Origin of the sequence: Flagellimonas lutimaris (assembly GCF_003581615.1) — a bacterium.
Classification (GTDB): Bacteria; Bacteroidota; Bacteroidia; order Flavobacteriales; family Flavobacteriaceae; genus Flagellimonas; species Flagellimonas lutimaris.
This window is the reverse complement of sequence record NZ_QXFH01000077.1, coordinates 132,070-247,412: the sequence shown is the minus strand read 5'-3', so window position 1 is coordinate 247,412 and position 115,343 is coordinate 132,070. Positions and strand designations below refer to the sequence as shown.

At 39.4% G+C, this 115,343-nt stretch carries 110 protein-coding genes (1 of these 110 running past the window's edge); 52 read left to right on the top strand and 58 right to left on the bottom strand.

What is annotated here, in order from left to right:
- The 7 genes from D2V08_RS15340 to D2V08_RS15310 all read right to left on the bottom strand — a co-directional run.
- A protein-coding gene (locus tag D2V08_RS15340; RefSeq protein WP_119609136.1) for a tryptophan-rich sensory protein crosses the window boundary here: on the bottom strand, positions 1 to 686 show its 5' portion. 1,549 nt of this gene lie to the left of the window's left edge; only the first 686 of its 2,235 coding nucleotides appear in the window; the start codon lies at positions 684 to 686; the stop codon falls past the left edge of the window.
- Positions 686 to 1,957: a BatA domain-containing protein gene (locus tag D2V08_RS15335; protein ID WP_119609134.1), complete on the bottom strand. Its 1,272-nt coding sequence runs from the start codon at positions 1,955 to 1,957 to the stop codon at positions 686 to 688. Before D2V08_RS15335 ends, D2V08_RS15340 begins: the two co-directional genes overlap by 1 nt.
- On the bottom strand, positions 1,958 to 2,857 hold the full coding sequence (locus tag D2V08_RS15330) for a DUF58 domain-containing protein (RefSeq protein WP_119609132.1): 900 nt from the start codon (positions 2,855 to 2,857) through the stop codon (positions 1,958 to 1,960).
- Positions 2,857 to 3,861: an AAA family ATPase gene (locus D2V08_RS15325; RefSeq protein ID WP_119609130.1), complete on the bottom strand. Its 1,005-nt coding sequence runs from the start codon at positions 3,859 to 3,861 to the stop codon at positions 2,857 to 2,859. The genes D2V08_RS15330 and D2V08_RS15325 overlap by 1 nt, the downstream gene beginning before the upstream one ends.
- 10 nt (positions 3,862 to 3,871) lie before the next feature.
- Entirely contained in the window at positions 3,872 to 4,492 is a 621-nt protein-coding gene (locus D2V08_RS15320; protein ID WP_119609673.1) for a DUF4159 domain-containing protein, read from the bottom strand.
- Positions 4,493 to 4,582: 90 nt separating this feature from the next.
- The gene (locus D2V08_RS15315; protein ID WP_119609128.1) at positions 4,583 to 5,899 is read right to left on the bottom strand and encodes a TldD/PmbA family protein; all 1,317 of its coding nucleotides are present in this window, start codon (positions 5,897 to 5,899) and stop codon (positions 4,583 to 4,585) included.
- A 27-nt stretch (positions 5,900 to 5,926) separates the two neighbouring features.
- The gene (locus tag D2V08_RS15310; protein WP_119609126.1) at positions 5,927 to 7,567 is read right to left on the bottom strand and encodes a TldD/PmbA family protein; all 1,641 of its coding nucleotides are present in this window, start codon (positions 7,565 to 7,567) and stop codon (positions 5,927 to 5,929) included.
- A 279-nt stretch (positions 7,568 to 7,846) separates the two neighbouring features.
- On the opposite strand from D2V08_RS15310, the gene D2V08_RS15305 reads away from it, so the two are divergent.
- From D2V08_RS15305 to D2V08_RS15295, 3 genes are all read left to right on the top strand, one after another.
- Positions 7,847 to 8,542, top strand: coding sequence for an aspartate/glutamate racemase family protein (locus D2V08_RS15305; RefSeq protein WP_245980601.1), 696 nt, complete (start codon positions 7,847 to 7,849; stop codon positions 8,540 to 8,542).
- Between the two features lie 135 nt (positions 8,543 to 8,677).
- Positions 8,678 to 9,343, top strand: a complete 666-nt coding sequence (locus D2V08_RS15300) for a peroxiredoxin (protein ID WP_119609124.1) — start codon at positions 8,678 to 8,680, stop codon at positions 9,341 to 9,343.
- A 54-nt stretch (positions 9,344 to 9,397) separates the two neighbouring features.
- Positions 9,398 to 10,726: an MBL fold metallo-hydrolase gene (locus D2V08_RS15295; RefSeq protein ID WP_119609122.1), complete on the top strand. Its 1,329-nt coding sequence runs from the start codon at positions 9,398 to 9,400 to the stop codon at positions 10,724 to 10,726.
- A gap of 60 nt (positions 10,727 to 10,786) precedes the next feature.
- On the opposite strand, the gene D2V08_RS15290 is transcribed toward D2V08_RS15295, so the two are convergent.
- Positions 10,787 to 11,827, bottom strand: coding sequence for a zinc-dependent alcohol dehydrogenase family protein (locus tag D2V08_RS15290; RefSeq protein WP_119609120.1), 1,041 nt, complete (start codon positions 11,825 to 11,827; stop codon positions 10,787 to 10,789).
- Positions 11,828 to 11,960: 133 nt separating this feature from the next.
- Between D2V08_RS15290 and cls the strand changes: the two genes are divergently transcribed.
- The gene (gene cls / locus D2V08_RS15285) at positions 11,961 to 13,367 is read left to right on the top strand and encodes a cardiolipin synthase (RefSeq protein ID WP_119609118.1); all 1,407 of its coding nucleotides are present in this window, start codon (positions 11,961 to 11,963) and stop codon (positions 13,365 to 13,367) included.
- On the opposite strand, the gene D2V08_RS15280 is transcribed toward cls, so the two are convergent.
- The 11 genes from D2V08_RS15280 to D2V08_RS15230 all read right to left on the bottom strand — a co-directional run bounded on the left by D2V08_RS15280 (position 13,362) and on the right by D2V08_RS15230 (position 22,538).
- Positions 13,362 to 14,369, bottom strand: a complete 1,008-nt coding sequence (locus D2V08_RS15280) for a 2-hydroxyacid dehydrogenase (protein WP_119609116.1) — start codon at positions 14,367 to 14,369, stop codon at positions 13,362 to 13,364. The genes cls and D2V08_RS15280 overlap by 6 nt on opposite strands.
- Before the next feature lie 21 nt (positions 14,370 to 14,390).
- Positions 14,391 to 14,834, bottom strand: coding sequence for a hypothetical protein (locus D2V08_RS15275; RefSeq protein WP_119609114.1), 444 nt, complete (start codon positions 14,832 to 14,834; stop codon positions 14,391 to 14,393).
- 50 nt (positions 14,835 to 14,884) lie between these two features.
- Positions 14,885 to 15,325, bottom strand: a complete 441-nt coding sequence (locus D2V08_RS15270) for an Hsp20/alpha crystallin family protein (RefSeq protein ID WP_119609112.1) — start codon at positions 15,323 to 15,325, stop codon at positions 14,885 to 14,887.
- Positions 15,326 to 15,405: 80 nt separating this feature from the next.
- Positions 15,406 to 15,813 carry a hypothetical protein gene (locus tag D2V08_RS15265; protein ID WP_119609110.1) on the bottom strand — a complete coding sequence of 136 codons (408 nt, stop codon included), beginning with the start codon at positions 15,811 to 15,813 and terminating at the stop codon, positions 15,406 to 15,408.
- An 82-nt stretch (positions 15,814 to 15,895) separates the two neighbouring features.
- Entirely contained in the window at positions 15,896 to 16,324 is a 429-nt protein-coding gene (locus D2V08_RS15260) for a hypothetical protein (protein WP_119609671.1), read from the bottom strand.
- Positions 16,325 to 16,337: 13 nt separating this feature from the next.
- Complete coding sequence (locus tag D2V08_RS15255; RefSeq protein WP_119609108.1) at positions 16,338 to 17,189, bottom strand: universal stress protein; 852 nt, start codon at positions 17,187 to 17,189, stop codon at positions 16,338 to 16,340.
- Between the two features lie 58 nt (positions 17,190 to 17,247).
- A complete protein-coding gene (locus tag D2V08_RS15250) occupies positions 17,248 to 18,063 on the bottom strand; it encodes a universal stress protein (RefSeq protein ID WP_119609106.1) in 816 nt (271 codons plus the stop codon).
- Between the two features lie 9 nt (positions 18,064 to 18,072).
- A complete protein-coding gene (locus tag D2V08_RS15245) occupies positions 18,073 to 18,915 on the bottom strand; it encodes a universal stress protein (RefSeq protein WP_119609104.1) in 843 nt (280 codons plus the stop codon).
- A 138-nt stretch (positions 18,916 to 19,053) separates the two neighbouring features.
- Positions 19,054 to 19,890: a universal stress protein gene (locus D2V08_RS15240; RefSeq protein ID WP_119609102.1), complete on the bottom strand. Its 837-nt coding sequence runs from the start codon at positions 19,888 to 19,890 to the stop codon at positions 19,054 to 19,056.
- An 88-nt stretch (positions 19,891 to 19,978) separates the two neighbouring features.
- Positions 19,979 to 21,028: a response regulator gene (locus tag D2V08_RS15235; RefSeq protein ID WP_119609100.1), complete on the bottom strand. Its 1,050-nt coding sequence runs from the start codon at positions 21,026 to 21,028 to the stop codon at positions 19,979 to 19,981.
- The gene (locus D2V08_RS15230) at positions 21,000 to 22,538 is read right to left on the bottom strand and encodes a sensor histidine kinase (protein ID WP_245980600.1); all 1,539 of its coding nucleotides are present in this window, start codon (positions 22,536 to 22,538) and stop codon (positions 21,000 to 21,002) included. Before D2V08_RS15230 ends, D2V08_RS15235 begins: the two co-directional genes overlap by 29 nt.
- A gap of 87 nt (positions 22,539 to 22,625) precedes the next feature.
- Here D2V08_RS15230 and D2V08_RS15225 point away from each other — a divergent pair, with 87 nt between their 5' ends.
- On the top strand, positions 22,626 to 23,033 hold the full coding sequence (locus D2V08_RS15225) for a hypothetical protein (protein WP_119609098.1): 408 nt from the start codon (positions 22,626 to 22,628) through the stop codon (positions 23,031 to 23,033).
- Here D2V08_RS15225 and D2V08_RS15220 read toward each other — a convergent pair whose 3' ends face one another.
- The 3 genes from D2V08_RS15220 to D2V08_RS15210 all read right to left on the bottom strand — a co-directional run bounded on the left by D2V08_RS15220 (position 23,034) and on the right by D2V08_RS15210 (position 25,247).
- Complete coding sequence (locus tag D2V08_RS15220; RefSeq protein ID WP_245980599.1) at positions 23,034 to 23,939, bottom strand: universal stress protein; 906 nt, start codon at positions 23,937 to 23,939, stop codon at positions 23,034 to 23,036. It lies immediately after the preceding gene.
- Positions 23,940 to 24,038: 99 nt separating this feature from the next.
- Complete coding sequence (locus D2V08_RS15215) at positions 24,039 to 24,329, bottom strand: chaperone modulator CbpM (protein WP_119609096.1); 291 nt, start codon at positions 24,327 to 24,329, stop codon at positions 24,039 to 24,041.
- Positions 24,330 to 24,335: 6 nt separating this feature from the next.
- Positions 24,336 to 25,247: a DnaJ C-terminal domain-containing protein gene (locus tag D2V08_RS15210; protein ID WP_119609094.1), complete on the bottom strand. Its 912-nt coding sequence runs from the start codon at positions 25,245 to 25,247 to the stop codon at positions 24,336 to 24,338.
- 203 nt (positions 25,248 to 25,450) lie between these two features.
- Between D2V08_RS15210 and upp the strand changes: the two genes are divergently transcribed.
- Positions 25,451 to 26,104 (top strand): uracil phosphoribosyltransferase, encoded by a 654-nt coding sequence (gene upp / locus D2V08_RS15205; protein WP_119609092.1) that lies wholly within the window; start codon positions 25,451 to 25,453, stop codon positions 26,102 to 26,104.
- A gap of 10 nt (positions 26,105 to 26,114) precedes the next feature.
- On the opposite strand, the gene D2V08_RS15200 is transcribed toward upp, so the two are convergent.
- Both D2V08_RS15200 and D2V08_RS15195 read right to left on the bottom strand, forming a co-directional pair.
- Positions 26,115 to 27,485 carry an MBL fold metallo-hydrolase RNA specificity domain-containing protein gene (locus D2V08_RS15200; RefSeq protein ID WP_119609090.1) on the bottom strand — a complete coding sequence of 457 codons (1,371 nt, stop codon included), beginning with the start codon at positions 27,483 to 27,485 and terminating at the stop codon, positions 26,115 to 26,117.
- A 6-nt stretch (positions 27,486 to 27,491) separates the two neighbouring features.
- Entirely contained in the window at positions 27,492 to 28,334 is an 843-nt protein-coding gene (locus D2V08_RS15195) for an ATP cone domain-containing protein (protein WP_119609088.1), read from the bottom strand.
- Between the two features lie 252 nt (positions 28,335 to 28,586).
- Here D2V08_RS15195 and D2V08_RS15190 point away from each other — a divergent pair, with 252 nt between their 5' ends.
- Positions 28,587 to 29,684 (top strand): formylglycine-generating enzyme family protein, encoded by a 1,098-nt coding sequence (locus D2V08_RS15190; RefSeq protein WP_119609086.1) that lies wholly within the window; start codon positions 28,587 to 28,589, stop codon positions 29,682 to 29,684.
- 75 nt (positions 29,685 to 29,759) lie between these two features.
- Here the strand turns inward: D2V08_RS15190 and D2V08_RS15185 are convergent, their stop codons facing one another.
- From D2V08_RS15185 to D2V08_RS15135, 11 genes are all read right to left on the bottom strand, one after another.
- Positions 29,760 to 31,193: an SLC13 family permease gene (locus D2V08_RS15185; protein WP_119609084.1), complete on the bottom strand. Its 1,434-nt coding sequence runs from the start codon at positions 31,191 to 31,193 to the stop codon at positions 29,760 to 29,762.
- An 84-nt stretch (positions 31,194 to 31,277) separates the two neighbouring features.
- Entirely contained in the window at positions 31,278 to 33,932 is a 2,655-nt protein-coding gene (locus tag D2V08_RS15180) for an exo-rhamnogalacturonan lyase family protein (RefSeq protein WP_119609082.1), read from the bottom strand.
- 21 nt (positions 33,933 to 33,953) lie between these two features.
- Positions 33,954 to 34,799, bottom strand: a complete 846-nt coding sequence (locus D2V08_RS15175; protein WP_119609080.1) for an ROK family protein — start codon at positions 34,797 to 34,799, stop codon at positions 33,954 to 33,956.
- Entirely contained in the window at positions 34,799 to 36,055 is a 1,257-nt protein-coding gene (locus tag D2V08_RS15170) for an MFS transporter (RefSeq protein ID WP_119609078.1), read from the bottom strand. The genes D2V08_RS15175 and D2V08_RS15170 overlap by 1 nt, the downstream gene beginning before the upstream one ends.
- A gap of 57 nt (positions 36,056 to 36,112) precedes the next feature.
- Positions 36,113 to 37,000, bottom strand: a complete 888-nt coding sequence (locus D2V08_RS15165; RefSeq protein WP_119609076.1) for a PIG-L deacetylase family protein — start codon at positions 36,998 to 37,000, stop codon at positions 36,113 to 36,115.
- A gap of 214 nt (positions 37,001 to 37,214) precedes the next feature.
- Complete coding sequence (locus tag D2V08_RS15160; protein WP_119609074.1) at positions 37,215 to 38,594, bottom strand: RagB/SusD family nutrient uptake outer membrane protein; 1,380 nt, start codon at positions 38,592 to 38,594, stop codon at positions 37,215 to 37,217.
- Positions 38,595 to 38,612: 18 nt separating this feature from the next.
- Positions 38,613 to 42,137, bottom strand: a complete 3,525-nt coding sequence (locus D2V08_RS15155) for a TonB-dependent receptor (protein ID WP_119609072.1) — start codon at positions 42,135 to 42,137, stop codon at positions 38,613 to 38,615.
- Between the two features lie 66 nt (positions 42,138 to 42,203).
- A complete protein-coding gene (locus tag D2V08_RS15150) occupies positions 42,204 to 43,382 on the bottom strand; it encodes a FecR family protein (protein ID WP_119609070.1) in 1,179 nt (392 codons plus the stop codon).
- Positions 43,383 to 43,531: 149 nt separating this feature from the next.
- Positions 43,532 to 44,086 (bottom strand): RNA polymerase sigma factor, encoded by a 555-nt coding sequence (locus tag D2V08_RS15145; RefSeq protein WP_147374165.1) that lies wholly within the window; start codon positions 44,084 to 44,086, stop codon positions 43,532 to 43,534.
- A 423-nt stretch (positions 44,087 to 44,509) separates the two neighbouring features.
- Positions 44,510 to 47,047, bottom strand: coding sequence for an ABC transporter permease (locus tag D2V08_RS15140; RefSeq protein ID WP_182835575.1), 2,538 nt, complete (start codon positions 47,045 to 47,047; stop codon positions 44,510 to 44,512).
- Positions 47,048 to 47,049: 2 nt separating this feature from the next.
- Positions 47,050 to 47,727, bottom strand: a complete 678-nt coding sequence (locus D2V08_RS15135) for an ABC transporter ATP-binding protein (protein ID WP_119609066.1) — start codon at positions 47,725 to 47,727, stop codon at positions 47,050 to 47,052.
- Between the two features lie 42 nt (positions 47,728 to 47,769).
- Between D2V08_RS15135 and D2V08_RS15130 the strand changes: the two genes are divergently transcribed.
- On the top strand, positions 47,770 to 48,471 hold the full coding sequence (locus D2V08_RS15130) for an arylesterase (protein WP_119609064.1): 702 nt from the start codon (positions 47,770 to 47,772) through the stop codon (positions 48,469 to 48,471).
- A gap of 87 nt (positions 48,472 to 48,558) precedes the next feature.
- On the opposite strand, the gene D2V08_RS15125 is transcribed toward D2V08_RS15130, so the two are convergent.
- The 3 genes from D2V08_RS15125 to D2V08_RS15115 all read right to left on the bottom strand — a co-directional run bounded on the left by D2V08_RS15125 (position 48,559) and on the right by D2V08_RS15115 (position 52,142).
- Positions 48,559 to 50,040 (bottom strand): sulfatase family protein, encoded by a 1,482-nt coding sequence (locus tag D2V08_RS15125; RefSeq protein WP_119609062.1) that lies wholly within the window; start codon positions 50,038 to 50,040, stop codon positions 48,559 to 48,561.
- A gap of 36 nt (positions 50,041 to 50,076) precedes the next feature.
- The gene (locus tag D2V08_RS17410) at positions 50,077 to 50,235 is read right to left on the bottom strand and encodes a hypothetical protein (protein WP_182835574.1); all 159 of its coding nucleotides are present in this window, start codon (positions 50,233 to 50,235) and stop codon (positions 50,077 to 50,079) included.
- A gap of 290 nt (positions 50,236 to 50,525) precedes the next feature.
- A complete protein-coding gene (locus tag D2V08_RS15115; protein WP_119609058.1) occupies positions 50,526 to 52,142 on the bottom strand; it encodes a carboxylesterase/lipase family protein in 1,617 nt (538 codons plus the stop codon).
- A gap of 432 nt (positions 52,143 to 52,574) precedes the next feature.
- Between D2V08_RS15115 and D2V08_RS15110 the strand changes: the two genes are divergently transcribed.
- The gene (locus tag D2V08_RS15110; protein WP_119609056.1) at positions 52,575 to 53,150 is read left to right on the top strand and encodes a Crp/Fnr family transcriptional regulator; all 576 of its coding nucleotides are present in this window, start codon (positions 52,575 to 52,577) and stop codon (positions 53,148 to 53,150) included.
- Between the two features lie 16 nt (positions 53,151 to 53,166).
- Here the strand turns inward: D2V08_RS15110 and D2V08_RS15105 are convergent, their stop codons facing one another.
- On the bottom strand, positions 53,167 to 53,847 hold the full coding sequence (locus D2V08_RS15105; RefSeq protein WP_119609054.1) for a DUF4386 domain-containing protein: 681 nt from the start codon (positions 53,845 to 53,847) through the stop codon (positions 53,167 to 53,169).
- 179 nt (positions 53,848 to 54,026) lie between these two features.
- On the opposite strand from D2V08_RS15105, the gene D2V08_RS15100 reads away from it, so the two are divergent.
- The 6 genes from D2V08_RS15100 to D2V08_RS15075 all read left to right on the top strand — a co-directional run bounded on the left by D2V08_RS15100 (position 54,027) and on the right by D2V08_RS15075 (position 57,579).
- Entirely contained in the window at positions 54,027 to 54,605 is a 579-nt protein-coding gene (locus D2V08_RS15100; protein ID WP_245980598.1) for a Crp/Fnr family transcriptional regulator, read from the top strand.
- 77 nt (positions 54,606 to 54,682) lie between these two features.
- Entirely contained in the window at positions 54,683 to 55,306 is a 624-nt protein-coding gene (locus D2V08_RS15095; protein ID WP_119609049.1) for an NADPH-dependent FMN reductase, read from the top strand.
- Between the two features lie 10 nt (positions 55,307 to 55,316).
- The gene (locus D2V08_RS15090; protein ID WP_119609047.1) at positions 55,317 to 56,045 is read left to right on the top strand and encodes a GNAT family N-acetyltransferase; all 729 of its coding nucleotides are present in this window, start codon (positions 55,317 to 55,319) and stop codon (positions 56,043 to 56,045) included.
- Between the two features lie 167 nt (positions 56,046 to 56,212).
- On the top strand, positions 56,213 to 56,836 hold the full coding sequence (locus D2V08_RS15085; protein ID WP_119609046.1) for a hypothetical protein: 624 nt from the start codon (positions 56,213 to 56,215) through the stop codon (positions 56,834 to 56,836).
- 17 nt (positions 56,837 to 56,853) lie between these two features.
- Positions 56,854 to 57,255 carry a DoxX family protein gene (locus D2V08_RS15080; protein ID WP_119609044.1) on the top strand — a complete coding sequence of 134 codons (402 nt, stop codon included), beginning with the start codon at positions 56,854 to 56,856 and terminating at the stop codon, positions 57,253 to 57,255.
- Between the two features lie 24 nt (positions 57,256 to 57,279).
- Positions 57,280 to 57,579: an antibiotic biosynthesis monooxygenase family protein gene (locus D2V08_RS15075; RefSeq protein WP_119609042.1), complete on the top strand. Its 300-nt coding sequence runs from the start codon at positions 57,280 to 57,282 to the stop codon at positions 57,577 to 57,579.
- Between the two features lie 124 nt (positions 57,580 to 57,703).
- On the opposite strand, the gene D2V08_RS15070 is transcribed toward D2V08_RS15075, so the two are convergent.
- The 6 genes from D2V08_RS15070 to D2V08_RS15045 form a co-directional block, all read right to left on the bottom strand.
- Positions 57,704 to 58,870 (bottom strand): serine hydrolase domain-containing protein, encoded by a 1,167-nt coding sequence (locus D2V08_RS15070; RefSeq protein ID WP_182835573.1) that lies wholly within the window; start codon positions 58,868 to 58,870, stop codon positions 57,704 to 57,706.
- A 62-nt stretch (positions 58,871 to 58,932) separates the two neighbouring features.
- Positions 58,933 to 60,531, bottom strand: a complete 1,599-nt coding sequence (locus D2V08_RS15065; protein ID WP_119609038.1) for an alpha/beta hydrolase-fold protein — start codon at positions 60,529 to 60,531, stop codon at positions 58,933 to 58,935.
- Positions 60,532 to 60,536: 5 nt separating this feature from the next.
- The gene (locus D2V08_RS15060) at positions 60,537 to 61,679 is read right to left on the bottom strand and encodes an alpha/beta hydrolase (RefSeq protein ID WP_147374163.1); all 1,143 of its coding nucleotides are present in this window, start codon (positions 61,677 to 61,679) and stop codon (positions 60,537 to 60,539) included.
- Positions 61,680 to 61,689: 10 nt separating this feature from the next.
- The gene (locus tag D2V08_RS15055) at positions 61,690 to 62,034 is read right to left on the bottom strand and encodes a 5-carboxymethyl-2-hydroxymuconate Delta-isomerase (RefSeq protein WP_119609034.1); all 345 of its coding nucleotides are present in this window, start codon (positions 62,032 to 62,034) and stop codon (positions 61,690 to 61,692) included.
- A 181-nt stretch (positions 62,035 to 62,215) separates the two neighbouring features.
- Positions 62,216 to 63,544, bottom strand: a complete 1,329-nt coding sequence (locus D2V08_RS15050) for an amidohydrolase family protein (RefSeq protein WP_119609032.1) — start codon at positions 63,542 to 63,544, stop codon at positions 62,216 to 62,218.
- Positions 63,545 to 63,548: 4 nt separating this feature from the next.
- The gene (locus tag D2V08_RS15045; protein ID WP_119609030.1) at positions 63,549 to 65,009 is read right to left on the bottom strand and encodes a serine hydrolase domain-containing protein; all 1,461 of its coding nucleotides are present in this window, start codon (positions 65,007 to 65,009) and stop codon (positions 63,549 to 63,551) included.
- 175 nt (positions 65,010 to 65,184) lie between these two features.
- On the opposite strand from D2V08_RS15045, the gene D2V08_RS15040 reads away from it, so the two are divergent.
- The 20 genes from D2V08_RS15040 to D2V08_RS14945 all read left to right on the top strand — a co-directional run bounded on the left by D2V08_RS15040 (position 65,185) and on the right by D2V08_RS14945 (position 88,743).
- Positions 65,185 to 65,634, top strand: coding sequence for a DMT family transporter (locus D2V08_RS15040; protein ID WP_100817861.1), 450 nt, complete (start codon positions 65,185 to 65,187; stop codon positions 65,632 to 65,634).
- Positions 65,635 to 65,673: 39 nt separating this feature from the next.
- Positions 65,674 to 66,306, top strand: a complete 633-nt coding sequence (locus D2V08_RS15035; protein WP_119609028.1) for an NAD(P)H-dependent oxidoreductase — start codon at positions 65,674 to 65,676, stop codon at positions 66,304 to 66,306.
- A 97-nt stretch (positions 66,307 to 66,403) separates the two neighbouring features.
- On the top strand, positions 66,404 to 67,882 hold the full coding sequence (locus D2V08_RS15030; RefSeq protein WP_119609026.1) for a serine hydrolase domain-containing protein: 1,479 nt from the start codon (positions 66,404 to 66,406) through the stop codon (positions 67,880 to 67,882).
- Positions 67,883 to 68,007: 125 nt separating this feature from the next.
- Positions 68,008 to 68,517, top strand: coding sequence for a DUF2975 domain-containing protein (locus tag D2V08_RS15025; RefSeq protein WP_119609024.1), 510 nt, complete (start codon positions 68,008 to 68,010; stop codon positions 68,515 to 68,517).
- 3 nt (positions 68,518 to 68,520) lie between these two features.
- Positions 68,521 to 68,724 (top strand): helix-turn-helix domain-containing protein, encoded by a 204-nt coding sequence (locus D2V08_RS15020; RefSeq protein ID WP_119609022.1) that lies wholly within the window; start codon positions 68,521 to 68,523, stop codon positions 68,722 to 68,724.
- A gap of 21 nt (positions 68,725 to 68,745) precedes the next feature.
- Positions 68,746 to 69,621 (top strand): ABC transporter ATP-binding protein, encoded by an 876-nt coding sequence (locus tag D2V08_RS15015; protein ID WP_119609020.1) that lies wholly within the window; start codon positions 68,746 to 68,748, stop codon positions 69,619 to 69,621.
- A complete protein-coding gene (locus D2V08_RS15010; protein WP_119609018.1) occupies positions 69,618 to 72,779 on the top strand; it encodes a M1 family aminopeptidase in 3,162 nt (1,053 codons plus the stop codon). The genes D2V08_RS15015 and D2V08_RS15010 overlap by 4 nt, the downstream gene beginning before the upstream one ends.
- A 426-nt stretch (positions 72,780 to 73,205) precedes the next feature.
- Positions 73,206 to 73,577 carry a HEPN domain-containing protein gene (locus D2V08_RS15005; RefSeq protein WP_119609016.1) on the top strand — a complete coding sequence of 124 codons (372 nt, stop codon included), beginning with the start codon at positions 73,206 to 73,208 and terminating at the stop codon, positions 73,575 to 73,577.
- Positions 73,578 to 73,617: 40 nt separating this feature from the next.
- Entirely contained in the window at positions 73,618 to 78,588 is a 4,971-nt protein-coding gene (locus D2V08_RS15000) for a 2-oxoacid:acceptor oxidoreductase family protein (protein WP_220473411.1), read from the top strand.
- 15 nt (positions 78,589 to 78,603) lie between these two features.
- A complete protein-coding gene (gene rsxC / locus D2V08_RS14995) occupies positions 78,604 to 79,962 on the top strand; it encodes an electron transport complex subunit RsxC (RefSeq protein ID WP_119609014.1) in 1,359 nt (452 codons plus the stop codon).
- Complete coding sequence (locus D2V08_RS14990) at positions 79,955 to 80,974, top strand: RnfABCDGE type electron transport complex subunit D (RefSeq protein ID WP_119609012.1); 1,020 nt, start codon at positions 79,955 to 79,957, stop codon at positions 80,972 to 80,974. The genes rsxC and D2V08_RS14990 overlap by 8 nt, the downstream gene beginning before the upstream one ends.
- Entirely contained in the window at positions 80,971 to 81,687 is a 717-nt protein-coding gene (locus D2V08_RS14985; RefSeq protein ID WP_119609010.1) for an RnfABCDGE type electron transport complex subunit G, read from the top strand. Before D2V08_RS14990 ends, D2V08_RS14985 begins: the two co-directional genes overlap by 4 nt.
- Entirely contained in the window at positions 81,674 to 82,306 is a 633-nt protein-coding gene (rsxE, locus tag D2V08_RS14980; protein ID WP_119609008.1) for an electron transport complex subunit RsxE, read from the top strand. Before D2V08_RS14985 ends, rsxE begins: the two co-directional genes overlap by 14 nt.
- Positions 82,303 to 82,884, top strand: coding sequence for an electron transport complex protein RnfA (locus D2V08_RS14975; RefSeq protein WP_119609005.1), 582 nt, complete (start codon positions 82,303 to 82,305; stop codon positions 82,882 to 82,884). Before rsxE ends, D2V08_RS14975 begins: the two co-directional genes overlap by 4 nt.
- A gap of 11 nt (positions 82,885 to 82,895) precedes the next feature.
- On the top strand, positions 82,896 to 83,105 hold the full coding sequence (locus tag D2V08_RS14970) for a hypothetical protein (RefSeq protein ID WP_100817922.1): 210 nt from the start codon (positions 82,896 to 82,898) through the stop codon (positions 83,103 to 83,105).
- A gap of 57 nt (positions 83,106 to 83,162) precedes the next feature.
- Positions 83,163 to 84,020 carry a ferredoxin reductase domain-containing protein gene (locus D2V08_RS14965; protein ID WP_119609003.1) on the top strand — a complete coding sequence of 286 codons (858 nt, stop codon included), beginning with the start codon at positions 83,163 to 83,165 and terminating at the stop codon, positions 84,018 to 84,020.
- 51 nt (positions 84,021 to 84,071) lie between these two features.
- Positions 84,072 to 84,938 carry an RnfABCDGE type electron transport complex subunit B gene (locus D2V08_RS14960; protein WP_119609002.1) on the top strand — a complete coding sequence of 289 codons (867 nt, stop codon included), beginning with the start codon at positions 84,072 to 84,074 and terminating at the stop codon, positions 84,936 to 84,938.
- A gap of 321 nt (positions 84,939 to 85,259) precedes the next feature.
- A complete protein-coding gene (locus D2V08_RS14955; RefSeq protein ID WP_119609000.1) occupies positions 85,260 to 85,973 on the top strand; it encodes a hypothetical protein in 714 nt (237 codons plus the stop codon).
- A gap of 9 nt (positions 85,974 to 85,982) precedes the next feature.
- Positions 85,983 to 87,083 (top strand): hypothetical protein, encoded by a 1,101-nt coding sequence (locus D2V08_RS14950; protein WP_119608998.1) that lies wholly within the window; start codon positions 85,983 to 85,985, stop codon positions 87,081 to 87,083.
- Entirely contained in the window at positions 87,046 to 88,743 is a 1,698-nt protein-coding gene (locus tag D2V08_RS14945; protein ID WP_119608996.1) for an ABC transporter transmembrane domain-containing protein, read from the top strand. The genes D2V08_RS14950 and D2V08_RS14945 overlap by 38 nt, the downstream gene beginning before the upstream one ends.
- A 117-nt stretch (positions 88,744 to 88,860) precedes the next feature.
- Here the strand turns inward: D2V08_RS14945 and D2V08_RS14940 are convergent, their stop codons facing one another.
- The 7 genes from D2V08_RS14940 to D2V08_RS14910 form a co-directional block, all read right to left on the bottom strand.
- Positions 88,861 to 90,015 (bottom strand): hypothetical protein, encoded by a 1,155-nt coding sequence (locus D2V08_RS14940; protein ID WP_147374161.1) that lies wholly within the window; start codon positions 90,013 to 90,015, stop codon positions 88,861 to 88,863.
- A gap of 5 nt (positions 90,016 to 90,020) precedes the next feature.
- A complete protein-coding gene (locus D2V08_RS14935; RefSeq protein WP_119608992.1) occupies positions 90,021 to 90,719 on the bottom strand; it encodes an ABC transporter ATP-binding protein in 699 nt (232 codons plus the stop codon).
- Positions 90,720 to 90,723: 4 nt separating this feature from the next.
- Positions 90,724 to 91,941 (bottom strand): ABC transporter permease, encoded by a 1,218-nt coding sequence (locus D2V08_RS14930; RefSeq protein WP_119608990.1) that lies wholly within the window; start codon positions 91,939 to 91,941, stop codon positions 90,724 to 90,726.
- A 2-nt stretch (positions 91,942 to 91,943) separates the two neighbouring features.
- On the bottom strand, positions 91,944 to 93,167 hold the full coding sequence (locus tag D2V08_RS14925) for an ABC transporter permease (RefSeq protein ID WP_119608988.1): 1,224 nt from the start codon (positions 93,165 to 93,167) through the stop codon (positions 91,944 to 91,946).
- Positions 93,164 to 93,934, bottom strand: coding sequence for an outer membrane lipoprotein-sorting protein (locus D2V08_RS14920; RefSeq protein ID WP_119608986.1), 771 nt, complete (start codon positions 93,932 to 93,934; stop codon positions 93,164 to 93,166). The genes D2V08_RS14925 and D2V08_RS14920 overlap by 4 nt, the downstream gene beginning before the upstream one ends.
- Positions 93,935 to 94,064: 130 nt before the next feature.
- On the bottom strand, positions 94,065 to 94,811 hold the full coding sequence (locus D2V08_RS14915) for an NIPSNAP family protein (RefSeq protein WP_245980597.1): 747 nt from the start codon (positions 94,809 to 94,811) through the stop codon (positions 94,065 to 94,067).
- A gap of 54 nt (positions 94,812 to 94,865) precedes the next feature.
- Positions 94,866 to 95,870 carry an aldo/keto reductase gene (locus D2V08_RS14910; protein WP_100817919.1) on the bottom strand — a complete coding sequence of 335 codons (1,005 nt, stop codon included), beginning with the start codon at positions 95,868 to 95,870 and terminating at the stop codon, positions 94,866 to 94,868.
- Between the two features lie 243 nt (positions 95,871 to 96,113).
- Between D2V08_RS14910 and D2V08_RS14905 the strand changes: the two genes are divergently transcribed.
- The gene (locus tag D2V08_RS14905) at positions 96,114 to 96,692 is read left to right on the top strand and encodes a Crp/Fnr family transcriptional regulator (RefSeq protein ID WP_119608985.1); all 579 of its coding nucleotides are present in this window, start codon (positions 96,114 to 96,116) and stop codon (positions 96,690 to 96,692) included.
- A gap of 183 nt (positions 96,693 to 96,875) precedes the next feature.
- Here D2V08_RS14905 and D2V08_RS14900 read toward each other — a convergent pair whose 3' ends face one another.
- Together D2V08_RS14900 and D2V08_RS14895 are read right to left on the bottom strand one after the other, a co-directional pair.
- Positions 96,876 to 97,604, bottom strand: coding sequence for a nitroreductase family protein (locus tag D2V08_RS14900; RefSeq protein ID WP_119608983.1), 729 nt, complete (start codon positions 97,602 to 97,604; stop codon positions 96,876 to 96,878).
- Between the two features lie 195 nt (positions 97,605 to 97,799).
- Entirely contained in the window at positions 97,800 to 98,264 is a 465-nt protein-coding gene (locus D2V08_RS14895; protein WP_245980596.1) for an RrF2 family transcriptional regulator, read from the bottom strand.
- An 82-nt stretch (positions 98,265 to 98,346) separates the two neighbouring features.
- On the opposite strand from D2V08_RS14895, the gene D2V08_RS14890 reads away from it, so the two are divergent.
- The 12 genes from D2V08_RS14890 to D2V08_RS14835 all read left to right on the top strand — a co-directional run bounded on the left by D2V08_RS14890 (position 98,347) and on the right by D2V08_RS14835 (position 107,039).
- The gene (locus tag D2V08_RS14890; RefSeq protein ID WP_119608979.1) at positions 98,347 to 98,859 is read left to right on the top strand and encodes a c-type cytochrome; all 513 of its coding nucleotides are present in this window, start codon (positions 98,347 to 98,349) and stop codon (positions 98,857 to 98,859) included.
- 5 nt (positions 98,860 to 98,864) lie between these two features.
- A complete protein-coding gene (locus D2V08_RS14885; protein ID WP_119608977.1) occupies positions 98,865 to 99,446 on the top strand; it encodes a fasciclin domain-containing protein in 582 nt (193 codons plus the stop codon).
- 68 nt (positions 99,447 to 99,514) lie between these two features.
- Entirely contained in the window at positions 99,515 to 101,437 is a 1,923-nt protein-coding gene (gene nosZ / locus D2V08_RS14880; RefSeq protein WP_439108287.1) for a Sec-dependent nitrous-oxide reductase, read from the top strand.
- A 123-nt stretch (positions 101,438 to 101,560) separates the two neighbouring features.
- On the top strand, positions 101,561 to 102,172 hold the full coding sequence (locus D2V08_RS14875; protein WP_119609665.1) for a hypothetical protein: 612 nt from the start codon (positions 101,561 to 101,563) through the stop codon (positions 102,170 to 102,172).
- Positions 102,173 to 102,182: 10 nt separating this feature from the next.
- Entirely contained in the window at positions 102,183 to 102,611 is a 429-nt protein-coding gene (locus tag D2V08_RS14870; RefSeq protein WP_119608974.1) for a nitrous oxide reductase accessory protein NosL, read from the top strand.
- A gap of 26 nt (positions 102,612 to 102,637) precedes the next feature.
- Complete coding sequence (locus D2V08_RS14865; protein ID WP_119609664.1) at positions 102,638 to 102,931, top strand: cupin domain-containing protein; 294 nt, start codon at positions 102,638 to 102,640, stop codon at positions 102,929 to 102,931.
- A gap of 104 nt (positions 102,932 to 103,035) precedes the next feature.
- Positions 103,036 to 104,241 (top strand): nitrous oxide reductase family maturation protein NosD, encoded by a 1,206-nt coding sequence (locus D2V08_RS14860; protein ID WP_119609663.1) that lies wholly within the window; start codon positions 103,036 to 103,038, stop codon positions 104,239 to 104,241.
- Entirely contained in the window at positions 104,238 to 104,951 is a 714-nt protein-coding gene (locus tag D2V08_RS14855) for an ABC transporter ATP-binding protein (RefSeq protein WP_119608972.1), read from the top strand. The genes D2V08_RS14860 and D2V08_RS14855 overlap by 4 nt, the downstream gene beginning before the upstream one ends.
- Positions 104,944 to 105,726, top strand: a complete 783-nt coding sequence (locus D2V08_RS14850; protein ID WP_119608970.1) for an ABC transporter permease — start codon at positions 104,944 to 104,946, stop codon at positions 105,724 to 105,726. The genes D2V08_RS14855 and D2V08_RS14850 overlap by 8 nt, the downstream gene beginning before the upstream one ends.
- 24 nt (positions 105,727 to 105,750) lie before the next feature.
- Positions 105,751 to 106,008: a hypothetical protein gene (locus tag D2V08_RS14845; RefSeq protein WP_119608968.1), complete on the top strand. Its 258-nt coding sequence runs from the start codon at positions 105,751 to 105,753 to the stop codon at positions 106,006 to 106,008.
- A gap of 107 nt (positions 106,009 to 106,115) precedes the next feature.
- Positions 106,116 to 106,550, top strand: a complete 435-nt coding sequence (locus D2V08_RS14840) for an RrF2 family transcriptional regulator (protein WP_119609662.1) — start codon at positions 106,116 to 106,118, stop codon at positions 106,548 to 106,550.
- Positions 106,551 to 106,652: 102 nt separating this feature from the next.
- The gene (locus tag D2V08_RS14835; protein WP_119608966.1) at positions 106,653 to 107,039 is read left to right on the top strand and encodes a group III truncated hemoglobin; all 387 of its coding nucleotides are present in this window, start codon (positions 106,653 to 106,655) and stop codon (positions 107,037 to 107,039) included.
- A gap of 20 nt (positions 107,040 to 107,059) precedes the next feature.
- Here the strand turns inward: D2V08_RS14835 and D2V08_RS17405 are convergent, their stop codons facing one another.
- Complete coding sequence (locus D2V08_RS17405; protein WP_182835572.1) at positions 107,060 to 107,206, bottom strand: hypothetical protein; 147 nt, start codon at positions 107,204 to 107,206, stop codon at positions 107,060 to 107,062.
- 616 nt (positions 107,207 to 107,822) lie between these two features.
- Here D2V08_RS17405 and D2V08_RS14830 point away from each other — a divergent pair.
- On the top strand, positions 107,823 to 108,485 hold the full coding sequence (locus tag D2V08_RS14830; RefSeq protein WP_182835571.1) for an FMN-binding protein: 663 nt from the start codon (positions 107,823 to 107,825) through the stop codon (positions 108,483 to 108,485).
- A 174-nt stretch (positions 108,486 to 108,659) separates the two neighbouring features.
- Here the strand turns inward: D2V08_RS14830 and D2V08_RS14825 are convergent, their stop codons facing one another.
- Together D2V08_RS14825 and D2V08_RS14820 are read right to left on the bottom strand one after the other, a co-directional pair.
- Complete coding sequence (locus D2V08_RS14825) at positions 108,660 to 109,547, bottom strand: hypothetical protein (protein ID WP_147374158.1); 888 nt, start codon at positions 109,545 to 109,547, stop codon at positions 108,660 to 108,662.
- Positions 109,548 to 109,739: 192 nt separating this feature from the next.
- Positions 109,740 to 111,536, bottom strand: a complete 1,797-nt coding sequence (locus D2V08_RS14820; RefSeq protein ID WP_119608961.1) for a serine hydrolase domain-containing protein — start codon at positions 111,534 to 111,536, stop codon at positions 109,740 to 109,742.
- Positions 111,537 to 111,952: 416 nt separating this feature from the next.
- On the opposite strand from D2V08_RS14820, the gene D2V08_RS14815 reads away from it, so the two are divergent.
- Both D2V08_RS14815 and D2V08_RS14810 read left to right on the top strand, forming a co-directional pair.
- On the top strand, positions 111,953 to 112,804 hold the full coding sequence (locus tag D2V08_RS14815; RefSeq protein WP_182835570.1) for a sensor histidine kinase: 852 nt from the start codon (positions 111,953 to 111,955) through the stop codon (positions 112,802 to 112,804).
- Positions 112,801 to 113,547 (top strand): LytR/AlgR family response regulator transcription factor, encoded by a 747-nt coding sequence (locus tag D2V08_RS14810; protein ID WP_119608957.1) that lies wholly within the window; start codon positions 112,801 to 112,803, stop codon positions 113,545 to 113,547. Before D2V08_RS14815 ends, D2V08_RS14810 begins: the two co-directional genes overlap by 4 nt.
- A 170-nt stretch (positions 113,548 to 113,717) precedes the next feature.
- Here the strand turns inward: D2V08_RS14810 and D2V08_RS14805 are convergent, their stop codons facing one another.
- On the bottom strand, positions 113,718 to 114,623 hold the full coding sequence (locus D2V08_RS14805) for a TolB family protein (RefSeq protein WP_119608955.1): 906 nt from the start codon (positions 114,621 to 114,623) through the stop codon (positions 113,718 to 113,720).
- Positions 114,624 to 114,678: 55 nt separating this feature from the next.
- On the opposite strand from D2V08_RS14805, the gene D2V08_RS14800 reads away from it, so the two are divergent.
- Entirely contained in the window at positions 114,679 to 115,167 is a 489-nt protein-coding gene (locus D2V08_RS14800) for a tyrosine-type recombinase/integrase (protein WP_119608953.1), read from the top strand.
- Positions 115,168 to 115,343: the final 176 nt, after the last annotated feature.

The following is a 115,343-nucleotide window of genomic DNA, read 5'->3' as shown; positions in this document are numbered from 1 at the left end:
CGTTCACCCATCAAATCCATTTCCACTTCTTTTACATCTCCATCAAATTCAAGGTTCCATATAATTCTAGAACCTTCCACCGCCTTAATATTTGGATTAGTGGTGTTCGATGTTCCTTTTCTCGTATAAGAGGGGTATTGAATAGCAATATTGGTCTCTATCAATTGGGGGGTCTCGACAGTAGTGGACAGACTGTCTTTGGGAGCAAAAGTGATTTGTTCGGTATTTGATGAATTTCCTCCCGATGGATTTCCGAACTTGGTCAGCATAAAACTACCAGCAAGTCCTATAAGGATTAGACCAAACATGGCAAGGGTTGCCTTAAACAAGTTATGGGGTGGTCTCAATTTGGATAAAACGGGTTCCAATTGCGAGGCTACTCGATATTGCTGTAATTTGGACAGGTCGGAAAGCTCATTGCCAGTCGATAATAATAGTCCGCTACTGAATCCTGCTTGGGGTACATGGGCATCAATATAACCTACAGCATTTTCTGAGCTTATTTTCCAAGGTTTTAAAAACCAAAAGGCAATTCCCAATGCCACTAACAAACCAAGAATTCCATAGAAAATATTATGGGTCGACAGGTATAGAAAACCACCAAATCCAACAGCATAAAGCAATCCTTCCAAATATTTGGATTGCTGCCATCGTTTTTGAAATTGCTTTATCGCCCCTGCTCCCATTATTGTTTTTTATAGTTTGACATCAAACGTTCAACAATCATCAGCCCCGCGAGAATGTAGAATACCCAGAGGGAAATATCAAGCAAAGTGGCTCTCTCTCTTTTTCGTTTTGGTTCCACATAATTGGGTTTAAGTTCAGCTTCGTCCAATTGTCTTGCATCTGCATTGGCCACCACAGCTTTTAAATCATTGTCCAGCGCTAAAATTTGGAGTAACTGTTCGGGCAAGTGTTGGTCGACCGTGTTTTTGGGGTTCAATCTTGATGTTAGATAAAACAAATTTTCCCGAGGTCCCGATGCAATTAATTGTTTGGCCAACGGATTTTCTTGATAAACCAACCATTTACCTTCTGAATCATTCTTAGGTTCATTGTGCAACCAAATATTCAAATCAGCTTGATTATTCGTTGGTTCATCTTCTTTGTGAATAACGATTTCACGCTTCAAAAATGTCGATAATGCGCTGAATGATGCCTCAATATATTTTCCTTCGCGCTCAAAACCTTCCTCCACGTACAAATTGATTTGAAGCGTATCCAATGTTTTCAATGGAACTGTTTGTGGTTCTTCCGAAAGTAATCGAAGGCTATCGTTACTGATGTTAAAACCTTCATCCAATACTTTTTTGTAAATTTTTGTTGTTCTACCGTTGCTTGAAGTAGTTATCAATTCAACTCCTGATTCACGATTAAAAGCCAGCAAGGGTCTATCTTGTGTTTCCTCAAGTTCCATAACCACCCAATGGATTTTCTTTTGGGTATTTGGTCGCATCGACTTGACTCCTTTGATCAGTGCCTTCGTAAATACTACAATACTATCCGAACGCAACGAATCCATTTTTTGCACTAATTGCCAATAGTTGGGCTGTTCCTTGTCCGATTGATAATCGGCATCATCTTCCCACTCAGGAAAGCCATTTTTCAATAGAAAAACGGGGGAATCCTCTTGTAAGCTATCCAAAACAGAGCTGATGGATGCTTCATTGGCAATGGAAGCCTCAACTATGTAAGTAATTTGTTTTTGATTGCCTTTGGTACGCCATTGTGGGCCTGCCATCAATAAAACAATCAAAGCAATAATAAACATTCGTAGCAATAGTAGTAACCATTCATTTAATTGAATGCTGCTGGATTGCCGCGAATTGGATTCGTCCAATAACTGGATACTTCCAATTTTTATGGTCTTTGCCTCCTTTTTGCTCCACAAATGGATGGCCAAGGGAACCAAAAGTCCCAAAAGTGCCCAGAGATATGACGGATTTGCAAAAACCATTTACACTAATCGTATTCGTTCTTTTAAAAATAGTTGCAATGCTTCGCCCAAGTTATCATCCATTCTAAAAAGGTGGTAATGCACCCCTTGGGACAGCAATTGCTCTTTGGTTTGATTTATTTTTTGATCCAAAGCTTTTAAATAGGCTACTTTGGCTTTGTTTACATCTACTTTGACCTTGGCTCCAGTTTCCAAATCTTCAAAAGTGACGGACTTTTTATAATTAAAATCCATTTCTTTTCCAGACATAATTTGAAGAACGACGACCTCATTTTTGGCAGTCTTCAGGTTTTTTACAAAATCGGACAGTTCGGAGACATCTTCGTACATATCCGTCAGGAAAAACACCAGCTCCTTTTCTCCCCTATTGTGGATTCTTCTGGATGCAATAGGGAGTTCGGGCCATTTCCCCTTTGTGGAAATCTTCAACAATTCGAGCAACAATCGGTTGAAGTGTTTTTGGTCTGCTTTGGGATAAATGCTCACAAAATCATCTTCATTGAGTGCAAAAAGTCCCACAGAATCTCCTTGCTTTTGGGCCATATGAGACAAACAAGCGACCATTACCCTAGCAAATTCCAATTTGGAAATGCCGTCTTCTTTGTGCTCCATGGAAGCACTCGCATCAACAATAAACTTGACGGTAACGTGACTTTCCACTTCGGATTGTTTGATGTAATACCTACCTGAACGGGCCAACATCTTCCAATCGAGTAATCTCAGGTCGTCCCCAGGTTCATAGCCCCGATATTGACTGAATTCCATTCCGGGGCCCACGCTCTTGCTCCGGTGCAAACCAGAGGTATATCCTTCCACCACAATGCGCGAAATCAAGCTAAGGCCCGATACGGTATTGATGACTTCAGGTTTTAAAAGGTCATGGTAGTCCCTTTTCGCCATTATTTATCCCTTAATTGTACTGCTTTTAATATTTCCATGGTTACCGTATCCGAGGTGATTCCTTCGGCATCGGCCCTAAAGTTGACCAGCACCCGGTGCCGCAATACCGGCAAAGCAACCGTTTGTAAATCTTCCAGCGTAACCGCCAATCTGCCCTCTAAGAGTGCATTAGCTTTGGCAGTCAAAATCATTGCCTGACCTGCACGAGGGCCTGCGCCCCAATCCACCCATTTTTTAACGTAGTCTACCAAAGTCGTATCGGGTCGAGTGGCGCGAATTACATCACTCACATATTGGATCAATCCATCGCTGATGGAAACTTCTCGAACCAGTTGTTGCAATCTTACAATGTCATCGCCAGAAAGCACCTTATTCAATTGGGCTTTTTTGGTTCCCGTAGTGGCTTTTAAAATTTGCGTTTCCTCCTCATCTGTTGGATATCCTATTTTGATGTACAGCAAGAATCTATCCTGTTGTGCTTCCGGCAATACAAAGGTTCCCGATTGTTCAATAGGGTTTTGCGTGGCCAGAATAAAGAAAGGTTTATCCAAAGGGTATGTTTTGTCTCCATAGGTTACCTCAAACTCTTGCATCGCTTCCAAAAGAGCTGCCTGTGTTTTTGGAGGTGTTCGGTTAATCTCATCTGCCAAAATGATATTAGAAAAGATAGGTCCTTTGTTGAATTTGAAGAATTTTTTGCCCGTGGAATGGTCCTCTTCCAAAATTTCCGTACCTATAATATCAGAAGGCATTAAATCGGGCGTAAACTGAATCCGCTTAAATTTTAAATCGATGGCGTTGGAAAGTGTGCGAATCATCAAAGTTTTTGCCAATCCTGGAACACCTTCGAGCAAGGCGTGTCCACCTGCAAGAAATGTAATCAGTAATTGGGAAACGGTTTCTTCTTGACCAATAATCACTTTTCCAATTTCTTTTTTAAGGGCGGTCAGCTTTTCGGAAAGCCCTTCTACTTCACTTGCAATTTGTTGTAGTTCTTTATCCAAATTAGTATCGTTAAGAGGTTAAGGCATATAGGACAATATTCACCGCAAATCGTGTATTGTCAATTTTGTACCAGCGTTTATTTCTAAAATCGTAATCCCATTCGCAGCCATAGTCCTTGTTGCTGTAGAGCACGCCAATTCTTCCATCTATCACAATGGCCTTGAGATAATCGTGCACAAGGTCATCTCCCCAACCGTTCAGTTCTTGTGAAGTGGTAGGCGGACCCTCATCAAATTCAAAGAAAATGGTATAGATTTCATGATCATTGGGAATCTTTTGTAATTCACCGGGACCGAAGATTTCTTCCATTTGCCGTTCGAACGATTTGGCAAAAAGACCGTCAATATCGTGATTACAATCATCGGCAAAAATAAACCCACCGTTACGGACATATTTTTCAAAATTTTCACGTTCCTTTTTGGTAAACTGAACCAACTTATGGCCCGAGATATAGCAAAATGGACTTTTAAAAATATCGTCGCTGGCCAGGGTGATAATCTTCTCCTGTGTATCCACTTTTAGGGTGGTATACTCGACCAAGGAATTCAGCAAATTTGAGGGCATACGCTGATCAACATCCCAATCTCCTGATTCGTATTGTAATCGTGTAAAAAAGAATTCGTTATCCAATGCCATTCGGGTCGTAGGCTAAAATGGTTACCAAAATAAAAACTGGCGGTCAAGGATTACCTGACCACCAGTTTGTTTCAATTCTTGTTTTTATACCGCGTCTGAGAGACTGGTGAACGTAAAGTCACGAATCTTCATATAGGGTATTAAGTTACCGTTGACGCGTACTTGTTGTCCTAGAGATTCCAAATTATTCAACATGATAATCGGGCTCTCATTGAATCTGAAGTTTTTAACCGGGAACTTAATTTGCCCGTTTTCGATATAAAAAGTTCCGTCTCTGGTCAAACCTGTGTACAATAAGGTCTGTGGATCCACACTTCTTATATACCAAAAGCGTGTCACCAAAATACCTTTTTTGGTTCCCTTGATCATATCCTCCAGGCTTTCGTCTCCACCGGCCATAATTCCGTTGCTTGGGAAAGGAACAGGGTTCACACCTTTCTGTTCTGCCCAATAACGACTGTACGCCAAGTTTTTTACGACTCCATTTTCTATCCAGCTTGTTTTCTTTAGAGGTTGTCCTGCTCCATTCCAGGTAGAGGTTGGGGCATCTGGATGTAAAGGATCGGACCAAATATTTACCCTTTCATCCACAATTTTCTGTCCCAATTTATTACCACCATCTGCAGCTGACATAAAACTTCTTCCTTCATCTGCTGACCTTGCATCAAAAGATCGGAACATATTTCGCAATAGGCCAACCGATGCTGCAGGTTCCAAAATAACTGTGTATTTACCTGGTTCAATCGCTCGTGCCTCCTTGGACAATACCGCTTTATCTATCGCCGTTTTTGATGCTTCGTCAGCATCGAATTTGGAGATGTCGTTGTAATCCCTTGTCACCCAACCGGAACCTGTACCATCGTTGGTACGCATAGTCACAGTAAAGTCCACATCGGTGGATTTATTATAAGCGAACAGGCCGTTAGAATTAATCATAGCCGAAAACTGGGCCGAATCGTCCAAGAAACCTGCTGCGGTCACATCTTTGGCCGCTGCGGGAACAATACTGCTGTTGGCCACTTCTGCTCTATACTCGGGGCTTACATTTGCCGTAGCCTCTTTGTAAGTGATTGCCTCATCGTATTCTTGAGGTCCCAAAGGCGGCATAAATTCAGGATTCTCTGGTGATAGCTGAGCAAGTTCTTCTGCTCTTCGCACTACTTTTTCCAATGATGCATCATCAAATTCATCTATAGTTGCTGTACCCACTTTTTTACCAAAACTAGATTGCACTACCAAACTTTGGGTTGATCTATACCCTGCTGTAGACACCGTATTTCTAGCGTACCGGATATTTCCACTATTACTTCCACTGAGGTTTATTTCGCAGGCATCGGCCTTGGAAAAACTCAAAGCTTTTTCCAAAATCATTTTTGCTTCTTCTTTTGTATATATAGCCATTGTCTTATTATTTAATTTGAATAAACCTTAAATGGTCCTACCTGTATTAATTACATTGATTCCATTAAATCTTGATGTTGAACTACCGTGAGAAACGGCACTTACCTGTGAAGGCTGCCCTTTACCATCAAAGAAGGAACCGAATAACCTGTAGTCGTCCTTATCACAGATTTTTGCACAAGAATTCCAGAATTCCTGTGTATTGGATTGATAAGCTACGTCGTCGAGCATACCTACAATCTCACCATCCTTAATTTCGTAGAACAAAGTTCCACCAAACTGGAAGTTGTAACGTTGTTGGTCAATGGAGTAAGAACCACGGCCTAGAATGTATATTCCTTTGTCCACATCCTTGATCATATCTTGCAAGGAGTATTTTTCCTTTCCTGGTTCCAAAGAAACATTGGGCATACGCTGGAACTGCACATCTTCCCAACTTTGGGCATAACAGCATCCGTGCGATTCATTTTGATCAATCATATGAACTTGGTCACGAATAGCTTGATAGTTTACCAAGGTTCCATTTCTTATCAAATCCCATTTTTTGGTTTTCACACCTTCATCATCATAACCCACGGCGCCTAGAGATCCTACTTGTGTTTTATCGGCAACAATGTTCACGATATCACTTCCGTAATTAAAGTTTTTGGATTCCCATTTATCCATTGTTGCAAAACTGGTTCCTGCATAATTGGCCTCATAACCAAGTACACGGTCCAATTCCAATGGATGTCCTACAGACTCGTGAATGGTCAGACCAAGGTGATTTGGTTCCAGAACCAGGTCATACTTACCAGCTTCAACCGATTTTGCAGTCAGTTTCTGCTTGGCTTGTTTAGCGGCCATGGTAGCATCTTCTACAATATCATAACTTCTATTGTACAGTTTAATACCCTCTGGACCTGAAAGCTTTTCGGATTCCAAACCATCCATATACTCATAACCCATACCCATTGGAGCGCTAAATGCCTGACGACTCTTGAATTTTCCAGCTTGACGGTCAATGGCTGTAACATTAAATGTTGGCCAAATTCGGTGTACATCTTGATCGATGTAAGAACCATCAGTAGAGGCGAAATATTTCTGTTCATTCACCATAAAAAGTGCGGAGTTCACAAAGTTGGCTCCATTTTCCATGGCTGCCCCGTTTGCACTCAAAAGCAAATCAACTTTTTCCGAGATAGGTACTTCTTTGAAGTCCTTTTTTATTGGAGTTTTCCAAGAAACTTCTCCGTAGGATTCAACAGGGGCCAAAACAACGGGTTCCTTTTGAATTTTGGAATTTGCCTTCGCAATGGCTACAGCATGTTGCGTGGCCTTTTTAATACCATCTTCGGTTACATCGTTAGTGGATGAAAAACCCCAAGTACCGTTGGCAATCACTCGGATACCAATTCCGAACGATTCGGTGTTTACTACATTTTGAACCTTATCCTCTCGAGTGAATACATATTGGTTCAAATATCTTCCTATTCTGGCATCTGCATAGGTAGCTCCCATGGACTTTGCCGTATTAAGGGCAACGTCGGCCATTTTCTTTTTAAGTACGGTATCCATACCTGGTTCGAGTAACGCTTCTGCGGGAATATCGTTCCCCAAAAGAAGCGAGGGCATCATCATGGCCCCTGCACCCATACCAGCGTACTGTACAAAATCTCTTCTTTTCATATGTTAGTTATTTGATTTTACTTTGAGTTAATAAAGGATAGGTATCTATTAAGATTAATTTGTTCAAATCCATGGTTCTTAAAATTAAGTAGTGCTTTTTTAGCTTTATGTTAATTTTAACCTAAAATACCAGAAGAAGGGTTCTATTTAACTACTCACAAAAGAAAGGGTTGATTTTTTCTTTTTAATTCATCATTATTCAATAAAAACCATCTCCTCATCTTTTTTGTATCACTTTTCTGTAAATTGTTACAATATCATTGATAATTTTTTAAAAAAATGACAAAAAGCATGAATACTTTGGGAATGATTGGAGGTACTTCTTGGCACTCCACTATTGAATACTACAAACTCATCAATCAATTGGCCTCAAAAAAAATCGGTGATTGGGCAAACCCTCCCTTGATCATACATAGTATCAACATTGAATTGATGAGGGAACAGAACAAAGAGAAAATCAACGCGAAGTATTTGGACACTTCCTTAAAACTTCAAGCAGCTGGTGCCAAAGCCGTCGTTATTTGTGCCAATACCCCACATATGGTATATGATTTTGTACAACCTAAAATTGATATTCCCATTCTGCACATTGCAGATGCCACAGGAAAAGAAGCGCAAAAACTGGGATTAAAAAAACTAGGCCTTTTGGGTAACAAGCCAACAATGACTGGAAGCTTTATTCCTAAATTCTTGAAGAACAATTATGATATCGAAACTATAATCCCCGAAGAAGAGTTTGTTCCCCAAGCGCATGAATATGTGTCCAAAGAACTTACACAGGGAACATTCTCTGATGCAGCCAAACATTTTTTTATACAACAAATTGAATTGCTTAAGGCAAGAGGTGCAGATGGAATAATTTTAGGTTGTACAGAATTACCTTTGCTGATACAACAAGAAGATGTTGACATTCCAACCTTAGCTACAACCAATTTACATGCGCAAATGGCGGTTGACTTTATCTTTAATAAATAGTATATTGAATTAGAGCCTGTGCAAGCGTTAAACCTCCGTTAAAGTCCCGTAGTGTAACATTCGTTACTGGAAAGATCTTTATTATAAGTTAATTTTATCATGAATTAAAAATCAATAAATATAACTTATAATACTATGGAAAATTCTTATTCAGAAAACGAAAAAGTAAATCAAATGCCCCGAATTGGAGATATGGCTCCAGATTTTGAAGCAGTAACCACAAAGGGGAAAATAAAATTATCGGAATTTGCGAAGGATAAATGGACCGTAATGTTCTCCCATCCTGCGGATTTTACTCCTGTTTGTACGACAGAAATGAGCGGGTTCGCACAAAGAAAGGGCGAATTTGATGCCTTAAATACCGAACTTCTTGGTTTAAGTATTGACAGTATCCACGCCCACTTGGGTTGGGTTCAAAATGTAAGGGAAAACACGGGTGTATACTTCGATTTCCCAATTATTGCAGATTTGGACATGAAGGTATCCAAATTGTACGGAATGCTTCAACCCAACGAAAGTGAAACTGCAGCAGTACGGGCTGTTTTCTTTATCGATCCAGCTAAAAAAATCAGATTGATCATGTACTATCCTTTAAACGTAGGTAGGAATATGGATGAAATCTTAAGAGCCTTGGAAGCACTACAAACCTCGGATGAGTATAAAGTTGCCATGCCTTTGGATTGGAAAAAAGGAGACAAAGTCATCGTTTCCCCTCCAAAGACTCTAGATCAACTTAATGAAAGACTTGCAGACGATACACTTGAAAAAGTGGATTGGTATTTGGCCAAGAAAGAAATTTAAAACATTGTTGAATACAGGGCGCCTTATTCCAAGGTGCCCTTTAAACCCTATTTTATGGAAATAAAACAGTTTGAATATAAACCTTTAGCCCACTATTCCTATGCTATTGTGGACAATGGTGAAATGGCCGTTATAGATCCAGAAAGGAATCCTATGCAGTACTATGCCTTTGCACAAGAACATGAGGCAAAAATAATAGCGGTTATTGAAACCCATCCACATGCTGATTTTGTGAGTTCCCATTTGCAAATAAATAAAGAAACAGGAGCACCTATTTATCACAGTAAAGATTTGGGTGCCGACTATGAATATGAGCCTTTTGATGAAGGTCAAAGTATTATGGTCGGGGATATCAAGGTTTCTGCCTTAAATACTCCGGGACACTCTCCTGACAGCATTACCATTGTTGCCGAAAAAGAAGGGAAAACCGCACTATTTACAGGTGATACCCTTTTTATTGGTGATGTAGGACGACCTGATCTGCGTGAAAAAGCTGGTAATATGACTGCAAAACGTCAAGAACTGGCAGAAATGATGTACGATACCATTCAAAATAAATTCAAGGATTTACCCGATGGAGCCTTGGTATACCCTGCACATGGGGCCGGGTCCTTATGTGGAAAAAACCTGAGTTCTGACAACAGCAGCACCCTAGGTAATGAAAGAATGGGCAACTGGGCCTTTAAACCACAATCGAAAAAAGAATTTGTAAATACCCTTTTGGACAGTCAACCATTTATCCCATCCTATTTTGGGTTTGATGTTGATACCAATAGACATGGTGCAGAAAACCTAAGAACATCCATAGCGAAAGTGCCTCTACAATTAAATACCAGTATCAGTGGATTAATTGTGGATGTAAGAGATGAAATCGAATTTAAAAAAGGACATCTGCCAGGAAGCATCAATATTATGGCCGTTTCAGAAAATTTTAAATTTGAAACCTGGCTGGGAGCCATAGTTAATCCAGAAGAACCCTTTAGCCTGGTTATCGATAAACCGGATGATATGGAAAAAATATTGGAAAGGGTTGCTAAAATTGGATACGAAAAACAAGTGAAATTAGTTTTGACGCTGGATGAAACTGGGCTTGTACAAAGTGATAAACTTGATTTGACACATTTTAAAAACAACCCAGATGAGTATACTATTGTGGATATACGCAACCAAAGTGAAACGGATCAGGGAAAGTATTTTGAAAGTGCCCTGGCCATTCCTCTTAATGATTTAAGGGCTTCCTCAACACAAATACCCAATAACAAGCCTATTATCGTGCATTGTGCTGGAGGTTACCGCAGTTCAGCAGGAAGTAGCATCATTGAAAGTTTTAGTGACAATGTGCAAGTCTACGACCTCGGTGAAAACATAAACGATTTTATTTAGACTATACGCCCTTCTATTAAGAAGGGCTTTTTTATTTTATAATCGTTTCGGTGCTGTTGTTTAAAATGAATCTATAACCAAGACTCCCTTGTTTTTAAATTGGTCAATTTTGGGCAATTCCAGAGCAGCTTCCTCCAAGGATATGGTACGCTCTACCAATTTTTCCGGTTTAAGTCTACCCTCCTTAATCATCTCCAGCATCGCAGGATATCTAAAAGCTTGCATCCCATGACTTCCCAAAACCTCCAATTCGTTTGCCAAAACTTGATCCATGGGAACTTGTGGATGCTTATGGTCTCCAGTCATTAGGCCAACCTGAATATGTTTTCCCCGTTTTCTAAGATTGGCTATTGAATTGAAACAGGTGATTTGACTACCCAGACCATCTATGGAAACATGGGCACCCCCATTGGTCAATGCTTTAACCTCATCGACCAAATTTTCATGTTTTAAACCGTTTATGGTTACAGCTGCCCCTAATGACTTTGCCAGACTCAAGGTAGCATCATCAATATCCACAGCAATTACCGTTGCACCTAACGCATTGGCGATCATTATGGCAGAAAGGCCCACGCCACCGCAACCATGAACTGCAACAAACTGTCCTCCCTGTACCTTTCCTTGATCAACAACGGCCCTAAAAGATGTAATAAACCTACAACCCAAAATAGCAGCGGTTACATCGCTGATTTCCTCTGGAATCTTAACTAAATTAATGTCGGCATGATCCAAGGCAACATATTCCGCAAATGAGCCCCAATGGGTAAAACCAGGTTGAGTTTGGTAGTCGCAAACTTGATGGTTTCCAGAATTACATTCTGGGCAAGTCCCACATCCGCATACAAAAGGAACCGTAACCCTATCCCCTACTTTAAAATTCTTCACATCTTTGCCGACTTCCGTTACAATGCCGGCCAGCTCATGGCCGGGCACATGGGGAAGTTCTATACCGGAGTCGTGCCCCATCCAACCGTGCCAATCACTCCGACAAAGTCCCGTAGCCGATACCTTTACCACAACACCATGACTTTTGGGAGAAGGATCTTCAATATTTTGTATTGAAATCGGTCCCTGGAATTTTTCATAAACAATAGCTCGCATCTGTAGTAAATTTGTGGTTGGTAGTTTAAGCCTATAAACTTAAGTGAAAAAAGCTTTGATTCCGATAGTGATATGTCTCATTCCCAACATACCATAAGTAGTTTATATTTGTAACACTAGCTAGTAAATTACAATGCTTATATCCATTCTTATCGCACTCTACATTCTTATTGCCTTGATTATGGTGATAAGCTTGTTGCTAAATGGAGTTAGACCAAGCAAAACCTTGGCATGGCTGTTGGCCATTTTTACCATACCCGTGGGTGGTTTTCTTCTGTATATTTTATTTGGACGAAACAGAAGAAAAAGCAAAATGTTCTCCTTAAAAAATCAGTTTGGCCCTATTAATAAACTTGAGCATGTAACTTGTCATCCAGAAATTTCTGGGAACAAACAAAAAATAACATCGCTGATCAACAAGACTTCAAAATGTCAAGTTACTTGCCATAATGATCTTGATTTATTGAAAGATGGAAAAAACACTTTTGAAAGTATTTTTCATGCACTGGAAGAGGCCAAAGAGCATATCCACCTGCAATACTACATTTTTGAGGATGGACTTTTGGCAGATAAACTTTTAGAAGTTTTTGAACGCAAAATAGCCGAGAATGTGACTATCCGACTTCTTTACGATGGTATTGGCAGCTATTCCCTAAGCAAAAAATACCTCAAAAAGCTTAAAAAAATTGGGGTGGAAACGGCACAATTTTTACCCTTCAAGTTTGGTAGGTTCCTATCCGCATTGAACTATAGGAACCACAGAAAAATTATCGTAATCGATAATAAAATTGGATTCACGGGCGGAATAAATATTTCGGACAAATACCTGAAGGGTGATCCAGCTTTGGGGAAATGGCACGATACCCATTTAAAAATTGAAGGTGAAGCAGTTGATTTTTTAAACAGGACCTTTATGACCGATTGGTACCTTGCCAGTGGGAATAAAGTGGATTTCTCTTCATTCAAAGTTTATAGGGTGCCAAAAATTGGGACCTCACTTCAAATAGTTCCCAGCGGACCAGATGACGATTTTGATGTAATGGAGCAGGTTTATTTTTCAATCATCAACAGTGCAGAAAAATACCTCTATATCGTTAACCCATACATTATTCCCAACCACGCCATATTACAAGCCCTTATGACGGCTGCATTGAGTGGTGTGGATGTTAGAATTTTAATGTCTTCAACTACAGATATTAAACTTGTGGACTGGTGTGTTAGGGCCTATTTTGAGTCCTACCTTAAGGCCGGCATTAAAATATACCTATACGCAGAAGGCTTTTTGCACAGTAAAGTAATGCTTTGTGATGATGAAATTGCCAGTATTGGCACAGCAAATCTTGATAACAGAAGTCTTCAACAAAACTATGAGGCCCAAGTTTTTGTTTATGATGCCACCCTTTGCAAGCACATGAAATCTGATTTCTTGAAAGATTGTGAAAAATCAATCCTCCTCAGTGATTATGAGAAATATAAGGAAAGGCCCTGGGGTAAAAAACTAATTGAAGGCTTTGCGAAATTGTTGAGTCCCCTCTTATAACATAATGGTCTCGAAACCCAGTTCGTTTTTACATGTTTTGCCCTCTTCCCAACAATCAAGATTATAAATAGTGGTCTCCGCAATCCTTACCAGAGCTTCTTTTGTTGCAAAAGCTTGGTGCGGAGTTAACAATACATTCGGTAACGAAATCAATTCCTTGAGATGCTCATCTCGGATTCCTTTCTTACTGTTGTCCTTAAAGAAAACACCTCTTTCGTGCTCATAAACATCGGTGGCATACCCCCCAATATCTCCTTGTTTTAGCGCTTGAATGATATCGTCCGTTTTAACAATACCGCCTCTTGCCGTATTGATCAAAATAGCATCCTTCTTCATTGCTTTGAAAAATGGCTCTTGAAAGATATGGTGGGTTTCGTAATTAAGGGGTGTGTTTATACTGATAACATCCGACCTCCTGCATAGTTCTTCCAAAGGAAGGTATTCCAAATCGTAATGGTTTTCCAAATATTGGTTCCGCTTCACATCATTGGCCACTACCTTGCATCCAAAAGCATGAAATAGTTTCACCAAAATAGAGCCAATCCTTCCTGTTCCAAATATACCTACAGTCTTACCATTTAGATCAAAGCCTACTAAATCGTCCAACAAAAAGTTGTACTGGTGGACTTGTTCATTGGATTGAATCAACTTTCGGTTAAGTGCCAACAAAAGTCCTACGGCATGCTCCGCTATGGCGTGCGGAGAATATTCAGGAGCATGGGCCACTTTCAACCCTATTCGTTTAGCTGATTTAACACTTACATTGTTATAACCTGTAGATCGTAGGGTAATATACTTTACACCCATCTCCTGAAGAATCTCCAATACAACCAAGGATGCTTCATCATTAGAAAAAATGGAAATGGCATCGTACCCTGCCGCCATAACTGCCGTAGTGGGGTTTAAGGCGTCAGGCACAAATTTAATTTTGTGTTTGTTGCCGTTTGATTTTTCCAAGTTTTTTATCTCAAAATCCTTGGCGCTATACACCAGTACTTTCATGTTTTTTGCTTCTAGTAAAGTTTAATTAAGTAATCTTTTTTGTTTTTTGCGCTTGATCACGTTGGATACAATGTCGAAGATTTTAGTTTTGGAATCTCTATATGTCTCAAAGTAATCCTGCACCTCCATAGCAAGGTCATTATGGGTATCCAAATATGCTTCCTCCATTTTTTCTTGGTTCACATCATCTACCATAATCTGAAGCTGGTTCTCGTGTAACTGTACTTTTTTAAATAGATCTACCAACTCTTTTTCAGATTTGTTCAAGGATTCCACAACAGGCTGAACGGTCTGGAACATATCAGAATCAATAATGTCCAAAGTATAGTCCTTCACCATACTGTTGAGAAACTTTTGCTCATCCTTGGCGAATCTTAATTCGGAGAACCATTTTTTGGATTCTTCGTGCAGCTCATCTGCACTGAACCACTCTCTAAATTTTCTTTTGTTTGATTTTGTTTCCATCACTGTAATATATTAAGCGGCAGATGGCATACATCTGCCGCAAATTTTAATTATACTACCTCGATAACTTTTTTGTGATCTTCCTTAGCTTCTTCCATTTTTAGGACCTTTAGCTTAAGAATACCATTTTCGTAAACTGCCTTAACATCTTTTGATCGATCAACAGAAGTAGGCAATTGCAAGGTTCGTGTAAATGCATTGTAGTTGAATTCCCTTCGTGTGAAGTTTTCATCCTCTTCGGTCTCTTCTTTACTTTTTTGGGCAGAAACCTCCAATACATCATCTTTCATAGTGATCTCGAAATCTTTTTTTTCAAATCCAGGTGCGGCAAACTCAATTTCAAAATCATCTTTATGTTCTTTAACATTCATTGATGGATGGGTTTTTTCCAAATTGAAAAAGTCATCATCAACAAATGCATCTCGATTGAAAAAATCAATCAGACTCTCGTTCCATGGAAATCGTTTTCCATCTAATTTTACAAGTGACATAACTATATAATTTACTGATTAATGAATAATATGTAACAATCCGACAAAGACCATGTTTTACGCTGCAAAGCACAGCCTAGTCAGTACAACGGCTTCTTCTTTTTAAGCACCGAACCTGCATAATCATAAACCTCTTTTTTCAGGTTGATGTAGTTCTTGATATAATCCGTTATTTCATCCTTAAGGTTCTGGTGCTTTTCGTAGTAATGATTGTCGCATTCATGTTCCACACATTCGAAAATGCCACCAAGTCCATTCTCGTGTTTTCTTATGGATTCTGCTAAGGATTTTCTATTCTTTTTAGAAGTATCGAAGTGCTGTTTGAACGTATCCAACCGTTCAAATAAGTTGGGCGTACTTGGCTCAAAAACATAGGAGTCCAATAACCCCTGTATAAAGGCCATTTCATCCTCAATGAACAGCAAATAGGATTTCCAGTTTTGCAGTTCATCGTGCATTACCTCAATTTTCCTCTCCCTTACCATCATCACGGTATTTTTTTAAATTGCTAATGAATGTAAGGTTTGGTCGGTTACTATGAAATGATCTAAATCATTTTGATGATTTAAATTAGGTGGCCTCCGGATACCGATCATCCATTCCAAAAGATTGTTTTACTAATGCCTTGAACTGGTTTTCGGTCATACTATCGGCTGTTTTGGTTGCTTTTACCTTGGCCGCCAATCCCGGGTGTCTTTCTTTAAGCGCATCGACAAATTTTTCCGGAGCTTCTGCTGGTCCAAAAATGGCAATTTCGTCCGCATCGGAAATCTGTCCTGCAATCTTTTCAAAATAATCCTTCAATTGGTGTTTTTCCCGTTCCAGATATTTGCTATCCTGTACCACATCTTGTGGACCCCATTTGGTTTTGGATCTTGATCCTCCCTTGGGGTTGAAAAAATCCAGCTCTGAAGGAATGTTAAAAAGACTTTCCTTGCCATTGTTTAATATTACGCCGTTGGCTTCTTGTTTATCCAGCCATATTCCTACTTGCTTCATTGTTCCTTCTTTTTTAGTTATCATTTAGTTCTAAAATGGGTACTTTCGGTTCGTACCCAATTTTTTTCACCAAAGGGTTTGATAGTATACTTCCAAAAAACAAATGCTTTTTGTTCAAGAAAGCTACCATATCACACCCGTGATTATCGATGAATTTATTGATTCCACTGCTGATTTTATCAGCAGGCAAAAAATGCATTTCGTAGTCTGTACCCTGCAAAATTTCTTGTAACAACTCTTTGTTGGCGTTTTCTTTTCTGCTCAGCTTTCCATCTTTGTCCTTGTCAATGTGAACTACATTGATTCTTGCATCGTACAATTTTGATATTTCTATCAAGTCCCCTATTTCCTTTTTCTTAAAAGGAGCTTTATAATCTGTTGGGAAAACAATCTCCCTTGGTGTTTTAAACATATAATTGTTGGGCACGGCAATAACTGGGCATTCTTTGATTTGCTCCATGACATTGACGGTATTGGTGCCGAATATCCGCGCTTTAGATTCTGTGATTCCCTTGGTCCCCATAACAATGATGTCGATATCCTTTTTATCGATTACATTTCTTATAGCCCCTGTTAAGCTATTGAAGGTTGTTATGGTATGGAATTCGTGTTTATCATTTTGGGGATGCAGTTTTACCATTTGCATCAATTTTTCCATGCCTTCCTCCGATTCCTGTTTCGCAGCTTCATAATAAGGCTCACCAGATTCTGGCACCCGCATGCTGTCCAAAGTATATCCTGAAATGTGAAAGGCATTTAGAATGTAAAAATCGCACCTCACATTTTTGTATAGCTCCAATGCATATCTAATGGCGTTCAATGCATTTTTTGAATAATCCGTGGGTAACAAAACTCTCTTGTCCATGACGGTTTTTGTTTTAACGAAAGTTATATTTCCTCCAAATGATATACTATGATTTTGGTCAATTTGGAGTATTGGGCAAAATCAAAAAGGGTACGTTCAATTTAGTATTGAGCTCTTTGATAATTCCCTTACCAATAAACTCCAAGAAAAAATGATGCGGATAATAAACCATACAGAGCATATCAATATTCCAGAGATCTACAAATTCCAAAATGGTGTTGACCTTACCATCAAAAACAGGTAGCTCAACCTCTTTGGAGCTGTTTTTAGCAATTGCCTCAAGAAAGTTAGCTTTGTTTTTTTCTTCTGGGTCGGCATCTTTATTTTCCTCAATGCTCATAGGTACAATTAAACTGTCCGCTACATTACAGAAAAACTGTAACGTTTTAATATTATCATGTGATATCGGATTTGCATAATTCGACGTAAATGCAATTTTATCCACTTTCTTAAAGTCGATTTCCAAAGGAACGATAAGCACGGGGCAACTGGTTATTTCCCGAACTAATTGCATGGCATTGTTACCTAACAATATATGCTTTATCTCTTCTTTTGCCTTATTTCCAATTACGGTTAGGTCCATCTGGTGCTTCTGTGCATATTTGGCAACACCTACTGTCATATCCGAGCACAAAGGAACTTTTTTAAAGGCATGCTTCGTATTCTCTCCAACATCTCTTACTAAACGGTGCACCAAGGCCTCCAGCTCTTGCATCGACTCTATTTTTGCCTTTTCCCTATCGGGATTATTTTCACCCGTACATACGTTGACAATATGAAATGTGCATTCCTTGTTTTGAAACAACCGTGCTGCATAGTACAACGCGTTGTACGAATTGTTTGAAAAATCGGTGGGTACTAAAATCTTTGACATCGCTTTTATTTATTGATTATACGGAAGTACTAAAAATGGAACTTTGGTATGGAGACCTATATTTTTAATTACGGGCTCCACAAAAAGACGCTCAATAAATGAATGCTTGTTTTTAACCATGGCCAACATTTCTACTGGGGTTTCCTTTTGAAATCCATTAATGGCCTCTATCAACTCTTGATCCGGTAAATCGTAAAATTTATGATTTTGCTCCAACAACAACCCTTCCAGATACGTTTTGTGATTGGCTTGATCTAAATCCAGTCCACTTGGAGTAGTTACATGCATGATATGTAGTTTGGAATGCCACAATTTGGAAAACTTGAGCAAAAAGTCAAGATTGGCTTTTTTGTAATCCACCTCATAATCAGTTGGGAACAAAATATTGCTAGGTGGTTCGTATTCAAAATCTGATGGAACGGCCAGAACTGGAATCCCTGCTTTTTGAATGACATGTACCGTGTTGGAGCCAAAAAGTATTTCCCTTGCACCCGTTGCCCCCTGTGTCCCCATTACGATAAAGTCTATGTTTTCTTTTTGGGAAATAGACTCGATTTCGTCTCCCAGCGAATTGAAGGCCGCATGTGTCACATAGGTGTGCTTTGATACATTGAACAGAGTCTTTATTCTTTTTCTTGTTTTTTCAAGAGCTTCTTCCGCCTTATATCTTTCATCATCTGGCAATCCCAATTGTCCAGGACTTCCCAGTGTATAATCTACCCGATAAATAGCTGGAGTATACGCATGCACCAGATAAAATATGCACGTGGAATCCTCTAATAATTTAACTGCATATGAAATGGCATGAAATGCATTTTCGGAAAAATCGGTGGGCAATACTACTTTCATCATGGCTTATTTATTTAAAAACCTACTAATAACAAAGCTATTCACAGTACATGTTTTATACTATGATTTACATCACATACCGAAGAAATTTCATGGTGATATAAAGTGTGGAGAGAAATCAAAAACTATGAGAAACCTAAGCTATTCGTGGATTACGTAGAATGGGATTTTTGTATGAAAACTTATTTGTTCTACAATGGAATCGAATAATATTTGCTGTATAAAATTTAGGTTTTTTGCCACCATAACAATCATATCAACATCTCTGCTCTCCACAAAACACTGTATGGCAGACTTTACTTTTTTATTTGTAATGGTATGAAAACTGTACGTTTCAGGAAATGTATCCTCCATAAAGTCCAAAAGGTGTTCCCTGTTCGTTTCCTGTTCTTCATTAAGATGATCTCCATCTTTCAGGGCATTCATAACCCTAAATTTCGCTTTGCCCAAAGTCACCATTTCTTCCATTGGGCGCAAAATCCGTAGGGAATAGAAAATATTGAAATCTGTAGGAAAGGCTATTTCTTTTGGTCTTGAGAGATCCACATTAACGGGGACAACAAGGGTATTGCACTGCACTTTGGTAATAACATCCCCGGCATTGCTTCCCAGTACTTTTTCCTTGACACCTGAAGCACCCTTGGTTCCCATCACAATAAGGTCAATGTTTTGCTCCTCTATATGTTTTTTTATGGTAGGGATAAAAAAGCCGTACTCGTGCAAAGCAAAGAAAAAGTGATTCGCTTCTGTGCTATGCTTCCGGGTTTCCTTAACTAAATCTGTAAGCTTCTTTTTTGTATTTTCACTAGATTCATTTTCTGTTTCCTGAAAAGTTTCAGCATCATTTTTTGTATCTAACAATGTGCCCACATACAGCAAATAAAAATTGCATTCCATAGTGCTGAACAGCACCTGAGCATACCTCAATGCCTGAATGGAATTTTCGGAAAAATCTGTTGGGACCAGAATATTCTTCATTTGTCATAAATTGATAGTGCAAGTTTATCATTCATTAAAAAAAAAGGAATGATATATATCACTTGCCATATTTATGACGCATTTTTTCTTAATGGACCTGTTCCAAGGCTTCACTATCTAGCACCAAAATATTTCTGTTTTCGATGGTAATAAGTCCTTCGTGTTTAAAATCAGAAAGAGTTCTTATTAGACTTTCTGTTGCTATGCCCGCCACTCCGGCCAAGTCACTTCGTGCTATTTTCAAGGGAGCTTGTTTATCCCTATTCATAGCTTTGCAATACATCAAAAGTGTCTGGGCTGTCTTTTTTCTGACCGAACTATAGGCCATTTGGAGTAATTGTTTTTTAATATTTTCCAAATCCCCTGCCATGATATCCATTAGTTCCAAAGAAACACTTTTATTGTCCTCTAAAATCCCTTTTACCTTTTCCTTGGATATTCCGGCCAACTCCACGTCTTCCATTGCAACGGCATATTCCTTGTATGGTAGATGATCTGTTAACGAAGTAAAGCCCAAAAAGTCATCTTCAGCGTAAATGGATGTGATCAATTCCTTTCCTTCCTCATCTAAACCACAACTTTTTATCACTCCTTTTAAAATAAGATACACCATATTTGAATGATCTCCCTTGGAATAGATGGTTTCGTCTTTCTTAAAAGAAAACAACTGACCATGGTCATCAAAAAAGTTTTTTAGCTCATTCAAATTCCTTATTTCGTGCTCCTGATGTACTTTTTTGGGGTGTTCCGCCAGCAAAGCCTCCATATGTTCTGCCTTTTTCAAACGACATTGGATGGCTGACAAAAGTTCTTCCTCTTCAAAAGGCTTTGTCAAATAATCATCTGCTCCAAGATTCATTCCCTTTCTAACATCTTGTTTTTCCGTTTTGGCGGAAACAAAAATAAATGGGATGTAACGCGTGGTTTCGCAAATTGAGAGTTCTTCCAATACTTCGTAACCATCCATTTCTGGCATCATTATGTCGCAAAGTACCAAGTCTGGATGTTCTTTTTTGGCCATTTCTACTGCCATTTTTCCATTCGATGCCGAACATACCTTAAAACTGGATAATTCCAACAGTTCGGCTACATTCTCCCGCAGGGAGGTGTCATCCTCCACCAGTAAAATTTTCTTCATTTTTTTCCTTGTTGTTTATTGGTATGTACAGTGTGAATATGGAACCCTTTCCCAATTCACTTTTAAAAGTTACATTGGCGTTGAGGTTATGCATATGTTGTCTAACAATGTTTAATCCAATACCTGTTCCTTGGACAGTAAGTACATTGGATGCCCTAAAATATCTATCAAAAATAAAGGGCTGATCCTCGGGTGGTATTCCAAACCCATGATCGATAATATCAATTCTAAGCTGGTCTTTTTCAAGAGATACGTTTAATTCTATATCGGTATCTTCGGGGGAATATTTTATGGCATTGTGCATAAGGTTGGAAAGTGCCAATCCCATTATTTTTTCATCAAATTCAACCATTATCCCATCAATGTTATCAGGGTATCGTATGCGCTGTCCTTCTTTTAATAGGGTGTTGGAATCGTAGACCACCTCGTTGATTAATTTGCTCAACGGAAAGGAAGACATGGAATAGTTTACCTTCCCAAGCTCTAGGCGCTCTATGGATAAAAAATCAGTAAGAATGTTATCCAAATACTTTACTTTGGACTTGATAGTGGAAATGTGCTTGTTCCTTTTATCTTGCTGATCGGTTTCCGTATATTTTGTTAGCAGAGAAGTAGAGGTCAAGATACTGGTCAGAGGTGTTTTAAACTCATGGGACACCAATGACAAAAATTTGGTTTTTAACTCATTGAGCTTTTTTTCCGCTTTAAGTGCCTGTTGCAATTGTTGGGTGCGCTCTTCTACGGTATTTTCCAATTGTTGGGTGTAGTTTTTACGCTCGGTGATGTCCAAAACTATGGCCACGCATACCTTTCGTTTCCCAATGAACGATAATTGTAAGTGAACCTCAACAGGGTACCTTGTGCCATTTTTTCGTTCATGTACTGTTTCAAAAATTACTTTTTCCTTTCTTGCTGATAGTAATGGAGCGATTAATCGCTTCATTATTTCTGTGGTCAATTCTGGTTTTATGTTGATAACCGACATTTGGCTCAACTCTTGCATGTTATAACCCAAATTATGTTGCGCACCATGGTTCACATTGATAAAGATGAACGATTCTGCATCGAACGCATAAATCTCGTTGAGCGATTCATCAAAAATCTGAAACCAGTAATCTATGGTCTGTTCGGCTTTCTTCCTCTCGGTAATATCCTTTATTAGGGCAAGTACATATTTTTTTCGAAGTAGTTTAAATGGATTGAGACTTATTTCCAAAGGAAACTCTTCACCGCCTTTTCGTATTCCCACTAAATCTACTTCTGGCCCCATCTGCCTCGCCTTGCCGTGGCTCATAAAGGTTGAAAACAGATTATCATGCTTATTCCTGAAACGCTCCGGGAGCAAAACCTCCAATGGTTCACCGTTAAGTTCACCATCAGCATAATCAAACATTTTATTGGCCGCACTATTACTGGCGGTAATTTTCTGTTGCTCATTGACAATAAGAATGCCTTCGGAGATTGCCTCCGATAAAATGCCAAGTACGTTACTTTTTTCGAATCGTTCCAAAACGGTAAATAAATTTACTGATTTAGATCATGGGGGGAAATTATTTACATGAGTATATTTATTCCTAGAGCGTTAAAATTTAAGAAAATGTTGGAATCCAAAAAAAACCTTGGCAAGAAATTTTATCAAAATTTAGGCAAATTATTCTACGCCATAGCGATGGCGGACCACAGTGTCCATATGAAAGAGATGGAAAAGCTGAATGAAGTGGTACGGGATTATTGGTTGGAAGTGGATGATATTGAAGATGAATATGGAACCGATGCCGCTTTCCAAATAATTTCTGTTTTTGACTGGCTATTGGAGTATGAAAAAGACAACGAAGAGATTTATGAGGAATTTGAAGCTTTTTACATGGACCACAAAATATTGTTCACTCCTGAAATCAAAAATTTGACCATGTCTACATCCAGAGCGATTGCGTCTTCATTTTCTGGCAGCAATAAATCGGAGTTGATTTTATTGGGGCGCTTACAGTTGCTTTTTGAAAAATGATCACAACTTGATAGTCATTACCGGTATTTTAGCGTGGTTGGATACATTTTCGGCCAAACTTCCCACAACAAAGTGTGCCAAGCCCTTTCTGCCATGGGTTGGAATCACCAATAAATCGGCATCGTGTTCAAAACAATAGTTTAGCATTCCGCGTTCCACACTGTGGTGGTTATAAAAGGTTACATTAATCTCTTTGCCCAACTCTTTTTTAAAGGATTCCATTCTTTTCTCAACGTCGTCAAATCCCATAAAGTTTGCGCCGGACGTATTTATATATACTACTTCCAATGAGGCTGAGAATAATTTTGCAAACGCTTCGGCCTTCATGTAAACGGGGATACTTTCCTTGTCCAAGTCACAGGCTAATACTATTTTTTTAATAGAAAAATCATCGTGTGACTTTTTAATCACTATAACGGGCAGGTCTGAAGTACGAACCACCTTCTCCGTGTTTGAGCCAACAAAAAGTTCGCTTAAGCCACTGGTTCCATGGGAACCCATTACCACCAGATCACAATTTTGTTCTTGCCCCACATTGTTCACCTCGGTAAAGTCCTTATAATTTTGAATAATGGCCTCTACAGAAATGTCTTTGAGGTATTCCTTTTCTGTAAATTCCTTGATTTTTTCTTTAGCCAGTTTTAAATAATATTTCGCTTCGGCTTCCTCAGCGATTTCTGAATTGGCCAAAACAGAATCGGAAATACCAATCATATGAAGCAGAATAATACCAGCCTCATGTTGCTTGGCTATTTTAGCGGCAACTTCCAAGGCATATTCAGAATGTTTCGAAAAATCGACGGGTACCAATATTTTTTTCATGACATCCAATGTTAAAACAAAATGGCTTTCCTTCTGAAATAGAAAGGAAGTTCCCAAAACTCCTATTCCTTGAACCATTTTCATTTGTTACGTTTTCCCTAAAAGTAACCTTTGGGTGTTTTTATTCCTATGACCTTGGTCATATCTGCAGGTTAGTAATACGCATTTAAAAACTGAATTTGTTTACTTCAATGTGTCCAATTTCCTTTTTAGGGAAGCCACTTCTTGTTGTAAACTTTCCACCTGACCTAAAAGATGATATATGGCCTGTAATCCTTCAAGATTAATGTCCAATTCATTATGTAAACGCACCATTTTTTCCAGTAGCGGAAGGTCTTCAATATGAAGCATCCCATCATCTTTTTCCTGCTCCACCTGCAAAATCTCATACTCGTACATGGAGTAAACAAAAGATTCACCAACCCCATGACGTTCACAAAACGTTTTTATGGATATGTAGTTTTCTTTTTTCATGTCTTTTTATTCTAGATTGGTCTTAGCTAAAGATTCAAATAGCGACTTTTGTTCTTTGGTAAGGGTCTTTGGTATTTTAACTATATAAGTTAGGTAAAGGTCTCCAAACTGGCCTTCTTTCTTATATTTTGGAAGTCCTTTTCCTTTTAACTTCACCTTGGTACCATTATCGGTTCCAGGCGCTACTTTCAATTTAACCTTCCCCGTTAGGGTCTCCACTTGTATTTCTCCCCCTAGCACCGCTTTTACCAAAGGAACCTGAACAGTTTTATACAAATTTGCACCATCACGTTTAAAGGCGGTATTGTTCACAATGGAAAAAGTAATATACAAATCGCCTGCAGGGCCGCCTTCAATTCCTGGCCCACCGTGCCCTTTTATTTTAATGGTCTGTCCATCCTCGATACCCGCTGGTATGGTCAATCTTATATTCTTTCCATTAACGGTGAGGGTCTGCTTTTGGGTAGCGTACACATCAATTAAGGACAACTGAAGTTGGGCATTATAGTCCTGTCCCCTATAACGGACTTTTTGCCCTCGCGAGCCAAATCCGGATGCGCCCCCGAACATGGACTCAAAAAAATCGGAAAAATCTTGGGCAGAACCTCCAGAGTGGCTATAAGTGTAGCCAGAATAGTCACCTTGCCTCCCTTGTTGCGCCCTTGAACGTTTGGCCTTCTCAAACTCTTCGGCATGCTGCCAATCTTTTCCGTATTCGTCGTACTTTTTCCGTTTCTCTGGATCCGACAGTACCTCATTGGCCTCATTTACCTGTTTAAAGTTTTTTTCGGCTTCCTTGTCGTTGGGGTTCAGATCGGGATGATATTTTCTCGCAAGCTTACGATAGGCCTTTTTAATTTGATCGGTAGAAGCTTTTTTATCTACCCCCAATACTTTGTAATAATCAATAAAATCCATAGGTCGATACAGAATTCTGAATTCATAAAACCTTATATCACTCCAATTTCATCAGAATGAATGACTCTCTCAAATTTCGATAAAAAACTTCTTTTTTTCCAATGACCTTTATCAGTGTCCGGTTCAACTATTCCTATCAAGGTCTTTCATTTTTATATCTTACCAACAACATTTACCTTTAAGAAGAATCAATTCATAACAATATGATTATCCATCAGTTTGACCAGACCAATTCCGTACTGAATACTTTTATTTCGGAAATTAGGGATGTAGAGATCCAAAAAGACGCTATGCGTTTTCGACGTAATATTGAACGCATTGGTGAGGTACTTGCCTACGAATTAAGTAAATCCCTGGATTATGAGGAAACTGAAGTCAAGACACCATTTGGAACCAAGAAATCTTTTTTGTGTTCAGACAATTTGGTGCTTTGTTCTGTACTTAGGGCTGGTCTACCCCTTCATCATGGTATTTTAAGTTATTTTGATGGAGCCGAAAATGCATTTATTTCTGCATACCGACACCACCCTAACAATGATGATGCTTTCGAAGTAATCGTAAAATATTTTGCGGCTCCATCCCTCGATGACAAAATATTGGTTTTAACGGATCCTATGTTGGCCACTGGAAAAACACTCGAAAACGTGCTTGATGCACTCAAAAGCCATGGAACACCAAAACAAATTCACATTATATCCGTAATCGGTTCTAAATCTGGGATAGCAAAGGTTGAAAAAGTGTTTCCCAAGGATACACAGCTCTGGATTGCTGCCGTTGATGAACACCTTACCAGTAAGGGCTATATAATACCTGGGTTGGGTGATGCAGGAGACTTAAGTTATGGAGTCAAATTGTAATGTCCGATTCCTACAGTAAAATTTCAACAACTTCGTGCATCATGGGAATGTGACAATTCCATCCAAGTTTTTCATGAATTTTATCCTTATAAGTTTCCATGGCATCTTTCTCTCCATGAACCAAAAACACTTTTTCAGGAATGTTTTTGATAGCGCCCATCCATGTCAACAATTCACCTTGGTCTGCGTGGGCCGATAAACTCTCCAAATGATTCACCTTTGCCTTAATAGGCACATATTTTCCATAAATCTTTAACTCGGTAGCTCCTTCGAGCAGCTTTCTACCACGGGTTTCCTCTGCTTGGAACCCTACAATCAAAATCGAGGTGGTCTCCATATCCCCCAATTGTTTAATATAGGTAAGCACACGTCCACCTGTAACCATACCACTTCCAGCAATCACAATTTTAGGTCTCGGGTCATCAATGGTTTCCCAAGTTTCGGCATAAGAACTCACCAAAGTAATGTGGTTGCACATGTTATGGTACTCCTCAATAGTTAGCTTGTGCCAATTTGGAAAATTTTTAAAAACTTCCAATACATTGTTTCCCATGGGACTATCCACAAAAATGGGGATGTTAGGAATTCTGTTTTTCTTGTAGAGTTTCCATAGTTGGTACATTAGGGATTGCAAACGTTCCACAGCAAAGGAAGGAATGATCAAAGTGCCTTTCTTGTAAAGGGTTTCTTTTATCAGATTCGTTAAAATCTGCCCTACATCCTCATCTGGATGTTGCCTGTCTCCATAAGTACTTTCCACAAATAAGTAATCGGCCCACTTAGGTTGTTTGGGAGGGTCGAGCAATTCATCTACCTGTCTGCCCACATCTCCGGAAAAAACCAATCGTTTGCCAAATAAATCAATCTCGATATAAGTTGAACCGATAATATGTCCATTGTAAAGAAAAGTAGCATCACAACGATCAGAAAGTGAAACCTTCTTCCCCTCCTCTACATGTTCAAAAAAATTCAATGTAAACGCCGCATCTTCTTTCGTGTACAACGGCAAGGCTGGATGATGCTTGCTATACTCTTCCTTATTGGCCTTATCAGCTTCTTCCTCCTGAATTTTAGCACTATCTTCAAGAATGATTCTGGCAATTTCCAGAGTAGGTGGTGTTCCTAAAATTTTTCCACGAAAACCCTGTCGAACCAAAAGAGGCAAATACCCACAATGGTCCAAATGTCCATGGGTAAGTAATACATAATCAATTTCTGAAACATCTATGGGTAGACGTTCCCAGTTTTGTTCGCGCAACTCCTTTACACCTTGGAACAAACCACAGTCCACCAAAATCTTGATTTCTGCGGTATGCAAATAAAACTTTGAGCCAGTGACTGTGCCAGACCCTCCCAAAAAATGAACTTGAAGTTTTTCCATGATTTTTTATGAGTTGCAAAGTGATTTCATTTCCTTGAGAATTCGTTGTTTCCTTCCATTGGAAACCCCTAAATGGTCAAGCAAAAAACTATTTTTTTCCAATTGTCTACAAAGAACGATTTCCCTTTCCAATAAAAAATGCTTCTCTCTGCTCGACAATAGTGTAGATACCGTGATGGGATAGAGTCTTAACCTATCTATCCGCTCCTTAAGGCCATCACCGTGCGGATAATCCCAACTCAAAAGATATAACCCTGCACATTTCCCATATTCAAGGGCATCATTGGTGAATCTTGTATTGGTCACCACCCAACCTTCAGTGGCTTTAAAGTTCCTTTCTTTTTGTGAGTTCAATGGACCTTTGACATCATTATACCTTGAGTTGATGTACAAAGGAACCTTTACATTACATTTGAGACCATCATCACTATGGAATTTACATTCAATAACATTTAAGATCTCATTTTTGATGGCAATCACATCGATTTCGTGTGAAACACAATTACCCTGGAGCATTTCTCCTATTTTGGTTTCATAACCCGAATAGTGTAAAATACCTCTAATAAGTCGTTCAAAGGGAAATCCGGTCGGTCCCAGTTCGTAAATAGCCTTTTTTAGTTTGTACTTTGAAGCGTAAATCGACTTTTTCTTTTTTAGCAAAGCAAAGGCCCGGTTATGTATCTCTCGGGTAGAAATGCCAGGATAAAGTTCGTCTTGGACACGTTTTACAATCTCTTGCACCATATCTTCGCTGGCACCACTATGTTGAAGGGACCTCTTTAGCTTATCTAAAGAAAACTTGACCTGTTCACCAGATGATTTGGTAATATGGAATTCCTTAATTGCCATATTACTAAAATACGGAACCTTTTAGGACATTGGTATTCCTTTATGTTTATTTTATTGCTGCATTTATACCCAAAAGCCCATGTTTTTGAAATATATCTTTGATATTCAAATATTTTACTTGGGCTATAGTTGTTGAAATCAATAACGAAAAATATTTTCAATAAAAACATCAACTCCAATTTAAAAGAATAGAGGCTAAACTTGCCTAAATCTTTATATTCGTTATTTACAACGGTTCAATCATTTCAAAAAATGCAAACAGCAAAGGCCATAATATATCTTTCGCTATTTACCCTGATTTTTAGCTGTAAGTCCAAAGTGGATAATTCAGAAGAATCCACGGAGGCAAATACCGAAACTGAAATCGCCATACAGATACAATCCAATAAAATCCCAAAAGAAGCGCCCGAAGGAATGGTCTGGATACCTGGTGGTGAATTTATCCAAGGTGCTGTAGCTAACGATAACATGGCCATGTCCCACGAAAAACCAGCTCATAAGGTATATGTTGATGGATTCTACATGGATATTCATGAAGTGACCAATGCAGAATTTGCAAAATTTGTGGATGAAACCGGTTACATTACTGTGGCCGAGCGTGAAATTGATTGGGAAGAAATTAAAAAACAATTACCAAAAGGTACCCCAAAACCACACGACTCCATCCTCCAACCGGGCTCACTTGTGTTCAAAAAGACAAAGTCCAGCCTTCCCAACTTGTATGATTACTCCCAATGGTGGGAATGGAAAATAGGAGCCAGTTGGAAACATCCCAATGGCCCTAATAGCGGTATCGAAGGGAAAAAAGACTACCCAGTGGTGCATATTGCCTTAGAAGATGCACAAGCTTATTGTAAATGGGCCGGACGCAGGTTGCCTACGGAAGCAGAATGGGAGTTTGCAGCGCGAGCGGGAAAAACGGGCGACAAGTTCTTTTGGGGAGATGATATTGCCCAGCTAAGTTCCCATGTCAATTCCTGGGAAGGTGAATTTCCAGTAAACAATACCATGGAAGATGGGTATGAGCGGAGGGCACCCGTAATGACCTACCCAAAAAATAACTTTGGTCTTTATGACATGGCCGGAAACGTTTGGGAATGGACCGGTGATTGGTACAATACCAATTATTACAACGAACTAGCCTCAATCGATGAAGTGACAAAAAATCCAAAAGGTGCAAAAAGCGCTTTTAATTCCAGTAATCCTTATGCTAAGGAAAAGGTTATAAAAGGAGGTTCTTTCCTTTGCAGTGCTTCTTACTGTGCCAGCTATAGGATTTCTGCACGAATGGCCACCAGCCCAGATTCGGGAATGGAACATTTGGGCTTTAGAACAGTGCTTTCCGAATAAATCAAAAAAAATTCATTTACCGCCAAAAAAACACCAAGTTTATATTGAATGTTATTGATTGGGGGTTAAAGCCTATTAAAACCCCCATATGCTTGGCAAGATAAAGAACACTGCGAGTGCCATAATTACAATGGACAACAGGTTCATTAAAAATCCTGTACGGACCATATCGGGAATACGCAAGTACCCAGACCCAAAAACTACCGCATTTGGTGGCGTAGCCACAGGAAGCATGAATGCGCAAGAAGCTGCAGTGGTACAGGCCACCATCAATAAATATGGGTTTATACCCAGCGTTAAAGCTAATGGGGCCAGAACAGGGAGCATCATGGCCGTGGTGGCCAAATTGGATGTAACTTCCGTTAAAAAATTTACACAGGTAATTACCAACAACAGCAACACAAATAAGGGCAAGCCCTCAAAAAAGGTCATTTGTCCCCCAAGATAATTTGCCAAACCTGTCTCCTGAAACCCCTTGGCTATGGCCATTCCTCCACCAAACAACAATATGATGCCCCATGGTATTTGCACGGCTTCTTTCCATTTGATGATAGGGTCACCTGATCTGTTTGCAGGAATTATGAATAGAATAATGGCCGAACCTATGGCAATAATGGTGTCATCAATATTTGGAATGAACTTTTGTAGCAAAAATGACCTTGTTATCCAACAAAAAGCGGTAAGCACAAAAACAAGCAATACCAATTTTTCTTCCCTTCCCAAAGGCCCCAGTTCTGCCAATAGTCTGTTTATTTCTTTTTTTCCTCCAGGAAAACGTGCCTTTCCCAAAGGGTAAGCAATTCTTGTCAAATACAACCAGGCCAGTACAAGAAGTACGGATGATACGGGAAGTCCAAATTTCATCCATTGCCAAAAGCTAATATCCACACCATATGTTTTTTGAACAAATCCTGCAAACACCAAGTTCGGAGGTGTTCCGATCAAGGTTGCAATTCCACCTATTGATGCAGCATACGCAATGGCCAACATTAATAATTTGCTAAAAACCTTGTTTTCATCTTCCGGCGTTTCTGGATTATCCTTTAATTGTTTGACTATGGATATCGCCATTGGGAGTACCATAACTGTAGTTGCGGTATTGGAAATCCACATAGAAAGAAAAGCAGTGGCAACCATAAATCCAAGAACAATGGTGTACATGTCTGTACCAATTGTTTTAATGATCTGAAGGGCTATTCTTTTATGAAGGTTCCACTTTTCAATGGCCATGGCCAAAATAAAACCTCCTAAATAAAGAAAAACATACTTATGCCCATAACTTGCAGTAGTATCTCCCAATGCAACAGCATCCAAAAGAGGGAACAAAAGTATTGGAAGCAGTGCGGTAACCGCAATGGGAAGCACTTCAAAAACCCACCAAACCCCTATCCAGCTCGTTGCCGCCAAAATGTCCCGCCCTTCATCCGAAAGGCCTTCCCCATTAAAAAAATAATGGATCAAAATAAATAGAAGAGGTCCGAGTACAAAGCCAAATTTCTTGTACGACATAGTTGTTTAATTAGTTGGTCAGTGCAAATAAAAAAGGGATGATGGCCCTAAGGCTACACCATCCCCTTCCGAAGATTACAAGATTTAGTCGATATTTTCCTTATCCATCCAGTAGAGCAAATAAGGAATATTATAGGCGTGCGTCCATCCAAACACACGAATCCCTTGATTGGTTTGCCAATTGGTAAATCGTCCCTTGCTCATTGGTAGGTTTGAAATTTCCAAAAGATCATCGCTATAGGTCTCAGCGGATTCATATTCGTCTGGTTTTTTTGGCAATTCTCCAATTTTGAGAACTTCTGCCCTTGCCAAGGCTTCATCTAAATACATTTTTTCACCACTTATCTCGTAGCCCAACAACAATGGATAAATAGTTGCCAAATAAGATTCCATTTCATGGTTCAATGGAGGGACTTTCCTAACCCATCTGGCATGCTTCAACAGTGCTTTTCTTACTTCCTCATTACCTGTTATTTGTTGGTACTTGTAAAGTCCTTGTGCCACATAGGTTTGACTGTATCCATATCTATCCAATATTAAGTTGCCCCCTTGACGTTCTTGGAACTCCAACATCAAACCAACCCTTTCATCCAATTCGTCTTTGTACTTCTTAAGCTTGGTGGCATCGTAGAGCTCAACCAGGTTCAATACGGATAGATATAACCTTCTACCTCTTAAATCATGATCTCCCCAAATGCGTTTGATGTAAGTATCCCCGGTCATTTTGGCGACCTCCAGTGCTCTGTGGTCGGCAGACAAATAATAATCGGCTATCCAACCTTGAATCCAAACATGGGCACTTAAAAGTGCGTACCAGTGTTCATTGGCATGTCTTCTTCCAATACCAAGGTAAGGTGTTGATTCCGGTTCATCTTCGTAGTTCCAAAAATCGATAGCATCGTTGATTTCACCATAATAGGTTCGCTTTTTAGGCCAATGGATATTGTCCACATCCATGGTGTGCCTACTCATGGCTTGGGCCAACTTGAAATATTTTGGGTTTCCTGTCCGCATAAAATTGGTCCACAGCATAAAATCCACAGTGGGCTCGTTATTGGTCCATTGCACCCATTTACCATTAAAGAAATAACTTTTTCCGTCTCCGTAGTCGAAAATACCATACCACGGCTCGTTCTTTTGGTTGTAGGCCCACCACTGATATCTGTATTGCAGGGCGTTTTCAAATTCTGGGTGTTCTTGGGAGGCAGGCGCCATGTTACCATATACTTTGGAGCTCGTATACCACTCGGGGGAGGCATGTGCCACTGGGCTTTCCGTAATATACTCCATTTTTTCTCCCACTTCTTCTGTGGTATCATTGTCGTGGAAATAATAAATGAACTCCGTGGTTTTGGTGATTCCTTGGGCAAAGTTAGCGAGCATTCCACCATCCGGTTCGGTATTGTGTCTTGCAAAGCTCATTGGGCCGTTTTCTTTTGGCCAAATGCTTCCCAAGAGGGTTTTACTGGCAGGATCGACCTCTATACCTTTTGGGTATTCTTTCATAAAATTCTTGATTCCTATACCCACTCCCCTTTTTCCATCGGTTACATTAAGCCAGCCCTTTGCTCTCTGGGATTTAGCCAAATCCTCGTCACCTTTGGATACCGTGGCTTCAAAATTTAATTTTTGATCTGACTCTTTATTGTCATCATCCTTTTTGAATTTGTTCAAATACAGACTCCTAAGACTGGTACTTTTTCTATATTCAGGTCCTTTTTGCAAAAGTTTAACGGGTACATCACTATTTATGGCAACTTCTTCCATTACCGTATTTGCTTTATCATTTTTCCACGACCCATCATACATAGGCATTGAAACACTTACGTTGTCGTCCAAATGATATTTTAATTGAAGTCCAACGCCTGCAATTTGATCATTGGGCCGTGTCCAACCCATGTCGTCCTCTGTGTTCTCCGAGATGATTTTCTTGTTCTGCGTTGCGATATTGGCATGTTCCCCTTCTTGGCGCTTATGCTTGTCAGGGATACCTGTATAGGTCATGGTATGCAACACCTTAAGGTAACTTTTACCTGCATAAGCGTGCAGCCAAATAGTAAATGGTGATAGGTTATTGTCCTCCCTGCTATAAGTGTATGTTCCTTCTATCCGAAAAATAGTATGCATGGGACCTGATCCTTTTTCCCGGAACACTTCATTGATAACTGCCTTGGATGCATCTATCCCTGAATCGTCCAAAAGATCGAAAAAGGAACCTCTGTTCTTTTCTGGTGAAGTACCAATGAGTTCCTCCTCCGTAAACTCTCCATCCTTATTTGAGTCCAGGAAAACCTCATCCAAAAAGCCATTCCCTTTTTTATGGATGGAAAAAGATAGTGGTCCGGTATTAACATCGATTCCTCCTCTTGGCCTCATGTTGTTAGCGGAAACGACTTTTTCCTTTGGAAGCATTGGAACAACACCCGCACCATACTCCAATATATAGTCTTGTGTTTCTTCTGAAAAGAAGAACACCCAGACCCATTTTACACTGTCGTCTGTTGGCCCCCAATTGCTCACCTCTGTGGTTTGGCATGGTATTTCAGTACCGTCGGATGTTAGTAAACGCAAATGGTCCACGGAATTTAATTCTCCTTTTGGAAAAGGAATCCCCAGGGTAATCGGAGCTCCCTTTTTATTGTTCTCTACGGTAATGCTTACCTGTTTCCCTGTAGCAATGGGTTGAGAGCAAGATTTTAGTAGAAAACATGCTAGTAGCACTGTTATTATTATTCTCATTTGTATAGTAAGGTTATTATTTTACAGACATAGGGCAGCCGCACCCAAAATGGGTGAATCCACCAAATCTGATGTTTCTATTTTAAAATTTTCCAATTGTTTTTGATAGGCAAACGAGTCGAGAGCCTCTTGCAACGAAGCCTTAAAAAATGGATAGGCATTACGTATTGACCCTCCAAGTATGATGGCCTCAGGAGCAAATAAATAAAGAATGGCCCTAATGGCTTCTCCTAAATGCACCCCGTATTCCCTAAAAGCGGACAATGCTTCACTATCGTTATCCAAAGCTTTTTGATACAACACTTTCGCAGACTCCCCATATTCCTCTTCAAAAAAGAAGCTTCCCGTGTATTGTTCCAGAATTCCATCTTTATAGGGTAGCATCCCTATTTCCCCGGCTCCACACAGAACACCATTGTACACCTTATCATTTATTAGAATTCCCATCCCAAGTCCCGTACCCAATGACAAGGCCACACAATTAGAGAATTGCTTTGCCTTCCCAAAATGTTTTTCGCCAAGCGCAAAACAATTGGCATCGTTGTTTATATATACCGGGACACCAAATTGTTTTTGTACAAGCTCCTTTAAGGGGACTTTTTTCCATGAAGGGATGTTCTGCACATCGTACACAACACCGGAATCCGGGTCAACTACAGCAGGAACTCCTATTCCAATGGCTTCAACTGTGTCCGTCATTACCTCGTCAATGGTCTTAAATAATTTTGAAAGGGAAGTTTCCTCTGAATCATCGCGATTTACTTTGGAAAGACTGCTTTGTGCCACATTCTTTCCTAAAACTCTTCCCGCTTTGATTTTGGTACCTCCTACATCAACCCCTAAAACCGTCCTGTTTTCTTTTTCCACTAGTCCTTCTTTAAGCTTATGGTCTTATTATTGACCAATGGTTTGGCCCAAAACCCAATGGTTAGGATAAAGGCCAAAGGAATCATTAAAAAGAACATTCCTGATTTCAATGACATTAATTCTCCCAAACCTCCCACTATAAATGGAATTACAGCACCTCCTGCTATACCAGTACATAGTATACCTGATAAAGAACCATGATGTTCTTTAACAGAATTAAGTGCTAGAGAAAATATGATGGAATACATAACGGATATAAAGAAACCTACTGCAGGGAAACCTATCAAAGCCATTTGTGCAGATCCCGTCAGTGCCAGTATAAGACAGATTATGGTTATGGAAGTTGCCAAAATCAGTAATTTTCGACTGTCCATAAACTTTAATAGCAATAAGCCCAACAAACATCCCACCGTCAACATGGCCCAGAAATAAGATACCGTGTCCGCACCTACCGTTTGAGGGTCAAGACCATGATATTGGCTCAAAAACTGGGAAATCCAATTTCCCACACCTTGCTCTGTTCCTACATAACAAAAGATCCCCAAGAAATAGAGTATTGTCCATTTATTCTTTAAAAGGTCCCAATAAGAACTGGTGTCTCCCGCTTTCTCTTCCTCGGTCTTTTCAAACTTGGGGTATTTGGTTAAAAACACGTAGAAAAACAATACCAAAGAAATTACCGCGAACACAATATATAATGATGCCCAAGGTAAATCTTGTGGTACCCATCCACGCAACATCTCAGCTAAAGAATCATTGGTGTTATTCTTACTTACCAAATACTTATATAGATAAGGGCTTAAAAATGATGCTGCTCCAAAAACCAATTGAGCGAGTACTGAGTTAAAAGCGAAATGCTCTTCACCTCCCGCCACACGCAACATAGGATTTATAATTACCTGAAGTACCGCCATACAACAGCCCAATACGAACAAGGTTATGCTAAAAACACCATACTGGGGTAGCAATGCAAAACCCAGGGAAGCAAGCGCCATGACCAAAAAGGAAACTGAAAGTAATGTCCTTTCACTATATTTTTCGGACAAAAATCCTGCAGGAATGGACATTATGCCATACGCAATAAAAAAAGTAAAGGGCAATAATCCGGTCAATGTAAGGCTAAGGTCAAAGCTATCCTTAACATCTACAATGATGGAATTCAGAATGTTAGTAATGAACGAAATCACAAAAAATACGATCATTACCAACCCAATTATATGAATATACCTCTTGGTCGTGGGCCTACTATTCTCCATTTTTAAATTGATTGGTTATTTATGTTTGGATACTACCTGGGTGGTTTATTTTCTTGTTTATTTAGAGCCCAACATGGGGAACATTTCTTTTATTTCCTCATCAGTGGGTTGCTTGCCGTATTCACATATTTCAAAGAACTCCACTTGTTTTACTTTTGAAACGTCCACACCTGGGTACCATTTTTTAACAGCATCCAAAGTGCTGGCATTTGGTTTTCTGTTCATCCACTTATCTTTTAACCATGCCAATCTTTCTGTTTCACCTGTAGGGATTGTAGAAAGATCCACACCATTGGTCCAAGGCAACCACTCAAACATTTGAGAATCGTGGGCTGCCAAACCTTTAACTTTGGTATCTATTACATCATCAACTATGACCGCGATATCCTTCTGAAATGGGTAAGGCTTTTTAAAACGGTCACTCATATACAGAAACACAGGATTCTTTTTTAGTGGTGGAGTATCTGGAGCAACATTAGGAACAATGTTCATATAAGCGGCATCCTGTACTACTGAACCGGCATTTCTATGATCTGGGTGATAATCGTTAGGTCTAAGGCCCAAAACAATATCCGCATTCCAATCCCGAATCCTTCGGATTACTTCCAATCGGACATTTAAGGTTGGAAACAATTCTCCATCGTGATTATCCAAAACTTCATATTCGGCTATACCCAATGCTTTTGCAGCATCTTTGGCCTCTTGTCTACGCTTTTTGGCCAATACGCCACCACCCATTTCATGATGCCCGGCATCTCCATTGGTCAACGCAAGGAATTTTACATTGTGTCCCATTTTGGCAAACAAGGCAGCCGTTCCCCCAAACTTGGAATCACAGTCATCTGGATGTGCCCCTATGGCCAAAATATTCAAGACTTTTTTCTGTTGGGCCTGAATTGTTGTAAATGCAAAGCATAAACAAACGGCCATAATTAACTTTCTCATTCTTCTATTTGATATTTAATTCATTAAAATTTTACAATTCTATCTCTGGTCACCTCTATTGAAGCAACAGTATTATTATATTTTCATCCAATTTGCGTTAAGCAATTCATCCATAGTTATAAGTAGGTAATCCATGGTTTGGGAGCACTGCACTTATCAATCAAACTAACTTAATGGATGAAAACAAAATTTGGTTAAATCATTATTGAACCTCCTAGTTCTGAACAAAGTTCGGGTTGATGTCCATCTCCCTTTGTGGGATAAAGAAATACTCCTTGGTACCGGTTATAAAGTCTTCTGCCTCGATAACTTTACTAACCGCACCAAATCGTTTTAGGTCTGGCCATCGGTGATTTTCAAAAGCAAGTTCAACTCTTCTTTCCTGAAGTAGTTTATCTTCAAAAGTACCAAGTGTGGAAGCATCAATATCTGGTAATCCAGCCCTGTTTCTAACCTCATTGATCAAATCATAACTTTCGGGTGTTTCACCTAAAGCCTCTGCCAACATAAGTAGAACATCGGCGTATCGAAATACAACAAAGTTGATGTCGGAATCGTTCTCAATGGCTAAATCGGACTGGTATTTTCTTACATGTCTGGCTTCGACCACTTCTCCTTCAAGGTCAATGTAGGTTGCTCCCATAGATGGTTCAAATCTTAAATCCCCGTCTTCATAGGCTTCCAACATGGAAACAGTTGGCCGGTTTCTTCCGAAACCTGAACCGGTCTGCAAATCGGTACTTGGCGAAAAATCATTGGTAAAAAGACTTCCCTGACCTATACCTCCACTGATATACTGAACTTCAAAAATGGACTCAGCATTGTTCTCATTAGCAACACCCCATAAATCGGCATAACTAGGCAACAACTCATACCCGTAGTTGGCTATGATTCTCCTGAGAACAGTTTCTGCAGCAGAATTTTCACCAAGTGTCAATAATACTTTGGCCAACAAGGTTGCTGCTGCTCCTTTTGTAGCTTTTCCAACCTCACTTCCTGTATACGACACCGGAAGATTTTCCTCTGCTGTTGTTAAATCGGTAACCAATTGTTGCAATACCGTATTTTCGTCAACCTGCACAAGTTCGTCTCCCGAATTAAAGGATGTAAGTTGTAAAGGGATATTCCCAAATCCGATTGCCAAATGGTAGTACATCAAAGAACGGATAAACAAAGCTTCGCCTGATACTTGATTCTTTAGCGACGCCTCCATTTCAACATCCGGAATACGATCCAAAATCACATTGCAATTGGCAATAACCCTGTAGGACTCGCTCCAAGCAGAAGTAACCTGCTCGTTGAGAGCATCCTCGGTAAAAGCATTTATTTCGGTGTATTGTCGCGCCAATCCCGTTGCATCGGGACCTTGATCGGTATTATCGCTTCTCATCTCGAACATGGTCCAATATCCCCTTCCGTATACTCCTGTAGTTTGGAGTCCGGCATAACTGGCATTAATGGCCACTTCGAAATCTTCGGGAGTATTGTAAAAATCTGCCTCATTTCTGTTGGAAATAGGCGCGAGATCTGTAAAGTCTTCACTACACCCAGTAAATAGAGCTGTGCATAGCATTATATATAGAATTCGTTTCATTTTATTCCGTTTTTTAGGTTAGAATTTTAGGTTTATCCCCAAGGTGAAGGATTTGGTCAATGGAAATGCTCCATAATCCTCTCCCGGTGTCAAACTATTCGTGGTAATGCTACTAACCTCTGGGTTGTACCCTAGATAATCGGTAATAGTGAAGAGGTTTGTTCCCGTAACATAGAACCTAAGCTTCTGAATTTTACTTCCAAAAAAGTTATTGGTCGGCACGGTGTAACCCAGGGTCAAATTTCTTAATCTTACATAGGATCCGTCTTCCACTTGAAAAGAAGAAGGCCTGTTGTTGTTCCCATGGTTTCCTGTTTGCCTATCAGCTCTTGGAATGTATCCATTTCCTGGTTCTGAAGGAGACCTCCAACGTTCGTTGAAAATGGCATAAGAATTAAAGTTGGCCTCACCATTCTTCATGTGTCTTGAAGTTAAGTTAAGAATCTCATTTCCCTCTACTCCTTGAATCAAAAAGCTAAAATCAATATTCTTATAAGTTAACCTGTTATTGACACCCCAAGTAAAATCAGGGAAATAACTACCCGTAACTGTTCTATCGTCCGGAGTTATTTCTCCATCACCATCTACATCTTTAAACCTGATATCTCCAGGGGCTGGGTCAGGGGCCTGAGTATCAAATGGTGCGTTATCAATTTCCTCTTGGGATTGATAGATACCATCCGTTACATAACCATAGTAACTACCTATTGGGTCACCCACACGCGTTACGTGTCTTACCCCGGCACTACCAGATGAAAAAATAGGCTCATTACTTTCATTCAAAGAAAGTACTTCGTTCTTGTTGGTGGAGAAATTAATATTTGTATTCCACGTAAAGTCCTCCCCTACAAAGTTTTTGGTGCTCAAAGCAAGTTCAAAACCTCTGTTTTGCACTTCCCCAAGGTTTCTTAGCTGGGTCTCGAACCCGGAAACTGAAGAAATAGCCACGTTAAGCAATAAATCCTTTGTTTTGGTATCGTAGTAATCTGCCAAAAGGAAAACTCTATTATTGAACAGCCCTAACTCTATACCTGCATCAATCTGCTCGGATTTCTCCCAAGTAAGGTCAGGATTCGGAATTGTACTTTGTACAAGACCATTGATTTGATTTCCTCCAAGGTTATAGTTCTGTGGCGATAATAAACCTACGGCTCCATAATTTGGAATTTCGAAGTTACCGGTTTGACCCCAGCTAACACGTAATTTAAGCTCGGAGATGGTTTCTGAGTCAACCAAAAATTCTTCTTCGTTCAACCTCCATCCTAAAGAAAAGGAAGGAAAATATCCTGTTTGGTTGTTTTTTCCAAATCTTGAGGATTTATCGGTACGGAATGTTCCCGTAAATAAATATTTGTCCTTAAAACTATAATTTACTCTAAATAGAGAAGACAATAAAGACCATTGTTCTTTAACAGATGTTCCTCCAAATACTTGTCCTCCACTTACGGTCGGCACAAGATCATCAGGATAATTATTGGCCAATACTTGTTTTAGCGTTAAGTTGTCCTTTTGCGCCATGTAACCCAAGACTGCATCTATATAATGGTCACCGAACTCTTTTTTCCAATTAAGCGTGTTTTCCCAAAGCCAGTTGGTCTCTGTGGATGAAGACGCTTGCCCATAGGGATCACCATTGGCATTATTTCTATACAGTAGCGTATTTGATCTATAAAAATCTTGATTGTAAAGGTTAATATAGACACCTCCAAAAGTTTTAAAGCTCAACTCAGGTAAAATATCATACGTTAAAGCAAGGTTTCCTCTGGTTTGAAATTGGAAAATCTGGTCATCAACAGCCTCGATAATTGCCAATGGGTTACTTGCCGTAGTTGTACCCCCACCTAAATAGGATTGGTTGTTCAACTGGTTGATGGTACCATCCGCATTATAAGGACTAACTGTTGGTGAATGCACCAATCCAGAATACACAATGCCAGGAGGACGTGCAAAATATGGAGAGGATGCAGGGACTCTTTGATTTTCTGTAACGGTTGGAGCCAACCTTAAATCCAAGTTCAATTTTTCAGTTAACTGAGAATTTAAGTTCAACATTACCGAGTAACGTTCAAACTTTGCCTTGTCAATTACACCTGTTTGCGAAAAATAACCTGTGGATGCATAAAAGCTAGTTTTGTTCCTCACTGGCGAGGCATAAGAAAAGTTATAGCTCTGAACTATTCCTGTCTTAAAAATAAGATCTTGCCAATCAGTGTCCGTTCCATCCCAGTTCAGAAAAGATTCTGGAATCTCAAAATTGGTATCACCTCTATCTCCAGGGCCAATAGGATCATCTATGGATGCGCCATCTACAGATTGTAAGTAGTTATTGTTTCTGGCATCTATGGTGAAATCTATCAATTCTTGAGCATTCATTAAATCTATTTTGTTGGCAACAGATTGCATGCTCACAAAAGAATCAAAGGAAAAAACACCTTCATCACCATTTGAACCCTTTTTTGTGGTTATCAAAAGAACTCCATTACCACCTCGGGAACCATAAATGGCCGCTGCACTTGCATCCTTTAAAACCTGAATCGATTCAATATCATTTGGATTTAAGGTAGCCAGGGGGTTAATTGTTGGTGGCTGAAATGTTGCACGTCTATTTGCCACACCACCTAATTGACTTGAAGATGTCAGGTTACGGGAAATTGGAATTCCGTCCACAACAAACAATGGGTCATTTCCTGCGGAGATAGATCCCGAACCCCTTACACGAATATTTGGTGCGGCTCCCGGCTCCCCAGAAACTTCTTGTACCTGAACCCCTGTCACTTGGCCGATAAGGGCGCTTTCAGGAGTTAATGCTGGAACTTCGGTTATTGTCTCCGGTGTAATTGAAACCACAGAACCGGTTACTTTTTTCTTTGCCAAAGTACCATATCCTACAACAACTACTTCTTCCAAAGCTGCTGCATCTTGTTCCAAGGTTATGGTTACCGAGGTTTGTCCGGCCACATCAACTTCTTTGGCCTTAAAACCGATATAGGTTACTCGAATAACCGAGACCCCTGAAGGCATCGTGATTTCAAAATTTCCATCAAAATCGGTAGTAGTCCCCTCATTGGTTCCTTTGGCAATAATAGTAGCGCCGGCAAGAGGAATTCCTGCCTCATCCAGTACAACCCCGGTTAAATTAGATTGGGGATTCTCTGCATTAATCTTTTTTTGTGGAACTAAATTGGGAAGTGTTTTGTTCTTCTTTTTGATTACTATTTGTCTTTCAATAATCTCAAAGGATAGATCTGTATCTTGAAAAACCTCCTTTAAAAAATCTTGAATACAAAGGTTGTTGCCATTAACCGTTACCTTTCGGTCAATATCAACCTCCGATGCTTCATAAAAAAATTTGTAGCCCGTTGATTCGGTAATGGTTTCGAATACATCACTCAATCTGGTGTCATCAAAGCTCATTGCCACCTTATCATATTGTGCACAAGATGCAGCATTGACCTGGCCGAGCATAAAGAGCAGGAAAAATCCATACAGTAGTCTTTTCCCCAGCCTTGGTGCCGTGGCACGTATAGTTTTGGTTTTTTTCATAATTGATTTAGTCTAGTTAGTTAGTAATTGTTTTTTTGGTATTAATGGTTTTTTAAATCATAGGCACTATTCGTTATTTGGTTTTTTAATCGTTATCAAATTTTCTTTTTTGTCATAACTAAAATGGGTGTGAGCCTGAATGGTTTTAAGAACATGATCTATGGTTTCCTCATCGAACATTCCCGTAAACCTTCGCTCATCCAATTCTTCGTACTGATTAACAATCTTTATATTGTATTGACGCTGAAGTCTTTTTATAATTTGTCCCATGGATTCATTTTCGAAGGCCAAAATCCCTTTGGTCCATGATATGTATGAGGATACATCTACGTCTTCCACCACAAAATCCTTTTCGCCTCCCATAATATTGGAAGCTTTCTGTGAAGGAGCAAGCATTTGTAAGGCTTCTGGATTTACTTTATTTGATTTGCCAACCCCTACGGAACCTTCAACCAAAACCACTTCGGTAGTATCATCTTCTTCGTATGCGGAAACATTAAAAACAGTACCAAAAACTTGGGTGTACATGGTTTCTGTTCTAACTATAAAAGGTTTTTTTGGGTTTTTGGCAACTTCAAAAAACGCCTCTCCCTTTAGTTGCACCTCCCGAGTATCCATACCCGCAAAACTTGAAGGGTAAGTCATGCTAGACCCAGAGTTCAGCATTACAACAGATCCATCTTGTAAGGTAACCGATAGATTTTTGCCATAAGGCACTCTAATAGTATTGTTTTGTACTTTACCTTTTTTAATTCGTGCTTCCTTCTGGGTTAAAACACCTTTTGCCAGAGTTACTACCGTACTTCCATTTTTACTTTGGATCGTGGCATCGGATTCTGGATCAAGGGTTAAAACCTCGCCATTGTCCAATTGAAGTGTAATCTGATTTGAATCCACCTCAACTGGAACAACTATTTGAGGACTCTGATTTAGTAAAAAGAATAAAGATGAACCGACAATAATCGTAATTACGGCGGCGTATTTCCAAATTTGATTGCCTGCGTATAACAGCTTTACTTTTGAAGTTTCCCTTTGTTTGATAGTATGCAAGAAACTTTCAAAGGCTTCTTCGCTTTCCCATGATTTATCTTCATAGTTGACCAAAAAATCAGCTTGCACCAACTTTTTGAACACTTCCTTGTTGTTCTCTTTTTTAACCCATTCGTATAAAATGGCCAGTTCTTCTTGTGAAGCTTCTTGGTTGATATACCTGGTAATTATTCTTCTGATATCAATTTTGGTCATTTGAAAAATATTGTCACTTTTAAAAGAGACGTAGGATTTTCCAAAAACCCTTACATAGTTTTATTTTTTTAACATTTAAAGTGTGAAATACGCTGTTTTTACCTCAAATTATTGATATGCCCAATTTGATGATAGGGATGGAATGGCCATTAAAAGAAAATGGTCAATTGAGCTCTTAAACGCTTCATGGCCTTGGCCATGTGAACCTCTACGGTTTTTATTGAAATGTGAAGTTGTTCAGAAATTTCCCTGTATTTAAGTCCTTCTCTTTTGCTCATAATAAAGACTTTTTTACATTGCTCAGGCAGATTATCGATTTCCTTTTCTACTTTTTTGAGTCTCTCTTCAAAAAGAGAGGTATCTGCATCGGCCATATCCAAATAGGCCTGCTGTTTAAGGTTTTCCAATAGTTGAAATTCCTTTTTCTTTTTTCTCTGGGAATCAATAAATAGGTTATAGGCAACTTTGAACAGATATCTTTTTAACTTATTCTTGGATACGAAAAGTTTTTGCCTATTGTCCCATATTTTGATAAAGGTTTGTTGAGCAATATCTTCTGCAATCTTTGGGTCTCCAGAAATTGCGGTCATATAATTACAAAGCTCCCTATGGTACAGTTTAAACAAATGACCATAAGCATCTTTGCAGCCTTTTTTTAGCTGCTCAATGAGGAAGGATTCATTATTAAAGCTTTTCTGGTCCATTTTTCGCCTTTCTTTTAAGTATGTGGCAAACAACACGTTTGTTTATGTCAATTTAGCCATATAACTCTTCATTTGTAAACTTATGGCTGCGCAACATTGGAATGCGAAACCGTTTTCGTTCTAAACGAAAAAGTGCCGTATGCATGAAATAACTCCAAAAGAGATATTTCTAAAAAGGAAAGTTGTTTTTATTTCCTTGATTAAATAAAAAACCAATTGAAATAATACCAAAAAACGTTAACAAATTATAAAAAAATCTTTAAATAGAATATTTAGGGAAGATTTTTTTGAATTATTCCTAAAATGATATCGGATTTACTTCTATTAAGACATGAGCATAATAAAGAACAAAACTCTCAAAACAAACACCGACGACTTCAAGATTATTTTAAAGCATAAAAATATTGGCAAAAGTATTAAGCTTTACTCCTTCTCCTTCTTCAAAACAGATAGTGGAGAGTTTCTAACAATCCCAATACTGTTTCCAACGCCCAGTGCAAAAACCAACAACGTTATTGCCGGAAGAATAATAAAGAACGGTACCCATGAAGGAGTAAAAGTGGTTTCAAACAACATATAAGCCAATAGGGAACTTCCCAAAACAGCGAGCAACACCCCCATAAAAGCCCCTAAAAATCCAAGAATGGCGTACTCAATAGCTATCATTTTTAAAATTTGTGAGCCTTGGGCTCCCAAAGTCCTTAATAGGGCACCTTGTTTTACACGTTGGTGTTTACTGCTATAGATAGCACCCATTAGTACTGCTACTCCAACAAAAATGCTAAAGAAGGCCATAAAGTTGATGACCCATCCAATTTTTCCCAGAATATCTTCCAAAAGACTTAGGATTCTTTTTAAATCCAGAATAGAAACATTGGGAAATTGACGTACCAGTTGCTGCTGTAATTGAGCAGAACCTTGATCGTCCGCAGTTCTGGTGGTCATCACCCCAAACTGTGGCGCATTTTCAAGCACTCCAGCTGGAAAAACAATGGAGAAATTAGGCTGTAGCCTGCTCCAATCCACTTCACGTATGCTTTGCACAACGGTGTTCATTATCCTTCCTTGCACATTGAATGATACTGGGTCCCCGATGGTCACTTTGGCCATATTGGCAAAATCACTGCTCACGGAAATAGGGACATCCGAATCTGCATCGACACTGCTTATCCAATCCCCTTCTAAAATTCGTTCGGAACCAATAAGACTGTCTCTATAGGTCACCCTAAACTCATGATTCAATATCCATCTACCCACTTGCGATGTGGTATCTTTTCGAATATCCTCTACATGTCTATCTTTTAAGGTTTCCACCCGCATGGTAACAATTGGGATTTTATCGATTACAGGATAGCCCGAAGCTTTAATCGTATTGGAAACACCATCCATTTGTGGATTCTGTATATCCATTAAAATCATATTGGTGCTGTTGGCACTATCCTCAATGGCTGCCTTTTCCAAAAGCATATCCTTGGTAAAATAAAGGGTGCTTATCAAAAAAGTTCCAATTCCTATGGACAATACCAATACCAAGGTCTGATTTTGTGGTCTGAACAAATTCTTCAAACTCTGGCGAGCAATAAAACTCCATGAATACGGGAAAAATCTTTTCAACATGGCCATAAAGAATCTTGCAACTGCGGTAAGAATCAAAAAGACAACCAACAATCCTACTACAAAAAACAGAGAGCGCATAAAATCACCGAGCAACCAAAATGAAAAACTGAATACAAACAGCACTATACCCAATCCAACAGCAGTGGTTGCCCTTTTTGAGCGGGATTTAGTTTCCTGAACCACACGCAAGGCCTGCAAGGGCGATACATATAATGTTTTCATTAGTGGGTAGAGTGCAAATAAAATGGACATAGCCAATCCTAATGAAAGTCCAAGTAAGACACTTTGAAGGGATAAAGTAATATCAACATCTACGGGTAGTAAATCACCCAATAAAATGGGAAACAATTGTTGCAGTAGATAACCGATTACCGTTCCCAATAATCCACCAACAATACCCATACAAGCTATTTGAATAAAGAAAATAAGGTAGCTCTGCCTTTTTGAAGCACCCAAGCATTTGAGCACTGCAATGGATTTTAATTTCATCTGAACATAGATGCCCATGCCACTGGCAATACCTACACAGCCCAGTAGCAACGCAATAAAACCGACCAGATTGAGGAATTTTCCAAAATTCTCGTACCGTCGCCCCAAACGTCTTGCTTCGGAGAGATGGGTATCCAAATCTGCCTCTTCAGCATCCAATACAGAGGCGACCTTCTTGTCCAAAAGAACCATATCCTCATTTTCATCCGCTTTGAAGTAATATTTGTACTCAATGCGACTTCCCGTTTGGACCAGACCTGTTGCTTCAATATATGTAAATGGAATAAGCACCGGTGGTGCAATGGCCCCAAAAACCGATGTGCTACCGGGAACCGTTTCTAACTCCCCTGCAATGGGAAGGGTAACTGCTCCCAATTTTATACTATCTCCAATCTTTAGGTTGAGCTGAAGCATAGTAGTAACATCCACTAAGGCACCACCATTTCTATAGTCGTTTGCCGCTGAAACGGGTGTGGTCTCCAAATCCCCGTAAAACGGAAAACCGCCTTCCACTCCCCTAACTTCCATTAACTTGGTCCCATTATTCCCAGGAAAAGCTGCCATGGACAGAAAGTTAATCTCTTGGGCATCTGCCCCTCCCAACGAATCCATAATACCAATTACCACATCGTTGACCGGTTTGTCGCTTTCAATAAGATAATCAGCTCCTAAAAGTGCTTTAGACTGTGAAGCAATATTTTCTTTCAATAAATTACTAAAGGAATGAACGCTGACCACAGCGGCCACGCCCAAGGTTATAGAGAAAACAAATAATAAAAGTTTGCCGTAGCTTGCCTTTCCATCTCGCCAAGCCATTTTCAGCAGCCAAGAAAATCCAGTGTTGTTCTTTCCCATAATTACCCTACAGTTTCCTCGATTTTGCCAGACCTTAAGCGAATACTCTTATCTGTTTTTTGGGCCAGCTCCAAATCATGGGTCACAATAACAAGTGCCGTACCTTGCTCTTTGTTGAGTTCAAAAAGTAAATCTTCTATTTTGGTACCCGTATCATCATCAAGATTTCCCGTAGGCTCATCGGCAAAAAGTATAGCAGGTTGGTTGGCAAAAGCACGTGCCAAGGCAACACGCTGCTGCTCGCCTCCCGATAATTGAGAAGGGTAATGTCCTGCTCTATCTTGCAGTCCAACCTTGGCCAAAAGCTCTTTTCCATGGTCGGTCGCTTTTTTAACCCCACGAAGTTCCAAAGGAACAATCACGTTCTCCAGCGCGGTCAACGTTGGCAATAGTTGAAAATCCTGAAAAACAAAACCAACATTCTGGTTTCTTAAGCGTGCTCTTCCATCTTCATCCAAGTCGAATAAATTCTGCCCACAGAGCCAAATTTCGCCTTCATCTGTAGTGTCCAATCCGGCGCAAAGTCCCAACAAAGTGGTTTTTCCACTACCTGAGGGGCCAACAATCGCAAAACTTTCACCACTTCCTACTTCAAACGAAACATTGTTGAGTACATTTAGATTATGTTCACCACTTCGATAGGTTTTAGAGAGGTGTTGAACTTTTAATATCTTTGACATAACACGCTTTTGGTTAAAACTCTCAAAATACTAAAATTGATCATGACCAAGAAAATCCCAAGCTTCTCTTTGCCGTTAATGTTTTGTTATTTTTTGACTTTGCCGCTACTTGGTTGTGGTGAGAAGAACTCTAAAAAAGATGTTGAGGAAACATCGGTTACCGAAGAAACAGCAGTACCTGAGACCACCGACTCCAATAAAAAAATCCTGTTTTTTGGTGATAGCCTAACTGCTGGGTATGGATTGGAAGTCAGTCAAGCTTTCCCAGCTGTTATCCAAGGAAAAATAGACTCTCTAGGCTTGGACTATACTGTTATCAATGCAGGGCTGAGTGGGGAAACTACGGCTAGTGGCAAGAATAGGTTAGAATGGGTTTTGGAAGATGGTATCGACATCATCATCATAGAGTTGGGTGCCAATGATGGACTTCGAGGCGTTCCGCTAACGGAAACCGAATCCAACCTTCAAAGCATGGTAGATACTGTTCAAAGTAAATTGCCCGATGCAAAAATTATTCTTGCCGGCATGAGGATTCCCCCAAACATGGGACCTGAATACACTTCAAAATTTGAAAGCATATTTCCTGAACTGGCTGCGTCAGAAAACATCAAATTGATTCCCTTTTTATTGAACAATGTAGCCGGAATCCCAGAACTCAACCAAGGAGATGGGATACACCCTACCGTAAAAGGGCAAAAACTGGTAGCTGAAAATGTATGGGATATTTTAAAGCCGATGCTGTAAACCAACAAAAAAGCACAGCTAAAAAATAGAACTGTGCTTACTCGATTTGAATTGGTAGTTGATGTATGTACTGTCTATTTTATAAAATCAATATTCCCCCTTATGCTTATAATCTCCAAACCTCGGTCTATTGGTGGATTTTAATGGAATCTGCATACCTCCTGTATTCTCTAACCACGAATAGAGTGATTCGAGCATATTTTTGATGGTATCTTGTTTTGAGGGATCACCGATAAGATTATACATTTCGTTTGGATCATTTTCTAAGTCATAAAGTTCATTTCTGTCCCAGATACCTTGATAACGGATGTATTTATATTTATCCGTACGCATGCCAAACATGGTGGGGGTCATGGGGAAATCATTTTCCCAATAGTATTCATAAAATACTTCATTTCTGTCACCATCAGGTTTTTTCCCTGTTAGAATAGGAACAAAGGAAACTCCGGGCATGTCTTTGGGCTGTTTTACTCCTGCTTCAGCCAAAATGGTAGGGGCTACATCTATATTCTGAACCATTGCTTGTGGCATAATCCCTCCCGCAAATAAATCCGGACATCTTACCAACAATGGTACTTTCACAGATTCTTCGTAGAAGTGTCGCTTATCTATCAATCCATGTTCACCCCAACTGAAACCATTATCACCCATATAGATGATCATGGTGGAATCATCCAATCCTTCGGATTCCAAATATTCCAAAACGGCACCAACACTTTCGTCTACACCCAAAAGTGTCTCACAATAAGCTTGCACTAATTCTTGCATGTCTATATTGTTATGATACATATAATCCACTCCATGCCAGCTTACTCGTTGATCAGCAACCCATTCGGGCCATTTTAGGTCTCTCCAAGCACCGGTCTTGGTCTGATCGTAGGTTGGTGGGAGTTCAATTTTTTTTCCTTCATATTTTCCTTTATGTCGTCTTGCTGGTTGGAATTCAGCATGTACGGCCTTATGTGAGAGATACATAAAGAAGGGTTTGTCGTCATCTCTATTTTTGAGCCAATCCAAAGCGTGCTCCGTCAACAAATCGGTGATATAGGTAGAATCCTTATACTGGATACGTTCCCCATTGATATTCAACTGTGGATTGTAGTAAACGCCTTGTCCAAAAAAGCTTTCCCAGTGGTCAAAACCAGGTCTGGGCTCATCAGTATGGCTTCCCATGTGCCACTTTCCAAAAAAACTGGTTTGATAGCCAGCTTTTTGCAAGTATTGTGGGAAATAGGTTAGGTTCCCTGGATTGGGTGCCTGATTATCCACAATGGTATGGGAGTGGGAGAACTGTCCCGTCAATATGGAGGCCCTACTTGGCGAACATAAAGAAGTAGTTACAAATGCATTGGGAAGGTAAGCACCTTCCGAGGCCAAACGGTCCATATTAGGGGTCTCCAACCACGGTACCTTTCCTGTAAAGCCCATATAATCGTACCTATGGTCATCTGTTAAGATGAATATTACGTTTCTTGGCTTCTCTTTTTTGGATTGTGCATTGGTCTTACTGGCAAACAACATGAGTGTTAATAAAAACACCAAGATCTGTGAAAAATGTTTAGTTTTCATTTAAGGTTTTTTTGGCTATGGCTATTGCTTTCTTGGTTATGGTGTACTCACGGTCAAAATTCCGTTGTACGATTTAAACTCAAATGTACCTGAATTACGTTCATATCTCCCTACCATGACACCGTTTTTCTGCTCATTCCCTTTATATTCAACTCCTTTTATGACTTTAAAGGAATCCTCTCGATCTACCTCCATAGGTAGATATAGGGTGGCATTGGTATTTGCGGGTATAGTACATTGTTAAGTTAACATATTTCCCTTACCATTAGAGGGCCAACTGCTAAATATCTTTGCATAGTTGGATTCGTAACTACCAGATAAGGATTAAAAATTGCCTGTTTCAAAACTTGATTTTTGAGTATCGGTTGCCCTTCTGTGTTTTCTTCACTGCAGGAACCGACCAAAAGAAGACTTGCCCTAAACAGAGGTAAAGCTATTTTCGGGAATAATTTCATTGTATAATTTTTATGCAATATCCTTAGCTTTTACATGTCGGCCATCAGAGCCAAGAATTCTTTGTCGTGCTGCGGTTTTACTTCACAGGAGTTGTCAAAAAACATGGTTGATGTATACTCTGGATTATATTGTGGCCATTGTGGTAAACCATCGTGATTTGGATTACCAGTCTTGGCAAAATTGATCCACGCACCGCTCATCTTGTCTGCTAGCAAATGGGCTTCTTGACCTCCACCTGTCATCTGTCTGGCACGCTCTATATTATCGAAAACAAAAGGAAGTTCCATACAATGTAATGCTTTGTATTTTCCATCAAAAACAGGGGATTGCCATGTAAACATATACATGTATACAGGTGCACCGCTCTCCAATTGCGATTTTTGGTTTGCCTGGAAAACCGCTCCTGGCCTAAACATGGCATCTATATCCAGTAAATCGGAAGGTCTGGTATCGTTTGGATAAGCTTTTTTAACGGCAGCTACATAATCATTAGCCTTGTCTTTGTAAGTTTCTTCAATATGAGTCATCACTTCTTCTTCCGATGCTTTGAAGAAGCGTCCGTTCATAAATGGTGTAAATTCATTTTTCGTGCTCCCCAACATTAAGGGTATATTCTTTGAGAGTTCGAATGCTTCATCGGACATTAAATCGTGCGGAAGTACAATACCGTCCAAACTCGGTCCCCAATTTAGACCAAAGCCAACAGGTGCATTACCGTCTTCTCTCATTTTCTTTTCCACTATACCTAGAGCTGCTGTACCTGCTGCGCTTAGTTTATCAAATGGAATGGTTTGAAGACTATCTACCTGATTTGGAGATAGAGAAAGTTGATTTAACACCTCAGCGGTTATCTGCTGAGAAATCTCTTTTCTGGTCAATCTACCTCTAAATGAACCACTTTGATTGATGGCTTTATGAAACAATCCTTCCGCCCTTGGCATGGCCATTAGCGTATTGACCTTAGCGCCTCCACCGGACTGACCGAAAATGGTAACGTTGTTGGGGTCACCTCCAAAATTGGAAATATTGGTTTTTACCCAATCCAATGCAGCAACAATATCCAACATACTATTATTGGCCGATTCTTTGTATTTGTCACCATAAGCGGATAAATCCAAAAAGCCCAAAATATTCAATCTATGGTTGATGGAAACCACAACAACATCACCCTTAATACTTAAATTTTCTCCGTGGTAGGATGGCAGTTCCTGGCTGGAACCAGCCGTATAACCACCACCATGAATCCAAAAAAGTACGGGTCTTTTTTTATTGTCATTAATACTTGGGGTCCAAATATTTAGTCGAAGACAGTCTTCGCTTGTATAGCCCCAATCATGGTCAAAAACAAATTCAGCTTCGTCTTGAACCTGTGTAGTGGGTGTCATCAAAGGAGCTACGGGGCCATACATAGTCGAGCTTCTCACACCATCCCATGGTTCTACTTTTTTCGCAGGCATAAAGCGTTCCGCTGTAGCGTAAGGTATCCCTTTGTAAGTGTATATTCCGTTTTGAATAAATCCTCGGACTTTTCCTGATTCAGTATCGGCAATAGCGACATCTTCTCCGGTAATGACTTCTGTTTGAGCGTGTAAAGTACTTGTCCCTATTACAATTAGGAATAAATAGCGTATGGTTTTTAATTTCATGTTAGTTTGTTTAGTTAATCTTATTGTGTTAAATCGCTTTAATTTTTAATGCGAGAGAAAGTACCTAGAGGTCCTTCAAAATCCAAAAAATTGATTGCTAATTGGCAACTGGTCGGGACAATCCTTTTGCAAAAATGCAGTGTCAATCAAACGTTTTTAAAGTTAAGATAAGCCCTTTAAAACCCAAAGTAATCTGGTAAGATTCTATAACAATTATTCAATTTGTTAGAATACTGTGAAATTGCAATTAATCCGTTCTACACTGTTCTGCTCGTAGTACTAAAATCACCAGAAGCAAAAGCAGCTTTGACCGACGGAACTGTACCTACCGTAGGCCCTGCCCTTTGGCCTACAATATTTTGGACATTTTATTTGGTGTAAAAAAACAAAGTGAAGTAAAAGCTTAATTTTGTATGAATCAAAGACTCTAAATTGAAAAGTGAAATTGTACAACTTCTGGAAGGAGCTTTGGAGCTTAATGAAGAAGAGGCCAAAGCTGTTACGGAATGTATTCCCATCAAAACCTTTGAAAAAGGTCATATTTTGTTGCGTGAAGGTCAGGTCTCCAACGAGTCCTACTTTAATATACAAGGGCTGGTGAGGAAGTATTATTTGGTCGATGGGGAAGAAAAGACTACCGAGTTTTATATAGAAAAAGATGCCATTTCCTCCTTACAAAGCTACAATCTCAAAATACCTTCAAATCATTATTTGGAATGCATAGAAGATTGCAGACTAGCCATTCTATCCCGAGACAAAGAACAAGAGCTTTTTGAACGAGTACCGGCATTTGAGTCCATTTGCAGAGTTTCTGTTGAGGAAGAGCTTGGAGCTTATCAAGATAAATTGGCCCAGTTCATGATTTCCAGTCCGGAAAAAAGATACCTAGACCTTATGGAGAATCGACCAGATTTGCTACAACGTGTACCTCAATACCATTTGGCAAGTTATTTAGGTGTCAAACCAGAGTCATTAAGTCGTATTCGGAAGCGAATAGCACAACGGTAACATATTAATCGGTACTTTATTGCGCTTTTTTTAACCCTTTTATCAGTAACCAAACAGTAAACGACAACTCTCCTACAACTCCGAACAGTACAACCAGCAATTCCAGGCCTTGTTCATAATCAGTATGGTTAGGCATAACCAGCTTTGCTGAGCAACTCACCACATACCCAATAGCGGCCAATAGCACCAAATAGCCTATACTTTTTGGAATGATATCCGATTTAATGGACAGATAGCCCAAAAGCGTCAAATGAACCCCAAAAAGTAAAAGTCCCATTGTCCATATCTCATCAAACCTTTGTAATAAAGACATAACCAAATTTTGCAAGCTTTGCATATTTAATCCTACTGAGTCATCGGTTATTCGATAAACCTCAACCAAACACATCAATGCAATTCCGAAGCAAATGGCATGGAGCAATCGAAAACCAGAGGCTACGAAAGATAATTTTCGGCTAACTTTTTTAGTCACAAAAAAGAGGGAGAATACCAGAACTATATCAAAAAAAAGCATGGCCAAAAACCCTACAATACCACACCCCAAGGTCGAATGGTCTTTCAAAAAATTAGAAACGGTTACCTCGGCATTTGAGGGAACCACCATGGTTTCCAATATGGCAAAATTTGCATAGAACCCTGAAATAAATATCAAAAGGTAACCAATACCCGATACCAAAAATGCTTGCCTAAGATTCATAATCCTTTCTCGTATTTCAAAATTTAGGTAAAATTAGGTTTAAACATATCCCCTTTCATTGACTTTGGTTAATAACCGCCTCAAAACCAAAAACAAACCTGAATGAAATTAAGATTCCTATGTTCCAAATAGCTTTCATTGATGAACTTTTATTAATTTTCTAAATCAATTTCTAGATTTTGGATGCAAAGGATAAACTCTTATCTCATTTAAAGGAAACTATTGAACTAACCCAAGAGGAGGAATCCATCGTATGTGATAGTTATTCGGAAACTCAGCTCAAAAAGAAAGAAGTTTTACTTTTTGCCGGGGAAGTTTCCAATCACATGCGGTTTATTGCCGAAGGATGTTTGCGTGCTTACCATATGGATGAAGAGGCCAAAGAACATATAGTACAATTTGGTATTGAAGGTTGGTGGGTAAACGATCTATACAGCTATTTGACCTGTACCCCGGCCAAGCAATTTGTACAGGCTTTAGAACCAACAACAGTACTTCAAATTCACCGAGACACCCTTAATGAACTTTACGAAAAAGTTCCTACTATTGAACGGTTCTACAGATTAAAGTTTGAAAAAGCCTATGTTGCCCTGCAAGACCGCACCATTAATTCCATGAGCAAATCGGCCGAAGAGCGTTATTTGGAATTCCGATCAAAATATAGAAGCATTGAACAACGCGTTCCACAATACATGATTGCTTCCTATTTGGGCATTACTCCTGAATTTTTAAGTGCCCTCCGAAAAAAGATAAAATAAATCCATTTCTTAATACACCTTAAGATTAATGATTGTTTGCCATACTAGGTTTGCACTGACCCACAAATCAGTGTATTATGAAAAAAATAATCGCTTTTACAGGAAGTAATAGTCCTAACTCCATCAACCAAATATTGATAGACTATATAGTAAAAGAATTCTCGAACAACGGTATAGAATATCTTGACCTAAAAAAATATAGCCTTCCAATATATAGCCCGTCAACCGAACAGAAAGGTATTCCGGCACCTACTAAGGAACTTTTCCAAACCTTTACTTCGGCAGATGGATTTATTTTGGCATCCCCAGAGCATAATGGACTTCCCTCTGCTTTTTTAAAAAACCACATCGATTGGCTTTCTAGAATAGACCAGCGTTTTTTTGGCGACAAGCCCGTTCTGCTATTGAGTACATCACCTGGGAAAACCGGGGGTAGTTCTCATCTGGAGATAATGGCAAAATTGGTTCAGCGATGGGGCGGCGAACTCGTAGGTCAGTTTTCCTTGGGTGACTTTTATCAAAATTTTGACACCCGTACAAACACCCCAAATAAATCAAAAGATGAGCAGTCTTTGAAACAATTGGTCAAATCCCTTCTTAATTATAAAGAACAACCGATAGAGAGTTATAGAACACAAAGAGAAATTGAGGTGTTCATAAACAAAACTGTGAATCAATATAAAAACAAAGGTTTTTTATAAAAAAGAAGATATGAACAAGAAAATCATTGAACATTTATTCGAGTTCTGGGAACAAATTGGAAGACATGGAGGATTCTTAAAAACGGAAAATGGATTTTCCTTTACGAATCCATCAGATAACTCTTGGCCCAGTAAAATATTTCACTTAAACATTAGTGAATTGGAATTATCTGAACTGCAGAAGAAAATTCGTTTACAAGAGTTACCAAACTCCTTAGCCATTTATGAAGCCAATGTGATTAAAAACGAACTGGAACGCAACGGTTTTTGTCCTACGTCCCAAGTAAAAGCAATGGCCCTGGATACTTCTGAATTCAATTTTAATCCCACAGATGCATCTGAGTTTATAAGGGTAAGTTCACGACTTGAAGCGGAACTGTTTGCCCAAGTAGCCACAGCATCTTTTGGTTATCCGGTTAGCCCTTCAACCATAAGTGCATTGATTAACAAACCATCCTTTACGCTCTACTTGGGTAAACATGAAAATGCTTTTCCAAGTTGTGGTATAGTGTATTTGGACAAAAATGGGGTTTCCGGAATTCATATGATCGGTACAAAAGCAGGTTATAGGGGTTTGGGGCTCGGAAAAAAGATGACCCAATTTTTGATTCATCAAGCAATTAAAAACCAAAGTAGAAAAGTCTATCTAGTCGCGTCACAGGCTGGAGAGCGGATTTATACCAAAATGGGATTTACAACACATGGGGTTTTAGAGAGCTATTCCTTATCATTGCATTAATATAATATCAACCATTTTATTGCTTTCAGAGGGTATATGTTTTTCAATAAGATAGGAAAATTATACCCTTTTTGATTTTGAAAGGTATCTACCAGTTTCTTTCTTAAGGTACCTTAATTATTCCCCATTTGTTTGCTCATAGGTTTGCCACGGTAAAATCTATAACAATGAAGAGAAAGATATCTTTATTCACTCTATTTTATTTGTCCGTTTCAACCTTGGTTATTGGTCAAGAATTAAGTTTCGCCCCAGATGTTGTATTTGGCAACCGATCGTTGACCTACAAACATTTGATCAAGTATTCGGTCAACCCAAAACTTTCGGTGGACAATTTGACCCTTTTTGATGCCGAATACGGAAACGATCTAAACAACCTTTATTTCATAAGAAATACTATTTCCTATGCCCTTACTAAAAACATAAGAGCCAACACGGCAATAGGAATCAAAAACCCCGGTGCTTTTGGAACCATGTCATTATCCTTTACTACCCAATCGCACCAATTCAACTTTACCTATTCGGCTGGCAGTACGTATCAAGATGGATTTTCATTTGAACAATCTATTGTAGCCAGTTATTTGCCATCTTTTGGAAACAATCATCAGGGTTATATAAATCTTCTTGCCACAGGTAACATTAATGCCAATGGATATGCAAGAGGACTCCAACAACTTAAAATTGGTGTTCGTAAAAAACAACTCATAACCGGGCTTGCCATAAATCTGGATCAGTTCAACAACGCTCGAAAAACATTGACGAACACGGGCATTTTTTTAAAATATAATTTTTAACATCAAAAGGATACAACATGAAAAGAAATAAAAACATTGCTGTTTTTTTATTCAGAATCGCCATTCCTTTTACCATGCTCATTTATGGAATAGATAAGATTAAGAACGGTACAGGATTTATAGGCAGCCTATTGGAAGCCTATGGATTACCCTTGTTTTTGGCCAATGGCGTATTTGTAGGTGAAATAATCGCTCCCTTGATGCTCCTCATAGGTTTCAGAACCCGTGTGGCAGGGCTTATTTTGTCATTTAATTGTTTATTGGCGGTACTTATGGCCCAAACTCAAAACATACTTACCTTGAACCCGTTTGGAGGTTGGTCTCTGGATTTATTGTTTATTTATATTGTAGCGGGTATTGCCTTTTTCTATAGTGGAGCAGGCAAGCATGCCATCTCAACAAACAATTCCTGGGATTAATGAAACCCATAAAATAGGTCCAATATGTATGCAGTAATATATCAGTTTGATGTTATCCAAGGTCAGGAAGAAGACTTTGAGACGCTGTGGCAAATGGTAACAGAATCATTTATACAACATGCTGGGGGTCTAGGCTCCCGTCTCCACAAAAATGAGACGGGCAGCTATATTGCCTATGCGCAATGGCCTGATAAAAAAGCTTGGGAAACTGCTAGACAAAAATTACCAAAAACTGCTATAGAAAATCTACAACGAATGAACGGGTATTGTGAGGAAATTACAGTATTGTTCAATATGGACGTTAAAAACGATTTATTGAAGTAAGGTCGTACTCGCATCGCAAACATGTGCCCATATCCATTTCTTATTTGCTTTTGGTTTTAAAGTTGACTTCCAAGATTCTTCTATGAAATGTTTAAGTAGGGTTTAAAAGGATTCGTTAGGGCTATTACATATGTTTAAGCAGTGTGCGGTAGATATCCCTTACCGATATCATATCGTTTTCTACTTCTGAAGTATTGACAAACACAATAATACCATGACTTCCTTCTCTAAGAAAATATGCATGGGAAATAATACCAGGATCATTTCCACTATGCCCGATTTTTTCATCATCAATAGTCCAAAAAACATTCTTTTTGAATTCTTTTGAGACCGGTTGAGATAGCATTTCCTTGTAGCTGGATGCCTTTAAAATATTACTCTCCCCATTGTAGCCCTTCATCACCTCAATTAAATATTTACTGAAGTCCTCTATATTGGTCATGAATCCGCCATCGCCATATGTGATGAACTCATATTGGGGAATGGGATTACCATACCAGTATAGCTTGGAAGCATTTTCCAACGGATGATCTTTGGATGCCCAACCTGAGTTATCCATTTGTATTGGATTTAAAATATACTTCTGTAAAAATTTGGTATACTCCATATCGCTAACCTCTGCAATAATAAAAGCTGCAATATTTGCTCCCATATTACTGTAATCATATGTAGACCCCGGAACCGTGTTTGAAAAACTATTTGACGTATACCATTTTCCATCTGTACAATACTGGTTTTTAATAAAGTTGGCCACCGGCATCATTTGATTATTATTAAATAGGTCAACTTCTTGTTTCACCCCCAGTTTAGATTTTTGGGGTAGGTTTTCATAAAACGGAGGTATACTATCGTTGAAAATATAAATCTTGTTGTAGTGCTCTGTGTCAAGGATACTTGAAGTATGGTTGGCCAGTTGACGAATGGTTATGGGCTCATTTGGATAAAATGGGTTCTGTATGGTAAAGGATAAATGATCATTGATGGGGTCATCTAAATCCAGTAAACCCATTTCCTGCGCCTTCATTAAGGCCACTCCGAGCAACGTCTTGGAAATGGACGCAATAGGTTGGACGGTTTTTGTTGTATAGGGTTTCTGCTGCTCTTTGTTCGAATAGCCAAAGCCTTTGGAGTAAACAATACTATCTTTATTGACAATAGCTACGGCGAAGCCTACAAGATTGCTGCTTTCTTGTATCCTTTTCAATTCCTTGGTTATCGAATCAGTCTGCTGTTGTGATTGAAGGGAGTAAACTCCCATTACAATACATAACAACGATAGAAGAGCTCTCATACAGTACATTCTTTTAATTGATTTGATTTTTCAGTTTGTTTTTTAATTATTTCATTTCGGAACTACCAATACTCATAAATCCTAAAGATTTTTCCATCCTTAAATTCGAAAAGAGCCATTTGAGCATCGCCTTCCACAATTTTGCCCTCTTCCCTTTTGATAAAACGTTTACTGACAGCGATGGCATTCAGACCAACAATGTTGTTTTCCACTTTAATGTCTATCACACTCCCATCATAACCTCCATTTTTCTGGTTGCGCATGTAACCGTTATATAGGTCTTCCCTTGTATACACCCCTCCATACTTGGGATGCACATAGGTGAAATCATCGGTGAACATTTCAAAGATGTTGTCAACATCTTCTGGAGTAGAGTCGGCTTGAAAAACCTTAAGGTTTAACTTATAGTATTGTTCCAATACGTAGTTTAGGGAATCTTTATGAGCTTTGAATCCAACATTGACCTTGCTCGACAACTTTTCCACTTTTTCCATTACAGAAGCAGCTTTTTCAAAATCCCTATTGGCCTTATATGCAGTGGCAAGTTCGTTTAGGGCATCTATTGAGTTTGGGCGATATGACACCCAACGTTTGATAACCTCGATAGCCTCTAAGGTACTTCCCTCCCTGAGTAAAATGGCACCAATGCGACTTAAACTGTTCGTGCTGTTCCAACGCTTTGTTTTTGGTAATATTTCAAACCCATATTCCTCCGAAAGTTTTTGAAAATGATCATCGATATTCTTCATGGCATTACCCGGCCCATTTATGATATCCCTATATTTTGCAAACCACTTTTCCTTTGGAAAGATGAGTCCAAGTGCCTCCTCCAATGCCGGTAAAGCCACATCATAGTGCCCTTCGTTTGGAAATATTTTTGAAATAAAATGAAAATCTTCAGAGCGATACGGGGAGAGTCGTTTTTCCAATTCTTCCAAATTGGCCTTTATCATTGGAGAATTGCCATTACCATCAGAATCCGCTGAGGTTACATATAGATAACCTGTTTTGTTCGTACCATTTTCAAAATCATTTATCACATAATCGATTAAACTTACCCCTTCCTCATACCCCATTCCAAGGATATCCCCTGAAGCAATGGCAATATGGGCATCAAATAAATTTGGCTCCTTGGCAAAGGCATGCAAAGCATAAACCGCTGTCCCTGAAAGCCCCATGATCATATTAAAGTCGTTTGCCCTAAAATTTTTCTTCAAATAAGGAAAGAGCTCTTGTTTTAGATGTGCAGTGAATGGCTCTGGATTTTTTCCAAACGGTAATTGTTTCCAGTCCTTGGGCCAGAAATCACTCCCATTGGTATAAAGTTTGGGTATTATAGGTCCATCCACCAAGCTTACTACAATTGTCTCGGGCATTCGTTCTACAGAACTTAAGTGCTTGACAACCCCTGAGGTCATCAAAAAAAACTCATCCTCCAAAAGGAGCAATACCGGGTAAGTATGTTTTTCAGAGGACTCATGGAAACTTTCCGGCAGGAAAATATTAATGGTCCTATCCTCTTCCAAAATCTCTGAATGAAACACCTCTTGTTGGGCAAAAGCCGATGATTTTGATGGTACAGTATTTTGAATCTGATGCGCTTGAACCGCATTGACGCAATAAAATAAAATGGCCTTTAAAATGATATGATTTAACTTCATCCTTTTTATTTCTTTTCAATTAACTTTCGGGTTGCATTCCTTTTTTTAGCCAATAGACTTTCCGAATCCGGATACTTTTTCAACAAAAGATCATACAATTCAACGGCTTCCTGAAAACGATTGTTCTTTTCATAAAATGCAGCAAATTGGGACACAGCATAATCCCTATTTTCTATCAGCTCTGGTATAAAAGCATTTTTGTCCAGGGCATTCAACAAAGTTTCAAACTGATCAAAATCATCGGCTCGCATGGCGCTGCGAACAATGGTAAAACGCGACCATAGCGAGAGTTCAGGTTCAAATCCATAACGCTTTGCCCTTTCTTGAGCATGATTCAGGGCATACTCCATACCTCCTGCATTGATGAACTTTTGCAGGTTGTTCGTTTCAAACTCCTGATAATATTTGAAGTAGTCGCGGAGGCCATGATACAAAGTTGGATATCCCGTGGAGCGGTGTTCTTCAAGTTCAAGCTCAAAATACTTCCATTCAAGCCCCTCAATAGGGTTTGATGCCAGTTTCTCGTTCAATTTTTCGGTACTGTGCCGCACATCAAATTCATCCGGGCTTACCGAAAAATACAGTTGTGTATCCATGCGGGCAGAAGTATCCAAATCATCAATAGCATCAAAAATGGGATAGGGGCTGGCAATCAAATAAGCATTAAAAAGTAATGATCGGTCCTTCATTATGTGAAAAGCAAAGCTTCCTCCATATTCCCAACCGAATAGCAGATTTTCACCATTGGTCCTAAAGTTTTGGTTTACATAAGCCATCAATTCATCTTGTAAGAAGCCTTTGAAATTTTCCTTTCCTTCTCCAAAATGTTGAAACCTACCAGGATACGAATTCTTGATTCCCACAATGATAAACTCGGGCGCCAACTGAAATTGCTGGAACGATTGGCTCAGGCTGACTACGTGTAAAAAGAAACGTTGACCATCGAGCACATAAACCACCGGATATTTTTTTTCTGATTCTTCGTAACCTTCAGGCAGATATATTTGCACTTCCCGCGCTTCTCCCAAAACTTCAGAAACCAAGAGGTGGTTGTACCCCACCACATTCGCTGTCGCCTTATTTTGAGCATTGCCCATGTTGATAAACAATCCTCCCACTAATACCAATAGTGCTATTTTCTTTAACATTGAATCTTTTTTAAACCATTGTTTTGTTACAGTAAGTGGCTTTCTCAAAATCCCTGATGTTGATGGAGATAATTGGAACTTCCGGAAACATTACCTTGAGTTCCGAAACAATTTGATTTGATAAATTGGCCTTTTGTTCGGTGGTTCTACCTTCCATAATATTTGCAAAAATATGGATAAAGTCATCCTTTGCATTCCCGACCATATAGTGTTCGAAAGGATTGATTCTTACCTTAATATCCTGTGGGTCGAACAAACCTGTGGATTCAGCGGTATCGTAGACCAATTGCATTATAGATTCCGGTGATTGCGATTTAATGACCGTATTTGAACAGTCCAATACAAAATGTGGCATGTGTTATATAATTGATTTTAATGTTGTTTTCTATCCAAACTGCGATATACAAAGTTTCTTAGTAACAAGGAAGTTGGTTAGTCCTAAAAGGATGAAAATTTGTTTGAAAGGGAATATTCCTTGATTATTTACAAGGATTATTTTTCATATTGTTCTTTAACTGTTCTATTTAATGTCTCAATTATTGGTTAAAAGATTTCACTTCCTTGAGAAGCTCATTCAATTGATTCCTATCCAACCACTCCCCTTTCAATAGTACACCTTCAATGGCTTTGGTGTTTTTAATATCTTTCAATGGGTTTTTGTTCAACAGGACCATATTGGCATTTTTTCCTTCGGAAATAGTGCCTTCCATGGCAATCGAGCCCAAATATCGGGCCGGCACCACAGTACTCGCATGGAGTATTTCATAAGGAGATAAACCTGCCTCTTGGAGAAATTGAAATTCCTCGTGCAATGAAAATCCAGGAACCACAAAACCAAAGGTATCGCTTCCGGTCATCATAGGAACATCGGCTTCTGCCAACATTTTTGTAAATTTTTTCATCCAGTCGAAATAGCCTTGAAGTAAGAGCAAGGCATCCTTTCCGTTGATTACCTTACCCTTTAGATTCTTTCTATACGGATTTTCGTCCGATGCCCAATAATCATAATCTCGGGATAGCATATATATAGCTGAGCTCTTTTTGCTAAGCTTGGAAAAACTTTTGTCGTCCAAACTCTTTACGATCATATCAAAAACCACCAAGGTGGGAGCAATCACGATTCCGCTGTTTTTGATTTGTTCCACAGCGTTTGTTAAGAACAAATCATCAGTTCTTTGTTCGTCATCGAAAACATACACAAACTCCTCTACGTGTTCAATGGATTTCATTCGGAGTGAAAACTCTAAGTCTAGCTCCCGTTGTGCATGCCCCATCACCGGAATGTTGTATGCTTGTGCCGTTTCCAAAACTTCTAGATAGATATCTTTGGGCAGGTTATCAGCTATTTTTATAAAGTCATATCCCTTTTGGTGGTGATGTTCTATTGTCTTCTGTACATCAGCACTCGATTTTAAATCACCCGATTGAAGGTAAGGACCAGCCGTGTAGTAATTGGGTCCCATTAATTGTCCGTTGTTTATGCTATCCCGTATCGCAACATGGTCCTGCCAATCGTATTCCGCCATGTTTCGTACTGTGGTAACTCCATTGGCCAGTAACAATTTGAAGTCACGGGCTATTCCTCCTTCTTTGTTACGCCAGTGATAATGCATTTCACTTAAGCCAGGAATCAGATATTTTCCTGTACCGTCAATTATTTTGGCCGATTCGCGAACCAAAGTATCGGTTGAAGGGCCAACTTTCAGGATTTTCCCATTAGCAATTACTACGGTTTGATTTTCCCATACCGCTTCTTGATGCATTGGGATAACATTTACATTTTGAATGATGAAGGTATCGTTTTGACCATACCCAATGGTATAGCAAAGAATGCATAGCAAACATTTGATGATTGTTGTTCTCATAATATTAATTGATTGATGATGAATTTATTTTTTTGAACCACAGGTTTTTTACCCTTCCTGTGGATATATAGAGACCGACTATTTCTCCTTTTTGATTACGTGACATTTTAATGGTTCCCAAAGGCCAAGTGCTCTTAAACATATCCTTACCAATAGCTTCCATTATAAATTCCCCATGCCGTACATGGGAACATTTTAAACTATTGTCCGCTATATAAAAAGTATAGTGGGTATCAATTTCAGGGCTATAAAATGTACCTGTGTAATCCGTTAAACCCAATAATGGGCTAGGTTGATTTTTTTTCTTCTCCCCTACATTGGAATTAGAAAATGGATTGTTCTTTTTCCTAGTTTTCGAAAATAAGATTCCAGCAATATCGTCCGCCTTTTCCCCAAATGGTGCATTCGAAAAATTGGTCAGCACAACAATGCTCAATTCCTCTTCGGGATATATGCTTAAAAAGGTTCGATAGCCCCCAACTACTCCCGCATGCTGGATACGTTTTTTTTCGAACTTTTCGTCCACATATATTCCATAACCATAATCAATTGAAGTGCCATTGTTCAACTGTCCCATAGTTTGAAGCGTTCCGAACGAACTCCCCCATCCTTCTTTAGGGTTATAAAAATTATTGGACCATTTCAACAAGTCCTCCACGGTGGAATACATATTCCCTGCCCCTGTATATGCCCAATACCCTTGGGCCATTTCAAACACCCTATCGTGGCTATGGTAGTACGATGTTGCCCTATTGGGGACAATGCGCTGATAATTGTCCTCCACATAGGTATTGTGCATCTGTAATGGCTCAAAAACATTGTTTTTCATCCAAATTTTGAAATCCTCCCTTGTCACTTTTTCAATGATTTTGGCCAAAACAACATATCCCGTGTTGGAATACATAAATTGTTCACCAGGTTCAAAATTCAAATCAGTCTGCTTTCGAACCAATCGTAGAACATCGGCATTGGTCCTGTAATCATCGCCCCGCCAACCGGCAAGGGCCATCAAATCGTGAAAATCCCTTAAACCACTCGTATGTTGCAGTACGTGTTTTATGGTGACGGATTTATTAAAAATCTGAAACTCTGGGAAGTACTTTTGAACAGGGTCATCTATGGACAATAATCCTCTTTCCTGCAGTAAAACAATACCCATTGCCGTAAATTGTTTTGATATAGACCCAATATTGAACAAAGTGGCCTCGGTAGTTGGAACATTATATTCCAAGCTAGCGTTTCCAAAGGAATTCAAATAAATAACTTCATCAGATTGCATAACCCCCACTACTCCACCGGGATGGTTTTCCAATTCCCAATCCATGAACAATGCATCAATCTGATTCTTGAACCTATTGGATGGTTGACCAAAATTCACGATTGGGCAAACCAACATCAAACAAATAATCAGGTTTTGAATCCTCAGAAATCCAGTGACTTTATGTTTACTATTTACATCCTTCATAATTAAACAAAGCTATTTTGTGGTAGCATCTTTTTCATTGACTTTGGTTAAGAAAACAGGTATTGCCCGTTAACCAGAAATCAAAATTAGAACTATACCTCTTCTTGTTTCTTAATGTACCTTAAGATTTCTCAAAAGGCTTCCCGATAATTTTGTGATATCAAAAAATGAATTTATGAACCAGTATATCAACATTTTATTGGCTTTTATCGGCGGCGTTTTCTTGGCCATGCAAGGGGGATTGAACGCACAACTTGGTGTTCAGCTCAAAAATCCTTTATTGGCATCGCTGACAGCTTTCTTTTTCAGCATGCTGTTCGCATTACTGGCCGTTATCCTTAGTATCAAAAACGTTCCGAAAACAGCACTCCTACTAAGTATTCCAAAACATTTATGGTTTACAGGAGCATTTTTCAGTGTTATCGGAATAGGACTATACTACTATACCATTCCCAAACTAGGGATATCCACCATGATTTCCTTGGGCCTCTTTGGACAACTGATTTTTTCGGCAGTAGCAGGACATTATGGATGGTTTGGATTGCCCCAAGAACCCATGGTCATAAAAAAGGTATTTGGGTTGCTGGCGATGACCATCGGCATCTTATTGATAAATAAGAGCTAGTGAAAAACAATAGATAAGATAAATTAAAAACAGAAGACAATGAATTTATTACAAGACTTGAAATGGCGCTACGCCACTAAAAAATTTGATGCATCCAAAGGAATCCAAGAGGATGATTTACAGAAACTAAAGGAGGCCGTACAGCTATCGGTATCGTCTTACGGGCTACAACTGTACAAAGTTTTAATCATTCAAAACAAGGAATTGAAAAGTCAACTAAGGAAAGCGGCATGGAACCAAGCCCAGTTGACCGATGCCTCCCATATTTTCGTGTTTTGCAACTATACGGAAAGAAAGAATGAACATATAGACAAATATATTGAAGCAACTTCAAAAATTCAGGATACCCCATTGGAGAAACTAGCTGGTTATGGCGATTTAATCAAGGAAAGCTTGTCTGCAAAATCAGATGCAGCATGGCAAAACTGGTCGGAAAAACAAACCTACTTGGCACTTTCCAATCTGTTGACCGCATGTGCAGCACTTAAAATAGATTCTTGTCCCATGGAAGGATTTGAGCAAGAGAAGTTCAACACCATTCTTGGGCTTGATCAAAAAGGGCTAAATGCTGCAGTAATCGCTCCGGTAGGGTATCGATCGGCAGAAGACCATACACAATTCAGAAAAAAAGTTCGTAAACCGAAAGAATTCCTGTTCGAGGAAATTCAATAATCGGTTCATTCTTGATGGAACCTGGGGTAAAAATAAAAGTGTAACCCATCATGGAGTTTACTCGTCAAACCCTTTACATCAAAAAACTAATCAAATTATGAGACTGTTATTCTTATTAACACTATTACTTATTACGTATTCCTGTGGAACAAGCAAAGGCGTAACCACGGAAAACACGAACAATTTCAGGAAAGAAAACCCAGAGTTTTCGACACAATTTGAAAATAAGGTAAAAGACATTTACCTTGAAAAGGAGATGTACGGGGATTTCATCTTTGCTGTGGTCGATGAAAATGGATTGGCATATTCATTGGCATTGAATCGAGAAATTTTGGTCGGTAAAAAATCCTCTTTGGATAATGATGCTCCTATTTATATCGCGTCCAGCACAAAATCTTTTACTGGGACGTTGCTTAAAATATTGGAGGAGGACAGTGCATTGGACTTGGACAATTCTCTTGATCAATATCTTCCAGAACTTAATTTTAATGATAGTATTGATACCAAGAACATCACTATTAAAAATCTTTTAAACCATACCCACGGTACATTCAGTACCTCAATGACCTGGAAAACAGCATTTTTAGGGTACAGCGGAGGGAATAAGGAGTTGATCAATGATATGAACACTGATTTTCTATTTGACCCCTCCGGCAGGTATCGGTATTCCAACGTAGGACCTATTGTTGCCGGAATGGTTGCAGAAAAGGTGACAGGGAAGAACTGGAAAAAACTTATGGAGGAGCACATCTTCTCTCCTTTAAACATGAAAAATACCAGTGCCCATGTCAGTGATTTTGATTTAAAGAACATTCGACCATCATTAACCATCAACAAAGAAAGAGGAATCGTTGAGAAAGGGTTTTATAAATCAGATATCACAATGCACGCTTCTGGAGGAATTATTTCAAGCATAAATGATATGTCAAAATGGTTGGCCGCAAACATTAATCAAGATAAAACGCTTTTAGATGATGATTCATGGGAGGAGCTCCATACCTCAACTGCACCTCAGGACAAGAAATATTACACGTATCAACGATTTGGTTATAGCTTGGGGTGGGACATTGCAAAATATCAGAACAATAAGATTTTGACTCGCTTTGGAGGATTGGCAGGGATAAGTTTCCATATTTCATTTATGCCCGATAAAAAAGTAGGGGTCATTGCTTTTTCCAATGATAACCGAGCATACCTGTTGCCACATTTGATGGCAAATTATGCCTACAATATCGTCAATGAGCAGCCTTCAGACAGTATTTTAAAGGTTGAAAAAACTTCATTCGATAAAACTTTCAAAAGAGAGAATGAGATTCAATATCCTGATGCTTCAGAAATTTTAGTCGCCAACAGTGGAAACGATAAGATAATTGGCACCTTCAAAAATACTGAAAATTGGCCCACCATTAAAATTTACAAAGAAGGTGACCACTATATTTTTAATTGGGGAACGTTAAGGGGTAAAGTATTCCGAAACGATGAGGATGGTTACAGTAGCAACCTCGGGGTTTTATCAAGAAATTTTCAAATAAGTACAGATTCCCTATTAACCGGCTCATTGATTTACAAGAAATGAAATAGGCCTGGGAAAGTAACTCCTCAAAATCATTTTTTAAGAGACAGTATTTAATAAAAAGATATTTTATTATTGTTTTACGATAATTTATTATAAGTTTGCAGAAATATTTCAGTATTTCAATAATGAAAAAAACAAAATTAATATCTAAGATATTATATGCTTTGACAAGAAGTCTTGCTTGGATCTATTTGGTAATTGGGCTTTACGGGACTTTCGCTTGGATTACCAAAATCAATATCCAAACTAGCGATACCACGGCTATAATAAATTATCCTTTTACCGATATTTCTTTTTTAATATTGGACAACAACCGGTCGTATTTTCTCTTTGCTTTTTTGCTGCCTATTTTATCCTATACGCTGTTTTTTTGGCTACTTTCCAATGTATTTAGGGTGTTCTATCAGGATAAGCTTTTTACGAATCCCAATATCGCACATTTAAAACGGTTTTATTTGGTCAACATCATATGGCCTATAGTTCTTGTTGCTCTTTCATCGCTCTTTATTGAAATCGAAAAAGGAATATTTGTGATTGTAGCTTTACACTTAGTGTTGGGCACCTTCATTTTTATTATTTCCGAAATATTCCATCAAGGCCTTTCCTTACAAAACGAACAAGACCTATACATTTAAGCTATGCCCATTATTATAAATATTGATGTAATGCTTGCCAAGCGAAAAATAAAAAGCAAGGATCTAGCCCAAGAAATTGGCATTACCCCAGCTAATTTATCCATACTTAAAAATGGTAAGGCAAAAGGTGTCCGTTTTGAAACCCTCGAGGCCATCTGCAAAGCATTGGACTGCAAACCAGGAGATATCATTGACTATGTAGCATAGTTCTTTCAACATATTTAAACCATGAATACATTAAAAATCAATAATGTATCCCTTGTGTACAGCAATGGCTACAAGGCGCTTACTGACTTAAATCTAGAGATCAACAATGGAATATTCGGACTCTTGGGACCCAATGGCGCCGGTAAATCCTCTTTAATGAAAACCATTGTTGGACTGCAAAAACCAACGGAAGGAAGCATAAGTTTCAACGGTGTTGACATAGTTAAAAATCCGCTTGAAATTCAAAAACATTTAGGCTTTTTGCCCCAATACTTTGGTGTTTATTCCAAGGTATCCGCTTACCATCTCTTGGAACATCTGGCCAAGCTAAAAGGGATGCAGAACAAAAAACAACGTCATGAGCAAATCATGAATTTATTGGAAAAAGTGAATTTGACCGATGTTAGGAATAAAGATGTACATACGTTTTCCGGTGGGATGAAACAACGTTTTGGGGTGGCACAAGCATTGCTGGGAGCTCCTAAGATTATAATTGTGGATGAACCCACCGCCGGATTGGATCCTGAGGAAAGAAACCGCTTCAATACATTGCTCAGTGATATTAGCGAAGATATCATCATTATTCTATCTACCCATTTGGTGGAAGATGTGAAAAACCTTTGCTCACAGATGGCCATTATTAAAAAAGGACAGGTGATTTCACATGGGTCGCCGAGAGCGTATGTACATCAGTTATATGGTAAATTATGGAGCAAAGCGGTTACTCGAAAGGAGTTGGAGAAAGTGGAATTCGATCATCAGATCATAACCAAGCGATTAGTTGAACGTGTTATGAACGTTACCGTTTTTGCCGACGACCGCCCCATTGGTTTTATGCCCACAGAGCCTAGTTTGGAACATGCCTATTTTACCCATTTAAACACTACGGCACTGTGAGAACAATTTTCTTAAACGATGTAAAGACCATTGTACTGCAAAAAGCATCATACATTGCCCTGCTTCTTTTTGTGGGTGTCGGATTCATGGCCGGTTTTAAATTCAATATCTCGGTGGGTGATGAGCTTGCTGCCAATGCATCATATTCGGTGGGGTTTATGATCGGGCTACTGAGCCTTACCATTATTTTGATCGCAACCATCTTAGCTTTTCCGTTACTTTTTAAAGAACAAGATGCCAACTATGGTCTGATTGTGTTCTCCACCCCTATCAAGAAGAAAGTATTTGCTCTCGCGCGTTTCTGTTCGTTTTACCTATTTACCCTTTTTGGTTTTTTCATTTTGGTTGCGGGTTATACGGTCGGGCTTCATTTGGCTGCAGATACCCAGATGAACCCAGGCTTCGATCTCTGGCATTTTCTTTATCCGTTTTTGATATTCGGAGCTGTGAATGCATTGGTGGTGTGCAGCAGCCTGTTTTTTGTTGCGCAAAGATTTAAAAACAAATTATTGGTAGCTATTTCGGGGGTATTGCTCTATGTGGTGTACATGATCGCCCTAATGTTTTCCAATGCCCCTTTTATGGCGCAAGCATTACCGCAATCCATAGGGGTACAACGTATTTCTGCCCTTGTAGACTTATTTGGGCTTTCCGGATACTTTTTTGAGGCCAAGGATCTTAATGTCCTTCAACGGAACAATCAAATTGTACCGCTTTCCAATCTACTGCTGATCAATAGGTTGATTTTTACACTTTTATCCTTGGCCATAGCATATTTTGGGATGCGTTCCTTTTCATTCCTACCCCGATTTAAAAGGAAATCCAAAAAACAGGTAAGTAGCTTAAAACGAAGCTATATGCCACAGCCCTATTCCGCCGTGGCAACAGTATTCAGCAATACTTCAAAATGGCAAGCAATACTATCGTTCATCAAGATTGATTCAATTTATTTATTCAAAAGCATTGCTTTTGTGGCCATATCCATACTCATGCTGTTTTATGTTGGTGTGGAAATGTTCGATGATATCAACAAAGGCATCCGCTTGCCGCAACTCTATGCAAGTTCTGGTCTTTTAGTGCAAACCATTAACAGCACTTTTTATGCTTTGGGAGGTTTGGTCTTGGTTTATTTTGTGAACGATATCTTTTGGAGAAGCAAGGCCAGCGGATTTTCCATAATTGAGAAAACAACCTACTATGCAATTGAAAAGCGTATCGGACATATGGGAAGCATTGCGCTCCTGATATTTTTCCTCACAGCAATTATGCTGATTGAAGCCATTGTTTTTCAGTTGGTGTTCCGGTTCCCGGTTTTCGATTGGGAAGCCTATTTTGGTGTATTCGTTTTTAACACCCTGCCCTTGTTGCTCTTTGCGCTTTTCTTACTTTTTATAAATACCATAAGCAAGGGTAAATCCATAGCATTGGGTGTTTCAATATTATGTTTTTTGCTTCTCGCCACCCCAATCGCCAAAAGTATCATAACTAATTCGTTGTTCCGGTTTTTCTCTGGATATCGAGGAGCTTACAGCGACTTTTTAGGCTATGGTGTATACCTATATCCCTTCCTTTGGCGATTGGCCTTTGGCTTTTCATTGATTGGAGTTATATTCTTGCTCTACAATTTCATAAAGCTTCGTTCCAAAAGATTGTTTAAAATTTTTGGTATAGCCATTTGTACATTCCTTGCGGTCATAAGCGGGTTGGGGTACTTAGAAAATCATATTCCAAAAAAGGGAAAAGAGGAACTGGTTAAAGAGCAGGTGTCATATGAAAAAAAGTATAGGAAATATCAAAACATACATCAACCGACAATCAAAAAGGTAAATACTAAAATTGATTTATATCCAGATGAACAATCCTATACCATTAAAGGGGAATATGTCCTAAAAAACATGCACCTCAAACCAATCGATTCCCTTTTGATAAATGTTCCCGAGGAAATGGAAATCACATCCCTTGTTTATGAATATGGAAAGGAAAAAATAAAAATTGAAAATCACCTATCTGAGTTGATGCTTAAGCAGCCTGTTCAACCACAAGATTCCGCAAAACTGATTTTTGAAATCTCCTATAAATGGCATGCCATCAATGGACACAATCCTTTTAATGCAGTGGTTGCGGATGGATCATTTTTACGAATCAGCCGATACTTTCCAAAATTTGGATATGACGGGGCAAAGGAACTTTCTGATGTCCAATTAAGAAAAATACATGGTTTAGGTAAATCTACCGAATTACGAAAGCTGGAAGCACCCAAAGAAAAAAAGGATGATGCCATTGATCTTACCTTGCAAATTTCCACACCGGAAAATCAAATCGCGGTAGGTACCGGAGAGTTGAGAAAACAGTGGCAGATTGATGGAAGGAATTATTATAAATACACCGCCAAATCCATTCCCTTCCGTTTTGCATTTTCTTCTGGAGCCTATCAAATAAAAAGTATTGAGCATAATAACATCAACATCAGTGTATATCATCATCCATTGCACAAGAATAATGTTGAGCACCTTATAGAAAACACCAAACTTACCTTGGACTACTGTACGGAAAATTTTGGTCCCTACCCCTTCACGTCCATCAGTTTTTCAGAGGTCTCATCATTTACACAAGGTTTTGCGGGGACTGCTTATCCCGGAACCATTTTTGTTACAGAAAACATGACTTTTAATGCCAACCTCAGCGCTGGAAACAATCAAGACGTAGTGAACGAACTTGCAGGTCATGAGATTGCCCATTTTTGGTGGGGCACCAACCAAATTGTGCCCGACTACAGAGAAGGTTATTCCATGCTGACGGAAAGTTTGGCCATGTACACCGAAATGATGATATATAAAAAGATGTACGGAAAAGAAAAAATGAGAGAACGCTTGGCCATTCATCAACAAATTTATGATACCGAAAAGGGGTTACATGAAAAAAAATCCTTGCTTAAAGTGGCTCCGGGCGACACCTATTTAGCCTACTCAAAGGGCGCCATTGTGTTTGTTGAGCTAAGCGAACTGATTGGGGAACACCAATTGAACAGGGCCCTGAAATCTTTCCTTCATAAAAACAGGTATCCAAATGCTAGACCAAATGCTACCGACTTATTAAAGGAGATACTTGAGATGAGTAGCAAATCACATCATACAAGAATCAAATCGCTGTTTGAATAAAAAATACTTTTGCATCATTTAGCACCGTAATCAACACTTTTTCCGTTAACTATGGATATTGATGAAATAAAAAACACCGCTGAACAATCAGCGGTGTTTTGTGGTCGGGACAGCCACTTTAGCAGCTTATTTTTCAACCCCTTATGCTTACGGAGTTTTTCAACCGGGTAAAACAAAACACACAATAGAACACCGTAATATGAATTGGGGCTTTTCAATTTAAAAATATTACATCTCCCGCTATTTCTCCTTCCCTCAGATAAAAACAACCTCCCAGTTCTTTTAGGTCTCCCTAGCCGACTTGCTTCTGCATATTTAGTTCGGTTACTGACAAATGTCATTAAATGAGCATATTAGTTTCCATAATTTTAGTGACAATTCCTAACAAGTGCCTTGGTTCTCTATGACCGAGTAAAAACATTTAATATGGACACCAATCAAATAAAAACCAAATTCGAGCAGGCTGATCAGTTCCTTGAGGCAGCCCAAAGTGAGTTAAATCGACCAGCAGAAGATGTCGTACCCTATATGGTATGCAGAAGTACCCGAAATTCCATATCCCATTATTTAAAAGGATTTCTATTAAAACATGGAACTGAATTCGATGAAGAGGATACCATAGAAATAATATTGAATAAGTGCCAAACCATTAATAGTGAATTCAACGATTTTGATTTAAGTCCCTTAAAATTCAAAAGGGATGATGAGTACAGCGCTGAATTTGATGAGATGCAAAACTGCATTGATTTGGCCACTTACACCAAACAACTAGTCGACAGAATAAACCATAGTATTTGAGCACACACCCATAAAATTTAACATCCATAATTCTCCTATTATGAGCGAGTCAATATTGCAAAAAATAAGCCGGCCAAAAAAAGTATCCACGGATAAGAACAAGAAAAACTCCAAATACAAATATCCGGGCAAGCCGGTAGCAATGGACGGAAATACGGCCGCTATCATGTGCGAACGAGAATCCACCGACGCAGCTGGGGCATTCCCTATTACACCATCGACACAAATGGGTGAATATTGGGCCGATGCCGCTGCCAAAGGACATTTGAATATTTCGGACAAACCTTTGATATTCATCGAACCCGAAGGGGAACATGCAGCCGCAGCAGTAACCGCAGGCTTATCGATGACCGGTTTGCGTGCAGCAAACTTTTCATCCGGTCAGGGGATTGCTTATATGCACGAGTCACTCTATGCAGCAGTGGGCAAACGCCTTACCTATGTATTGAATATTGGTGCTCGGGCAATGACAAAATCCACCTTAAACGTTCACGCAGGGCACGATGATTACCACGCTGTGGACGACACGGGCTTTTTCCAAATGTTCGCTAAAAAAGCGCAGCATGTTGCCGACCTCAATATTATTGCTCACCGCATAGCGGAATTGGCACTAACTCCTGGTATCATTGCCCAGGATGGTTTTTTGACCACACATTTAATTGAATCGTTTCTTTTGCCCGAAAGGGAACTCATTAAAGAATATCTGGGCCGACCAGACGATATCATCAAAACACCAACACCAGCCCAACAAATCATTTATGGTGAAACACGTCGCCGTATCCCCGAATTATGGGATGTGGACAACCCTGTGATGGCCGGTATCGTTCAAAATCAGGATTCTTACATGCAGAGTGTTGCTGCCCAACGTCCATTTTTCTTTGATCATATTAAGGAATTGACAGATCGTGCATTTGATGAATATTATGAGCTTACAGGAAGAAAGTATCAGCGTGTAATGACCTACAAGGCAGAAGATGCCGACTATCTTATCTTAGGTCAAGGAAGTCTGGTCCCCAGCGCAGAAGTCGTTGTGGATTATCTACGTGAAACACGGGGCATTAAAGTGGGTGTGGTTGACCTTGTTATGTTTAGACCATTTCCATCGGATATGCTCGGAGAAATTTTGAAAGGTAAAAAGGCAGTCACCATTTTGGAACGTCTGGACCAACCATTGGCCGTCGATTCCCCGATTGCCCGTGAAGTACGGTCTGTTTTAAACAAGTGTGTCGAAAATGGCATGAACAAAAAACAGAAAGCCTATCCAGAATTGACTTCTTATTCCATATCCGACATGCCCGCATTGTACTCCGGTTCATTCGGTATGGGTAGCCGAGACCTACAACCAGAAGGAATCATTGGGGCAGTAGAAAATATGTTGCCCGATGGTAAACACAAAAAGCAATTTTATCTCTCTATAGATTTTATTCGGGAAATACCGCATTCGCCAAAACAAAAAGCGTATCAAGAAAGCATTCAAGAATCCTATCCGCTTGTCAAGGAATTGGCTGTTAGGGGCTCAGAAAACCCTAATCTTATGCCAAAAGATGCCATCACGGTCCGTTTCCACTCCGTAGGTGGTTGGGGAGCTATTACCACAGGTAAGAACCTCGCCATGACCTTATATGAATTATTGGGATATAACATTAAGGCCAATCCAAAATACGGTTCGGAGAAAAAAGGACAACCCACCACCTATTATCTCGCGGCCTCTTCGGAACCTATCCGGATAAACTGTGAATACTACTTTGTGGATGTTGTTCTGTCCCCAGACCCCAACGTATTTAAACATACCAACGCATTGGCCGGTTTAAAAAAAGGTGGGAATTTCATTATTCAAAGTGATAAAAAAACACCAGATGAGGTTTGGGCCGAGATTCCTGAACACTATCAAAAGATAATCATCAAAAACGATATCCATGTGTTCTATATTGATGGATTCAAAATTGCACGAGAAGAAGCCACCGATCCAGAATTGCAATTGCGTATGCAAGGGATTGCTTTTCAAGGAGCATTCTTTGCCGCATCTCCATTGATGAAAAAATCTGGGTTATCAGAAGAAAAATTATTGAAAGCCATTGAGGATCAATTACAGCATAAATTTGGTTCTAAAGGCCAACGTGTGGTAGATGATAACATGCGCGTAGTAAAACGTGGTTTTGATGAAGTACACGAAATCACCAAGAAAGTATTGGGAGCCAAAAACAATGCCAACGGTAGTGTTAAGGCGGGTCTTCCCATTCCACAGATGATGAAAGACATACCACAGAGCGAATCACAGCTCAGTGATATCCACCGTTTTTGGGAACAGACCGGTAATTTCTATCTCCAGGGTATGGGGAATGATAACCTTACCGACCCGTTTATCGGCCTGAGTGTAATGCCAGCTGTTTCATCCGTATTCCGAAATATGACCGGTATCCGTTTTGAACACCCTGAATGGATTCCGAACAACTGTACCGCCTGCGGAAACTGCTACACCGTCTGTCCCGATACCGCCATACCCGGATTGGTTAGTGAGGTGTCCGACGTTTTCGATACCATCGTAAAACGTGTCAAAAATAATCACGGAAAGGTGGAGCATCTGCCCAAAGCTGTCCGTAAAATGGAAGGTCATGTCCGAAAAATGTTTGCAGCTTCAAAAAATGGAGCAACTGTCAATGATTTCATGCAGCATGCCATCGACATGACACTCGATGAGTTCGATAAGAATAAGGACGTTGCCCAAGAACTCGGTTGGTTCAAAGATGAATTGGGTGAATTTAATTTCGCCTTGACCCGTCCTTATTATGATTTGCATGAGAAAAAAGAAGAAAATAGCGGAGGATTGTTCAGCATAACCATTAATCCAAATACATGTAAGGGATGTATGGAGTGTGTGGACGTTTGTAATGATGATGCCTTGATCAAAATACCACAAACTGAAGGATCCATTGCCAAATTGAACAAAGAATGGGATTTCTGGCTGGACTTACCGAATACACCACAAAAGTTCAATCGTATTGATGACCTTGAAGAAAAAATAGGTCCATTGGAAACCATACTATTGAATAAAGATGCTTACTTGAATTTTGCCAGTGGTGATGGTGCCTGTTTGGGTTGTTCCGAAAAATCGGTGGTACATATTTTTACGGCTACCGTGGAATCACTCATGCAGCCACGTATTGAAAAACATATGGCTTATTTGGATGAGTTGACAGATAAACTTGAAAAACACATCCAGACAAAGTTGATGAATCGTGTGAATTTGACCGATTCGGATACGATGTCCAAAATCATGTCAGAAATGCAGAATTCAGATTTGACCATGGCGGAAATTACCCGCAGGTTGGAATCTGAACAAGGAGGCGAACCTATTGACCAAGAATGGTTACGCCATGTAACCCAACTGCTCGCTCAATTGAAAAAACTACAATGGAAATATACCAATGGAACAACAGGTAAAGGCAGATCCAACATGGGTATCCTTAATTCCACCGGTTGTTCTTCGGTTTGGGGCAGTACCTGGCCATTCAACCCATACCCATTCCCTTGGGCCAATCACTTGTTCCAGGATTCACCATCTATGGCGATGGGAGTCTTCGAAGGACATATGGCCAAGATGGCCGATGGGTTTAGAGCCATCCGTAAAGCAGAATTGGAGCTCGAAGGGAAATACAATGCGTCCGAACATGACGACTTCTTTACCTATTTCACTTGGAAACAGTTCACCGATGAAGAGTGGCTGCTTTGCCCACCAGTAGTAACACTCGGTGGAGATGGCGCCATGTACGATATCGGCTTCCAAAACCTCTCACGTATGATGGCTTCCGGAAAACCGATTAAAGTAATTGTTCTTGATACGCAGGTATATTCCAACACGGGAGGGCAAGCATGTACTTCCGGATTTATCGGACAAGTTTCCGACATGGCTCAATACGGTAAGGTATGGAAAGGAAAAAGCGAACCTCGAAAAGAAATTGGGCTCATTGCCATGGCTCACAGAAATACCTATGTGATGCAAGCCACATTGGCCAATACCAGTCAAATGATTGAAGGGTTCATTGATGGTTTGATGACCAAACGACCTGCTTTATTTAATCTGTATACAACCTGCCAACCCGAACACGGTGTGGGAGATGATAAAGGCGCCAATCAAGCAAAATTGGCCGTAGAATCAAGGGCATACCCCCTATTCAAATACAACCCGGATCATGGAATAAAAGCTAGGGAAGCCTTTGATTTAGCAGGAAATCCAGCCATGGACCAGATTTGGCCAACGTACCAACTAAAATATCTGGAATATGGTCAGGAACGCACCATGGAGCTGCCAATGACATTTGCCGACTTTGCTTTGACGGAGGCAAGGTTTAGAAAACATTTCAGAAAAGTACCGCGCAGCGCCTGGAATGATAATATGGTGCTCTTGGCAGAGTTTTTAGAACTTGTAGACAGTGAACGAGAAGGCAAATTCCCATATATCTGGGCAGTTGATAGAAATCAAAAACTCAATCGTGTATTGGTTGCAAAACCAATTGTAGAGTCTTGTGAAGAACGACGAGACTTCTGGTTGATGTTACGTGATATAGCAGGAGTTGAAACAGAAAAACCACAGGAAGAAAACCTCGAAGAAAAAATAAGAAACGAGGTTGTGGGCAACATTGCCCAAGGTCTTATGCAACTCGCTGGTGGTGATGGCGATAGCAATGGTCTTCTAAAAATGGCCTTGGAAAAGCCTGCAAAGACCGAAGATATTCTGGTTGAAGAAGCACCCTCAAATGGAGAGTATATGGCACCCTGGCTGGAAACAGATGAATGCAGTTCTTGTGACGAGTGTATTAAATTGAACCCAAACATTTTCGCCTATAATGAAGATAACAAGGCGTACATAAAAAACCCTAAAGCTGGACCTTACGAAGATCTGGTTAAAGCTGCGGAAAAATGTACTGCCGGAGTAATTCACCCTGGTTTACCAGCTGAACAATCTGGAAAAGATATTGAAAAATGGATTAGTAGAGGTGAAAAGTATAATTAATGTACAAATGGTATAATGGCGCTTTTCAATCTTCATAAAAATACCTTTAAACACGGTATTCACCCACCTGAAAGTAAGGATGAGACCAATGGTCTGCCCATAAGGCAATTTCCATTTGCTCCTGTCATTATTTTACCGATGGCGCAACATATTGGTGCGCCATCACAAATTATGGTGCGCGAAGGACAGGAAGTGCAAAGAGGTCAATTATTGGCAAAGGCCACTGGCTATGTTTCCGTGCCCATGCACGCCCCTGTTTCAGGTACAGTTCGAAAAATAGCCAATGTTCCGACCATCTCTGGAAAAATGTCCACTGGTATTTATTTGGAAGCCTTTCCCTCTTCAACCCAAGAGATACTTGAAGGCAAACCAATTGACCCCGAAACGGCTACACCCGAAGAAATTCTACAGGGAATCCAAAATGCTGGAATTGTAGGATTGGGAGGGGCCGCGTTTCCAACACATGTCAAATTAAAAATTCCAGAGGGTAAAAAATGTGACACCCTGATTATTAATGGCGTTGAGTGCGAACCCTATCTAACAACGGACCACCGGGTAATGTTGGAACAGGAAAACGATATTTTTACAGGGATCAAATATCTATTGAAAGCCACGGGAGCACAAAAGGCCATTATCGGCATTGAAGCCAACAAGCAAGATGCCGCCGATCACTTGGCAAAACACATACCCAACGATTTACCCGTTTCCGTGCAAGTACTTCCTGTAAAGTATCCTCAGGGAGCAGAGAAAATGTTGATCACTTCCATCATGGGCAAAGAAATACCTTCGGGCAAACTACCCATCGAAGCTGGAGTAGTTGTAGTTAATGTTGCTACAACGGCGGAGATAGGACGGTTACTGCCCCATGGTCGGGGTATCCAAGAGCGTGTGATTACCATTACGGGCCCCGGGGTAAAAAAGAAAGGCAATTATCTTATTCCAGTGGGTACCCCTTTGCGCTTTGTTTTGGAGCAAGTGGGAGTTGACGAAGAAATCAGTGAAGTGTATATGGGCGGTCCCATGATGGGGGTCGCAGTTTCCAATCTCAACATTTCGATTGTAAAAGGTACTTCGGGCATTTTAGTATTTACCAAGAAAGATGTTGGTCGATCACCAACTATTTATCCTTGTATTAAATGTGGTGCTTGTGTAGACGCTTGTCCCATTTTATTGAATCCGTCCAAACTTGGAATACTGGCAAAGTTTGAAGCTTACAATGAAATGGCTTCAGATTTTAATCTTATGGATTGTTTTGAATGTGGATCATGCTCCTATGTATGCCCGTCCCATATTCCATTGGTCCAATATTTTAGATTGTCAAAACGAATTGTTAGAAAGCGGGAAGCAGAAAAAAAAGAGGAAGTCCATGCTTAAAAAAACCTTAGATATCAGCTCATCGCCCCATATTTATAAAGGGGGAAGCACCAATCAGATCATGAAAAATGTGGTTTGGGCATTGTTGCCCGTTGTGTTATTCTCCGTGTATTCCTTTGGGTTGAATGCTTTGTTGGTCATTGCCATGGCAACAATTGCCAGTGTTTTGACCGAGCACGTTTTATGTAGACTTTCCAAAAAAGAAAGCACGGTTAGCGATTATTCAGCGGTGATTACTGGATTATTATTGGGACTTACTTTACCCCCAAGTTTTCCATTATGGATGGCTTTTATTGGTGGGGTTATTGGGATTGCTCTTGGTAAATATATTTTTGGAGGATTGGGATACAATGTATTCAATCCAGCACTCGTAGCGAGAGCTGTTTTACAGGCTGCCTTTCCTGTGGCCATCACTACTTGGCATCCGGCCTTTCTTCCCAATCGATTTTCAACCATATCAAGCTCGGTATTCACATGGCCCTTTATGGAGCCTACATTTGATGCTGTTTCAGGAGCGACCCCACTTTCAGCATTTAAATTTGATGGAGTTACAACGTCGACAGCAGAGTTGGCTTTTGGTCAAATCAGTGGTTCGGCAGGTGAAACTTGTGCAGTAATCATTGTATTGGGAGGTCTTTACCTGATAGCGCGCAATATGATGAATTGGAGAATTCCCGCAGCTGTTTTATTAAGTGCATTTGTATTGAGCGGCGTTCTTTATTTAATCAATAGTGAAGTGTATCCATCACCGTGGTTTATGTTGTTTTCCGGTGGTTTGATGCTCGGGGCCGTATTTATGGCCACGGATATGGTTTCCTCCCCTATCACACCTCTAGGCCTTTGGGTTTATGGAGGAATTATAGGCATTTTAACCATTGTGATTCGGATTTGGGGTGGACTATCGGAGGGCGTTATGTACTCCATTCTGTTAGCCAATGCCATCTCTCCTCATATTGATACGGTCATCAAAAATCGAGTGTATGGAACAAAAAGAAAAATGAAAGCCGCATGAGCCAAACTTCCAACATAGAAATGCATAATCCCGCGAGTAGCAAAAAAATGCTAATGGCCATGGTGGGTATTGGTATTATCAGCGCATTTCTAATTGTGATGACATTTGAATTGACACTGCCACGGGTACAGCGATTAAAAGCAGAAGCCTTGGAAAAAGCAATTCTTGAAGTACTTCCTGGAACGGTTCGTACGCAAGCTTTTGGTGTAAGTACCAATGGTGAATTGGTCAAAATCGAAGAAGGCGACAAGACTGAAACCACCTTATATGCTGGCTATGACAAGGATGAAATGCTTGTGGGATATGCAATTGAGGCGGCCGGTCAGGGGTATGCGGATATCATCAGAATCTTATACGGATACGATCCCGATGAGCAAAAACTGATTGGTTTTCAGGTTTTGGAAAGTAAGGAGACCCCTGGACTCGGAGATAAAATTGAAAAGGACGAAGGGTTTCTCAACAATTTTAAAGCACTGGATGTTAGTGTATCCGAAGATGGAAAGCTTAGAAATAAGGTGATTACAGTAAAACAAGGTGAAAAACAAAATCCTTGGGAAATTGATGGAATCACGGGAGCCACTATTTCATCACGTGCCATAGGAAACATTGTGGGCACGAGCACAACTGAAGTTGTTCCCATTCTATATCAAGAACATAAAAAAGACAAAACATCACAAGGTCAAAAACAAATGGAAAGCGATGAGCAACGATAATTCTAAATCTAAGCAAGAAGTGACCTCAACCGATGAATTCATCAAAGGGTTATGGCGCGACAATCCAGTATTTGTACAAGTATTGGGAATGTGCCCGGTATTGGCTGTTTCCAATACTGCAGAAAATGCACTTGCCATGGGGTTGGCCACTGCTTTTGTACTATTAATGTCGAATATTTTGGTCTCCCTGTTACGGAATTTTGTTCCCAAGCAGGTACGTATTGCCTCGTATATTCTGATCATCGCCACATTTGTCACTGTAACCGATTACGCCATTCAGGCCATCAGTGTTGAGCTTCACAAGAGCTTGGGCGCATTTATCTCGCTTATTGTAGTGAACTGCCTGATTTTGAGTCGGGCCGAGGCATTTGCATCAAAAAATACTATTGGTAAATCCATTCTTGATGCCTTGGGCATGGGGTTGGGATTTACACTTGCACTTTTTTGTCTAGGTGCCGTCAGGGAAATACTGGGGAATGGGTCCATCTTTAATATTCCAATTTTTTCAGATGGTTATCAAAGTTGGATCGTAATGATATTGCCTGCCGGTGGATTTTTCACCCTGGCACTCTGGTTACTTATAATTAATGCAATACAAACAAGAAAAGTAAAATCATGAATACAGAATCCTTAGGTTCGATTTTTCTCAATGCCGCCTTGGTAAACAACTTTGTTTTGGCCTATTTTCTTGGTATTTGTCCATTTTTGGGTGTATCTGGAAAAATGGAAACGGCCACCAAAATGGGGGGAGCTGTAATGTTTGTTATGTTGATTAGTTCCATGAGCGCATACGGTATTCATGCATTTTTGGTACGTATAGATGCTCCTTTCCTTCAGTTAATTAGTTACATCGTGGTAATCGCATCCACGGTTCAATTAGTGGAAATGTTTATCAAGAAAATTAGTCCTGTATTATTTAAATCATTGGGGATTTTTCTCCCATTGATCACAACAAACTGTGCCATACTTGGAGTGGCCTTGTTTCAAACCAACAAAGGGTATGGGTTTTTAGAAAGTATCGTCTATTCCTTAGGCGCAGGCGCTGGATTTATGTTGGCCCTGGTATTGATTGCAGGAATACGCGAACAAATGAATTTTGCCGAGGTGCCGAATATTTCCAAAGGAACAGCATTGACCTTGTTTATCGCGGGAATATTATCCCTTTGTTTCATGGGCTTTGCAGGTCTTGGTGCATAAAAAGAAAGAAAATGATTAAATCACTCATCATAGGAATTGGATTAACCGTAACCATTGTACTGGCTTGGGCGCTTGTACAAACCTTGTGGAAAAATGTATTTCGGGAGGAATACTCCGAAGATGATGTTTTGGCCGGTCGAAGAAGCTGCTCAAATTGTGGATGTACCGGCTTTTGCGAAAGAAAAGATGGAGGGAAAAGTGAGACAAAAAAAGTGCTTTAAATTACATAATCAATTGATTATCAAAAATAATACACATAACAACTATAATTAAAGAACATGGCACATTTATCAGATTTTGATACCGAAAAACGGTATAAGGCGGTCGTAAAAAATACAGTGCGGCTAACACCACCGGACACCGATGAAGTGCGTGAAATCGTACTTGAAGTAAAAAACCCGGAATTTGACTGCGAAGTAGATCAAAGTTTCGGCGTATTGGTAAAATCCAATGGAGAATTTGGAAACACATTGCACCATAGGCTTTATAGCGTGGCCGATTTACCAAAACATGTTAAGGGAAACCCACAACTCACCATGTTGGTGAAACGCTGCTCATATGTTGATGAGTTCAGTGGAGAAGAATATGAGGGTATTTCTTCCAATTATTTATGTGATAGAAAAAAAGGCGATGAGATTACAGTTACCGGTCCCTTTCAATTGCCCTTTAGGGTGCCAGAGGACAAGACTGCTAATTTAATACTCATTGGAATGGGCACAGGTATTGCCCCCTTTCGAGCTTTTATCAAGCACATATATAAAAACGTGAAAGATTGGGAAGGAAAAATCCGTTTGTTTTATGGAGCACGTAGCGGTTTGGAATTACTGTACTTGAACGACAAGGATGGAGACCTTACCAATTATTATGACGAGGATACATTTGAAGCTTTTCATGCATTGAGTCCAAGACCCTATTGGGCCGATCCCATTGAACTGGAAAAAGCACTTGAGGGACAAACCAAAGAACTGAAAGAATTGCTTTCCAAGTCCAATACGTATATCTACGTTGCCGGATATGAAAAAATCTTGGACAAACTCAACAAAGCATTTTCCAAAATTTTGGGTTCAGAAGAAGCATGGCGACTTCGTAAAGCTGAATTGATTGCTGGTAGAAAATGGGCCGAAATTATTTTTTAATCTGTGTTGAGGAAAAAGGAATTCGTTTTTCTAATTAATTCGTGAATTGATATGTCTATCATTATTGCAGTGGCCGCACTCGGAGGGTTAACCTTACTTCTTGCAATTATGCTGATTGTTGCAAACAAGAAGCTCTTTGTATATGAAGACCCCCGTATTGATAAGGTGGAAGACATGTTGCCCCATGCCAATTGTGGGGCTTGCGGGTTCCCGGGCTGCAGACCTTTTGCCGAAGCATTGGTTCACGGAAAAGCCTTACCAGGAAAATGTACGGTCAGTACAGATGAAGGCAGGCAATCCATAGCCAATTTTCTCGGGGTGGATATGGGAACGGAAGAAAAAAAAGTCGCACGTCTCGCTTGTGCCGGTGGGACGAATGTGGCTATCAACCGTGCCCAATATGTGGGTGTTCAAAGCTGTCAGGCAGCGGCCTTGGTATCCGGTGGTGGCAAAGGTTGTTTCTGGGGATGTCTGGGGCATGGTGATTGTGAAGTTGTATGTGATTTTGATGCCATCACCATGAACGAACATGGTCTGCCCATTGTAGACCAAGAGAAATGTACCGCCTGTGGTGATTGTGTGGAAGCTTGTCCCAAAGATTTATTTTCCTTGCAACCTGTTAGTCATCACCTATGGGTGGCATGCAAAAACCTTGAACACGGTGAGGCCGTTCTTGAGGATTGCCAAGTGGGCTGTACGGCCTGTGGTAAATGTGCTATGGATGCCCCTAGCGATTTGATTACGATGAAAAGTAATTTACCTGTTATCAATTATGCTGAAAATCATAATACCCAAGTGCCTATTCAAAGATGCCCAACCGGAGCCATTGTATGGCTAGATGATGACGGAGTAGTCATCAAAGGGAAAGAAAGCAAGAAAATTATTCGCAAGGGCAGTAGGTCAATGGGAAGTTCGTAGTGCAATTATAAAGCTTACTATTATATTGATTTTTCAAATAATTACCCTAACTGCTGATTAAACCTGAATCTTCTGCAAGCACTGCAAATCATTGATTAACTTCTAGTTTTACTGAAAAAAACAATCTTTCTATTAAAAATTTAATTGCTCCAAGGTTGCATAAGGCCGCCTTTTATTTGGTAATAATGGAATAACCTATACAAGCAACACTCAGTAATGGAATATAAATTTTAAATAAAGACCTATTTCTAGGTAGGGGTTTTGAAATGTGAGTTGTTTTAAATGAAACCTCAATAATTCAAATCTTTAACCCCATTATAAATGAACTTATCTAAAAAAGGGCTTATCATTATCTTTATAATGATGGGATCTGTAGTCCGTTCCCAAGACCTAACAGAAAATTTAAAGGTCTGGTCCGGAATCGGCCTGAAATATGGAATCACAGAAAAACTTGACGCAATATTCGGCCAAATGTTCAGCTACAATGTTAATCCAGCTGGATATAGTTTTTCTCAGACCAAATTAGCTTTAAAATACAAGATAAAAAGAAGGACCTATGTAGAAGCCGGCTATGTAAATGGCTTGTTCAATGATTCTAGGTCATTAAGGGAACAAGGAGTCAATACCCTTATGTTTGGAAAATTGGCAATTGGACGTGTTTATGGAAATTTTTCCTATAGGCATGATATTGTGAAAAGACTTTCACTAAGGCATGAACCGGAGATACAATACTTCTTCAATTCGTTGGAGAAATACCAAGTCCGAGGACTCTATGCAGCAAGGTTGATCTATAATGTGAGAAGATCCAGTTTGTCCCCCTATTTAGAAAATCAATTTTTCTATTACGCTGGAGGCGATATAAGCAGTGGTATAAAACGATATCGCCTAAAGCCGGGTGTAAACTTTAGACCGTTCGAAGATTTTCCAATGGGAGTCACTATCTATTATATCATTCAAAAAGAGTTCAACACAGATTTCTTACCCGAAAACAATTACAATGTTTTGGGATTCCATCTTTCATTCACCTTAAAATAACCTTTGATTATGAAACTTCATAAAATAAAACCTTCCAACTTTAAGAAAACAATTATTTGTAGAAATGTCTCCAGTACATTGGTCAATAAATCCATTAAACGAACTCATCTTCCAAAAGCTGGAGATGTGGCTATATTTCGAATAAAGGAAGTAGGCAAACATACCCGTGTGCAAACCGTAAACGGTAACAACAGATATATTCTTCCCGGAGATCTGATTATGGCAACATTCGGAAATAGATATGCAACAGAACAACTTGAGGGTTATTTACCTACAGAATACTGTACAAACTATCAAATACTTGGTCAAGGGGGTGTTATAGGGACAATGGCCTCCATTCACAGTAAATTCGAGTTGGTTGGTCCAACTACGGTAAGCTTGGTCGGCTATGTTGTGGATGAAACAGGTCAAGTGATCAACACAAAATACTTGAACCATGAGGCGCCTTTGGAACTTATTTCTCCATCCAAAACGCAGGCACCGAAAGTAATTCTTTCCCTTGGGACCGGTATGGATAGTGGAAAAACCACCTCCGCCGCCTTTTTAACGAGAGGTCTTAAACTGGCAAAGAAGAAAGTGGCCTATATTAAGCTAACAGGTACTGCCTATACAAAGGATAGGGCCATGGTAAGGGATTATGGAGCTAAAATGTCTCTGGATTTTTCAGATTTCGGGTTTCCTTCTACATATATGTGTTCTACCCGAGAGCTTTTGATTTTATACAAATACTTGTTCGACAAAGCAAAAAGCATTGCTCCTGATGTGATCGTTGTTGAAATAGCTGATGGGTTATTGCAAAGGGAAACTTCCGCATTGCTCAATGATAGTGTTTTTGCCCAAAATGTTTTTGGAGTGTTGTTTTCGGCAACTGATAGTATGAGTGCCATCTCTGGCGCCAATATGCTGAAAGAACTTAATTATAATGTCATTGGGGTTACAGGACTTTTCACTACCAGCCCTTTGATGGTTGATGAAGTAAGGAATGCGTCTGATTACAAAGTTTTGTTAGGAGATGAATTAATGTCAAAAGAAATAATCGATACTTTAGAGCAAAGTAAAAAAACAGAAGTTTTTGAAAACAAAATGGCGGCTAATAACGGAATTTGCTAAAACCAACAGTTACTTGTTCCTGGCCACTTTTTTAAGTGGTCTTTTATACAATGTACTCACACTGTTGATTCCAATAAGTATTGGGAGGTTCTACGAATTCAATTTTGGTTTTTCCTCACACCGATTACAGATTATTAAATCGGTTCCGTTTATCAATACTCAAGTTTTTACGGAATTTCTGATTTTCTTTTTCTGCATTGTGGGCATCCGCTTTGTGTTCGAATACATCAATAAATACCTTATTGCTCTTATCTGTGAAAAATTTGCAAAGAATCTACGGGAAAAATTATTTGCCCATCAGTTACAGGTTGCCACAGAAGTTTATGATCAAAAGGGTATTGGAAAATATTTGCTACGGTACAGCGGTGATTTAAAAAGTATCCAGAATTATATTTCCAGAGGGTTGTTACGATTCCTGCAGGATGTATTTTTGATCGCCATTCTTTTGGTTGCCATTGCTTATATAGATATTAACTTAGGGCTTATCTTAAGCGGGTCGATCATTATATTCTCGCTCATCCTGTTCTTTATCAATAAATTGCTGTACACAATTTCCGTGAAGCGCAGAAATAAACGATCCCAAATATTGTCCTTTATCAATACCCGCTTAAGGGGTATTCACACCATAAAGGCTTTCAATAAATATACGCCCGAAGAAAAAAGGTATAGAAAGCGCTCCGGTGAACTTTTGGAAATAGGAAAGAAATATCAAAAAGTGGCCAGTTCCATACAGGCGCTCATTCCTGCTTTGACATATGTTATGCTCGGTATTTTAATGTCCTATGTGTATTATTCGAATAACGCCAAAGATAGCACTGTGGATCAATCGGTGTTATTGATATTAATCCTTTTAATAATTTCTTTCCTTCCTATATTTAGAAGGATTTTGCGCGTGAGCATTGTTTGGAAATTAGGAAATATTTCCTTTGAAAAACTGATTAAAATACTTTCCCTCAAGGCAGAAAACTCCTTGGACTTTCAAAATCTGGAACTGGAAAACAAGCGAATAGCCTTCAAGGATATTACATTTAGTTACCCCAACTCCGATCGAGAAGTATTTAAAAACACTTCTTTTACAATAGAACCAAAGAACACAACTGCTATCATTGGCAACTCAGGAGCGGGCAAAAGTGCTTTTGTGGGTCTTTTACTTAAGATGTACCCTCCAAAAAAAGGAAATATAACCTATGGAAAAAATACCATAGACCAACTATCCGAAAAGTCTATCCGTAAGAATATTGCCGTTATTTCCAAAGATTTTCCACTTTATGGAAAAGATGTTTATGAAGCTATTGTCTATTCCAGAAAAAAGCATAAAAAGCATAAGTCAGTGGCTCTTTTAAAGGACCTTCAGCAGTTTGAACATCCAAAAGATGTTTTGACCCTTGATGATAGAATTGGAGACTTGGGAAATATTTTGACAGGCAGTCAAAAGAAAATATTGATGTATTGCCGTGCACTATTGACCAACAAACCAATATTGCTAATTGATGAACCTTTTGAAGAATTAAACCCTGAGACTGAGGACTACATAAAATCCCTGTTGAATGGGATGAAGGGTAAAAAAACCATAATAATACTGGATAAAAACCCGATTGATGGATTGGATACGGATAACAGCTATTTTATAAAGGAAAATCAATTTATCAAGCAGCTTTAAAACTTCACCAAGTTTGGGTTACTCCGATAACGATGTAAATTGGACTCCCCTCATTTTGGGCACCTTGAGGTGACTAAGCATGCATAATTAAGAAAAAACCTATCCATATGAAGTCTTTTAAAAACTCCATCGAATCCTAAAAAAAATATTATGTCCCAAAGATCGGTACTTCTCGAATTCAAAAAAGGATTGGGAAATTAGATCCATTTCCCAGTTAGTGGCAAGGGAATACGTAAATGTAGGTATTGCTATGACCGAATGATTGGTTGGGGAATATACGGCACCAAACGACGCCGAAAGGATTGGGGAGAACTCCTTGACCAATTGCAAATAACTGGAAAACTCAAAGGGCATTAAATCTTTGGCCGTGATTTCACTCAGGGTCAGATTTTCAACACCGCCCTCAAAATCGGAGGCACTTTCATTATACAGTGCCGATCCATACAGGTAAAGTCCATTTTTAAAACCATAATCAAGAGATATCGAAGCACTCCAAATATTATTGGGTTCCATGTAATCCTTGCGTGGCACAAAATAGGACACCTCGCCCTTGAACCCCATGTTTTTCAGGTTGCCCGACCATCCAGTCCCCATTACCCAATCGTTCTGATAGATACCGCCAATCAATTGAAAATCATAAGACCATTTATTAAAACCGTACAAAAGGGCAATGATATGGTCATCCTTTAACCTACCTTTTTTGGCGGCCAGTTCCACTTTACTAAAACCACCGGTATAGTACTGGATTCGTATCGCATCACTTCCAGGACGCTCTTCATAATCAAAATCTAGAAAATTATAGGTGTTGAAAATATCGTTTGGGTTCCAAATCAAGTTCCGTCCCCAATTAACCCTTTGCCTTCCCACTGTAATATCCCAATCTCCTTTACTATACTTAATGGATGCCCTATCGATTGTTGAAGTAAATAGCATATGCTCCGATTCTCCCAAATTCCAGGTCAGGTCAACCCATCCATTATCCATTCCCATTAGGTCGGAAAACCTAGGAATATTCGACACTGCATCACCGTAAAAAATTCGGTTTCGAAATTCCAATCGCATAGTAATGCTCTTTGAGGGAGCATAGGCAAAATTCAGCCTATTATGTACCAATGTGGTCCATTGTAGTTGGTCCAAGTTATCCACAAACTGTATTTGGTGGAGGTTTTTGACATACCCGCTTAGCATCAGTTTATGTTCTTTTTCCTGTCCCAACATCCAAATGGGCATGAGCAGTACAATAATGAAGCCTATGATCGGTGAAAGTTTCATGATGCTCAAGTAGGAGTTTGCACAACATCAGAATCCACCTTACCATCAACCAAAGTAATTACTCTTCTGGCTTTTTCAATTACTCTTTGGTCGTGAGTGGAAAACAGGAAGGTGATTTTTTCCTCTTGGTTCAATTTGGCCATGATGTCCATTAAATTACCTGCTGATTTTGAATCCAGATTGGCCGTTGGCTCGTCGGCCAAAATTATTTTGGGCTTGGAAGCCAAGGCCCGGGCCACCGCGACCCTTTGTTGTTGTCCTCCTGAAAGTTCTCCCGGTCTACTATTGACCTTCTCCTCCAGACCTACTTCCCGAAGCAGTTCCAAGACCCTTTTTTCCCTATCTTTTTTGGGGACTTTTTGCAATTGGAGCACAAATCCAATGTTTTCCCTAGAAGTAAGCACAGGTATCAGGTTAAAGGACTGAAATACAAAACCAATATTTTGAAGCCTAAAATCAATCATTTTGTTTTCTGATAGTTTAGTAATTTCCACGCCATCTACAAACACGGTTCCCGAAGTGGGCTCGTCAAGGCCACCTATCATGTTCAAAAGGGTGGATTTACCAGAGCCTGATGGCCCCACCAAAGCAACAAATTCTCCTTCTTCTATATGGAGATGCACATCTTGTAATGCCTTTACAGGAACCATTGTTTCTTTATATGTCTTACTAACGTTATGTGCATCAATGATTGTTTTTCCCATGGTGCTAGATTTTTCGAATTGATTCTGCAGGATTTAATTGCAAAGCCCTGTACGCAGGGTATATGGCCGATAACAGTGCTGTAATCAGACACATAATAGCCACTATCCAATAGATTTGATTATCCAATTCAGGATAGATGATGGAACTAAAACCGTAACTGGCCAATCCTTCGGAGAATATGGCGATGTTGATACCGTAGGTTCCTAGAATAAGAATACTCAACCATCCGATAAAAAGTCCAAGGGGGCATCCGATCAATGTCAGAAAAAAGGTTTCCAACATAATCATGGAAAATATCTTTCTCTTGTTGAATCCAATGGCCATCAGCATGCCCAGTTCCCTAATTCGTTCCAAAACGGACATGAGCATGGTATTCACAATACCAAAAGTGAGGGCTAAAAGAATAATGCCAGTAATGATATAGGTGTATAGATTGAAAGATTCTATTACCATCTCCAGATGAGGGGAAAGGTCCTTCCAATCTTCCACCTTTCCACTAGGAACCAACTGTTGAACACCAGATTTATAGCTTTCCAATGCTGCTTCATCTTTCAATAAAATGGCCAATTCATTACTTTCTGAAGGCTGTAAATCCAGGAGTTTGTCCAAGGATTGTTTTTGAACATAGACATTAACTTCATCCAAGGAAAGGTTCTTGGATTTATAGATTCCACCAACTCGAAATGCGGCAGAAACTATATTGGAATGGATATCCGTGAAAGTAACCACCACCTTACTCCGTAATTTAATCTTGAGTTTTTTGGTCAGTTTTTCTCCTATAAAGATTTCATTGCCTTTTCCCGAAGCAAAGTAATCTCCCTCTATCAAATTTTCATTTAGGCCAATCTGTTTTATTTCAGCTTTTGGGGATATGCCATAAATTGTGACACCAGCAACGGTTGTAGGGGATGTAATCATCCCTTGGGTAATGGAGCGTGCACTTGCGGCTTGAACCAGGTCTTCTTTTTGAAGTATTGAAAGAATGGAATCGGAATTTTTGATGACATATTTGGATTCCTGTTGATTGGTAAATTCAGGATGGTGTATCTGGATATGGGATAGTTGCCTGTTTACAGATTCATCAATGTTGTTTTTGTAAAGCCCCCAAGCAAAGGCCAAAATGAATACGCTGGCCCACAGACCAATTACAATGGAGCCAATCACCACAAAACTTCGTGTTTTGTTGCGCCAAATGTTCCGCCAAGCTATTTGAACCAACATAATCAACTATTTATGGCATCTACAGGCTTAAGCCTTAATATTTTAAATCCAGGGTAAAGGGCCAATAGGATGGCCAATACCAATATAATCAAGGTTTGAGTAATGAAAATTCGGATATGACCCGAAAAATAAATAATGGGCTCAAAACCATAATCTTCATAAACCTCCCTTAGCGATCCACTAAATTGGACAGGGTTTTCCGTGAACAAATGAACAATCAATATGCCCGCTAACACACCCATCAAACAGCCCATCAATGAAATCATGATCGATTCCAACAGTACTACATAGGCCAATAGACGTTTTTTCATGCCGATGGCAATCAGAATACCAAATTCCCGATTTCGTTCAAAGGTCATCATCAATAAAGTACCAAACAATCCAAAGGATATGATGAAGTAGAGAATTCCAATGATAATATAATGCCCCGCACTGTCCGCTTCAATAAACTGATCCATCTCAGGCATCATTTGTTTCCATGTCATCACTTCATAAGCCTCAATGTCAATGGTATTTTCTACCGCTCTTTTGGAACTTTCCAAATCCGAAGTTTTACCGAGCATAATGGACAATGATGTCAATCGGTTTTCTGCACCGTACAGATATTGCGATGCCTGCAATGGCATGTAGATGACATTACTGTTCAGCTCGGGAGACCCCAGCTTTAAAATACCATCGATTTTGAATTTACCCGCGGCACTGCTTGCGTGGTACCCTTGTCCAATCAAAACAAGAGTGTCGTTTACCTTGGTGTTAAGTTGTTCTGCCAACCCACTGCCAATAAGGATATGGTCCACATTGTTACTTTCAAAATATTGCCCTTCAATAATCTTTTCATTGAGGCGGTTTACTTCTTTTTCACTCACAGGATCTATCCCCAATACCATCACTCCTTTGGTTTTATCGGCAAACGATGACAGGGCAAAGGTTTCCAACCGAGGCATAAGGTAGGTGATCTTGGGATTGTTAAGTAATTTTTTAGAAAGCTGTTCATCGGCTTCAAAAGAGTTGTCTATCGATTGTTCATCCCAATAGCCTTTCTTATGGATTTGAAGATAACCGGATGAGTAGCTGACCACATTATGAATCATGTTTTCATAAACTCCATCGGTAACCGAGCGAAAGGTAATGGCCAAAAGCACGGCAAAGAAAACTGAGGCAACGGTAATCAATGTTCTTCGCCTGTTGCGCCAAATATTCAACCATGCCAATTTTAGGAACATCATTTCAATTGCATCATGTTTCGTGTAGTGAAAAAACTGTCGGGAATCTCCTTATCATATAGGAGATGATTGTACCTGATCACGGTTTTGTAGCCTTCTTTATCAGTAGGAATCATTTCTATCCGTGTGGTCACTTTTCTTGAACCAAAGATTTTGACATCACTTGAATTCATGATGTTGACCAGTTCACCGTCTTCATCATAAAATTCCGCCTTGATCTGAAGAAAATCCTGGGTATCTATCCATACGATTACCTTTTCCCAAACAATGGCAGCTGAAGGTTTCGGTATCATTTCAATTTTGTAGCATTCTTTGCCTTCAATAGATTCCTTGGCCATATGTTTATGATCATAGTCTTTGACCGATGAGGCTTCCTTAACCAAATCATCATTGGTAAAGTCGGTGCCCATCCAACTCTGGGACATCATCGAAGGAGGCAGTTTAATGGTACGTTCAATGGCTGGTATCCAGTTCCAAACTTCTTTTGTGCGTTTAAGAAAAATAATACCCTTTTCCTTGGCAGGAGCCTGTACAAGAATCAAGGTATAGTCATCCCCTTTGGTCCAAGCTTTCATTTCCATTTCCCTTTGCCAGGATGGACGTATAATTTGGATGGTAATATCTGCTTGGGACGTATTCCCCCTAATATTGTCATCAGCCCTTTTAACAATCTCCTTCGCGGATAAATCTTGAGTGGGCTTTATGGCAGCAAGAAGCAAAATACTCAGGCCAAAAGCTAAATATCGAACCAAAGTCAGAGCTATTTTCATAGTTTGAAACTAGCTCAATAAATAGCCTTAGACAATGATATAAATCACTGAATCAATCCGACTAACAATCGCTTTTTGAACAGAAACATGGTAAACCAAGAAAAAGGGACCTTTATAACCTTGTTGCACACTACAACTGAGAATATGAAAGTGGCTTTAAAAATACCCGGATGATATTGTTCATGGCATTTGCATATTCTTCCATATTTGAGATTCGCTTCCATTCCGGGTGCGGACCAAACTTGCCCCATGCTTCCGTGTGGGCTTCCTTATCTTTAAATGCCAACATATAGGTGAGGCATGGCATATTGTTCCCAGCAATGTTAGATCCAAAAAATACAGTGGGAAGGCCAACATCTTCAAAAATGCCAAATTCACTGTCATTGAACATTTTCACTTTTCTTCTTAGGGCATCCTCATTGTAACTTTCGTAAATTCTAAGCTCAAAAAAGTTCGCATCATCCATCGGCTTCTGAAGGTTAGGGAAACCAGTGGTGGATTTAATAAGATCAGTGGTAATTCTACTGTACGGAATCAAGTCTTCGGATATTTTAAGGTATGGGCTTGCATCCTCTATATATTTTTCGTCCTGAATCAATAACTCGTTGCTTTTTTGAAACTCAGCTATGTTATTATAAGGAATAACCACATATAGTTTTTTGGGCAAACGTTCTCCTACCTCTTCAAACACCCCAATATTTTTCACTCCTTGTCGATTCATGGCTGGAATGAACGCTTCTTTTAAATAATCATGAAGCACCTGTTCCGGTCTACCAAACTCCAATTCATAGGTTCTTAGTTCATAAACCTGTTCCTGTGCTACCAAGTGAAAGTGCAGCATCAATATAAAAAGTATGGACAAAACTCTTTTCATCATTTTAATTGTTTAGTTAGCTTTTATAATACCATGATCAATGGCATGTTATACCATTTATACTTTTCCTGCGAGGATATTTTCAATCGCACTCAACTCCCCATCGTCAAATCCCGGTTTTTGCAAAGCCTGTAACGAGTCCTCCAGTTGCTCGGGCTTACTGACCCCTAATAAGACAGATGTAACCCTTGGGTCTCGCTTTACCCATGATAGTGCCATTTGGGCCAGGGTCTGACCCCTATCGTTTGCCACTTTATTCAATCTTGCTACAATTTCCAGTTTTTCGGGGGTGATTTGGTCAACTTCCAAAGCGCCGTTCCCACGTCCGGAGGCAGCTCTTGATGATTCTGGGATTCCGTGAAGATATTTGTTGGTCAACAAACCTTGCTCCAAGGGTGAAAACACAATACTTCCAACGCCTTCTTCCCCTAATACATCCAACAATCCATCTTCTATCCACCTATCGAACATGGAATAACGGGGTTGATGAATCAAACATGGGGTTCCCATTTCTTTTAGCATTTTTATGGCAGCCTTTGTCTCCTCCGCATTGTAGCTGGATATTCCAACATAAAGTGCTTTCCCTTGTCGAACTATTAAATCCAAAGCGCCCATGGTTTCCTCTAAAGGTGTGGATGGGTCCGGGCGGTGGTGATAGTAAATATCAACATAATCCAGCCCCATTCTTTTTAGACTCTGGTCCAAACTGGAAACCAAGTATTTTTTGGAACCAAAATCACCATAAGGACCATCCCACATCTTCCATCCTGCTTTGGTGCTCACAATTATTTCATCCCGGTATTGGGCCAAATCAGATTTTAGTATTTTACCAAAAGTAGATTCGGCCGAACCAGGTGGGGGACCATAATTATTTGCAAGATCAAAATGGGTAATTCCGGCATCGAATGCATTGCGCACTATTGTACGGGCGGTATGAAAATTATCCATCTCACCAAAATTATGCCAAAGGCCAAGTGAAAAAGCAGGTAGCAACAAACCGCTATCGCCACAGCGATTGTAGGTCATTTCGTTATATCTATTCTTGTTTGGTCGGTAATTCATAAGTGGTTAAATTAAGGTTCATTTCATTGCATCTCCCATAAATAGAACAACTTTAGGATATGGGCTATTTATGTTTAACACCAAATTCTCTAGTGCCCGATTTATTAAAAACATGATATCAACTATTCAATACATGTTTTTTCAAAATTCTTTGATACATTGTCGAAACAAATTTATTGGGTTTTTCACCCCTTTTCATTGAACTAGGACAAGAAATCACCATTACAGTCCCGATACCGATTTATGAAAAATGAATTGAAAAAATACTTGGAACGTTTTATTAAATTATCTGATAATGAAGCGGAGATGGCATTGGAGTTTTTTGAATATCAAAAATTTCCAAAAAACACACTCATTTTGCGCTCGGGAGACATCTGTAATTTTGAAGCCTACATTAAGCAAGGTTGTGCCCGGGAATTTTTCACAGATCATAAGGGAAACGAACACACGGTTGAATTTGCCATTGAAGATTGGTGGATTAGTGAAATTAATAGTTTTGAAAAACAGGTGCCCAGCCAAGTAAGTATCGAGACCCTGGAGGAAACTGAAATGTTGATGTTATCCCTAGAGTCAAAAAAACAACTGCTCCAAGCAATTCCGGCCTTAGAACGGATGTTCAGAATTATGATGCAACGCCATGTGCATGCCCTTAAAAAACGATTGCTTCAAAATATGTCCAGAAATGCCATGGAAAGATATCAAATGTTCCTGGAACAATATCCTACAGTTGTACAGCGGGTCCCGCAATATCACATAGCGTCCTATTTGGGAATCTCCCAAGAATTCTTGAGCAAATTGAGAAAGAGAAACATGGATTTGTAAAAAAAAGAAACGGCATTGATAATAAGGAATTTGAAAGAACAAGAAGAAACTCTACGAGATGGAGTAATTCACATAATTAAGAAAAATCAGATAAATGCCATATATGGTTATTGACATTTTTTTAATAGTTAACAGTAAATGAAACAAATGAGTATTCCCACTGATATTCACTAATTCATACATCTATAGTTTATGGTAAACCTCATCAAAAGGTACCCTGCACCGCTCGCCCCAAATACCTGAACTTCCTTTCCTGATTCCTACGGAGACCACCATGTTTATCTCGGCACCACGTGGTAATTTCAAAAGTCTCTTGACCAGTTTACTGTCAAACCCTTCCAATGGACAGGTATCATATCCCTCATTTGCCATTGCAATCATAAATGTCTGCGCGGCCAACGCACATGATTTATGGACCACAACACGCATATCACTTTCAGATACTTCCCTGGTTATGGGGCGAAAAAGACCTATCGCCTTGGTCAATATAACCCTAAATAACCCCACAATACCAAAAAATCTTGTATACAATAGTGGCATTATTCTACCATAATATAACTCCCTACTCTTTATTCGTTTCTCCTGCCGATCTTCAGGACTGTTGCGTTGAATGTTTCCCTTTTCAAATTCAAGAACAAATTTTAAGCGTTTTTTATACAAATCCTGTCGGGTAACAAATATAACGGCCTCAGATGCTGTAGAAACAGCCGTTTGACCCAAACAAGCTTTGGAGAGCTTTGTTAAAGTATCCGGTTCTGTAACATGGTAAAACTCCCACAATTGCATATTGGAACTATTGGGCGCCAATGTCGCCAGATCCAAACCATGTTTTACTTTTCTAGTATCGACTTTTTTAGCTTTATCATAAACTCTAACCGAACGTCTGTAATTTAAAATACCTTCCAAGTCCATAGTAATCAATTTACCTTTTTAAAGTTTTGTCGCATCTAAGTTATCTTTTTAAAACAAAAACAATGATGAAGGCTATCAATAAGCCAGTAATACCGAAAGTGAATCGCTGTTGATTGAGGTTTACATCAAGGTTGGAAAATCGAAGAATTCAAAGTCAGTGGGACAAGAAGGCTCTAGAAAAACCGAATATTCATATTACAATGGAAAAAACTCCTCTACATCCTCTTTTCCCTTGATCAAATCTAGAATGGTCGTGTTCTCAAGGACTTTAATGAATTTTGACTTATTGGACCCTACAAGTTTATGAAGTACACAAGGATTATCCATATTACAATTTCGAATACCCATTACACATGAATTGACCCTTTTCTCACCATCAATGACTTTCACGATTTCCATAAGCGTACGTTTACGGTCTTCTTCACTTAAGTAAAAACCGCCCTTGGGGCCCCTAGTGGATGAAATGATATCATGGCGGGAAAGTTCCTGTAACAATTTTGCCAAATAGGCTTCCGGCACATGTACTCTCTCATAAATATCCCGGACCAATATTTTATGATCTGTATTGGAGTTCAATGCTAGATAAAGAACTCCTTTTATGGCATATTTGAAAGAATTGGAGAGCATAGTCAAAAATGTCAAACAAAGATTAAAAGACATTTTTATCCTTTTTATGATTAATATCATGTTATACCTATTTGTCCCTATATACATTTGAATCAAATTTTAAACCATTTAACACATGAAGACGATAATAAAAGGAATGGCCCTGCTCTTTGCCATGATCATGATAGGATGTGGAGGGAAGAATGAAGAGAAAAAAGAGGAAGGCTTTAGCGTACAACGTAAAAAGGCTGCCACAGAACAACCTGTAGAGACCAACACGACCAACGAGGTAAAGGCTTCTGAACGTGTGGACATGACCACGATAGGGGTAGGTCCGATCAAATCCGTTGAATTGGAGCCGGATATTGATCAAGCCATGGTTACAAATGGAAAAGAGGTCTATGACCAAATGTGCTTGGCTTGCCATAGAATTGGTAAAAAATTCATCGGTCCCCCTCCCAATGGAATATTGGAAAGAAGAACTCCAGAGTGGGTCATGAACATGATTTTGAACCCCCAAGAAATGGTGCAACAAGATTCCTTGGCCAAAGATCTGCTTCAAGAATTCAACGGATCGCCTATGTCCAACCAAGGGTTGACCGAAGATCAGGCAAGAGCTATTCTCGAATACTTTAGAACCTTAAAATAAATCGTATGAGATCAACCATTAAACTCAGTACCATGGGACTATTTCTACTACTAGCGCTCAACAGCAGTTGTAAGGATAGGGCCCAAAACCAAACCACGGTTTCCGACCAAAACGCATCCGAGGCTATATTGGAAAACAATAAAGGACAGGCCTTTATAGAAGATGATGAGTCCACGCCCAATGTGCTACAAATAGCCATAGGATCAGCTGATCATACCACCTTGGTCGCAGCCGTACAGGCCGCTGAACTGGAGAATGTTTTAGTAAATGCCGGCCCCTTAATGGTGTTCGCGCCGACCAATGCCGCTTTTGATGCTTTGCCAGAAGGAACCGTAGAAGATCTATTGAAACCTGAAAACAAGGATGCCCTGGCAAACATCCTCAAATACCATGTAACTCCAGGCAACTATTCCAAGGACTTTTTAAAAAAATTCAAAAAATTGGGGCAGGCCAATAACCAAAATGTTTCCGTGGAAGTTAAAGGTGATGATGTCTTTATCGGGGGCGCCAAGATAATTGGTAGTGTACCCGCAGGAAATGGAATCGTACATGTGGTGGACAAGGTCATCCTACCTCCTACCCAATAAACAACATAAAACCAAAAAAACGAATAAATCCTAACACAATGAAAATTCATAATCATTTTATAATGACCATGGGAGCAGCCCTGATGCTGGTCTCCTGTGGCCAACAAAACCAAAGTTCGAACGGGGCATTGTCATCCAGTGCTGCAGAAAAAGTATATGTTGCCCCAGGGGAACAAGATGAGTTTTACGCCTTTTTATCTGGAGGATATAGTGGTAACCTTACCGTGTATGGTTTACCATCAGGTAGAATGTTCAAAGAAATACCAGTATTCTCCCAATTCCCAACTTCTGGGTATGGCTATTCCGAAGAAACCGTTCCCATGTTGAACACCTCCCATGGGTTTGTGCCTTGGGACGACCTTCACCACCCCGATATTTCCCAGACCAATGGGGAGTTGGACGGTAGATGGATCTTTGTGAACGGAAACAATACCCCCCGTATTGCAAGAGTCGATTTGAGCACATTTGAAACAGCTGAAATCATTGAGGTACCCAACAGTGCCGGTAACCACAGTTCGTCCTTTATCACGGAGAACACCGAATATGTTGTGGCCGGTACCCGTTTTGCCGTACCCGTACCCCAAAGGGATATGTCCATCAGTGAATATAAAGGAAACTTCAAAGGTGCCTTGACTTTTATCAGTGTGGATCCTGAACATGGCCATATGGCCATCAAGTTTCAATTGTTGATGCCTGGGTTCAACTATGACCTTTCACACCCAGGTCGGGGAAAATCCCATGGATGGTTCTTCTTCACCACTTATAATACGGAAGAGGCCAATACCCTATTGGAAGTAAATGCCTCTCAAAATGACAAAGATTTCATTGCAGCCATCAACTGGAAAAAAATCGAAGAGTATGTGAACAATGGCGGAGGAACCAAAATGCCGGCCAACTATGCACACAACGTATATGATGAGCATTCGCACACAGGAACATCCACAATGCGTAAGGAGGTACTCACCGTTGATCCAACAAAAGTACCCGGAGCAGTTTACTTTTTGCCAACACCTAAATCCCCTCACGGATGTGATGTTGATCCATCAGGAGAATACATTATTGGTAACGGAAAACTATCTGCTGATTTAACCGTACACTCCTTTGATAAAATGATTGCCGCCATTGAAGGTGAAAAATTCGATGGTGAAGCCTATGGAATACCAATTCTAAAATTTGAAGATGTACTGGCAGGACAGGTAAAAAGCGGAGGCCTCGGTCCACTACATACCGAATTTGACGGTAAAGGAAATGCATATACTACCTTCTTTATCTCTTCGGAAGTGGTCAAATGGAAATTGGGTACTTGGGAGGTCATTGACAGAAAACCAACGTACTACTCCGTGGGTCACCTTATGATTCCTGGAGGTAACTCGAGAAAACCATTTGGTCAATACGTGGTAGCCATGAACAAAATTACCAAGGACCGTTACTTGCCCACTGGTCCGGAAATGGAACACTCTGCACAGATCTATGACATATCAGGGGACAAAATGGAATTGATCTATGACTTCCCAACACACGGAGAGCCCCACTACGCTGCGGGATGCCCCGCTGAGCTGTTGGCTCCGAAATCACAGAAAATCTATCGATTGGATGAGAACCAGCACCCCTATGCCGTAACAACCGCTGATGGTTCCAAAGTGGTACGAGACGGCAAAGAGGTACATGTATACATGTCCACGATCCGCAGTCACTTTACCCCGGACAATATTGAGGGTATCAAGGTCGGTGATAAGGTATACTTCCATATCACCAACCACGAGCAGGATTTTGATGTACCGCACGGTTTTTCCATCTTGGGCCAAAACTCCTCCGAACTTTTAGTGATGCCAGGACAGACCAAGACATCGGTCTGGGAACCCAAACAAGTTGGCGTGTGGCCATTCTACTGTACAGATTTCTGTTCGGCCCTGCACCAAGAAATGCAAGGATATGTAAGGGTCTCTCCTGCCAATTCCAACACAGAATTGAAATGGTCACTTGGTGAATAATTCGGATTGACTCACCATTGAATGAAGCGGGCTGTGTCCACCACCTGCCCGCTTTTTTACAAATTGACAAACTACCATCGACCAAAAAACCGCACTCAGTTTGTAACCTATAAATCAAAACAAATGAAAAAGGCTAGTATATTAATGATCTTTGGCCCGCTCTTCCTATTGGGATTATACATTTTCCCACTTTGGAACATCATGTTGGGAGCTCCACAATATCCTGATCCCTTGGGGTTGAACATCCATATCAATGGTCTAAAGGGAGTAAGCGAATTTGATATCCAAAACATTGATGGCCTGAACCACTATATAGGAATGCACACACTCCCGAAAGCTGAGGACATGTGGGAATTTAGTACTTTTCCTATGGTTATCGGAATCATGGTGGCCCTTGGTGTATTGATCGGTTTTTTGGGTTACTTCAACAAGGTTAGCTACAAATGGTTTCTTGGTTGGTTTGTACTGATGTCCATTATGGGCATATTGGGCATGTACGATTTCAATGAATGGTTGGTGGACTATGGCACTAATCTGGACCCCAATGCTATCATGAAATTAACAAATCCCGACGGAACAGCGATGACCTATAAGCCCCCTTTATTGGGACATGTAAAGATGTTGAATTTTGATGTAACCTCAATTCCGGCATCTGGAGGCTGGCTCATGTTCGTGGGCATGATGCTTACCTTGGCCGCGGGATTTCTGGGGTGGAAAAACACAAAAAAACAATAAAATATTCATTATGAAACCCTTCATTATCCTATTGCTTGTAATCTTTGGTTGTATCATGGGGTGCTCCGTAAGTCCAAAACCCATTGATTATGGCCATGTTGGTTGTCATTATTGTAGTATGACCATTGTGGACAAACAACACGCAGCACAGCTCGTCACCACAAAAGGCAAGGTATTCAATTTTGACGCCGTGGAATGTATGATGAACCAATTAAAGGATGATCAAACCGAGATGGCCCTGTTCTTGGTCAATGATTTTGACCGTCCCGGTGAACTGGTGGATGCCAAAAATGCCACCTATTTGATAAGTGAGAATATTCCCAGCCCTATGGGGGCTTTTCTAAGTGCATTTTCCGAAGAAAAGGCTGCCCAAAACACATTGGATGACAATGGTGGGGAGCTCCTGTCCTGGACCGAATTAAAACAAGAATATAAATAACAAAGTAAAAGTTTAAACCCATGTATATGATCGATATTGACAATACCATTGCGCAACAACCTTTTGATGGTCTACAGGTCGAACGACTGGTCAAAAACCCAGCACTGGAAATTTTGAGCATCAGCTTGGCCAAAAATGCGGTATTTCCAAATCACACATCACCAAAAGATGCCCATTTGATTGTCTTGGAAGGTTCTATCAATTTCCATATTGAGAACCAAATTGTTAATTTGACAACACAACAACATTTTGGTTTTTCCAAAGAAGTGGAGCATTGGGTAACGGCCAAGGAAGACACCAAGTTTTTGATCATCAGATAAAAATTGCTTTGTTTCCGTTTTAAAAAGGTGCCACTGAGTACTTCAATTACAAAGACACCATGATATTCAACAATCCACATCACAAATATATCCTAAGGTTGATTATGCTTTTGTTGGGGCCATTGGTATGGGCCAAGACCTGGTCGGTCTGCCCAACCTGTGAGCATAGTTCCATCAAGAAGACGATTCAACAAGCCAATGCCCATGACACCTTATTGGTTCAAAAAGGAACCTATAGAGAATTTGAAATTCTGGTGGACAGGCCCTTGGTCATCAAAGGAGTTGATTACCCTATTATCGACGGAGAAAAAAAAGGGGAAATCTTTAGGATTCAATCGGACGGCGTGACTTTGGACGGTCTATTCATCATCAATGTAGGAGTAAGTTACACAAAGGATAATGCAGCCATCCGGGTAATTAGAAGCAAAAATTTCCTCATCCAAAATATGGTACTGGAGCAATTGTTTTTCGGTATCTATTTGGAAAAATCATCCCATGGCAAAGTATACCATAATAGAATCATCGGAGAAGCTGTGGATGAATACAATTCGGGAAATGGAATCCAACTTTGGTATTCCTCGGATATAGAAGTAAGGAAAAACCATGTCCAGGGAACCCGGGATGGTATTTATTTGGAATTCTCCGACCAGATTACCATTACCGATAATGTGAGCAGGGACAATCTTCGGTACGGACTCCATTTCATGTTTTCCGACCAAGATGTCTATACCCATAATACTTTTGAGAACAATGGTGCCGGAGTGGCAGTCATGTTCTCCAAGTTCATCACCATGAAGAACAATACTTTTCGAAAGAATTGGGGCACAGCGGCCTACGGTATGCTATTAAAAGAAATCAACGATGCGGAAATCAGTGGAAACATCTTTGAAGAAAATACCATTGGTATAAATATAGAAGGATCTAACCGGATCAAATATATCGACAATGACTTTAAAGGAAACGGTTGGGCCATTCGGGTTATTGGAGCTTGCTACACCAATAGTTTTAAGGGCAACAATTTCCTTTACAATTCCTTCGACATTTCTTATAACAGCAAACTGAACGACAATGTATTCGAAGGGAACTTTTGGAGCAGTTATACCGGTTATGATCTCGACAAAGATGGTATTGGTGATGTACCTTATCGTCCAGTGAAATTGTTTTCCTATGTAGTGAACCGAACCCCGGAAACCATTGTTTTGTTGCGGAGCCTTTTCATGGATATTATTGATTTCTCCGAACGAGTCTCCCCTGTCTTCACACCAGATAATTTAAAAGATGCCCAACCTTTAATGAAAATACGATCATGACCATTGCAATAAACAATCTTCATAAGCGATTTGGAAAAAACCAAGTATTGAAAGGAGTAGATTTATCCATAGACGAAGGCCATATTTATGCCATTCTTGGACCCAACGGTTCGGGCAAGACTACTTTAATCAAGAGTATCCTGGGCATGGTAATTCCCGATAAAGGTAGTATCACTGTACTGGACAGGACCATCAAAAAGGACTGGAAATACCGCAAAAAAATTGACTATCTCCCCCAAATCGCCAATTTTCCTCCCAACATCAAGGTCAAGGAATTGATTAACATGATCAAAGACCTAAGGAACAGTCCTAGTGCTGAGAAAGAGCTTATCGAGTTATTTGGACTAGGCCCCTTCTTGGACAAAAAACTGTCAACCCTTTCCGGTGGTACCAAACAAAAAGTGAACATTGTACTGACCTTTATGTTTGACAGTCCCTTAATCATCTTGGATGAACCCACCACAGGCTTAGATCCAAAGGCCCTGATTCGTTTAAAGGAATTGATCCAAAAAGAAAAAGCCCAAGGAAAGACCATTTTGATCACCACGCACATTATGCAATTTGTGGAAGAAATGGCCGATGAGATACTCTATCTTCTGGAAGGGGAGATTTATTTTAAAGGGAGTATCAAGAAACTAATGGAACAGACCAAACAAACGAATTTTGAACATGCCATTGCGGCCATAACGACTTCGGATAGCCATGCTTAAAATATTGAAATACAGTTTTTACGATCTTATACGCAGCCGTTGGAGCTACGTTTACTTTCTGTTTTACCTCGCTCTTGGCTTTGTGTTGTTGTTCCTAAACAATGATGTCTCCAAGGCTGTGATTACCTTAATGAACGTGATCATTATCCTGATTCCATTGATAGGAACCATTTTCGGGGTGATGTACTATTACAATTCCCGAGAATTCACTGAACTTTTATTGGCACAGCCCATCAAACGTAGTTCCATTTTTATGGGGCAATATTTTGGCGTGGCGGGCTCGTTGACCCTTAGTTTGGTATTGGGCCTGGGAATCCCATTTCTATTATATGGCCTGCTAAGGAGCGATGCAATTTTTGATTTCTCCCTTTTATTGGTCACAGGAGCTTTTTTGACTTTTATATTCGTGGGACTTTCCTTTGTGATCGCCATATCCAACGAAAACAAGATCAAGGGATTTGGATATGCCGTATTGCTATGGCTTTTCTTGGCCGTGGTCTACGATGGCTTGTTTCTCATGTCCCTCATTATGTTTGAGGAATATCCCTTGGATACTTTTTCCTTGGTGGCCACTGCACTCAATCCCATAGATCTGTCACGAATATTGATATTGCTCAAATTGGATATCTCGGCCCTATTGGGTTATACCGGTGCCATCTTTAAAAAATTCTTTGGAACCGATTTGGGATTCTTGATCTCCATGGCTATTCTGTTGCTATGGACCATATTGCCCTTATTGGGATTGCGGTACAAAGCAAAAAGAAAGGATTTTTAACTGGGGTAGCATTATAAATAACTCATGAAGGAAAACATTTACCGAAAACATTTACGAATTGCTATTACTTATTTTGGTATCGCTGCTGTATTGGGTATACTACTTCGCTCCATTTTTTTCTTTGGGTTCAACTATAAATTTATGGTCCATGCCCATTCGCACAATGCATTATTGGGTTGTGTATATGCGGGGTTGACCACTTCGCTTCATTATCGCTTTGTAAATCAGACCACATCCAGTAGAAGGTATGCATACATTTTTATTGGTACTCAAGGCACCTAAATCGATTTATTGGTGACCTTTAATAAATGATTAGGCAAAACAAATAAAAGACAATTATATCCTATATTATTTAATCGTATCTTTACACTAAAATTAGTTCTCTTATGATGTTTTCAAAAGCCTGTGAATATGGTATTAGGGCTGCAGTTTATGTTACGCTTCAGTCTTTGGAAGAAAGACGTGTCAGTTTCAATGAAATAGCAAAAGAAATCGATTCACCTATAGCCTTTACTGCCAAAATTTTACAGCAGCTCACTAGAAATAATATCATCCATTCCGTAAAGGGGCCCACGGGCGGGTTCGAAATTGAACGGGAAGATATGGATATGGTAAAGTTGAGCATGATCGTCAAGGCCATTGATGGCGATAAAATATATACGGGATGCGGTCTAGGGCTAAAGGAATGTAACGCACAAAAACCCTGCCCTCTACATGACAAGTTTCTTGATATACGAACCGACCTCCGAAATATGTTGGAAAGCACTAGTTTATTTGAACTAGCTACAGGTTTAGAAGTAGGGTTGACCTATTTAAAGCGCTAAAAGACTGAGGACACTTCCCTAAATAAATGTTGGAACACGGTTGATATCACAATTGGATGGATATAACAAACATGTCAAAATCTATTGAATCCTTAAAATGCAATGATCAAAACAAAGGAGATAATAAGTCTAGAAGAGGTTAAACTCTTGGTAGATTTTTTCTATGGAAAAGTTCGTAAAGACCCCCTTTTGGCCGATATTTTTAATGAGGTGATACAAGATAATTGGCCGAACCACTTAGAAAAAATGTACCGTTTTTGGCAAACAGTATTATTGAAGGAACACACCTATCAAGGTAGTCCCTTTGCTCCCCATGCCAAGCTCCCGGTCGATGCAAAACATTTTGATCGTTGGAAGCAACTTTTTTTTGAGACCATTGATGAAAATTTCTCAGGCGATAAAGCTGCAGAGGCCAAGTTCAGGGCCACAAAAATGGCCGAGATGTTCCAATTGAAGATTGAATATTTTCAAAATAATAAGAGCATTTAGATATTATTGCCCTCAATAGATCAAACACCCTCATCTTGGGACTCATCTTCACCAATACGTTCGAGCTCCAAGGTGCCATCTTCATGCAGTTGAAGCGTGCTACCATATTCCACCTCATCCGAATCTAAATCGTTGTTCCATCGATTGGTCCAATATGAATACCTCAACACAATTGTTAATAAAAAATGGTTTTTCCAACTTTTTGGAAGATATGAGTTCGGAGATCCAGTTCGAACAAATGAATTTGGCTCCTCTAATTTTCAGAACGAACCGCCTCGTTTTCTGAACGAGCAGGGCGGCATAAATGGTCAATTTCTCGGGATTGTTGGAAGTGTTTCTTGTAAAGAGAAAAACCTTTAAAGTATTGTAATTTAGTATAATACATAATTTTTGGATTTAACAAAACAGGTTTGCAAAACACCCATAAATAGCGTCAAACTGTAACTAAATTATGCACAAGGAACATACCGAAGCATTCACAAAACTCGATACCTTTTTATGTATTTAAATGAATTCAAATGAACGCATAAAAAACAAAAAAACACTATCAATCAGTTAGTTGACAGTGCTTTAATACCACCTATATAGTGATTCGTCGGGGTTGTAGAACCTACAATCCAAACATAATTAATTAGGCGGTAATGGTAAAGTTTAACCATTTCCAAATCTTTACTCCAATATGATGGCAATCATTCTATTTATACAACAATTTTCCCAAATTTGAGATTGCTAATGTCCCAAGCTTTGAAAAGCCATAGAAAATTATATACAAAACTTAGAAACATGAATGCAAAATATTTGATTCCTCTAGTGCTTCTTGGAATGTGGAACTGTAAACAACAGAATGAAAAAAGTGTCCCCGATCCAATATCAATAGATATTGAAAAACCACCCAAAAAATCCCTGGAAATGGAAAGGGTTGCACAATACTTAGGTATTTCACCTTCAGATTCCGTTGATTTTGAGACCCAGTTTCATTGCTGGACCATAGATGAAAATAAAAATCTTGATAGTGTAAACATCTCCGAAGCAATCAATCTCTTTAAAAAGATTACCAAAACAGGAAAAAGCAATGTTTATCCCATTTTTGGAACCGACATCAACAATGAAGTCATGATTATCATGTCCAACAAAGGGTTTGGAGGAAACATTCGAGGAACATTTCTGATTGACAAAAACACCTTGGAAATTAAAAAAGTTGAGTTTGACCATGTAGCGGAATCGGATGGATATGGTGCTGCTATTACTCTGTCTGACTTTGAAAATCAATTCGTGGGCACCAAGGTAAATTTTGCGACAAATACCTTTGGACTAAAACAAAATGGTAAAATTGCAATACCTGGAAGTAAGATAGTCGATGGGATTTCAGGAGCCACAATAACCTCAACACTAACAGTAGAAATGATCAATGATAACCTAAAAAAATATGAAGTGTTTTTTCAGTAATTGGTCGCTTTACAAATGAATCGCTTTTCAAGACTTGTTGTTTTATTATTTAAAGAAAAATGCAACCTTCTTCTATTAAACCAAACCTCCATATATTCAATTACTGCTAATTCAGCATCTTCCATAGTTTAAAAAACTATGATGAATTATTACCATTGTTAGCGTTAGTTATTTTTATTGTTTAGGTCTAAGCGTTTCAATAATCTGAGCATCAACCCAAAAAATATCGGCATAACTCTCGTCAAAAGTGTCACCTAATTTTACGCGATGAAATATAAGGTATTTACCATCCGAAGTAACACTTGCGTAACTATCTTCCATGTCAGAATTGATATCTTCACCCATGTTTATGGCTGCTCCCCAAGATCCATCTTTTGTCCGAAAACTAATGTACAAGTCAGAACTACCATATCCATCTTCTTTTTCACAATCCCAAATGATATAGCTTTCATCTGTTGCAATAAAAGGATGTGCTATATAAGTTCCAGAATTGAATACATTTCCCATTTCTATGGGCTCTTCACGAATTCCATTTTTTACAACAGACATTCTAAGTGTTCCAATAGAATCCCTTTCGTCAAAAACATAAGTACCTAAAACCGACGATGTCAGTCGCATAATGGGGATTTGGTCATATGGCGACTCCAAACTTTTTTCTCCTGACCAACCAGTTGGTGTTCTTTCTCTATATTTATTCCCCAAAAACATGGTTTTATTATCTGTAGAAATAAACATTTCACCTGTGTTTGGTTCTTCCATAAAGGTATTCCAACTTCCATTTTCGAATCGAATTCCCAAATTTTTAGAGACTTCACCTTTTATCTGTCTTGCAAAATAAAACTCATCTAAATTAGGTGAAATTGCAGCCAAAACTTCTAGATGATTTGTTGAAACTATACCAAGAGCAAAGAGTTCTGGAATAAGACCTGGAGGCTTTTGACCAAGAAACAACTCTTCTTGTGACACTGACTTACCTTGTTTAAAGTCCTCTTTCTTGAAATTACAACTATTTGTAACCATTCCTATCACAAACATTGACAATATAAAAATCGGTGTTTTCATTAGTTAAATTTAAAATATGCTATAAATACCTTGATGTTTTCAGCCACTCTTATCATAACGGATTTGTATATGAAAAGTAGCGGGTATATTTGTGCTAATTTTCAGTTTAAAAATAAAGACAGACCATAGAATAGAATTAATAAGTTCGCTCTTAACTGCTGTTTTTTAATCCATTGCGGCTGGCTTTTTCTTTTAAGGATTACAAGCTTCAGCTTTAAAATTCACGGAACCATCTATTAAGATTAATCCCTCATCGGATACTGTTATCACTAAATCCTGCATACCACCATTTCTGTGTCCATCAACAAAGAATTTATTTCCCCCCACGGGAACAAGCACAACTTTTGTGACATGACTAGTTTTAACAGCATCATCCATAAACATTCCTTGTATTTTATTTGCAGCGTTTACACTTATTACCATTCCAATATCAACTGTTTCGAAATGAAACCTGATGTGAATATTTTTAACTTCTTCGCCCTCAATATTGTAGATATTGTATGCCTTGAATTCACCTGCATGGTTTATGAAATTTGCCCACATTCCTTTTAATTGATCCTGTCCTTGCTGGGTACCTAGAAATCCTTTCATTTGTTCGTTACCGTAATCTGAAAGTCCTTCAAACTGTTGAGTACTCCAGGCTTTGGCAAAAAATAGTGCAGTTTCGCAGGCTTCAGTGTTATCATTCACGTCTTTAGAAAATGCATAAGTAAAAACAGACCAAGGCTCTTTACCGGCTGTTTCTAATGAATATGTGCTTTCTCTCTTTTTTAAAACAAGTGCGTGTTCATCATCCAATTGATAAGTATTGGTAAAATCAGCAATACTTTTACTTTTAATTGGTAACGGCAGGTTTTCTGCAGGTTTACCTTGAAACAGTGAAATGATTTTATCGGTAATTTCTGGTACAAAAGTAACTTCACCTTGAAACTCCTCTAATACAGGGTTTACAGAAGTAGCATTGGATAGAACGATTATTTTAATATCTCTTTCTGGCAATGAACCCATCACTGAAGCATAGCCGGGAAGCAATCCGTTATTATATATCCATTTCTCTTCTCCTTTTTGTTCAATTACCCAACCTAATCCAGATAACTTATCATTTACGCCCATTGCTTGCGTTACGTTGTACAGCTTACTCTTTGATTCTACCTTTAATAAGGTGCCATTCTCCAGCGCTTGCATAAATTTGAATAAATCAAATGTGGTCGAATTTATATCGGCCGCTCCTTGAAGCCAAGAAGGATGAAAGGGGGAACTGAAGTTTTGAAATTCATTCATTCCCAAACCTAAACACGGCTGTGCTTTTTGGTGGTTTGGTTTAAATGCTGCGACTGCTGTATTTTTCATATTTGCAGGTTTAAAAACAGCTTGTTCCATATAGTCGGCATAGGATTGACCGCTCACTTTTTCGATAATATTTGCTAAGAGCGAGTAGCCAAAATTATTGTATTCATACCCTGTTCCTGGCTCAAATTTTAATTTTGAAGCCTTAAATTTTTCCAAAAGTTCATCCAAAGTAATTGAAGATACTTCAGGCATAAGGCCGTTTCCACTATCATCTTTCCTACCAATATTGGCCTCCATACCAGAGCTGTTATTGAGCAAATGTTGAATGGTAATGTCTTTTGAATAATCAGGCATAAAATCTGGGAAGTAAATTGAAATAGGAGCTTCCAATGTCAGTTTGCCATCTTCCACCAATCTCATAATACCAACCGCCGTCAATGATTTGGTTAGCGAGGCAATACTAAATATCGAGTTTTTGGTATTCTTTTTTTTATCCACTATGTCGGCATAACCAAAACTTTGTTGATAGATAATGGTATTGTTCTCACTTATTAAAACGCTTCCCACAAAGCGATTGTAGTGCGCATAACTTTCAAATAGTGCATCGATATCCTTTTTTAATTCTTTATTGGAACTTGATTGCCCAAAAGAATTAATCCCTAAGACCAAGGCGATTATAATTGCTGTAACCTGTTTCATTTCCTTTTGATTTTATAAGTATTGTTCAGCAATAATAGAATGCTTGAATGATTCAAAAAAAGGAATGTGATTAGCACCTATTTTCCTGTGGTGGAAACTTATAAATATGTGAAAAAGGATAAACTTCACAGGAAAGTGCATTTTCGTCCCTACAATAATACCTTCTGTCCTTTTAACGAATTTGATTTACTTTAAACGCTACTTTTGATACCAAGCTGTTCATAATGAAAAAATATATAGAGCCCATAATTCACGTTTTAGTTTGGGGAATAGGGTACGTTCTAATTCTAAACTATACATCGACTATTGGTGACTTCAGGAAAGACAAAGGCCCTTATTGGGTTGCTTTACTTTTCGGGATGCTTATGAACACTACTGTTTTTTACACTACGTCATTTTTCTTGGTCCCAAAATTTTTGCGCCTTAAAAAAATAAGGGCCTTGGTAATTTCTTTGTTAAGTGGTTTCATAGCCATCAACCTATTTGAGAGTATAGTGGATTATAGGTATTTAGCTGTTTTCTTTTCTTCCGCAAACGAATCTTTCCTAGTGTATTTCCTTTATAATTCAGTGGTCAGTTTTTTTATTTTGTTAGTCGCTTTATCCTACGCACTGATTAAATATTGGATACAAAATGAAAAACTTAAACGTGTATTGCTTGAAGAAAAGCTTTCCACAGAAATGGCTTTTTTAAAATCCAAGATCAACCCTCATTTTTTGTTCAATGTTTTAAATAGTTTTTATGCCAAATCACTAAAGCACGATGTGCCGGAGTTAGCAGATGGAATTGCTAAACTCGCAGAATTAATGCGTTATATGGTTTATGAAACGAATGAAGATAAAGTACCTCTTGAAAAAGAAATTCATCACCTCAAAAATTTTATTCAGGTATATCAACTACGTATCGCCGACGAAGACGAGGTATATATTAATTTTAAGATCAAAGGCGATGTTAAGGATGTAGACATAAGCCCGATGCTGCTCATCCCTTTTGTTGAAAATGCAATCAAACATGGTATTGATCCCAAAACAAAATCCCTGATCAATATTTCGCTCGAGGTAGAAGAAAATAAATTATGTTTTAAGGTAACCAATACAATACATCAAGGAATCTCTGGCTTAAAGGATGAGTCTTCGGGTTTTGGACTTGATAATTTAAAAAAGAGACTCTCCATTCTGTATCCAAATACCCATACGTTGGAAGCAAATGAAGATAAGGGGCATTTCATATCTTTACTTAAGCTGCAACTCGATGAAAGACCCTTATGAACTGTATAATAATTGATGACGAACCAGCTGCTATTGATGTACTTAAATTCCATTTAAGCAGCATTCCTTTTATCGATTTGGAGAAAACGTTCAGAGATCCCCTAGATGCGCTTGAACACCTTCAAAAGCATACCGTCGATGTTATCTTCTTGGATATAAACATGCCAAAATTATCGGGGATCAGCTTCCCTAAGTTTTTGCAAAATCCACCACTTATTATATTTACTACCGCCTATTCTGAATATGCTTTGGAGAGTTATGAATTGAAAGCGGTGGACTATCTTTTAAAACCCATTGAATTCAATAGACTGCTCCAAGCGGTTATGAAGGCTCAACAGCTATTAGAAAAAAATAGCAGTATAAAAACTTCAAGTACTGAAATTTCAAATGATGTTGGGCAACAAACAATTTTTATAAAAAGCGGTTCTGAATTTCATCAATTGTATGTTCAGGATATAAAATACGTGGAAAGCGATGGTAATTATGTCACTTTCCATACCAGTAAAGGACCTGTTTTGGCACGTTATAAAATATCCGAAGTGTTGGAAATACTTCCAAAAAAGCTTTTTATAAGAATACATCGATCTTATATCGTAGCATTAAAACATATAGAAACGGTCAAAAAACACTGTGTGGTCATTGATGCTAAAGAAATACCTATTAGCAGTAACTATAGAGAGGGATTTCTTGCCATAATCCATGAAATTAGTAAAAAAGGAGGGGCAAAATCGAAGGATGAATAATTGTCGTTTCCTAAGATAGCTACGGGTTAAAAATTTGGTTGGATAGCCATTATACCACCATGCTAATAATTAGTGAAGAATGGGTTTGCGAATCTAGAAACCACTTCACCCCCACCCCAAACGTTAGGAATTGGTACATTTATTTAAAAGTATTCGCCTATGACAACAGCTTATTGATGGTATTGTTCTAGGTTAAACCTTACGATATAATGATTGAAAAAGGGATTTTCTTCAGTACTGCCACGGCTACTGGTAAAAATTAGGAACTTTCCATCCTGGGTCACAAAGGGACTGCCATCAAAACCAGCCGAATTAATTTCCCTGCCCATCCAGATGGGTTGGGACCAATTTCCGTCTGCTTTTTTCAAGCTAATATATAAATCAGATTTACCCGAGCTTTCCACCTTGTCGAAACTGGCAAAAATAATATAGCTTTCATCTGGAGCTATAAAGGCATCCCCTTCATTGGACTCGGAATTTATAGATGGGTCCAGCGGTTCTGGTGATGCATATACGCCATTCACCAATCTAGAAACATAAATATCCCCATTTTGTGAACCGTGCGGTGTTATTGTAAAATAAAGATTGCCACTATCCGCCAAGATGGGATAAAATTCATTCTCGGGCATCGGTCGCGAAAAATAAAGCTCCGGCTTTTGCCAATCCCCGCCAACTCTTTCAGACTTCCAAATGTTCCAATCACCAATGGTATCCGTTTCGTTTTCCAACATGGTTGAGGAAAACAACATCACCTCCCCTTTTTCGTCCACATACACATCCGAGTGAATAGCGTTTTCAGGAAAATCAACTTTGCCCATATCCATAAAAGCACCCTCTTCCCAAACAAATTTTCGGATATCGGCCCCTGTTGCATGGCTTTTGGTATAGTAAAGCTCCTTGGTTGTGGCTACAAAAGCATTGTTCCATTGTAATGAATCTCTGGACAAAGTTCCCTGACCCAACATTGCCGGTGTTGTGGCATCCTGATATTCAAAAAATGGGTCGGGATAACTATTGCAGCCAGAAAGAATGATTCCAGATACCATAGCTATAATTATTGTTCTTCTATATGACATCTACTAATCCATTTCTATTTCTTGGTTCTTCGCATCATAATATTTCCTCCCTGCCATGCTACCGTCCTCCGCATATTCAAATTTCATTTGGGCAAAATTGGCTGGAGGACTAAGAATAGGTGAAGCTATCAATCTCAGAATCGATGATATTGACAGTGGAAGAATGTTGATACACATAAAGGGCGGAAAAGGAAAAAAAGATAGATACACATTACTTTCCCCCAGTTTTCTGAAGATTCTTCGGGAGTATTATAAACAGTTCAGGCCGAAAGAATATCTGTTTCAAGGTCAAAAAGCATTAAAATACAGTGCCAGCAGTGCACAAAGCGTTTTAAAAAAAGCTGTTATTAGTTCGGGAATACGGAAAAAGGTTACTCTTCACACGCTAAGGCATAGTTTTGCAACACATTTATTGGAAAGTGGAACCGATATCCGTTATATCCAAGAGCTTTTGGGACACAATAATCCTAAGACCACCATGATATATACCCACGAAACCGAGAATAGCATCAAAAATATCAACAACCCGTTTGATGACCTATAATTATCTTTATATTGCATAAAAGGTTGAAAACTATACTGAACCATAAATTGCAAAACTTGGGCATAGCCAACCAAATTGGTGGTATATACCCAACAAAGTTCAGTATATAATCAAGTTGGGACGGATTTGAAAGCCTTCGGCCTCAACCAAGTTGCTCCATTGCTGCGCAATTCACG

Excerpts from the sequence above, each read along its gene's own strand:
- D2V08_RS15335 (WP_119609134.1), bottom strand. The coding sequence starts at position 1,957 with ATGGTTTTTGCAAATCCGTCATATCTCTGGGCACTTTTGGGACTTTTG.
- D2V08_RS15330 (WP_119609132.1), bottom strand. The coding sequence starts at position 2,857 with ATGGCGAAAAGGGACTACCATGACCTTTTAAAACCTGAAGTCATCAAT.
- D2V08_RS15315 (WP_119609128.1), bottom strand. The coding sequence starts at position 5,899 with ATGGCTATATATACAAAAGAAGAAGCAAAAATGATTTTGGAAAAAGCT.
- D2V08_RS15310 (WP_119609126.1), bottom strand. The coding sequence starts at position 7,567 with ATGAAAAGAAGAGATTTTGTACAGTACGCTGGTATGGGTGCAGGGGCC.
- D2V08_RS15305 (WP_245980601.1), top strand. The coding sequence starts at position 7,847 with ATGACAAAAAGCATGAATACTTTGGGAATGATTGGAGGTACTTCTTGG.
- D2V08_RS15300 (WP_119609124.1), top strand. The coding sequence starts at position 8,678 with ATGGAAAATTCTTATTCAGAAAACGAAAAAGTAAATCAAATGCCCCGA.
- D2V08_RS15295 (WP_119609122.1), top strand. The coding sequence starts at position 9,398 with ATGGAAATAAAACAGTTTGAATATAAACCTTTAGCCCACTATTCCTAT.
- D2V08_RS15290 (WP_119609120.1), bottom strand. The coding sequence starts at position 11,827 with ATGCGAGCTATTGTTTATGAAAAATTCCAGGGACCGATTTCAATACAA.
- cls (WP_119609118.1), top strand. The coding sequence starts at position 11,961 with ATGCTTATATCCATTCTTATCGCACTCTACATTCTTATTGCCTTGATT.
- D2V08_RS15280 (WP_119609116.1), bottom strand. The coding sequence starts at position 14,369 with ATGAAAGTACTGGTGTATAGCGCCAAGGATTTTGAGATAAAAAACTTG.
- D2V08_RS15275 (WP_119609114.1), bottom strand. The coding sequence starts at position 14,834 with ATGGAAACAAAATCAAACAAAAGAAAATTTAGAGAGTGGTTCAGTGCA.
- D2V08_RS15270 (WP_119609112.1), bottom strand. The coding sequence starts at position 15,325 with ATGTCACTTGTAAAATTAGATGGAAAACGATTTCCATGGAACGAGAGT.
- D2V08_RS15265 (WP_119609110.1), bottom strand. The coding sequence starts at position 15,813 with ATGATGGTAAGGGAGAGGAAAATTGAGGTAATGCACGATGAACTGCAA.
- D2V08_RS15260 (WP_119609671.1), bottom strand. The coding sequence starts at position 16,324 with ATGAAGCAAGTAGGAATATGGCTGGATAAACAAGAAGCCAACGGCGTA.
- D2V08_RS15255 (WP_119609108.1), bottom strand. The coding sequence starts at position 17,189 with ATGGACAAGAGAGTTTTGTTACCCACGGATTATTCAAAAAATGCATTG.
- D2V08_RS15250 (WP_119609106.1), bottom strand. The coding sequence starts at position 18,063 with ATGTCAAAGATTTTAGTACCCACCGATTTTTCAAACAATTCGTACAAC.
- D2V08_RS15245 (WP_119609104.1), bottom strand. The coding sequence starts at position 18,915 with ATGATGAAAGTAGTATTGCCCACCGATTTTTCCGAAAATGCATTTCAT.
- D2V08_RS15240 (WP_119609102.1), bottom strand. The coding sequence starts at position 19,890 with ATGAAGAATATTCTGGTCCCAACAGATTTTTCCGAAAATTCCATTCAG.
- D2V08_RS15235 (WP_119609100.1), bottom strand. The coding sequence starts at position 21,028 with ATGAAGAAAATTTTACTGGTGGAGGATGACACCTCCCTGCGGGAGAAT.
- D2V08_RS15225 (WP_119609098.1), top strand. The coding sequence starts at position 22,626 with ATGTTGGAATCCAAAAAAAACCTTGGCAAGAAATTTTATCAAAATTTA.
- D2V08_RS15220 (WP_245980599.1), bottom strand. The coding sequence starts at position 23,939 with ATGAAAATGGTTCAAGGAATAGGAGTTTTGGGAACTTCCTTTCTATTT.
- D2V08_RS15215 (WP_119609096.1), bottom strand. The coding sequence starts at position 24,329 with ATGAAAAAAGAAAACTACATATCCATAAAAACGTTTTGTGAACGTCAT.
- D2V08_RS15210 (WP_119609094.1), bottom strand. The coding sequence starts at position 25,247 with ATGGATTTTATTGATTATTACAAAGTATTGGGGGTAGATAAAAAAGCT.
- upp (WP_119609092.1), top strand. The coding sequence starts at position 25,451 with ATGATTATCCATCAGTTTGACCAGACCAATTCCGTACTGAATACTTTT.
- D2V08_RS15200 (WP_119609090.1), bottom strand. The coding sequence starts at position 27,485 with ATGGAAAAACTTCAAGTTCATTTTTTGGGAGGGTCTGGCACAGTCACT.
- D2V08_RS15195 (WP_119609088.1), bottom strand. The coding sequence starts at position 28,334 with ATGGCAATTAAGGAATTCCATATTACCAAATCATCTGGTGAACAGGTC.
- D2V08_RS15190 (WP_119609086.1), top strand. The coding sequence starts at position 28,587 with ATGCAAACAGCAAAGGCCATAATATATCTTTCGCTATTTACCCTGATT.
- D2V08_RS15185 (WP_119609084.1), bottom strand. The coding sequence starts at position 31,193 with ATGTCGTACAAGAAATTTGGCTTTGTACTCGGACCTCTTCTATTTATT.
- D2V08_RS15180 (WP_119609082.1), bottom strand. The coding sequence starts at position 33,932 with ATGAGAATAATAATAACAGTGCTACTAGCATGTTTTCTACTAAAATCT.
- D2V08_RS15170 (WP_119609078.1), bottom strand. The coding sequence starts at position 36,055 with ATGGAGAATAGTAGGCCCACGACCAAGAGGTATATTCATATAATTGGG.
- D2V08_RS15165 (WP_119609076.1), bottom strand. The coding sequence starts at position 37,000 with ATGAGAAAGTTAATTATGGCCGTTTGTTTATGCTTTGCATTTACAACA.
- D2V08_RS15160 (WP_119609074.1), bottom strand. The coding sequence starts at position 38,594 with ATGAAACGAATTCTATATATAATGCTATGCACAGCTCTATTTACTGGG.
- D2V08_RS15155 (WP_119609072.1), bottom strand. The coding sequence starts at position 42,137 with ATGAAAAAAACCAAAACTATACGTGCCACGGCACCAAGGCTGGGGAAA.
- D2V08_RS15150 (WP_119609070.1), bottom strand. The coding sequence starts at position 43,382 with ATGACCAAAATTGATATCAGAAGAATAATTACCAGGTATATCAACCAA.
- D2V08_RS15145 (WP_147374165.1), bottom strand. The coding sequence starts at position 44,086 with ATGGACCAGAAAAGCTTTAATAATGAATCCTTCCTCATTGAGCAGCTA.
- D2V08_RS15140 (WP_182835575.1), bottom strand. The coding sequence starts at position 47,047 with ATGGGAAAGAACAACACTGGATTTTCTTGGCTGCTGAAAATGGCTTGG.
- D2V08_RS15135 (WP_119609066.1), bottom strand. The coding sequence starts at position 47,727 with ATGTCAAAGATATTAAAAGTTCAACACCTCTCTAAAACCTATCGAAGT.
- D2V08_RS15130 (WP_119609064.1), top strand. The coding sequence starts at position 47,770 with ATGACCAAGAAAATCCCAAGCTTCTCTTTGCCGTTAATGTTTTGTTAT.
- D2V08_RS15125 (WP_119609062.1), bottom strand. The coding sequence starts at position 50,040 with ATGAAAACTAAACATTTTTCACAGATCTTGGTGTTTTTATTAACACTC.
- D2V08_RS17410 (WP_182835574.1), bottom strand. The coding sequence starts at position 50,235 with ATGGAGGTAGATCGAGAGGATTCCTTTAAAGTCATAAAAGGAGTTGAA.
- D2V08_RS15115 (WP_119609058.1), bottom strand. The coding sequence starts at position 52,142 with ATGAAATTAAAAACCATACGCTATTTATTCCTAATTGTAATAGGGACA.
- D2V08_RS15105 (WP_119609054.1), bottom strand. The coding sequence starts at position 53,847 with ATGAATCTTAGGCAAGCATTTTTGGTATCGGGTATTGGTTACCTTTTG.
- D2V08_RS15095 (WP_119609049.1), top strand. The coding sequence starts at position 54,683 with ATGAAAAAAATAATCGCTTTTACAGGAAGTAATAGTCCTAACTCCATC.
- D2V08_RS15090 (WP_119609047.1), top strand. The coding sequence starts at position 55,317 with ATGAACAAGAAAATCATTGAACATTTATTCGAGTTCTGGGAACAAATT.
- D2V08_RS15085 (WP_119609046.1), top strand. The coding sequence starts at position 56,213 with ATGAAGAGAAAGATATCTTTATTCACTCTATTTTATTTGTCCGTTTCA.
- D2V08_RS15080 (WP_119609044.1), top strand. The coding sequence starts at position 56,854 with ATGAAAAGAAATAAAAACATTGCTGTTTTTTTATTCAGAATCGCCATT.
- D2V08_RS15075 (WP_119609042.1), top strand. The coding sequence starts at position 57,280 with ATGTATGCAGTAATATATCAGTTTGATGTTATCCAAGGTCAGGAAGAA.
- D2V08_RS15070 (WP_182835573.1), bottom strand. The coding sequence starts at position 58,870 with ATGAGAGCTCTTCTATCGTTGTTATGTATTGTAATGGGAGTTTACTCC.
- D2V08_RS15065 (WP_119609038.1), bottom strand. The coding sequence starts at position 60,531 with ATGAAGTTAAATCATATCATTTTAAAGGCCATTTTATTTTATTGCGTC.
- D2V08_RS15060 (WP_147374163.1), bottom strand. The coding sequence starts at position 61,679 with ATGTTAAAGAAAATAGCACTATTGGTATTAGTGGGAGGATTGTTTATC.
- D2V08_RS15055 (WP_119609034.1), bottom strand. The coding sequence starts at position 62,034 with ATGCCACATTTTGTATTGGACTGTTCAAATACGGTCATTAAATCGCAA.
- D2V08_RS15050 (WP_119609032.1), bottom strand. The coding sequence starts at position 63,544 with ATGAGAACAACAATCATCAAATGTTTGCTATGCATTCTTTGCTATACC.
- D2V08_RS15045 (WP_119609030.1), bottom strand. The coding sequence starts at position 65,009 with ATGAAGGATGTAAATAGTAAACATAAAGTCACTGGATTTCTGAGGATT.
- D2V08_RS15040 (WP_100817861.1), top strand. The coding sequence starts at position 65,185 with ATGAACCAGTATATCAACATTTTATTGGCTTTTATCGGCGGCGTTTTC.
- D2V08_RS15035 (WP_119609028.1), top strand. The coding sequence starts at position 65,674 with ATGAATTTATTACAAGACTTGAAATGGCGCTACGCCACTAAAAAATTT.
- D2V08_RS15030 (WP_119609026.1), top strand. The coding sequence starts at position 66,404 with ATGAGACTGTTATTCTTATTAACACTATTACTTATTACGTATTCCTGT.
- D2V08_RS15025 (WP_119609024.1), top strand. The coding sequence starts at position 68,008 with ATGAAAAAAACAAAATTAATATCTAAGATATTATATGCTTTGACAAGA.
- D2V08_RS15020 (WP_119609022.1), top strand. The coding sequence starts at position 68,521 with ATGCCCATTATTATAAATATTGATGTAATGCTTGCCAAGCGAAAAATA.
- D2V08_RS15015 (WP_119609020.1), top strand. The coding sequence starts at position 68,746 with ATGAATACATTAAAAATCAATAATGTATCCCTTGTGTACAGCAATGGC.
- D2V08_RS15005 (WP_119609016.1), top strand. The coding sequence starts at position 73,206 with ATGGACACCAATCAAATAAAAACCAAATTCGAGCAGGCTGATCAGTTC.
- D2V08_RS15000 (WP_220473411.1), top strand. The coding sequence starts at position 73,618 with ATGAGCGAGTCAATATTGCAAAAAATAAGCCGGCCAAAAAAAGTATCC.
- rsxC (WP_119609014.1), top strand. The coding sequence starts at position 78,604 with ATGGCGCTTTTCAATCTTCATAAAAATACCTTTAAACACGGTATTCAC.
- D2V08_RS14990 (WP_119609012.1), top strand. The coding sequence starts at position 79,955 with ATGCTTAAAAAAACCTTAGATATCAGCTCATCGCCCCATATTTATAAA.
- D2V08_RS14985 (WP_119609010.1), top strand. The coding sequence starts at position 80,971 with ATGAGCCAAACTTCCAACATAGAAATGCATAATCCCGCGAGTAGCAAA.
- rsxE (WP_119609008.1), top strand. The coding sequence starts at position 81,674 with ATGAGCAACGATAATTCTAAATCTAAGCAAGAAGTGACCTCAACCGAT.
- D2V08_RS14975 (WP_119609005.1), top strand. The coding sequence starts at position 82,303 with ATGAATACAGAATCCTTAGGTTCGATTTTTCTCAATGCCGCCTTGGTA.
- D2V08_RS14970 (WP_100817922.1), top strand. The coding sequence starts at position 82,896 with ATGATTAAATCACTCATCATAGGAATTGGATTAACCGTAACCATTGTA.
- D2V08_RS14965 (WP_119609003.1), top strand. The coding sequence starts at position 83,163 with ATGGCACATTTATCAGATTTTGATACCGAAAAACGGTATAAGGCGGTC.
- D2V08_RS14960 (WP_119609002.1), top strand. The coding sequence starts at position 84,072 with ATGTCTATCATTATTGCAGTGGCCGCACTCGGAGGGTTAACCTTACTT.
- D2V08_RS14955 (WP_119609000.1), top strand. The coding sequence starts at position 85,260 with ATGAACTTATCTAAAAAAGGGCTTATCATTATCTTTATAATGATGGGA.
- D2V08_RS14950 (WP_119608998.1), top strand. The coding sequence starts at position 85,983 with ATGAAACTTCATAAAATAAAACCTTCCAACTTTAAGAAAACAATTATT.
- D2V08_RS14940 (WP_147374161.1), bottom strand. The coding sequence starts at position 90,015 with ATGAAACTTTCACCGATCATAGGCTTCATTATTGTACTGCTCATGCCC.
- D2V08_RS14935 (WP_119608992.1), bottom strand. The coding sequence starts at position 90,719 with ATGGGAAAAACAATCATTGATGCACATAACGTTAGTAAGACATATAAA.
- D2V08_RS14930 (WP_119608990.1), bottom strand. The coding sequence starts at position 91,941 with ATGTTGGTTCAAATAGCTTGGCGGAACATTTGGCGCAACAAAACACGA.
- D2V08_RS14925 (WP_119608988.1), bottom strand. The coding sequence starts at position 93,167 with ATGATGTTCCTAAAATTGGCATGGTTGAATATTTGGCGCAACAGGCGA.
- D2V08_RS14920 (WP_119608986.1), bottom strand. The coding sequence starts at position 93,934 with ATGAAAATAGCTCTGACTTTGGTTCGATATTTAGCTTTTGGCCTGAGT.
- D2V08_RS14915 (WP_245980597.1), bottom strand. The coding sequence starts at position 94,811 with ATGATGAAAAGAGTTTTGTCCATACTTTTTATATTGATGCTGCACTTT.
- D2V08_RS14910 (WP_100817919.1), bottom strand. The coding sequence starts at position 95,870 with ATGAATTACCGACCAAACAAGAATAGATATAACGAAATGACCTACAAT.
- D2V08_RS14905 (WP_119608985.1), top strand. The coding sequence starts at position 96,114 with ATGAAAAATGAATTGAAAAAATACTTGGAACGTTTTATTAAATTATCT.
- D2V08_RS14900 (WP_119608983.1), bottom strand. The coding sequence starts at position 97,604 with ATGGACTTGGAAGGTATTTTAAATTACAGACGTTCGGTTAGAGTTTAT.
- D2V08_RS14895 (WP_245980596.1), bottom strand. The coding sequence starts at position 98,264 with ATGTCTTTTAATCTTTGTTTGACATTTTTGACTATGCTCTCCAATTCT.
- D2V08_RS14890 (WP_119608979.1), top strand. The coding sequence starts at position 98,347 with ATGAAGACGATAATAAAAGGAATGGCCCTGCTCTTTGCCATGATCATG.
- D2V08_RS14885 (WP_119608977.1), top strand. The coding sequence starts at position 98,865 with ATGAGATCAACCATTAAACTCAGTACCATGGGACTATTTCTACTACTA.
- nosZ (WP_439108287.1), top strand. The coding sequence starts at position 99,515 with ATGGGAGCAGCCCTGATGCTGGTCTCCTGTGGCCAACAAAACCAAAGT.
- D2V08_RS14875 (WP_119609665.1), top strand. The coding sequence starts at position 101,561 with ATGAAAAAGGCTAGTATATTAATGATCTTTGGCCCGCTCTTCCTATTG.
- D2V08_RS14870 (WP_119608974.1), top strand. The coding sequence starts at position 102,183 with ATGAAACCCTTCATTATCCTATTGCTTGTAATCTTTGGTTGTATCATG.
- D2V08_RS14865 (WP_119609664.1), top strand. The coding sequence starts at position 102,638 with ATGATCGATATTGACAATACCATTGCGCAACAACCTTTTGATGGTCTA.
- D2V08_RS14860 (WP_119609663.1), top strand. The coding sequence starts at position 103,036 with ATGCTTTTGTTGGGGCCATTGGTATGGGCCAAGACCTGGTCGGTCTGC.
- D2V08_RS14855 (WP_119608972.1), top strand. The coding sequence starts at position 104,238 with ATGACCATTGCAATAAACAATCTTCATAAGCGATTTGGAAAAAACCAA.
- D2V08_RS14850 (WP_119608970.1), top strand. The coding sequence starts at position 104,944 with ATGCTTAAAATATTGAAATACAGTTTTTACGATCTTATACGCAGCCGT.
- D2V08_RS14845 (WP_119608968.1), top strand. The coding sequence starts at position 105,751 with ATGAAGGAAAACATTTACCGAAAACATTTACGAATTGCTATTACTTAT.
- D2V08_RS14840 (WP_119609662.1), top strand. The coding sequence starts at position 106,116 with ATGTTTTCAAAAGCCTGTGAATATGGTATTAGGGCTGCAGTTTATGTT.
- D2V08_RS14835 (WP_119608966.1), top strand. The coding sequence starts at position 106,653 with ATGATCAAAACAAAGGAGATAATAAGTCTAGAAGAGGTTAAACTCTTG.
- D2V08_RS14830 (WP_182835571.1), top strand. The coding sequence starts at position 107,823 with ATGAATGCAAAATATTTGATTCCTCTAGTGCTTCTTGGAATGTGGAAC.
- D2V08_RS14825 (WP_147374158.1), bottom strand. The coding sequence starts at position 109,547 with ATGAAAACACCGATTTTTATATTGTCAATGTTTGTGATAGGAATGGTT.
- D2V08_RS14820 (WP_119608961.1), bottom strand. The coding sequence starts at position 111,536 with ATGAAACAGGTTACAGCAATTATAATCGCCTTGGTCTTAGGGATTAAT.
- D2V08_RS14810 (WP_119608957.1), top strand. The coding sequence starts at position 112,801 with ATGAACTGTATAATAATTGATGACGAACCAGCTGCTATTGATGTACTT.
- D2V08_RS14805 (WP_119608955.1), bottom strand. The coding sequence starts at position 114,623 with ATGTCATATAGAAGAACAATAATTATAGCTATGGTATCTGGAATCATT.
- D2V08_RS14800 (WP_119608953.1), top strand. The coding sequence starts at position 114,679 with ATGCTACCGTCCTCCGCATATTCAAATTTCATTTGGGCAAAATTGGCT.